Genomic DNA, 115,343 nt, shown 5'->3' with positions numbered 1-115,343 from the left:
TTTCTTATCGTATAAATATTAAAAGGGCTTAAATGATTTAAGCCCTTTTTTTAAATGCAATTGTCAGTGTTGTTTAGAGCACGTGCGCGACTACTTAACAAAGTTCAGCTTTGATGTGTTCTAACACATCTTCTTCAACACCCTCATTAGAAAATGCTTCAATGAATTCATTCAGGTTTTCATTGCTTAATGGCAAACTTCCGTATTGATCTACTGCAATCATTTGTGAGTTATGCACCAGATATTCAATACTGCAGTCAACAGAACAAAAGGTTTCTTGAATTACATCATTCACCTGATGGCCAGACTTTTTATCGTTAGTATCAATATCACTATTACAGTGAGGGCAACTAAATAATCCCATTACGCAACTCCTTTCTCAATTAAGCTAATTACACCGTGTTCTAATTGATCATCAAACCAGTGCCAGATAATGAAGCGGTCTGTACCTTTGCCCCATAGATGAAAGTCTTCTTCGATTTCATCATCATTGTTTATCGGGGTGTTGCCAAACTCTTCCCATAATGTTTTATGGGTTTTGCCTTGCAAGCTTAATACGCCATTTTCAGAATTTGCTTCAAACCAATCTAGGATCTGATAGCGATATGTACCTTTATTCCAGATATGGAATTCGCATGGTAAGGAATTAGATTCATCAAATTGAATCTGCTGTAATTCACTCCATAACTGGTCTATTGATTTAGCCATGCTTTATAACTCCTTGCTTAATAATTCAATTTTAATAAATAAAAGCGCTCAAAAACTTTTCTTAAAAAACATATAAAATCTGTTAATAATTCCTTTTGGAAAAATACTATCTAAGCAAAACTATTGTTATTATCGAGTGAGCTTATTAAGAGGTTTAAGCATGAATCTAGATAAATACGTTAAAACAGATATAGACGATGGCAATGGTCACATTTGGCTTAAATTTACGAATGATTCAGGTAATGATACTTTTGCTTGTAGTCAATGTGGCTATATGAGACGGGTAGATAGTAATAATCGCCCACTAAACAAAAAGTGTGTTGGTAAAGTGAAAATCACGCTGCGTTAAAATTGAGATTTACAAAAACAAAATAAGAGCCAACATAGGGCTCTTTCTTATTTCATGGGGCTTTTACTGGCTTTACGGAATCAGTGTTGGAATCCAATATTTTTTAGACTACCCAACCATTGCGTAATTAATAACTTATTCCTTAGAGCCCTTTTTCTTTAGGCACACCGCCAACAATCTGAAATGGTATCCAATGGTTAACCCATTTTTCTTTGGTACCACGTTTGCCCAACCAGTAAAAGTTCCAGTGAGGAACCCGTGGATGTGGTTTTTTGGTACCTTTGTAGTTGCCAGACTTTAGATCTTCATCGCGCTTTAGGATCGCTTCATTGATCTTTTTATTTGTTTCGGTACCAACAATAGTCGGCTTGTACTTATTGGCCTCAAATAAACGCAATTCACGCTTAATCAGCTCTAATTTAGGCCTGGCTTGTGTTGTTTCTGGTGTTAATGGTCTGAGATCTGGTTCTTTTTGGCTGAACCATAGAATCAAATTGATTAGCTTCTTCTGCAGTTCCATGAACGTGTTAATTTCTTGTTCATCTGGCAAGTTCTTTTCATCAAAAAACGTATCAATGAAATCGGTCATGCAGTCCTCAACAGTTGATTCAAAATCATCATCATCAGGGAAGTGCATGGTAATGGTTTTTGCTAAGCCAGTATCGGTATATACCGTGGTAAATAGCACCTTGCGATCGTTCAACGTGTTTTTCGCAAAAATAACACCGACCACTTGTTCATTTTGCACGTAGAGATTGGCATTGTCGGTTTGAACGTAGATCGCAATATCAGGTAGGTTTAATAGGAAACCGGGGATACTGCGGTTGTACTCGGTCTTTACAAGCATTTGAATGACTTGATCTTCAAACCGATAAATATTTTTGGTTAGGCTCCATGAGCCAAGAGTAATGATTTCACCAATGTTGCAAGGTAGCTGATTGATAAATGAGAGTGGAATTTCTTGGCCAGTGGCTTGAACACCCATAATGGTACTGGTGCGTTTCATTCGTTCACGCCAGATAGGATCTCGACAATCTAGTGCAGCATATGTCCATTCATCACCACTGATTAGGCATTCGTGCGGATCTTTACTGTTTTGTCGTGCGATCGCATAAGCTTCTACACATTTCATTAAGCCATTGAGGTTAAACTTCACATGTTCTAATCGCGCTGTGATGACTTTAAGTGGTATTCCTATCTTTGGATCTAAATCTTTATTTCTCATGTTGAGCAACCAGGATCTATATCAGATCAATATCTGAAAAAATTTCGTTTAAAAAAGGACTTTAAAAGTCCTTTCGATTAGGCGTGAGCACTATTATTACAAGGCGGTGTAAACAAAGTACCATCTAAGCGGATCATTCCAAAGCCGTAGGTTTTATCACGACCAATACCATTGAGCCATGCTGTTTTAAATAGCTCTAAATCACCAACAGTCGCACTAAATGAAATATCTATGGTCTGGACTGGAATATTCAAAATGCTGAGCTGTGGTCCACATTGTTGCTCAATTATAGTGACATCCAATAGACCTTTGCTACTAAGAGCGTTTTTGGTGAATTCGGCTGCTTCATCTCCAGTTAGATTTTTACGCTTCTTACCTGAATTGCCTTTGGGTTTTTCGCCGTGGACCGAAATGTATTCTTCAATTTCTTGGCGGTTAAAGCTACATTCACGGTTAAGAGGAACCATGATTTTTCCAGTGATTTGCTGACCGTGCGAAATTTCAATGTATTCTTTGGCCATTGGGATTTTGACGTCCGATACGCACGTTCTTAAATAGATGTGCTTGCCATCTGTAAAAAATATGACTTTTGCGGAACAGAATGTCTCGACCTTATTTCGTTTAAACATTTCTCTAAAAATGTACTTGAACAAGTTCTTTTCATTTTCAGGATGTGTAAGGGCAAAACAATTGGCTGTTAGTTTTATGTTATTCAGACTCATTTCGATATCCAGTTTTCTATAAACAGCATTATTAAGAACCATTGCCTTTAAATAGCGCCTTATTGACAATAAGGGTATTATTCAGCATTTATAAACGCTAAAAGTAACTTCTATGTGCATTTAACAAAAGTGGCTTATAATATACTTAAAACCCTCAAAATTGATATAGGAACACCAGTTTTGTGTGGAAGTAAAGCGTAACACTCATATTATGAAAACCAACCACAATTTATTAAACCTACACTTTAATGATACTTATTTTTTGTGTTGTAATTTTTTTTTAAAAAAATATATGCTTTGCTGATTATTTTAAACTATTGACTGTATTTTAAGCTGTGCGTAAACTTTAAACGTTGTTTTGTACAATCCACACCTAGTTTGATCCTGTTTGGACGACTGAAAAATGAACATAAAGAATAGAACTACGTTGCAGTTTTATGAAGAACTGCAGTTGGTGTATGACCGTTTCAATGAAAGGCTATTCAAAAATGAATTACCAGATTGTTTGATTACGCTTCAACGTATCAACAAAAATACCGGTTATTGGTCTGAGAATAGATTTGCTTCGACAGAAGATGATACGGCGTATACGCACGAACTGGCCCTTAACCCTGATTACTTTGGCACCCAACCATTGCTTAACATTTTTAAATGCTATGCACATGAGATGTGTCATATGAAACAAAGCATTTTTGGTGAGCCATCTAAACGCTCATATCACAATGCTGAGTTTGCGGCATTTATGCTTGAGATCGGTTTGATTATGACTGATGACGGCACAAAAGAAGGTCGCACGACAGGCGAGAAGATGACCGAAATCGTTGCACCTGATGGCTTGTTTATTCAAGTGTGCAATGAGCTTGTCGATGAAGGGCGTATCATCAAATGGTATGACAAGTACGCACCCAAAACGATTTCAAGTCTTGAAATGATTCAAGAGCAAGTGCAGTTGTTGGAGTCCATTCCGACTGCTTCTCCAAAGCTATTTCATATTGCCTTACTTGGCAATGAAATCAATTCAGCTTTGAAATCACCTAAAAAAGAGAAGCCAGTTGCCGAACCGGCAAAAGCACCAGATTCCCTCACTGGATATGCCATCCCAACAAGTGATGAAGAAGAGGAACCGACTCCCACTACAATGAATCCCTTTGATGTAGCGATCGGACTAATCGACATATCAAATACCGGTGCAAACCTTGGCGGTTATTATCCAACGGCTTTTGATGAAGATCCGTTAGATGATGACGACAAACCAATACCAGAACCTAAGGTTGTTAAACTTTATAAGGGTGAACAACCAAACGGCGATGATAACGAGCTTATTGTACTCAAAGAAACTATGATCGGTGGAACACTCTATCAAGAGCTTGGTTTAGCCAATTTTGAAGAGCCTGAGCCTGAGCCTAAGAAACAGACTAGGGCATCTTTTGCGTGTCCTGAGTGTGGCCGTGGTGCAACGTGTAGTCCTACTTTTAGATTATCGTGTACTGAATGTGAAGTTGAACTGGTACCATCAAAATCCATTGATAAAAGCCAGGTGAAGAAAAACAAAAAGGCTGCTAAAGCTGACCAAGGGGATGCAGAATGAAAACGATTGAAGAGCTTGGAATTCTGTTTTCTTCACACAAATACCGTTTTTATAACGAAAAAGACTTACAACTCGCGATTGAGCAAATGTTTATTGCCAATGAGATTCCGTATGAACGTGAGGTTCGTCTATCAAATAAAGACATCATTGATTTTACTGTTGAGCTTGATGTCGGCAAGGTGGGTGTTGAATTAAAAATAGATGGTGCACGTAACGCATTATTGCGTCAGATCAATCGCTATTTAAGCCATGACAGCATAAAAGCGCTCTATGTGGTTGGTACACCGTATTGGGTGAATAACATTCCAATCCAACTGAACAATAAATTTATTTACCGCCATCGTATTTTAGTGGGGGTCTTCTAATGTCTAAATCTTACGGCACCATTTCTCGTCAAGAAAAAAACTGGCACATTGAATGTGAACCACATGTTAAAACACGACTTAAGCGTGTATTCCCACAAGTCAGCCAACATGCATCAAAATTTATTGAGTTAAGCGATACGCCGTCTAATTGTCACGACCTACTTTGGTTTATTGAACGTTATCCAATGCATGTTGATGATCTTAAATACATGAAAGCGCAATCTAAGGCTTATGTGTCGCTAAAAGAAGATATTTTGGATGTGATGGACTATAAACGTCCGATCAAAACATTTGATCTTGCCGTGCCTCCATATGAGTATCAAAGAGCAGCTGCAGATCTACTACTTAATGTTAAAGGTTTGCTCTTGGGGGATGATTTGGGCCTTGGCAAAACAGCGAGTGGAATATGTCCGATGATTCTACCTGAATCGCTCCCGGCGCTTTTTGTGACAATGACACATCTTCCAATGCAAATTAAGAATGAAATTGAACGCTTTGCTCCGCACCTAAAATGTCACATCCTAAAGAAAGCATCGCCTTATCCATTGCACAAAGAGGGTGAAGCAGCACCCGATGTCATTATCACCAGTTATTCAAAGTTGAACGGTTGGGCTGAATATCTTGCCGGAAAGATTAAGTACGTAGTGTTTGACGAGATCCAAGAGTTACGGACTGGCTATACATCGCAAAAGTATTCCGCTGCTAAACTCATTAGTGACCAAGCTGAATTACGCCTCGGTCTATCAGCTACACCGATTTATAACTACGGTGATGAATTCTACAACATCATTGAAATATTGCGTCCAGATAGCTTAGGTACCGCTACCGAATTCGCTCGTGAGTGGTGTTCACACGAAAAACGTATTAATGATCCTAAAGCGTTCGGGATGTTTTTACGTGATGAAGGTCTAATGTTGCGCCGTACTCGAGCAGATGTAAATCGAGAGTTACCGCCAGTACAAATCATCCCTCAATATGTCGAAAGCGATCCTAAAGTACTGGATCAAATTAAGGGCAAGGCAATGGAACTGGCAAAAGTAATTTTAAGCTCTACTCAAGAATTCCAAGGGCAAAAGCTTCGTGCGACAGAAGAATTCAATATTATGATGCGCCAAGCAACAGGTATCGCCAAAGCGCCGTATGTCGCTGAGTTCGTGCGTATGCTTGTTGAGTCTGGTGAATCAGTCATGCTTTATGGTTGGCATCGAGATGTGTACAACATTTGGCTAGAACGCTTGGCTGAATTCAATCCTGTTATGTATACAGGTACGGAAGGACCTGCAGCTAAGGAACGATCTAAACAAGCATTCTTGAATGATGAAAGTAAAGTCTTCATTAGTTCATTACGTTCATCTGCCGGGCTTGATGGCTTGCAGTACCACTCAAAATGCAAAACATTTGTGTTTGGTGAGTTGGATTGGTCGCCTGGTGTTCATGATCAATGTATTGGTCGCTTAGACCGTGACGGTCAAATCAAACAGATCTCGGCATATTACTTGTTGGCTGATTCGGGTTCAGATCCAATTATTTCTGATGTCTTAGGCATCAAAAAAGGCCAGTTGGAAGGAGTTAAAAACCCGAATGGCGAATTATTTGAACATTTAATTACGGACGGTGGCGGTATCAAGCGCTTAGCCGAACACATACTGAATAAGAAGGTAGCTTAAGAGAAACTTTATGACTGAACTTTACCTAGCTTGTTTTAGAGATTCTGCTACAAAACTTCGGTATGACCAGGCCCTTTCGTTAAAAGATCGCTATATTCTTCTTCCTTTTGATATAGCCGATGCACATAAACTACCATGGTGCTATTTATGAATATTGAAATGCTTTTGTGTATGTCCAACTTAAATTGACCAACAAATTAGGTTCTTTATCCAAAGCGAATAGATCTGAATAAACATTAAAGTTTTTACCCAAAAATGCATTGTGTAAGAAGTGAATAAGGTCTAGATCCACGTAGTTAACCGTAGACACAATCTTTAAGTATTCAGACAAAGCTTTAAACATCGGTGTTAGCTCTGCGATGGCACGGCTATACCGCTGTTCTGATTTATGCTCTCTATATTTTTCAAAGCCATTTTTCAAAATCCTTTTGAGCTCTGCATCATCAAATGGAATATTTGAATAAAACTCACCAGTACTAAGATCTCCAAAATTAGACATAAAGTTATCAATCACGGGTAATTTACGTTCTAGAGATAAGCGCTGCGTTGATCTGATTAATTTAATGAATGAATAGAAAAACGGTAAGAAGCGTCTGTAGTAATCATAAATGACCTCTGCAAGCTTACGATCGCGAACATCAGCATTGATGGGTACACATTTAGGATATTGCGTAACAAAATTGGGTTTCTGCAGATAAATGGTTAGGTCCTTAAACACCTCAGCACCATTTAGGCGATTAGATTTAAGAAATGACCAATCTACCAAGTCATAATCTACTGCACGAATCTCTCTTAGATTTAATTCATCAAACTTAAAGTTGAGTAGGCGTAGGTAATCTACAAAATTAGCCAAGTACCATGGCTGAGTTTTATCGATGTTGTATTCAGGATGACTATCAATGTCCAAGTGATTTAATAAATTGGTCCACGACTGGTCAATTCCAGCCAAATTAACTTGTTTGTCTATTCGATCAGGGGTAAGCATAGTAATCCCAATTGTATATACTAATTCGTAAGAAATTAGATACATTGTATCAATAATTCCTAGAATAAATATTCTTTTAAATTTTTTATCAATTCTAATTCGCCACACAACAAAAATGCTTATTTACTGAGCTAAAAACTTATATCCAATTAATTAAAACCCTATATAATTATTTTAATACTCTAATTCGAGTGAGTTGTTATGATTAGTGATCCAATCGAAATCGCAAAATTAAAACAAAGCATCTTAGATTTAAGAAACAATATTTTTCCTCCACAAAACCTTTTAACGGTTGATGGATTACCAATTTATTATGGTGAGAAAAAGTTTGTTGATGAATATCTTGCACAATGGATGGACTTTTATCAAAAAGCATTAGAACTTTCTAATCCTTTTGGTGATCCTATTGATTTGTCCGAAATAAATGAAATTCATTTGCCTGTGCATTTTAATTTGCCCGTGTTTGCTCGTAATGTCACTCGCATGATTTTAAATAAAACACTGGCCAAGGAATCTATTACTTTTCGTTCAAGTGCAGATCTGTTTGAGAAGTGCGGATACTTCAATCGTGAATATACGGATTTAATTTATGAGTACTTTGATCGTGATGAAGATAACGTATTGGTCGGGCATCGACCGTATAACGATATTCGTGCGTACTTGTTTTATGCCGGCGATGAAGAGCGTCATCGCACGAGATTTTATAACTCTGGCCTGGTGCTCGGTTATCCCGAAGGTTGGAATAGCATTGAGATCTTAGATAATCGTAACAACACCCGAAAACAGCGTAGTGATGCTTATACAAACCCTTTAGCGAAAAATAACACATGGTTCATCTACAAGAAGCTGTAATTAGCCAAAGCGCCGTGCGAGATCGCAATAGAGCCTTGGATCTATTGAAGTGGATTGCGATTGTGACCATGGTTATTGACCACGCATCAATATTATTTCCTCAATATAATCTGTTGTTGAGGACGATTGGCCGTTGGGCTTTTCCTATTTTTTGTATCATGCTTGCATTCAATTTGAACCAAGCTATTTCTAAAAAGAAAACCCATACATTAAAAAACTATTTTAAAAATTTGGCGTTGTTTTGTGTGCTATCAGAAGTACCGTATCAACTATTCAACCAAGAGCCATTTACAACTCTGAACGTCATGCCTACGTTGCTTTTAGGATTTTTGCTTGTTGTATTAGGGGAATCTAAACATAAATATGCAACGCTGCAGTTTGTCTCTCTGTTAGTCGTGATCACATTGCTATCTAATTTTATTATGTATAGCGTGTGGGGCGTTTTATTAATTGTATTCCTGTATTTATTCTTTAAAACAACCAACGTTCATTCTAAGAAATACTTTTTAATGATCAGCGTCTTGCTCACTTCATTGGCCAACATTTTCAACTGGTTGATTGGTGGCTACTATACGGATATGACTACATATTCTTTGGCATTCTCATTTGCTGTCAGTAGCGCCATTGCAACGTGTATTGGTGCACAATTCCTACTGAAAGGACAGCACATGAATATACCTTTTGAATTACCGCCAGTGGGGAAGTGGGCGTACTGGTTCTATCCAGTACATCTCGTCATCATTTGGATTCTTTTTAAATTTGCATAATAAATTTAGGCATAAAAAAAGCACCAAAGTATTTATGACTAAGGTGCTTTTTTATTGCTTAATCAGCGTTATTCGCTAGATCCAGCATCTAAACCGAATGAGCTAATTTCTTGCTGTCTTTCTTGCTCAGCTGCTTGTTCTGGTGATGCTTGTGGAGTAGGTGCACCAGATTGGTTATTTTGTTGATCATATTGATTCAGCAATTGCTTTAATGCTTCAGGATCTTGAGCAATTTGATTCGCAATTTCTAATGTTGGGTCCTGTTGTTTTTTACCAGCAGCATAACCAAAAATAGCCAAACCAATGAAAGCAGCAAAGAAAGTGGCAAGTACGATCAGTACAAATTTACCAATAATGCTACCTTTGAAGCGTTCAAACCAAGTTTCATCTTCATAGTGGTAAGGTTGGTTAATGTTTTGGCAACCATAGCTAAATGCATCCATCCACGCATTACGAACCAATTGTTTAATTTGTTCTGTTTGCGGTAAATGACCTTTTTTAGCCACGTTTACTTTGATTTTTGGCTCTGCTAATACAAAACGTTTTTCTTCACCATTACCTAGTGTATTAACGAGCTCTACGGTACCAGAACAAGTGAAATAACGACCAACATCATTGTTTTCTAAAGTATCAAAACCACTGATTTGTATTGTTAACTCTTTAAGATCGGCATTCGGGATTTTTATATTTTTAGGTTGACGATTCAAATCTTCAGAATCCGTATCAACTGAGATTGTTAAAAGGTCATTGTTACTAAAAATTGAAACAAGAGGGTCGTGAGATAGAATGTCTTTTTGCTTCTTAATTAAACTCACAATGTATCACCAGTTAAAATAGAAATTAAAAGTATTATATTTTAAAAAAGGGTTTTAGTGATAGTTTATTTTATGTTTAACGTAAAAAAGCCACTTTTAAGAAAGTGGCTTTTAGGTTTAAGGGAGGTAGTTATTATTTATAAAATATTCCTTTTTAATTCTCTTAATCTCCATGCCTTTGTCTAAAAGCAATTTAAACTCATTAAAATCATCACGCATAAGCTTATGAACCTTTAATGATTTTTGACTCTTAGCTTTGATAGCACTGTTGTATTGTACTGCAGCAACCAGATCGTAATGCTTATTTAGATCCAAACCATAAAGTGATGTTAATTTTTCAGAAATATAATCAAATATAACGGTCAAACAGATGACCTTATTGTTAGTGTTAGTCAGTATCTCTTCTGGAAATTCATTATTTCCCGAAGCTGCACTGGCTAAACGTGCCCATTCTGTCATGGGTAGGGAACCATCTTCACCAATCACGTTGATTAAGTTGTTTAAAAAGATAAAGCGGTGATTAAAAAACTTCACTTTGCTTTTTTGCAAAATTCTAAATGTATAAACGTTTGCCCAATACACAACATAGTTTTTAATCTTTAGACCATTGATTGAGTCTTGCGTTAATAAATCTTCATTGGTGATGCCATGATATTGAGTTGCTTCTTCAGTGACTTGTTTTTTTGGCTTCCAGTAGCTCTCTTCAGCATTATAAAGATACTGAGCCTGTTCTATTGATGATGTGCGGCACTTTTTAATACGCGTCAAAATAGACGACTTAATAATGTCAGGCACATCAACTGGATTCTTGACTTTGGCGGTAAATTCCAGTGTGAGGAAACATAATGGTGCTGGCATAGCTTGGCCTTTCTAATATCCCTTAATTTATAACTTAAAACGTTCTATTTTCTGAATTGATATTCGCGAAATAAGGAACTAATTGCTTTTCTCGGTCATGAATGTATGCAGTTGATGACATATCCAATACCGCACCTGGTACATAAGTTAGGTTTAGATTGATATTTTCACCGTTACCATCGATCAAGACGCCATTAAACCGCGCTTTGTCTGGATCTCCTTTTACAAATAGCTGTTGGCCAACATAACCGGACAAGCTATTGATATAGAGGTTTTTCATTTTTTCCGAAGATTGCAAAGCATTTATATAGAGAAGATCCATAATTTTTTCTTCTCCATTTTGATTTCTAATTTTTACTGTTTTTGGACCAACAACATCCACAATTGTAGCAATCCATAAGTCATGATGTTCAACTTCCCAACCATTGTAGCGACTTTCAATCCAATCGGGGCTTAAGAGTCTTGGCTTAAAGGGGTAGGAGTAGATTTTGAATATTAAGATCGAAACCACAATTATGATTGGCAAGCCAAAACATATTTTTATTTTATGTTTCTTAAAAGCACTGTTAAACATAACCGTATATACCAAAAAATTTAAAATCATTTTAACTTAAAATAATAAGTTTGTATTGGTTAAAACCATTGATATATCAATTATTCATCACTGTTATAGGTATAACCATCATCACTACTGCGATCTTTACCTACTAATAATTCTTCAATACGCTTAGCTTCAGCTATTGTTCTGAGTGCATTTTCCTTTTTTTCTTGTCGTTCTGTATTTTCACGAATCGCTTCAAGAATCTCAGGAGATAAGGCCTTTTCAGGTTGTTGTTCTTGGGCTTCAGGCTCGGAAGCACTTGCTTCTTCAGCCTTTATAGGTTGGTCTTTTTTCTTAGGATCTACCAAGTCATAAAACACAAGTTCTTTTGATTCACTCGTTGCGGATTCGTCTAAAAACTTCTTTTCTTGACCTTTTAATGGATCTTGTTCATTTGGAGTATTAGAGTTATTACAGGCACTTAAAAGGGTGGAAATTAAAATAACCGTTGCGAAGTTAAAAAGGGTTTTAGACACGTTGAAAATCCTTTAATATAATAACGTATTCTACATAATAAAAGTCCGTAGGTAAAAGTATGTCTTCAGATAAAAATAGTTCTGATAGTGCTACACAAAAGGTAAATATTACCAATGAGGTTTTAGATGAAGCTGCCATTAAACAGGCAATTGAAGCTAATCAACCCCGTAAATCAGGTATTTTAAAGCGAGTCTTTTTTGATTTCGGGCGTAAAAGCCACTGGAGTTCAGCTAGAAAAGGGTTTTTACCGCATTTATCTAATATTAGATCAATGCTGTCGCCAACATGCCCCGAATGCGGTAAATCGATTTTAATGCATGACAACAGGATTCCACGTTCTTATAAAGGCAACGTGAATTGGGTATGTGCACACCCTTTATGTGAATATGAAATTGTCGCACCTAACAATTTTAAACAACTGAAAAAACTCATTGCTAATACTCACTACCCAAGAGGGCAAGAACGTTTAGCTTCAATGAGTAATGATGAAATAGACAAGCTTATTAAAAACCATCAGTTTTCTTCTTATTTGTATTTAGCATTATCTATGTTTACAGGCTTGTACGTAGTTTATATGTTCTTTAAAGCGCTATATCCAATGCTTGTTGTACCAGGTGTATTATTGGTGTTTTATCTATACATGGTTAGCATCAATTCAGCTTATCGTGCATGGCAAGTCCGTACTGGTCTTTTATTCTTACCGAATTCGCCATTCTTGGCATGGTTCCGCTATGCGCCAAAAAAATATAGCTTATCGTGGTATGACGGCAAAAACCCATTGCCAGTTGAAACACTGAATAAGTTAGCTGACCGTAAACAGCACCTAATCGACAATTTCAACAACAACGATAAAGGTGCTGATTAATATGCTGTTAAAACCAACGCTATTTGCGACTCTATTAGGATCAAGCGTTGCTTATGCTCAATTGCCTCAAAGTTCTGAGGCTCTAGGTTCATATGCAAACCATGTCAATTCTAATGGATCAAGTACACCATATCGACCATTTCAGGTCATGACCAACACTCAGCAAGAAACGGCGCCAGCAAAGCAAAGAGGCTTTACGAGTCGTTACTTGGGCGTGAAGTACACACCGAAAAAAACTGAAGAAACTTCGACTAGCACTGAGCGCACGGCAGTTGCACAAAATGGACCACAACCTAGTGGCCAGCAAGCACCAGCACCACAACAACAACCCGTTCGCCAGAATATCCGTCCTGTTACTTATACCTATCCAACTACGCAATACAATCAAGCGAGTGCATCTTACGATCAAACCGTACCGGGTAGAGTCGCTACTTTGAGTTGTGTTATTCATGCTGCGCGGTCAGAAGGTGTTCCGCTGTATGTTTTATTGGGTATACATAGCAAAGAGCGTGGTACCAATGGACAAACAGTGCAAAACAAAAACCTTTCATTGGATATGGGGCAATTCCAAATCAATACCATACACTTTAAACGTGGCGGTATGTTTGAAAGTTATAACAGCCATTATGTGCGTACTGATGGATGTCTGAATGCGCGACTTGCAGCCAAGATCTTGCGAAATCGATTAGCCACAAAACCGTCAACCGATTTTTGGGTTAGAGCAGCTGCTTACCATTCATGGACGCCATCTTTTAATGCGATATATCGCAATGGCACGGCGAAACAACCTGGTTTAGTTGCGTATGCACTTCAATGGAAAAACTGGCTTGAGAGAAAGGGGATAAATCCTAACTAATCAGCTAAATATATTTTTTAAGAAAAAAATTCCAGTTATGTAATGCGATATAATTTACCTATTCTTTACCCACTAAGGATTCAAAATGAACCTTAATACAACTTTAAAAAGTTTAGCTTTAACCTTATCCATGTCTGTTGTTGCTACTGCAGCTCAAGCCGATTTTGTTGGCAAAGTTGTACGTATTTCTGACGGCGACACTATCACCGTTTTAAACAACAACAATGAGCAGATCCGTGTTCGCTTCAACCAGATTGATGCACCAGAAAAGAGTCAAGCTTTTGGTCAGAAATCGCGTCAGAACATCAGTTTCTTGCATGAAACGATTGTGTATGTGCAAGAAAATAGTAAGGACCGCTACGGTCGTACTCTTGGTACCATTTTTCAGATGCGTACAAACCAAGTGCCTAACTTAAACATCGTGAATAGTGTTAACTATAAGCAAGTTAAAGATGGCTATGCATGGGCTTATCGTGAATATCTCAAAGATAAAATTATTTTGAGTGCTGAAAGCAACGCACGTTCTCAACGCCTTGGTTTATGGGCTGATCCAAACCCTGTTTATCCAAGCCAGTACCGTCACAATAAGTAATATTGATGAACGGTGAATTAAATACCGCTAAAGCCGTAGCGGTATTAAATAAATATGTACTGCAACAACAATGTGGTAATCGTATGGAACTGCAGTTTTTCAGTGAAGAACTGCAAGCTCAGATTGAAGCTCTCAGCTTGGCTTCTGTACGAAATGAGTTGGTTACTCAGTTGGCAAATTTGGGAAAATGTCTTTGTGATGAAAAGTTGGTGAATTGTTCAGCCAACGCAAATTACTCAGAAGTGGCAATAGATTTCCTTGAAATGCACTTAGAGTCGCTGGAAGGGCGACAGTTCAAAGAAGGTTTTATATGACATCTATTGTCATATCCACGGAATCCAATTAATCACCAAAACAGAACAAGCCACTAAGCTATTTAGTGGTTTTTTAATGGGTTAAATTAAATATTTTCATCATTCTTATAGATATAAAATAAATAAATAGTTGATAATAGGTTATTAATTTAAACCTATAATTGTGATTTTTATGCCTTTACTCGATTGGGTTAATCGTAACCAAGCCGAAGAAACAGCAAGCCAAGTTCCATTCCATCTTTTAAAATTCCAGAAATCATTTGGTGATACCGATACAGCCAAAGAAAACCTTATTATTCAGGGTGATAATCTACAAATCTTAAAATCTTTACTACCTTTATATGGCGGTAAGGTTAAATGTGTTTTTATTGATCCACCGTATAACAGTCAATCAGCTTTTGAGCACTATGATGATAAATTAGAACACGCTCAATGGCTTACAATGATGTATCCACGTTTGCAATTACTAAAGGAGCTTTTAACTGAAGATGGTTCTATTTGGATTACTCTTGATGATAACGAATCACATTATTTAAAGGTCATGTGTGACGAAATCTTTGGAAGAAAAAACTTTGTAGCAAACATCGTATGGCAAAAAAGATATTCGAGAGAAAACCGTGAAGCTATTGGAGATGCTCACGACCACTTGCTTGTATATGCTAAAAACTCAATGGAGTTTAAAAAAGTTCGTAATCTAGTTCCTATGAATGAAACGCAAGCAAAAGTATATAAAAACCCAAATAATGATCCTAAAGGCAGATGGCGTGGTATTCCTATGACAGCGCAAGCTGGACATGCTACACCAGAGCAATTTTATGAAATTGTGAGCCCATCAGGTAAATCTTTCAGACCTCCAGAGGGAAGGTGTTGGGGTGTTTCAAGAGCAACATATGATAGATTGTTAGAAGAAGGGCGAATATATTTTGGTAAAAATGGTGATTCACAACCTAATATTATTAGATACTTATCTGAAGTTAAAGGTGTAGTGCCTTGGACTTGGTGGAACCATGAAGATCATGGACATACCGATGAGGCAAAAAAAGAAAGTCAACTTTTGTATGGAAAAGATGAAACATTCTCTAGCCCAAAACCTGAAAGATTGATGGAAAAAATACTCTATATTGCGACAAATAAAGGGGATATGGTTCTTGATTCATTTTTAGGTTCAGCGACTACCGCCGCTGTAGCTCACAAAATGGAAAGACACTACATTGGTATCGAAATGGGTGATCATGCTCAAACTCACGTTATCCCGCGTTTAGAAAAAGTCATTGAAGGTGAGCAAGGTGGCATATCTAAATCCGTGGAGTGGCAAGGTGGTGGAGGTTTTAGTTTTTATAAACTAGGCAACGCCGTTTTTGATGATCAGGGATTTTTAAATTCTGATGTTAAGTTTATGGACCTAGCTAGTTATATTTGGTGGCTCGAAACTAAATCAGCATTCAATAGTGCTGTAAGCCTTGAGAGTCCATTCTTAGGTGTTCATGACGGCGTATCTTATTTCTTACTATATAACGGCATTTTAGGTGATAGACGGCCTAATAGTGGGAATGTACTCACACATTCTATATTAAACTTCCTCAATGATTGCCATACCAGTGAAGGTAAGCGTGTGATTATTGGTGAAGCATCACGACTAGGTAAAACCAAATTAGATGAATTAAATATTGAGTTTAAACAGATTCCATATTCGTTATATGGCAATTAATACGTAAGGTTCCTCATGACTTTTCAATTAAAAAACTATCAAAGCCAGTCTTTACAATCTTTAGAGAACTACCTAACTTTAGCTGCCTCATTAGGTGCTGAAAAAGCTTTTAATAAGTGTGTCGGTGAAGACATTAAATATAATGATCGCTTAGATGGAATTCCTAGTGTATGTCTACGCGTACCAACTGGAGGGGGTAAAACCGTACTTGCTTCACATAGTATTGCGATTGCTGCGCGTAACTACGTAAATACAGATTCTCCAATTGTACTATGGCTTGTACCAACAGATATGATTCGCCAACAAACACTTTTGGCGTTATCTGATGCTACACATCCATATAGAAAAGCATTACAAGGGTATTACGGCGATCGCATCAAAGTATGTGACATTGAAAGTCTACAAACTTTGAACAAGCATGATGTGAATCAATCATGCATTGTGATTGTGACAACGATTCAAGCGTTCAATATCGACAAGGAAAAGACTTATCAACGCAATGCTTATGCATTTGATGAATCATTAAGTGAACATTTTACGAGCCTTACTGACTTCCAAACTGAAGGCATGGATCGAGTATCAGAAGATACTTTGAAATATCAAACATTTCTAACGCAACGTGATATAGGCCGTGTAAAGCATTCCTTGGTTAACTTTTTTCATTTACATAGACCGATCATCATTGTCGATGAAGCTCATAAGAACCGGGGTGGTAAAACGTTTTTTACTACATTAAAAACGTTGAATCCAAGTTGTTTGATTGAGCTTACAGCTACTCCAAAAGACAATAATGTGCTTTATTCAGTATCGGCAGCAGAATTAAAATCAGAAGAGATGATTAAACTTCCTGTAGTTCTGACTGAACATACTGGTAGTTGGCAAGATTGTATTCGCGATGCGCTAATACAACGCCAGAAACTAGAAGTACTGGCACAAAATGAAAGGGAATATATCCGACCAATATTGCTAATACAAGCTCAGGATAAAAATGGTGATGCTAATGTAAATGTTGTTAAAGAACATTTATTAAGTGAATATGAAAATATTACTAACGACTGGATTGCTATTTCTACTGGTGGTACCAAAGAGCTTGAAGATGAAAATCTATTTAGCCCTAAAAGCAAAGTCAAGATTGTAATCACTGTAGAGGCATTAAAGGAAGGTTGGGATTGTTCTTTTGCATACGTGTTAGCAAGTTTGCAAAACATAAATTCTGCAACTGATGTTGAGCAATTATTAGGCCGTGTTTTACGGATGCCATACGCTAAACTGCGTCAAAATGACGAGTTAAATAAAGCGTATGCTCATGTCATTTCGAGTTCTATTGCACAAGCTACGATGTTACTTAAAGATCGCATGATTCAAAATATGGGGTTTGAGAAGTGGGAGGCTGATGCAACAATTGTCGCTAAACCTCAGTACAATCTTGGGCTTGGAGGCGATGGTACAGCAACGAAACAAAAGATCCCTGAAACTATGATCTCTGTCCCGTTTGAAGTAAAGCCAGAAACCCTATCCGAAGAACTTAAGCAAGCAATTCAGACAAGAGAAAATAGCCAAGGTACCTCTTTGATTATCAATAAAGGTACGACTAATGAAACTTTTGATAAGATTGAAAAGGCCGTAATTGATCAGACTCCGCCTAAACAACTTGAAAAGGTTCAGGAAGTCTTTAATGAAGCTCGTGCTGAACGCCAGGCATATCAAGCACCTGAAAACTGGAATGCTTCTTTCGCATCAATTCCACAACTAGGTTTGTTCGTGGATGGTATGTGGCAAATTGCAGATAAGGAAACAATAGAAGACTCTATAGAATGGAATCTATTAGATTTCCCTATACAACTTGAAGGTTTTTCTATCAAAGAAACCGTCAATAGTTTTGAGATTGATCTTAATATAGATGAACAAAAACTCAATTATGCGTTACTTCAGAATCAACAAGCTCAATTTTCTAATATGCCGACTCTGGTTACTGAAACCGATCTTATTAATTGGCTTGATCGCAAAGTAAGTAGACAAGGGGTAACGCAAGTTCAGCTAAGAGCATATTTAACAAAACTGTTAAGTTATTTGCTTCACGTAAAAAACTTTACTCTTACACAATTACATCGTGCTCAGTTCCAACTATCCCTAGCCATCACAAAAGAATTGGATCGGTTATTTGAGTTGGCGCGTCAACAGGCTTTCCAAGGCGATTTGTTTAGTCAATTCCAAGTGGCCAATCAGCCTCAACCTGAAAATACATTTAAGTTTGAACCAGGCAAGTATCCTGTAAAGAAACCTTATCGTGGTGGATGCAAGTTTGAAAAACACTTCTATGCTCAAATTGACGACCTAAGAGAAAAAACTGAAGGTGGTAGCCTTTCGGAAGAGTTTCGATGTGCTCAACTACTTGAATGGCACTCTCGAGTAAAATATTGGGTCCGAAATATACCGAAACAGCCACAAACATCATTTTGGTTGCCTACTGGTAAGGACTATTTTTATCCAGACTTTGTTGCTGAGTTGGATGATGGATCTATATTCGTTCTTGAGTATAAAGGTAGTCACTTAGATAGTGCCGATGATGCGAGAGTTAAAGATGCTATTGGTAGACAGTGGGCTAAAGATAGCCAGGGTAAGCGTATTTTTCTTATGGCGACAAAACTAGATAAAAACGGACGTAGTTTGGAAGATCAAATTAACCATGCTTTAGCAAAATAGATATATACCCACTAAAAAAGCCCCGATATTCGGGGCTTTTTCATATCTGCTTTTACATATCGAACGACTGTCCACGTTCGTTAGTTTTGTTTAAATTCTGCGGTTCTATACCATACAGCTTTAGACCATCACCTAGAACGAGATCATCTACACGCTTTTCAAAACGAGTAAAGAAATCGTTCAGTCTTTGGAAGACTGGTGGTTCATCTAACAGTTTGGCCATGTTGTTTAATGTTTTACTTAGACCGTTCACAAGATTGAACTTTTGTTGACGGTCCAAAGACAAGCTGTTCGATGTATCTAAAAGGGTGGTGAGGCTTTCTTGAACCTTTTGATAGTTTTGATCATTGGTCACATTACTGACAATCAAATGCACTACTTTGTTTTTGATCTTCAATGTATCCAGATTCAATTGATCAAATGCAATGGTCCTATCAGTAAGATTTTCTCTAAATGTTTTGAGATTCTGCCACTCTGGATGTGCAGCCTCTAAATCAGATAAAACTTTCATGATTGACGCACGGTATTCGCTATCAGACGCACTAATCACAAAAAGTTCAGGATACGACCGCTTCTTAGAAACTTCTTCCTGAGCTTTATTGAGCTTATCTTCAGCGACAGCAATTGAACCCTCAACATCGGCATTACTAATACCAGCTTCATGAATTAACTTTCTAGCTTTATACATTTCTGCTGAATGAAGCCAAAAAGCGGTAAAGATAGCTGACTTAGCGTAGCTATGATGATCGATACCTTGCTGAAGGTTTTGTTCGGGAATGGTCGAACGATCCACACTCTGCAATTTAACTGTATCTTTGTTGATGTCCTTGGATACATCAATATGTACTTTGGTATTTTGCATGCTATCCATACTTGGGTTTGTGCTAGTGGTTGGTTCTTTGGCACCCATTTTCTCGAATTCAATATCACCGGCTTTAATCTTTTGATGGCCATCTGCAGTAGCTACAACTTTCAAAACATCATTTTGAACTTTGGTGACATCAATTTCAGAAAGGATCTCCATATAAGACTTAATGCCCTCAAGAGTCATGACGGGCGAAGATACAGGTGCCGTAGCGGTTGGAGTTGATTTATCATCAAATGCTTTATCAAATGACGGCGGTTGGTACTTTGGTTTTGCATAGGATTTCGTGCTACCTGTACCAGCTGGTCCATCATAGTTAGCTTTTGATAGATCTTGTTTACGCTTTTCAATATTTGCGTTGTAATTTTCAATATTTGCTTGGTTTTTAGCTCGTATGTTCTGCAATTCCAGATATTTTTCATCTGATTGTGCAATCACAATGCCGTAATTCGGTTGGTATTCTTTATTAGGGAACTTGGCTGCATAAGCTTCGCGTTGACGGTTGTAGCGGTTAATTGCATACGCAACTTCAGGGATCTTGTTGTCTATACGTTTGACGGCGTTATTTAGTTCTTTTGCCAACTCTGCAGCTAAACGTTCAACACCTAAATATTGACGAGCATCATCCCAATCAGAAACAGATAATTTATTTTGGAAAACTGGGGGTAGGGTGATACGTGTATTTTCATGTTTGCTCACATCACCTAACACACCACTTAATGAAAAGTTGTGACAAGCTTCTTGTAAGCCAGGATTCAAACCAGACTCAAGCGTTTGGCCAGCATCGTTATCATAACCAACAAATATATTGGCTTCAGGATTGATGCTGCGGATAAGCTCAGCAACACTTGAGATATTGGATTTACTGTATGACGCTAAAACTTGTGTGTTTTCTGCAGTAAAACCCTCACCCAATAAACCAAGCTCTAAACCAGCATCCAACGCCTTACGTGCGCTGATCGCTGTTGCCCAACCCTCCTTGATCAAATAGTTCTTTGCATTTGGGTTAAAGACTTCATAGGCAACATCAGGATTTTTGCTAACAGGCAAGAATGCATCTTTCGTTTTGGCTTTATCAAAAAAGTACTTGCCCTTATGCAGTACTTCTTCAAGCTTGTTGGTTTCTTTGTTGCGCTTTTTTTGGCGATGGTGGGTGATACGCTGTAAATTGACGACTTTGTTATTGGTGTCAATTAACGGTGCAAGAATGACAGCTCTGCTTTTACGTAAATCAAAGCCTTTTTTCTTTTCGCCCTCAAGCTCAGGTTCAAAGTTGATAAAATGCTTTTGATACGCTAATACATTCTCTACTGTTTCAACGAGAAGCTGTTGATTGGTGGCTGATTCAGGAAGTTCACGCTTTACTGCTTCAATGGCTTCATCACGGGTAAAGTTATCTTTACGCATGATTTTAGCGCCGTATGGCTCTAGGTTCTTTTCAACCATATACGGCATTTGTCGAATGTCGCGTTTAAAGGTCTGAATGCTTCCAGTTTTATTATTAAAAAATGAATCGTCAATAACTTTACCAGCACGTTGCCACTCAATACGGATAGCGATTTGTGCAGCTAAGAGCTCTTTTTCTTGTTGAAGTAGATGCTTCTTTTGAGCTTCTTCAAACTCACGTACACGGCGATCAACATCTTCTTTGCTTGGTGGTTTGTAGTTAGGGTTTGAATCTCGTTGAGGCTTGATTACGTTCTTATAGTGGTCAGCAAAAGCAATTGAGATTTCAATGTCAGTTACACCAAAGCGGTGTCCTTTGAGCACTGGCCAGTATTCACCAGTATCACGGTTCATGTTTGGATAGATCCAATACATCCCTCGTGGTTTGACATTGTTGCTACTTGATTTACTAGGGTTATCTGATTCGGTGAGGCAAGGCACTTTTTCATCAAATACGGTCACGAATTGATATTTACCAGATGACTTGAATACGAATCCGTAGTTTCGCTCCAGTTCTTCTTGGAAAAACTGAAACATCGTATTTAAATCACAATTATGTCGGGCGCTCGGTACTTTCTCAGCCATAACAATTCCAATTTCTAATATATATTCAGGTGCAATGTGCTACCCAGGTTGCATAGGACTATTAATCATATGCTTAAGAAAATTTATACTTTTAGTATATACCGATTCTAAAAACATTTCTGTTTAATCTTTAATATAAGCTATGTCTAATAAAGGTTTAAAGAAAAATTAAAAGTTTTAATTTATTATTTTAATAAAAAAGATTTAAGCCCTCAATGTTATAATTTACAGACAATAAATAGGTTATGAGTGACCACTTATTTAGGGTTAAATTACTTTTATTAATTTGAGGTTTATATGTCAAAACAGTTTTTTTCGGGTTCTGTTGTAATCAATGGCAACGCCAATGTATACAGTTCAGGTTCAAACCATCAAATCGTTGGAAGTGGAAAACGAGTGACTAAGCAAGTACCTGTAAGCCCATTTAACGAAATCTGTATGAAAGGTCCAATGAGTCTGAAGTTTTTTGCTTCAAGTGATTCTAAAATGGAAATTACTGCAGACGATAATATTGTGGATCTTATTAGTGCTACTTTTCAGGGTGGTGTATTGGTTTTAGCTATTCAGGACAATGTGAGTTTTAGTACTCGTTCACCGTTAGAAGTATCGATCACTTACCCAACTTTAAAAGCTATTGATTTAAAAGGTTCAGGCAATATCCAGATCTTAAATCTAAATGAAGATAAATTTACCGCAAGTATTAGTGGATCTGGAAATATGGATTTAGACGGTACCATTGAACACTGTGTCTTATCTTTGAAAGGATCAGGCAATTTTGATGCGTTACCACTGAAAAGCACCAATTTAGAAGTGGCGCTATCTGGTTCAGGCAATATCTTTTGTACAGCTATCAATTCAGCTCAAGTACAGCTTTCAGGCTCAGGCAACGTTAAAGTTTATGGAAACCCAATCCATAAGACACAAAACCGAACTGGTTCAGGACAAATTAGTTTTAAATAGGTCGATAAACCTAGTTGTAAGACACTAAACCGAACTAGATCAGGAAACATTTGTCTTAAGTAGATCGATAAACCTAGTTCAATGAAAGTTTAGAGAAAAATAAACCCCAAAAGTTTGCTACCTTTGGGGGTCTATGTTTGACATTCAAATTATCGAAATAAAAATATTATTAATGAAGTTTTCGGACCATTCAGGATCGTTCGATTTACTCAAAATATCTTTGAGCCAAACCTTTAATGTTTCAATTGGATAATCTGCATTTTTGTATAAGTTAATCACGGTGATAATCTGTTGATTCAGTGCTGTTGTTGAATCATTACGTGCGATCATTTCTACAAGTTTTGTGTAGGCCTGAAGGAGTTCTGGTTCTTCAGCTCCAGTGACTTTACGGGGTTGCTTGCTAATCTGGCCAAGAATCTCAATAAATTGTTCTTTGACCAGCTCAATCGGGTGGATCTGACTAAATCCCTGTTGAGTCAGTAAGGCGTATGCGCGTAAAACCAAGCTAAACCAATTCTTTTTGGTCATGCTATCAGGATAGAGGCCTATATCATCCAACTGTTGTTTGATGCCAAAGAATAGGGCACTGATAGAGTAGTTCGGGTTAACCGTGCTTTGAATTGCAGTCGTCCACACGGCATTTTGCATTTTATGACGTATAACATCACGCGTGTAATCAACGCCGTATAAACATTTAAAATCGTTCCAGTCACTTAGATCTAGCTGTTCTTCAGTAAATTCAGGTCCAATCATGGCTGCGTTTACAGCTCGGCATGCTTCTGTTGCGTAATAGATACCGGGATTGCGCTTTATTTTGCTTTCTAATGCTGTTTTATGGTCATTATCATTGAAAATATAGAAGCGTGAAAACGGGAATTCGGCACGGAAATCACGTACTACATTCATGATGTTGCCAGCCACGTACACGACAATGACTGGAATAGAGTATTGAATTGATTCTGCAATTGCTTCACCAGTGGCGTAGCCCTCACAAAAGATTATCCGATCTTGGTTCCATGCATCCAATGGATCTTTATATAAGATTTTGAAAGCGCCGTTTGCAAGTACACCACGTAATGTAAACTTATCTTCACCACGCTTGTTTTTGTGTTCAGCGATGGTCTGAAGGAAAATGATTTGATTTTTGAGGTTTTGCCCCTCAACTAAAAGCTTGTTCTGACGTAGCGACTGTTGATCTAGATCTGGTTGCAGATCAATAATACGGTTCAGAATAATGGTGCTGTTCTTGTGTTGAGGGTAGTACTGGCTGACATAATCAATCAGCTCATTTTTAGTGAAGTTGCTTGGATTGTACAATCTAGCATGACTGAAGCTAATCTGCTTTTTCACATTGTAGTTGTGTGGACGGTTTGGCAAGGGTAGGCTTCTGGCCCATTCAAAACCCATATAGATTTGAGCCAATATCTCTTGGTCTTTTTTGTTCTTCTCAGCACTTTTGCATGAGCTTAAGAAGCGTTTAAGATCTTCTTCTTGCTGTTCCTTGGTATATACGGTATCACCAGGTTGCAGATCCATTTCTTGAATGTATTCATACAAGCTGTAAGTGAAGTTTGCACCGCCAGCATGAAACCAACCATAAGACATACGTGCGTTATCTAGATCTACAAGATACCAGGCCGTTTTTTTCTTATTTTTTGTGGCGTCATTGTGGTGATTGGTTCTGAGGTAAATACGTTTAGAGCTTCGTTCAAGCTGAAAGTCACTCTCACGATCAAATACAATTCCCTCATTTTCAAGATGCGATCTAAATATTTTAGATAGCGTACCAATATCGATACCATACTTGATCATGAGGGGGTTCATAAATAAAGAAACTCACTTATAAATATTTTATAACCAGCGGTTGAGCGACTACATATTTTGATGGGTTGTTGGTTTGCAACGTAATTTCGTGAGCGTAATGCCATGCCTTAGTGATACGGTTTAGGATGACACTTTCAAGGTCGTCTTCTAAGAATTCGTAAAGATTAAATCGCACGTTGTTTAAGATCAGTTTTTTATAACCTTTCACAAGGGTATTTAAAAAATTCTGAGATTGGTCCATAAAGGCGTTAACGTCAGCATCATAACTTATTGTGTTATTCACGACTGCATTATAAAAGTACTGCTCAGAATCAATTTTAATAATATGCATCTGCTCTAAGAATGACTCTAAATAAGCTGGATGCATATTTTTACTTAAAAACTTACAGATCCGCTTATTCTTGTTATCGTTAAAATAGATGTATTTAGAGGTTAGCTCAGTATTAATCACTGTGACATATTCGCCGTCCACACGAAACTTCACGGTATTATTGTTGGTGAACTGCAGCATTAATTCTGTGAAGATATAGCTATCTAACGTTTTTTCATGCTTAAACGTCTGCTTGTCCAAGAAATTACTGTTGTACTGAAGATCTGCAACATTGGCATAGCTTTGAACGAATTGAGCGATGTCATTGTGCATGTTTTGGGTGTCGAGATCCGATACTTCAGTTGAAACCGATTGAAAGGCACTATTTTTATAAAGATGCCCTAATAATTCTGTTTGATTGTGGTTTTTAGGTTTAACTTTCAATCCAACTGTAAAATCGTCTTGCTCATAATTCCCTTTAATTAGATTGCTTAAATAACTTTCAGCTTCTTGAAAAGATACGTTTCCAAGGTTGTCTAAAAATGATTTTAAGGAAGTGCCATCTAATCGTACTGCAACATGAGATATAAATGATGGATCGAACTCGAAACGCATAATACTTCATTGATTGAAATGGGTATTAAAAGTATATAACAGGTTTAAGGAAAAAAGAATGAAAACCTTTAAGTATTATTACCATAAAAGTAATTTTGAATTGATTTAATAAGTTTAGTTTCGGTTTCTTGAGTATATAAACTACCTGAAATTAGTTTTAAGCCAGTATCAGTTTTAAGCCAATGTAGTGTATTAAAATGGTCATTAGCGATATGGCTACTCTTGTGCATGCGCGACACAAAACCAGTGTTCAGACCAGTATCAAACAGGCGTGGACAGCTTGGTGCGTGGACATGATAGAGGACTTCACGGCGTTGATTGCTAGAGGGTGATTTACCTACGCCACGGCGTACTGGCATACCTTTATGCTTTCTATAACTACTGAGAAATGAATCAATCGTATCGTTATACGTGGGTTGCATCAGGTAGCCACGGTGATTGTAGATGTCAGTTTTAGGATGAATAGAGAAATTAAATAAGCTAAGCATTTTACCAAGTAAGATTAATAGCTCAGGACTACCTTTAAGGTTGGTACCAATCAAACTATCTTTAATAGTTTTAATAGTATCCGTGCGATACTCTAAAACCACATAGTCACCCCAATTAGAGGTTAAGCTTAAAGGATCTTCATCAGATATGTTGGCTTCAGTATCTTCATAGCAAAACACGATGATCAGTACTTTAACGTTGTTTCCGTTAAACAAAACTTCGTTTTGATGCGCGAAAAAACCATATAAAGGTTTGTCGTTGTGTCCTAGACCTGGTGTATGAATAAAGTTGGTCCACTGAAAGTAGTAATTCAGCAAATGACCATCGACATAGCGACCGTTTTCATCATTCAATAGGGTGCGATATACATCATTTTCAAGCTTTAGCACGGGTTGGCTGTACCGCCAAGCGCTCAACGCTGCAGTCGTAAATGCAAAGTCATAAAAGTTAAACTCAGGGTTCATATTTTTATAGAACAATGCATAAGGCTGTAACACACTTTCCCATACCTGTAATGGGATAAAGATGTTGGAACCCCACTTAGGAATCTCCGCAAAATAACCAGTGCCATAGGTATGATTTACGTTATCCCAAAACAGGCGTTCTAGCTGTTTATAGTCTGGAATGTCTTCGCTTTTAACCAATGATGCTGTACATAATGCTAACTTTTTCTCCAGTGCCAATAATTGACTGACAGGAGGGTATAAGCGACCAGCTTTTTGCGTAAAAACTTCCGCATTCAACTTTGATATAACATCAGCAAAGATTGAATCTTTCACTATACTGGTCTTCCATAAAAGGTGTGTGAGGGTGGCTAATTAGTATAAGGCATTCTAACAAGTTGTATGTATTCTATAAGGCGTAAAACTCTAAAAAGTTGATAATATATATCAGTTTTTAAAGCATTCACATTTCATACATAATTCTAACCTTGCTCAAATATAACATCATATTGTTTGCGATTTCTAAACAACAGTTTAACTAATCTGCAATATATCAGGGTAGAGCTGAGTATAGGGCTTAATCATTACTTTTGTTCAGCATGAGATAATAGTTTGTGGAATTTCCGTGAATATGATTAAAAAAGCTTTAAAACTTATTAGAGATCGGTTATATTACGAATCAAGGGATATTACCCTATTTAATAAACTATTAGACTGAGATTGTTCTAATAGTTTTTTTTTGCCCTTTTTTTGACATTTCCTGTTTTTTCTTCTATAGCTTCTGCTATATTTCTCCATATTTTACTCTATTTTTCGTTATTTTGATTAATTTTTAATCAATGTTAAAAGCTTAAATAATCAGCAACTTAGCCATTTATACCCACTACTATCCACAAAAACCTGTGCATAAAAAAACCAAATATTAAATCCCAAAATGGAATTTCTTCAATTTTAAGCTATAATTATGCTCATAGTTTTAATCATTGTAGTGGACTTAGTTATGAGCCATGTAGACCAAATAGAAACGATTAAAATTACTAACCGCGAAATCGGAATATTGCCTAACAATGTGCCAGTAGTAGATCAGTTTTTGAATAACTACCGCACACATAAAGCATCAACGACTCATTCAGTGGCTAGTAATTCACCTTTAATGAACATTACCAATTCAATGCATGTGCATCGAGTAGAAGATTCCCCCTATACTCAACCTATTCGTAAACTTCATTAGAAATAAAAAAAGCAGCGATTTCGCTGCTTTTTTATTGCCTATTGCATTTCTTTAGTGCTGATCCATATAGCTTTGAGTGAGCTTCTTACGCTCGTAATTCTCTTTGAGCTGTATGCCAATACCAATAATTATTATAGGTAAAATGGCTAGGGCAAAAAGAATGCAGATCGAATCAAAAATTGGCCTGGGCATATGAGCGCATTATTGCGGATTCGCATTGGTTAATTCCTCCAGTGTTGGTGGTTTTGTGGCGACTGGTTCATTTGCTGGTGCTTCAGGTGACACTTCTGGTACTTCAGGTGATACTTCTGGTGTTGAATTTGGTTCTTGTTGTGGATCTAACTTGTCTTCATAAGACTCTTGTGGAAGGCTATTGCTTGCAACAAAGTTATCTAGAATATCCTGAGCCTTATATGCCTTATTGCATTCGTCATTTGAGGCGTACATTTCTTTTTGTACGCTATCGTCTAAATACTTTTCTCGGCCATCACTAACATCATCGCTGTAATAACCAGCTTTCTTAGCAGAATCTATATAAATGGAATAACAAATATTTAAAACATTACTACGCTCGTAATCATGTTTGTAATACCAGTCAATACTACGTTCCTTTGCATCAGTTTTCGTATCTTCAAGGTATTGATCTAAGCGTTTCTCTTGTGGCGTAGACGAACACCCGATGATTAACAATGAGGTGCTTAAAACTATAAGTTTTTTAATCATGGTTTTAACTTAAAACAAACGATACCTTTATAGTACAACATTAATTCGTTAAATAATATTTTTGGAATTTTAATTTGTGACGGTTAAACAGTGCATTTTCAAACAATTAAGCCATTTTTTCCCATAATTTTAGATAAATATTGTTGTCTTTTTTCGCGTAGATTATTGAAAACAGGAAGTAATTTAACCACTTGAAATGTTCATCCAACTAAAGATTAAGAAATAAGCCCTTAAAAGTGTTTGTTTATCAACCCTTAAACCTATTTAAACATTTTAAAATTGTATATACTTAAACCATTACTAGATTAACTTCAGTAATTATTACTAAAGAAAGTTAAAAATTGGATGAATTTTAATGAGTAGTTTGTTCATAGTAGAGTCACCCGGAAAGGTCGAAAAAATTCAACATATCTTGGATGACCTGTATCCGCACGAATTCGTTGTACGCGCTTCAGTTGGCCATGTATGTGATTTACCTAATCATGAGATCGGTTTCTCATATCCAGCCTTTGTTCCTAAATACGAAATATCTCAAAATAAAACACGCGTTGTTCAAGAATTAAGACAGGCTGCTAAAAATGCAGATACGGTTTTCCTCGCAACTGACTTGGACCGTGAAGGTGAAGCCATTGCATATCACTTAAAACGTATCCTGAACTTATCTGACGATCAGTATATTCGCGTCAAATATAACGCTATTGATAAAACTACGATCGCTAATGCACTTCAAAATGGTGAAGAGCTGGATCAAGGTATGGTGGCATCTCAAGAAACACGCCGTTTCCTTGACCGTATGATCGGTTTTTACTTGTATGAGCCAATTTCAAATATTTTAAAAGGCAAATTTCCTGTTGGCCGTGTTCAATCTGCCGTACTCGTTGTGCTTGGTGATTTAGAAGATCTACTGAAAAACTTCAAATCACATGAACATTACAACCTTGAAGTAACTCTAAAACAAGGTTGGGCTGCGAAATGGGATTTTTCTAAGTGGCTTAATCCTGAAATGAAGGATGTGCACAATAACCAGTGGTTAGATAAAGCTTCAATTACCCGTCTACAAAGCGAAATTGATAAAAAAGACTTAACCATTACCAGTGTTGAAACTAAGCCATCTTTCCGTAGTGCTCCAGCGCCGTTTATTACTGTTGATCTGCAAGCTGCAGCTGCAGCGCGTCTTGGTTTGGATCTAAAACAAACTATGGATGCAGCGCAAAAGTTATATGAAGGTGGTTATATCACTTACCATCGTACTGATGCTGCCGTAATTTCGCCTGAGGGCATGCAAGCTCTAGAAGCTTTTGGTGAGAGAGAGGGCATTGCGATTATCGGCAATAAAGCCAAATCTCGCGATGGTGCTCAAGAAGCACATGAATGTATTCGTCCTAGTGACTTCTTTACCTTTGAAGCTGGTGAGGACAAAGTTCAAAAGGATCTATACCGTCTAATCTGGTTGCGTACTGTTGCATCGCAAATGGCTCCAGCTGAATACGAAGTTAAATCCGTTGTAGGTGTCTATAAAGATGTCACGCTCAATGTAGATGGTGAAAGCATTACTAAAGATGCTGAATTCAAAGCTTCTAGCCGTATCTTAAAGGAAGATGGTTGGTTGGGTTTATTAAAGACCTACAGTATTGATGAAAATGCACTTGAATACGTGGACGGTGAAGAAGATTCAGAAAAAGAACCTGAACATACGCTACCTATGGATATTGAGGTCGGTCAAAACCACAATGTTATTGCTGGTAAAGTTATCGCGACCAAAACCAAACCACGTTCACGCTACACCGTACCATCATTGGTCAAATTACTTGAGAAAAAAGGAATTGGTCGTCCTAGTACTTATCAATCAATCTTTGAACGTTTAATCAAGCACGGCTATATCAAGCTTGTTAAAAAGAAAATTGAAGTTACACCGCATGGATTGACCTTGATTCAAAACATTAGAGGTAAGTTTAGTTTTGCAGATCCGCTTTACACCAAAGAAATTGAAGAAACACTGGATCTAATCGCTACTGGTGATGCCGATTACAAACAAGAACTCCAAAAGTTCCATTTAGGGATTGAAAGTGAATTAGGACAGTTCTCAAAACATTGGCTTGATTCATTCCCTATCTACAAATGTAATAACTGTGATGACGGACGCATGTTGCCGAAAATCGGTACCAATCGCGACAAAACAACATCGGTCTACTGGTCATGTAATTCATGCAAAAGTTCAGCGCCAAACAGAAATGTTGATGGTAAAGATGAACCGGGTAAGCCAACTGTACGTGAGCCAACTACTCATTTATGTTTATGTGGCAAAACACTGACTCAGGTTACAACTGATAAATCTGTATTTTTTGAGTGCTCTCAACGTGCGTTCGTAGATGGCACCTGTAAAGAAACATACCGTTCTACAAATGACGAAAGCGGTAACTTGGTTCCTGATTTTGACGAATATCGCCGTAACCATACATACAAATGTCAGCTTGAAGGGTGTGGCGGTTGGTTGCGTGAGTTAAAAGGTATTTCAACTTCTTCAGGTAAGCCGTATCACTTCTTTTCTTGTGAAAAATCCAATCCAAACCTGAAAGGCAAAAAATGTAAGTCGGGTCCATTAGAGGTGTTCCCTGATGGTAGTCCTAACTACGAGCCAAGATTCCAAGTGACCAAAACAGAGTATCCATGTATCTGTAAAAAGCCTCTTATACATACCAAGTACCGCAAAGAACCTGGTGTTTACGAAGAGCGATACAGTTGTGAAGCTGCATCATGTAAACGTTATTTCGACATATTGCCAGATGGATCACCAGATACCCAACTTACAAAATCTCGCACTGGCAACGAAGCCAAGTGTTTTGAGTGTGGTCAGACCATGATTCAGTCTGCATTTAATTTACGTGGTGAACGTAAGTTTAAATGGGATTGCTTTAGCTGTGGTGCAAGTGGATACGACAACAACGGTGAGCCAGTTCAACGTGGTAAAAAGAAAGCCAAGTCTAAATCGACCTCTACAAAAGCTAAATCAAGTAAATAATTGAATAGGTGAATAAATGAGTAATCACGAACCAGATGATATGGACAACATCGGGAAGGAAGCTGAAGAAGCGCTCAAACCCCAACCCGATGATGAACATGTAAGTGAGCCTGAACAGCCGGCCAAAACAGCAAAAAAGGGCAAAAAAGTAGACATTGATGAAAACTTTTTTGCTAAGCATAAAAAGCTAATCTTGATTGGCGGTGGTGTTCTTTTCTTTTTGTTAGTTGCTGTGGTTATTTTTGGCAATCAAAACATCGAAGTTGAACGTCCACAACAAAGCGATGTTGAACTTGAAGCTCGACTGCAGAGTGAAGTTGCAAGACGAGTAAAAGAAGAAAGTATGAAATTGGCTGCTCAGCGCAATGAAATTATCGACCGTATTAGTCGTAACTTTGACTGTAACGCACCACAAGTATTCTGTCATGCACAAGATACGTCAGAACCGTATTCAACTGTCGTTTCTAGTTTGCAGAACTTCCAATTTAAGCCAGATACGCCGTATGAAGTTTACATTGAAGTCTACCCCTTGAAAGTGGATGCCCAAAACCCACAATCAAGTCAGCGTAAAGGAAGTGTTTGTAGCCCGAACAACGTGCACCTTTTCTTATGCCAAAAAATCGTAATGAAAAATCCTGCGCTTATGGCCAATCAGATCCGCGAACTATATGCGCTGCTAACGCCGTCTATGACTTATCGCTTGCAGATCAGCAGTCGTCCAATTACGCCAAGTGACATCGATCTGACATTGATTTCTACCGAACTGGACAAAATGAATGCCGATTCTGCAACTGCTAGTGAACCTGAATTGGAGTGTGTACCGCCAGATCCTAAAAAAGATCCTGTTGCGTACAACTTATACGAAACAGGGGGCATGTCTTGTCAAGACATCATGAAGGACTTAGCTTTACGTAAGACTACTACTCCAGCTGGTCAACCTGGTCAAGCTCAACAAAGTGGTGGTGAGCAACCACAATATCAACCGCAAAGTCCTGATGCATTTGGTACGCCAGAAGCAACACATTAAACATACCAATAAGAAACGGATTGATTTTGGTTAATCCGCTATTAATTGGCTTTTGGTTGAGAATACTAATTTAAGCATCTGTTTATCAAATAGATCTTAAAAAAATGAAACAATAAAATGCAGATTTATTCTGCATTTTTTAATTTTCACATTACAATAGTTTAAATTCGCAACTTTTAAGCAACCGGGTACGCTATGAACAACCCAATCAAAATTCAAGATCTGCAAGTGGCAGATTTGCCGTCCACGTTTAAGCTGAAGAAAAAACATAAAGAAGAAGTTTTTCTGAAGTACAAAGAGTTGAATGAGGCACTATTCAAAGTAGGGTACATTCCAGTGACGTTCTCAGACTTTGTGCATGCACTTATAGAAACTGGCGTAAAGGGATTTTCTGTCGAAGAATATGTCAATGCTCAATTAAACTCTTAATTTTAGAAGTCTAATTATTTTTTTGATGTCAAAAAAAGTGGACCACATTCGTAATCCACTCCTTTATTTTCTTTAACGATTAACTTTCTTTTTTGGTACCACACTGAGGGCAAAACAGCATATTGTCCTGAAGTGGTTCACCACATTTCACACAAAACATATTCTTTTTCGGTTTGATGATCACGGGTACTTGATCTGATAGATCCTGACCGTGTGTTTCAGGGTTATTCATCAATCCAAGATGTGTACCATGTGTTCTTGGTGAGCTTTTATTGATTGCGCTATTCATCTGGTTCATAGATGACATGCGGTTAATATCTGCTTCAGACGTTGGGGCAACCACAATGCTTTGGCTTTTGGCAAAGTCGGCTAAATGCTCTTTCAGTACAACAGCATCATCAGTACAAGCAGTCATGCTCAAGATCGCACGGTTTTGATATTTACCGAAGGTCGTTGTGCTAATTTCAGCGTACCAGACACGTAACGTCATGGTTTCAACATTGATGACTTCTTTTTGTGATTTCACGCTGTCGTCAAGGTAACGGCCAAAGTTTATTTGAGACAATTGATAGCTACCTTTAGCCTCAACCCATATTAGTTTTGATACAAAGTCAAAACGGCTCCATAGGTAATTACCGTGCTCAAAACAAAACTTCCCTAAGATCCACATCGATACACCAAAGAAACCATAAGTGAAGTCGCTAAAATCCAGATAGCTTCCGTTATATAGACCTTTGGCAAAAATAGTCATTAAAACGACTGAAGCAATAAAACTTAACAATCCAAAACTATTGAGGATGGCTAACCAGCGATACTTTTCTTCTTTGAAGCATGAGCTCAATGTCATATCACGAAGGGTATTGATTGGCACTGGTTGAGTTTCTTCTAAGATCTCACCCTCAAAAGCACCGTTTTTACTGCTAGAGTTGATAACTGGCAACTGGCGTGAATAGATTCTGTTAGGAATAGCACTTTCCCAATTCTTTTGTAGATGGCGTTCAAGTTCATCAAACAATTGCATTGGTTGGCAATTCATACTCAAACTATCCTGAACGACTCCAGCACTGGCTTGTGGTGGCTGTTTTACCATTTGAGCAACCACGGCCAAGAAGAATATCGCAATCGCAATCAGCGCTGCAATTAACGTAAAAATGGCTTTATCCATGCTTGGCAACCAAATAGGCGCAACTGCATGTTGGGTAAGGATAGGTACCAATACAGGTCCAAGAATGGCAACTAAAACCAAACCAATGACCTTAGATAAACCAATTTCTTGTGCACCTGTGTTCGGATTAGCCATAGGACGCAATAAAACAATCAAAATAATGGCGTTGTAAACAATCCCAAGCCAAGCACCTGTATTGGGTGATGCGCCCACATACGCGATTAGAGCACTCACTAAGGTAATCAGAAAAACAATCGCATTTTGAAATTGAGCTTCTGCAGCGTTACGGATGAATAATGGCGAAAAAATAAGATTAGGGAACAGTGAATATAGAATCCCGTTCACTGAGCCTTTTGGTTCTTCATAAATCAAAGCGCTTTGGCGTAGGATCTCTTTAATATCGGTTGCACCAGGATAAGCACCAGTTTCTTGAATGGATAACTCCTGTGCAAGTCCGGCTGGTTGATCACGACCAAAGTAGAACTTTAGGTTTGATAAGCCTGTGGTCAGCAGTAGAGCGCCATAACTGAACATTGCTAGACCAACTATAAGCGGTGGTAGTGCAACAAATACACCGTTACTGAATAGACCTTTTGCACTGAAAATTAAGCTTAGGCCAGCCAGCATAAAAACGATGGCACCGATCACTTTAAAAATGTTTTCTATTCGGTAGGGATTAGGGAATTCAAACCGCTTATCTTGCGAGTTATATTCATATGCCATTTTTAATACTCCTTAACGCATTTATCTAATTACGTTTTAATTGGTTAATTATAACTAAGTCGTGGGGTATAAAGTTTTTTTAGTTAAAATGAATCACTGTTTTAGTTAAGTTTTAATAAGGGAATTTAAAAAGTATTTTAAAGGCGCATTAAAAAAGGGGATAACGAATCCCCTTTAAAGATGTACCAAGCTTATGTGCTGTTATTTGTTTTGATCTGCTTGTTTTTGAGCATCTGCAGCTGCAGCGTTCAGCATAGAAGACATATCATTTTGCTCGTCCTCTTTTGGTGGATTTTGTTCTGCAGTTTTTTGATGTGCATCAAAATCGTGGCCCTCAACTTTTGAAGGTTTTTCATTATCGACATAAGTTTCACGCGCTGCTTGTAAGTCTGCAGATGGATCTACTTTGTCAATTTGTTCATCTGGTTGAATAGGTTTTGATTGAGATGTTGATTCTTCTTTTTTACTACAACCAACTAAAACCAAACCTACAGATAATAAGCCAGTTAATAATAGAGTTTTGAATGACATTTAATCGCCTCCAGCGAAACATAAGCAAAGGTATAGTCACATATACTTATAATGTATATACCAAAATTTAACTAAAACTAGTCCGTTGTATAACGTGACCTTTATAAAAACGGTTTAAGTATATACCAATTGCAAATTTTCTTGTTATGGGCTGAAAGCTAATAGACTAGGGTATCGCTTAAGGACACTATATAGTGGCAAAAAAAAACCACCTTTTACGGTGGTTTCACTAGTTTTAAAGATTAAATCTCTTTAAGGTCTAGATTTTGTTCGCAATAACTACGTACTGCTTCTTTATCTGTAGGATCAAAACCCTTTTCAGTCATTTCTTCACGTAACCATTTGATTACTTGACCGCGACCAGCCCAACGTAAGCTGTTGTTCTCACGGTGAACCCATTCATGCGTAAGCTTACGTTTTTGACGTCTTACAGGCTCAACTTTTGTGGTTTCAATGTGGTTGTTTTTTAGATATTCGCTAAGTGTATGGATGTCCACAACACCATCGGCAGTAATTTTTTCTGAAATGATTGCATTAATGGCACTAACAGCATCGTGAAAAGCTTGGTTTTCTTTAACGACTAGTTGTTGTTGAAGCTCTTCAATATAAGTCTGAAGTTCAACAGGTGACATTTGAGCAACATTTTCTGGTTTTGATACATTTAACATGTCATTAGTTCCAGTATTGCGAGTTAAGTTGTTCATGATTAAACCTTTAGAAATATATTTGAAAATTAATTCAAAATATCTCTTACGACAAAACCATTTTTACACATTTACATTATTAAAATCAATTACAGTTAATCGTATTTATACCTAAATATACCTTGAAATGGTTTTTCTTATAACTTTTATGTCGGGAATTTCCTTAAACCTAATGACAGGAATGCCAGCACTCTTCAAAAGCAGGTCACGCCTTTTATCTTTATCCTGGGTATATTTATGATAATGCCCATCAAGCTCAATAGATAATATAGGATTGTAGTCTTCATCAACAATCAAATAGTCCACGTAAAGCCTAGAAAACTGATTTCGGGTACTTATGTTTTGCGTGGTCATAAAAGCACTCATGCTTACTTGCACCAAAATGTTGCGTGATGGAATGACCTGTTCTAGTGCATCAAGCATTATAATCTCGTCTTTTGTAAGGACTTTTTTAGATACAAGCTCCTGATTCTTTTGAGGCTTACGATAGCCTTTTTTTGAATTCTTTTTGGCTTTAGTTTTAGGTTTGCGAAATACGCCACATAAAGCAAAAACGAACTTATACACTATATAAAACAATAATGAATAAATTATGAACTTTAATAAAAAGGAATTTAAAATCGTTTCCATAAACCTAATACACAACAAATTTTAAAGGGTGCTTAAACTTCTTAAACATATTAGATAGTTTTAACGGTGATTGATACGAATTAACTAAAAATGTTTAAGGACTATTAGTGATGCAATGTTAAAAATAGTATAATCTTGTAAAGACAGCTTAGAAGCAGTTTTAAGAGTAAAACTGGTTCTCACAAATAACACCGACTATTTCACTGGAAAAGTTTAAAATGGTATTTAATAAACGTACTTTAGCTTTACTGATTGGTACAATCTCGCTTTCAGCACACCTCTATGCCAACAACACAACCGTTAAAGTCTCACAAACTCCAATTGTATCATCTTCACCAATTCCCTTAATTAAAGCGAATGCAATTGAACAATACTATATCAATGTTAAACATCGCTTTAATGGTGCGGAATTTGAACAACCGCCTCGTAAAATTAAGAGCATTAAACTTAACTTGAATGTTATTAATAACGGGGAAGTGGTTTTAACGGCGCACGAAGCTGATAAATCCAAGCTGGAAAACTATTTACAGCAAAACCCTAAAAACTCGGAACTATTGGCCAGTTACGTTGCTCGTATGATCAATTACAACCACGGCTATACGGTTCCTGAAAACAAGGGGAAATACAGCAAGTATGCAAGTACGACTGTATATGAAGCTCTTCTTGATGAATTGAACTATAACTTCGCAACTACGCCAGTAGTATCAGTAGATAGCTATGCAAGCCAACAACAGCTTGAATCTGTTTATCTATACATCCTTTCTCGTTTAGATCCACAAGAAAAAGCGGTGTTTTGGCAATTTGTGAACACATACAAAGTAGGGGATAAGATTGAGATCCCTGAAGGTACTGTAATAGCAGATGTCTTGAACACTTATAAAATCCAATTGAATTTTAAAGCGCCTTAATCACTAAACAGGTAAGGAATATTTACGAACAAATTATATTATTTTTTAAAGTTATTTTTTACCTGTTCCTATATGTATTCGCCTTTTTATGTTTCCTCATGGTATTGGGTGTTTATATTAAGCTGGTGATGTATGTTGCAGCACTATTTGGCGTCAATACAGCTTCTATGGGTGTTTTATTCATTATTTTGGGGGGCCATTACAGCATCAGCAATAGTTGGATCATGAAATTGCTCAAACCATAAATTTCGGAAATTGACTTTTAATCAACCAATATATTGCTCGAAAATTAGAAGCAATGGGTTGATGTGATTATTTCGCATTTGTTATTAGAAATTAATTGAAAGCAGTATTTTTTAAACTTTAGGTGGAATGAAAAGGTGATTTTTTCAAGTATATTCACTGGTCTTTTTATGACAGTGGGTTTCACAGCGTTAATTTATAACTACGTGTTGATGGGTGGTAATTCTGGTTTGTTCTTTTTGGTTTGGGGTGGTAGTTTCTCTCTAGCAGGATTGTATTTCCATTACCACGGAACAATTGGGCAAATTGGGTGGCAGAGACAGCGCTTTGTTCGTAACACGCAAACACTTGAATGGTATAAGAATGAATACCCTCAATGTGTTGTGACTACAAATATCGTGAAATGTTGTTTTTGCGAAAGTACATCAATTCGCAGATATGCCTTAAAAAACAATACTTACAAAATTCGCAACTCTTGTGCTAAATGCGGTGAAGTTTTGTTTTATACGGATGAGGATTAATAATGACTATTCATGCGTATTATGGTGATGTTAGCCACCTGAAAAATGAACAAAAAATGTTTGAAGACTTATTAACCCAATTGAAGCTTCATTGGGGTAATAGTGAAGATTGGATTTATTTGTTCTATAACACAATGTGGTCAGGTCAGGAAATTGATGTTATTGCTTTCACCAAGGAAGCAATCGTTGTTATTGACCTAAAAAACTATTCAGGCAATCTGGTTGGGTCGGAAAATGGGGAATGGCAGATTAATGGTGAGCTTGAGGTTCAGGGTGGCTCTCAGATTAATCCATTTGTTCAGATTCGGAAGAACAGATTTGCTGTTTTAGAGTGGTTCAAAAGTGCTGAATTGTTTACCGACCAAAACTTAGGTTTTATTAGCGGTTGTATCATCCTGAATGAGTTATCTAGTACGCAAATGGATTTGTCTCATTCGGTAAGAAAGTGGTTTTATGTTACCGATATTGCTAATTCAGTGGATACTTTGTCTAGACTCCATACCAAGGGGATTAGTCTTGCTAGTGATGATATTCTATACCTAGTAAACAAGTTAAAGCTTAAAGAATATTCTTGGAATCAGGGTGCTGCTCCTAGAGTGCGTAATCTTATTCAGTCAGATGATCGTGATACTCAAAGTGATAATAGTCGTGATCAAAGTTTCGCTCCGATCAAATACACATTACATGATCAAATGGAAAAGAAATTCAAAGGTGTTTTAGCACCGTACCTATTTTTCTATGGAACGGTCATCATCTGTTTAGCTTTTGCTTTTCATATTGCAAATGGTATGAAAGTTGGAGGGATTTTTTACTTATTTGGTTTGTTCTTTGGTCGCTAAAAATATCATCTAGATAGATGTTATTCAGGTTGGGATTCCGTAATTATTAAACCTTTTTCTTTTTGCATTAAAAAAGCCTACATTGTAGGCTTTTAGCTTTCTTAGATCTGTATTACTGAATTAAGTCGTCAACGGCTTCACCAAGGTAGGTTGGATCGTATTGCTTATACAAATAGTTTTCCAGAATTGGTAAATCTGGTGCTAAAACCATTCGCGTAATTTTAGGACGATCTTCTTCAAGGTTAAGCTTCACATGTACGGCGAAGAAATCAATGTTGTTCGTGATGAAGTCATATTCTTTACGACCAGCACTTTTGAGTTGATCAACCATACGCGAAAAGTAGTGGTTATTCGTAATAGAGCAATTCAAGAACTCTAACGCATCTTTTTCAGTAACATTAATTTCAATAATGTTATTAAGGAAGGCCAGCTCTGGTTTAATTAAGTTGCCGTTACGGTCTGCAGTTAGACATTTTGTAGAAAAGGTACCAATACCAGCCATACGACCATCATATTTCACAAAACCGTGCTCTTCAGATGCAACTAAGTTTGACGCATGAACGTATAGAGTAGGGTGGTGCTTTGTATTCCACTCTAAATCAATAACGTCAGTTTCATTTTCTGCATAGTGAGATTGTAAAAGAGATCTATTGAGGTTGGTATAGAGGACTTGATCAAGCTCTAATACTTTACGGCGATATAGCTCAGCGAAGGCAATACCGTACTGAGACAAGATATTACATGTAGTATTGAAGCTATTGCAGTAAATCGCACGGTTATCGTTACCGCCGTCACGATCCTCACTGACTACAATTACATGGTTCCCTAAAACACCATTGATTTTATAAACCACAATTGAGCCTAATGCGAAGTTTTGGGTAAGTAGTTCTTCACCCTCAAATCGTACTGCCGTGCAGTTTTTAATATTTTCTGCGCTTAAAGGATAATTACCCGGTGTGATGGACCACAATGTTGATACTGGTACAAATAGAGGCTCAATAGCACTACTTAAGTCAACTCGACCAATCGTGATGATGCTTGTGCCGTTAAAACTATCGCCCTTGTGTTCTGCAACGGCTGATGTTCCGATCGTACCTGGTATTTGTGCGTTCTCTGAAGCGCTATTATTTGGTACAACTGATTCTGTCATGAAACAACTCACTAAAAGTTTTATCTTTGTTTAAAAATACCACATGATAAATAGTATTAAAACTTATACTAGTATTATAAGATGATCTTTAAGATTCATAAAGGTATATTTATGCTAAACCATAAAACCCAAGTTTGTTTTTTTAATAACCTGATTGGACGTTTTTATAAAAATCATTTGATCCTAGTTGTTAAAACTTTAAACCTAGATTTTATTTTAGATGTTATTGAATTCCCGACATCAATTGAAGGTTTCAAAAAAGCACCTAAAGTATCAAAAATTAAAATACCTTTTACGCAACTTGCTCAGGATCTTCAGCCACAAAATTACCTAGATTTAGTCCAATCTGATGCCAAAAATCTGTATCTGCAGATTGGGCAAGAAAGACGTTATATTCACGGCGAACAAACTAATTTTTCATATGCTACATCGGTGTTTCAGCAGATCGGTGATGATGAAGTGCTCCAGCTTGAGGCTTTGAACTATGCACTGAAGCTCCAAAGCATTACTAATGGTATTCAGCAGCATACAACAGCGATTGAGACATATATCGAGCTAAAGCCTTTACGATATGCGTTTAGCTTAGATACGTTCATAAGTGAAACTGCAGATCTAGATCAACCTTTCGATACTCGTGAAGCGCTTTCTGGCCATATCGTTAACCATTGGGAAAAATGGGTTAAAGCAAACAATATCACCAGTGAAAGTTCTTATGATGCGGTGCTATTAAATGCCGATAAATTAATACTGATTCGAGTCGGTATTCACTCATTCTCAGTGAAGATTACAGACCTTGAAGTGGCTGACGGCATTATCTATGCTTCTCTTTGTGATTTAGAGCTCTTACAGGGGCTTCTACCAACGTTCTTTGATGGTATGCCTTGCCGTATTACTGCATATGCCGATATGAACATTCAATATGCTGTATCGCAATATAAGACTTGGCTATCAAGCCAAAACCTGAAGAAGATCCAGTACGTTCGCAAACAAGGTATTGAGAAGTACTTGCGTAAAAAATTAGAAGATGAAAGTGACTTAATCGGTAACGCGCAACTTGCCAAAACCCTAATGAATACCAGCTATACAGAACAAACAGTCTCATTTTTTTCTGACGCTTGGGGATTATCGTACGCAAACCATTTTGAGAAGAAAATTCGTCATGCTTTTGATCTGGTCATACAGGCTTTGGATCATGAAGGGATCTCATTAGAGCAGCTGCAGTTCATCAATAGCCTAACAAAAGGGGCAATTGAGAATGCTATTAACGAGATGCTGAATAAGACTGGTTCGCCGTTAAACGTGGTACCAACACTCACTCAAGAATTACTGTTAATTTGTGATGAATTCAATGCCAAAAAACTCAACATATCAAGTGAGCTCTTGGATGCAATCACTCAGTTTACAGAACAATATGCAGTATCACCACTGTTGGCCATTAAGCGTGATAGCGCCGTGTATTTGCTGTATGAACCATTAGATGCCGATAATCGGTTAATTGATTATGAGTGGTTTTCTACTGCGGTATATACCAAAAATCAGTTTGTGCCTGAAGCAGATGAACAACATAAAACAAATGTAGCGGATCTTCTTAAATCGGTTGAAGTGCTGCATGTATTCAAGCCGAATATCCTGTCGTGGACCAATGGCAAGGTATTTGAAACGCCAGAAGAAAAGAAAAATGCTTTTATGTTATGTCTCACACCTGAAGCATTTGAAAATCAAATAGAATTCTTACGCACGAAGTACGCAATACCAGGATATTTTAAAAACCTGATTACATCCTTAGGTGGTTTAAATACAGTGGCCACGGAACAAGATAAATACGGTGTATTTTTGATTGAGTCGATCGCTAAAAATTCGACTGGTTTTGCATATCAAGGACAACTCTTTCCTATCGATCAAAATGCCCAAATTGACTTAGATCAATGCTCAAATTTAACGCTTAATTCTAAACTACTACCAAAAAACTACCTGACCTTTAAAAGACTAATGAGATTAAGCGATAGTTTAACGAATGGCGTTAAATAGGTTTAAGGAATATTATTATTTTTACTTTAAGTTTAAATAGTGGTTTTTTAAATGCACAAAAATAAAGTATTATAGCTTCAAACTTAAAACCCTTTTTAAAGTTATACAGAGAATACTGAATGAAACTATTAAAAACTGCGATGGTGGGTATCCTTGGTACTGTATTAGCGCATACAGCTTTCGCATTTGAGGATGAAACTACCCCAACACCGAACTTTAAGGAAGCGTATGTAGGACTTTTAACGCCATCTAAAAGCTTTAATGTTGTTGCTGGTGGTCTTACACCTGAGATTAGCGAATACAAACTGTCTGATAGCTATTTTGAAAACAATTCAAATCAGCGTTATAAAGCGACAGCTCACCTTTACCAGCAAATGAATACTCAGCAACGTGCGATGTATATATTGCTTCAACATACAGCGTACTTAAACGATATTTTCTATCCTCAACGTAATCCGCTGACCAATCTGAACGTATCTGACGAACAATTAAATGTAGAGCCGGTACTTAAAAAGCTCCAGTCATTCCGTACTGATAATGGCCTGGTTGAAAAAGTTGTAGACCGTGAAACGATGCTCCAAGCATTAAAAGCACATTATGACTATTACATGCGTGACCAGTTCACCGTGCGTTTTTATGGCAAAAACCAAAATACCTTTACTTATGGCATAGATAACTTTTCAGGTTTAAAAATTCGTTCGGTAGAAGGGAATATTCGCATTGTCGATCGCAAAACAGGTACATTGTTGGGTGATTCAATGATTAAGTTAAACCACTGGATTCCATCTAACCGTGCCAGAGAGCGCCGTACTATTGATTTACCGTCTACCATGCCTGAATGGAAAGACGTAGACATTAAAGATCTTGCAATCAAATTCCAACCAACTGCAATCACAACCATGCAAGGTAAACGCATTGATATTAATAAGATCTATAAGTACAACACTGAAAAATTTAATTTCTAATGCATCAAGCGGTCTATCTCGACCGCTATTTTTGTTTGGTTCTTTGCACTTTAGCGTGAAGATTGTTACGATATGGACTCATCCATGAGATAACCCGCACATGAGCGCTACCAAGAAAGCAGACAAGTAAGCCGCAGCAACCTTCGTTTTCGGTTGTTGCGGCGTTCTCAAGAACCTAGTTGCTCTGCAAGAGCGCCGCCAAATTCTTAACTTAAGGAGATGGCTTCGTGCGCTCAAAAGATTTTTCTTGGCGGTATTCTCTTCCCGCCACGCTATTGCTGTTATCACCATTCGATTTGCTGGCGTCACTGGGCATGGATATGTACCTGCCCGTGGTGCCTTTCATGGCGGATGCACTTGGGTCCGGTGCAGGGACGATCCAGCTGACGTTGACGGCATACCTGGTTTTGCTTGGAGCCGGACAGCTTCTCTTCGGCCCACTGTCGGATCGGCTGGGTCGCCGCCCCGTTTTACTTGGTGGCGGGATTGCCTATATTGCGGCTTCATTCGGCCTCACCGTAGTTTCATCGCCAGAACTTTTTCTGAGCTTCCGCGTTCTTCAGGCCTGCGGCGCTTCGGCATGTCTCGTTTCCACTTTCGCGACGGTACGCGACATCTATTCGGGCCGTGAGGAAAGCAACGTCATCTATGGCTTGCTCGGCTCTATGCTTGCGATGGTTCCTGCGATAGGCCCACTGCTAGGAGCGCTGGTCGACGCGTGGCTCGGATGGCGCGCAATCTTCGGCTTGCTAGGGATGGCAATGATAGGCGCTGTTATCGCAGCCTGGCGACTCTGGCCAGAGACTCGGCGGCACCGGACGGCAGACCTACAGTGGTCGCAGCTATTGACTCCTGTGAAACACCTGAACTTCTGGCTGTACACGCTCTGTTACAGCGCGGGGATGGGCAGCTTTTTCGTCTTTTTCTCGACCGCCCCCTGGCTAATGATGGGGAGGCAAGGGTTATCGCAACTTAGCTTCAGCTTGCTATTTGCTACAGTGGCCATCGCTATGATGGCTACAGCGCGAATCATGGGACGACTGATTCCCCGGTGGGGAAGCCTGAAGACCTTACGAGTGGGAATGGGGTGTCTGATGGCGGGAGCGCTGTTGCTCGCTGTTGGCGAGACATTGGCACCGGTCTCGGTGCTTGGCTTCATCGCCCCGATGTGGCTCGTGGGTGTTGGTATCGCCACTGCGGTATCGGTGGCACCCAATGCCGCTCTTCGAGGTTTCGATCATATCGCTGGGACCGCTACAGCAGTCTACTTCTGTTTGGGTGGACTACTGTTAGGGATTATCGGGACACTCATTATTACGCTTTTATCGACTGGTACCACCTGGCCGATCATCGCTTATTGCCTCATCCTCGCAACAGCAGTGCTTTGTCTGTCCTGCATCAATCCCAACAGACGCCATCTCAGCCAAGAAGAACATGATGCCTTGGCGCTACAAGGCACCGATAGCGCGCAATCGGTCCATGATCATGACTAGCGCTGATGTTTGGAGCCTGTTCTGGAAGGGCTTTTCGCCAGCGTCTCATGGGCTTCTAGATGAACAGACTTTGCTGATCCGTCTTACACACGACGAGGAGCATACGCCAATTTGTAGCCGATGCGATTGCCCTTGTTTCCTGGTACATGACATCAATTGGCGCCGAGTTCGCGAGTCACCAATTATGCAGTATCGCGTCGAGTTGGATGTACCTGTGCGGCGGCTGCGTTGTCCACAATGCGGTCCAACCAGAGAGCGGATCGATTGGCTACCACCGCGCTCCCGTATTACGCAATCATTGCGCAACTGGATTGAGAAATTAGTACAGATGCTGCCCGTCAGTCATGTTGCCAATCTTTTGGGCTTGCATTGGCATACAGTCAAGACTATTGACATGGAGCGGCTCAAACGTGATTTGCACGAGCCAGATCGAAGTCGATTGCGCCGCCTGATGATGGACGAATTCGCCTTGCACAAGGGTCATCGCTACGCCACGGTGGTCGCCTGTGCCGACACCCAGCAAGTGGTGTGGATTGGCGAGGGCCGCTCGCGTGAGGCGATCCGGCCGTTCTTCGAGTGGTTAGGCGATGCCCGGAACCAGATCGAGGCAGTGGCCATGGACATGAACTCAGCCTTCGATCTTGAAGTGAAGGCCCAGTGCCCCAACGCGGTGGTGGTCTACGACCTGTTCCATGTGGTGGCTAAGTATGGCCGCGAAGTGATGGATAGAGTGCGAGTTGATCAGGCCAATCAACTGCGAGATGACAAGGTCGCCCGCAAGGTGATCAAAAGCAGCCGTTGGATACTGTTACGCAATGCTGACAACCTTGAGCCCGAGCAGGCGGTCAAGCTGGACGAACTCCTGGCCGCCAATGCGTTCTTGACTACGGTGTACGTGCTCAAGGACCAACTTAAGACGCTATGGTTTGCGGAAAGCGAGACGACGGCCAGAAGCGCCTGGCGGGAATGGGCCGGCATGGCCCTCGGTAGCGGAATTGATGCTTTGGTACGATTTGCCAAGAAGCTGGAGCCATATATGGAGGGTATCGTTTCCAGTGCCCTCCACCGGCTGAACACCAGCGTGCTGGAGGGCATGAACAACCGGATCAAAGTCATTAAGCGGATGGCCTATGGATACCGCGACACGGACTACTTCTTCCTCAAGATCCGTGCTGCATTTCCCGGCAAAGTGCGATGAACTTTTTTTTTTGCTTCTGTACAATTATTAACCGTAGCCTAAGCAAAAGTTATAAGTTGCTTTTCCCACTAATCAAATTAAGGTTAAAACTATGAAAAAAGCTCTCCTATCAATTGCCACTGTAATCATGGTCGGGGGATGCTCAGAAGTGCCGAATGATATGTCGCATATCGATGTTTTTTCTTCCGATCGCTACCTATCAACTGCACATCAATTTAATAAGCTTGTTGATGATACGTTTAAGTATCCTTATTCAAAAATACCGTTTTTTCTAGTGACGAAAGGGTGGAGTGTTAGTGGTCCAAAAGAGCCAGTATCGCAAATTGTATATAGTTGCTTAACTTCTAATGAGGTGGAATTGGTGACAAAAATCAAGCCATTCATGCCCGAAGTGACCTACATCAAAACACCTGAAAACCAGGTGAAAAATTGCATCATTAAACATTCAAATGACTCAATTAATGCTGATGCGCTGAATGACCTTAAAGCGTTCCCTTTATTCCAAAAATATGCAGACAATCCATTTTTACGTAAGACCGTGGATGCTGCGAAAGCAGATGGCAAAATCTCAGTAAAAGAATATATGGATATTGTGCAGATTGTCATAAAATTAAGTGGAGCTGACAAACAGGTTCAGCTAGAGAAAACTATTCAAGAGCTTTAGGTATTCATATGTCGGAAAATCTATCCATGCATAGCATGTCGAATGAGGAATTGATTCAAGAATGGCTTGATAGCCTGAAGCTTGAAAATAAGTCCGACATGACGATTAATGAATACAAAAAGAGCTTACTTTTGATGTTAGAAATGCCTTTTTTTAAAGGTAAACATCTATTGGAACTAGACCGCGATTACATCACATCATTTCGGTTGCATCGAATCGATGTTGATATTGTTTCTGCAAGAACACTCAACAAAAATTTATCAGCTTTAAAAAACTTCCTGAACTATTGTCTGCGTAAGGAATATATACCTGAAAACTTCTTTTCTGACATTCGGGTTAAGTTCAAAAATCAAAGCTTACCGCGCCCGATCGCCGTGAATACGTTGAATGAGATACTTGATAACAAGACGCCATTAAATCCGAAATACAATAATCAAAAGTTAAGAGATCTAGCAGCTGCAGAAATTGCTTATTCTGGCGGTTTACGTATCTCTGAATTACATGCCATCAAACTAAGTGATATCAACCTCAGTGCTATGCAACTAAAGGTATTGGGTAAAGGAAATAATGAACGGATTGTTTTTTTAGGAAAAAAATCACTAGAGGCTATTTCTACTTGGCTTTTAGTTCGTAATCGTTGGATTTCAAAAGCTGGAGTAGAAGACTGCGGATATTTATTCATTGCACCATCTGGCAAACATATTGCGAAAAACCATTTAGGTGCATGCATTACAGCTCTGTTAAAGGCGCATGGTTCTGGACATATTGGTAGTACTCATGCTTTGAGACATAGTTTTGCATCGCACTTGTATAACAAAACAAAAAATATTCGCGCCGTTCAGGAAATGCTAGGTCATAAATCACTATCTTCGACACAAGTATATATTCTTGTAGATCACGAAACGTTGATTAGTTCTTATAAAGATGCACATCCACGCGCTAGAGCGAACCAAGATTAATAATTTATTCGCTTCTTGTACTTCTAAAGATATATCGTAAACGATCGAAATAATTAACTTTTGATGGTGCCCGTAATGGCTAAGACTTTTGAACAAGTAAAAAAAGAATTTTTCAATACAAGGGTCATCACAAACAATCGACTACCTAAGCGTGGTGAAAGCCACAAAATTGCTGTGAAACTTGGTTTAATAGACCAAAAACAATCAACATATGTTAAAAAACAGAAACTTTCATATGTTGGCTTATCTGTAATTGAGTGTTTTGAAGAAGCTGGTTTAGATGATGTCTATATCAATGAAAAAATTGAAGAGTTTTCAGAGCTAAAAAACTATACTTCATTACATAAGGCATTAAGAATACTTGATGACGGCCACATGGCCCGTTTAGCAAAAAAATTAGAGGTTTCAGTCGATATGCTCAATGCGACATTGGCTGTGCTGAATAAAATATAAAAAACGGATTGAACCAACCCATGAATGCAAATGAGCTTTATGAAAAGTTACAGCAAATTGGTAAGCCACTGGTCCACGTAGAAAGCCTCGTATCTACAATGCAGTTGGAAATCCCTGTTGAAGAGATTGAAAAACACATTGAACTTTTCGGGGTTAATTTTTTACTGGTAGAAGTTGTTCGATATACCTTTGACGGTTTTCTATCTCCAGAGTACCAACACTATATAGACGAATTCATTGCAGAAAATGAACTGGATGAAGATGTCATTTTGAATATCAGAAATAAAACATCATCAGATATAGGCCTGGTTAATGTTGGCTTTAATCTAAATGGTTGCATCCTTGGCTTAACCCATACGGATGAATGGATGGAACATTTATTCCACTTGGTTAAGTTCATTACTGACAGTGAAAAACGCGAGAAAAGTAGGAACTTTTTGTCTGAACAAGACAAAATCAAGGAACAAAAAGTTTTAGAAAAACAAGCCAAAGAAAAAGAAAGGGAAGTGATGATTCAACAGGTAGAGGATCTCACCAATACCGATGATTTTAAATTATGCAAAACGAAGGGTGAAATATTGTTGTTTTGGGAAAAGAACATTCCTGACCTATACAAAACTCTATCCAGAACTTTTATGGAAACAATGTCTAAGAAATATATCTCTATATTGCGTGGCTCATGAAGTGATACGATATGAGGAAGAACAACGAGTAGTGCATAAATCAGTGTTCTTGAACAACGCAAACAACAATAAATATTAGTACTCAGCATTCACCAAAGTTTTGTATTGAGAATATTTCGTCAAATTTACTGTGTCACGTACTTGGCCATATTGAATACTGCCTAGATCTGAGTAGGTAAGGTTTTTCTTTTGAGATACTGCAACCAATAATTCAGAGGTGGTCCCACATGTTTGAACAACTAAAAGCTTATTTATAAGTGATACTCTGCTCTAGTTAAGCTACCTTATTTTGTTGTGGTAGCTGGTCATAGTAAAACTCATCTGGAGTCATTTTGTCCAGACTCGAATGAGGTCGTTTCAAATTATAAAATTCAAAATATGCGTTTAATTGCTTCTTCGCATCCAAAACATTGCTGTAGGCTTTGAGATACACCTCTTCATATTTAACGCTCCGCCATAATCGTTCAACCATCACATTATCAACCCATCGACCTTTACCATCCATACTGATTTGAATGCCATTTGATTTCAATACATCAATAAATGCATCACTGGTAAACTGACTGCCTTGGTCTGTATTAAATATTTCAGGTCGACCATATTTTTCAATAGCTTCATTTAATGTTTCTATGCAAAATATAACCTCCATACTAATCGATACTCTATGCGCAAGTACCTTGCGGCTATGCCAATCAATCACAGCACATAAATAAACAAAGCCTTTTGCCATAGGGATATACGTTATATCCGTAGACCACACTTGATTACTGCGCTGAATAGCCAATCCTTTGAGCAGATATGGATATTTGCGGTGAGCTTGATTAGCCTGGCTTAAATTTGGTTTGCAATATAACGCATTAATGCCCATTTTCTTCATTAAAGTACGTGTATGACGTCGTCCTATATGATGTCCTTGACGATTCAACAAATCACGCATCATCCGGCTACCTGCAAAAGGGTATTGCATATGTAACTCATCCATACACCGCATTAGCTTCAGATCTGATGCACTCACAGGTTTTGGGCGATAGTAATAACAACCACGGGAGACTTTCAGCAGCTGAGCTTGCTTAGATACTGAAATCTGAAGTGAGTCATCGATTAACTTTTGTGGTTGAAGCGGCCCAGTTTCTTCAACACACCTTCTAAAAAATCAATTTCTAATGCCTGCTCACCGATTTTTGCATGTAGTTTTTTTAGATCGATGGGTGGTTCTGTTGGAGCTTTTGATTGATCGAAAGCTTGCGAGGAAGCTGAAATCAGTTGATTTTTCCAGTCGATAATTTGGTTTTGATGAACATCAAATTCAGCACTCAATTCAGCAAGTGTTTTTTCTGCTTTAATCGCAGCAAGTGCTACCTTAGCTTTAAAATCATTTGAATGATTTCTTCTTGGTCTACGTGCCATAAAATACTCCATATATTGATGTTTATAACATCATTTGGGGAGCAAAATATCACTTATAAGTGTTGTTCAAATTTCCTGATCCACCTCTATTCATAGTTATTTCTTTGATTGAGTTCAATTGCTGAAGCGATATTTTTGTCTTGGCTCACTTGAGAAATAATGCTTTGGATCTCCTTTCTATCTGAAGCAGATACATCCAATGTAGTTAAATAAAATCCGATCGATAGAAATATTGTGGCGGTTAAAGTGAATAGGGATGCACCAGTAAGATAAACGGCGCGTAGAGTTCTATACTTTGTATAAACCACAACTGAAGATATGCAGATTGCCAAACATAGCGCAAGAATAACGGCATGTTGGTCTAGATAATCTGAGAAAAGCATTGTAAAGCCTGAAGCACAAAAACATGTTATATCACTTAGCTACCAAGCCATTTGTAGTATTTGAGACTTATCGTATATATGAAATATAAATAGCAAACCTTTGGTATATACTGAATCGGTTTAAAGTGCTGAAACAATAGGCTTTAGAAATAAAATACTAGTCAAAATGTGAATAATCAGGGGGTACACATGGGGCAAGCTAAGCAAAGAGGTACAGCTCAAGAACGTGCTGAAAGTGCAATTCAAAGTACGATTGATGCAACCTTGGCAAAGATTAAGACCGTACTTGATAGATACTATCAAGACATGCCGAATAACTTCTCGCAAGCTGAAAATTACTTTACTGGATATGTCGCTGCATTTGATATTAAAGATGGGATGGAACTTGAAGGTAAAGAGTCTGAATGGGCTTATGATGGTTTACCTACGCCTACCGCTTTACTCAAACTCGTTGAAACTGAGTTAAACGAAGTGATACGTGAAGATAAAGAGTTTTTGGATGACTTTGATCCTGAAATGTATATTGAAGAACTAGGCGAAAACTTGATGTTCTTCCGCTATATAGGTGCTTCTAGTTTCGATACGCCAGATGATGTTTTGCATAATATTCAAACAGTGTCATTTTGGGCGCCACACTTGGTCATGATTAATGGCGTATGGCATAACACTTATGATGCTGGTGCGGTCAATGATGATGGTGAAACGGTCGGCATAAGATTCTAATTCTAGAGGGGTGCATATTGATTACTGCAGCATGCACCTTATTGGTTTAAACATTGCTGTATCGACTGAGCAATATTTTCAGATATTTTCCAGATTACTTTCTGATTAGATAAGCGATTTGCTTCTTCAGGATTGGCAATCACGCCGATCTCAATTAAAACCGCCGGCTTTTGTGATTTCTTCAGGACCACTAGATTGTCATATTGATATACGCCATTTGAGGTCAAAAGCTTTTTGTTTTCACCTGGTATATTAATGCCATGGTAAGTAGAAGGGCTTTCACCAATTGATTTTAGGTTCTGGCCAATGAGATTGGCGCATTTCAAACTTTTTCCGTATTCTGGATTTTTCTTTGATACAAAAATTGAAAAACCTTTGAGTTGATTCTTGTACTTGGTCAGCTCAGTAGGTATTGAGTCGTGGTGCACCGAAATAAAAAGATTAGCATTAGGGTATCTGGTCGCACGTTGAACCAGTGAGACTTTATCTTCATTCACTGAAGATCTGAGCACTTGGACATGACGCGATTTAAGAAAGTATTCAATAGAATTGACCATGCTAAGGTTGTAAGTGTATTCAGGATAGCCGTTAGCTGCAGTAGATCCAGCTTGTTTTGGTGAATGGCCAACATCAAGTACTACTGAATTTTCAGCAAAGATAGATTGTGTAATGATTGACATTGCTAATATCGATATACATTTTAGCTTTAGCACAATTAAAACCCTTTAAGCTATTATTATGGTTTTAAGTATATTTAATTTAAAAAAAATTAAAAGGTTTAAAAGGTTTTGTTAAAATGGTTTTAAGATGGTTTTAAGATGGTTTTAAAGTACTTATCATGAGAGCTCTAAATACAATTTTGGATATAAAATTTATACATCGACTGTTCACTCAGTTTGTAGAACATCACCCACGACCATTGAGTGTTCACTTCCTGAAAGGCACCTATATAGATGAATTAGAGGGTTATAAGTCTAAATGGCTCGTTCGTTCTATTCAGCGTCTTATTAAAAATTGGGTCCAATTGGGGATGATAGAGGATCTAGGGCGTTCTACTTGTCGCTCATCTAAATATTATAGATTAAGTAAGTATGGTGAGCTGTTCCTTAAAATATATAGAACGAATGCTAATGTTAACTTTTATGACAATCCTAAGTTTAAGATATTAAAAAAAGATATTTCATATCGTTATTTTACCTTTACATATTTTGCAGTTTGCCAAAACAAATCCTTTAAATTGTCAGATCTGCAAAAACTTGGTGACTGCCTGAATTACCACATTCACGGACGTTCTTGGCAGCGTAATATTAATTTGTTCATTGAAGCTGGAATTATTTCATGTGAACGTCAATGTCCATCAGAAAGTTATAATTATCATGTAATCAAAGCATCCATCCATGCATTTGTGAAATCAGAACCCATTGAACGCATTGAGTTTGAAAAAAACTTGCTGAACTTAGGTATCGTGAACAATTATGAAAAATATATAGACTACAATAATTTGCTGTTTCACGTTTTGTTTAGCAAATGGATTAACAGTCCAGTTGACTTTGGATATTTTGTCGATCAAAACTTTTACGGTGCCAGCTAAGCTCACTCAAAACATCTACGGTGTAATACACCGTAAAAAGAATTGCACCTGGTACTTGCCACTAAAAAATGACAGTGAATGACATTTTGAGAGAAAAAAATTGTGGGGTAGTGCCTTTTCTACTCCTTTGAGAATTTTAATTATGACAATTCCGATACACCTAACAATAACTTCATATTTTTCTTTCTTGAACTAAGATTCAATAACTTAACTAATTTCTATTTCAATCATAAAATATGATATGTTGACCTTAAGAATAATTCATAAACTTTACTATGTTTGCTTTAAAAACAATTCATTTAGAAAAGAAAGTCTCAAACGAAAATCAAATTATTCTTTTATTTGATTTAGATTCATTCTGTCCATGTATGTACCCTATGCTGTACACCATGAAATTTCTTAGATTTCAAAGTATCTCTACGCAGCATGCAGATTTAATCGCAATAAAATTTTGGTATGAATTTTGGTTTGAAAAGTTTGCCACGTCCTTTTGTGAGTCGTTCTATTCGACATCCTATAATTTTGAGATCATTCAATGTGAAATTGATAATTTCATTGTTTACTTAGAAAATAATAAAAAACTTGAAAGTAATCTTATACGGCTAAGCAATTCAGAACATATTAATTACACAACAATTGGTCATAGAGTTAGATCCTTCTTAAAGTTTTACAACTTCTTGATTAATGAATACTTAAGCATGCAATCACAGCCACAACTTACGTTGAAGGAAATTCAAAAAATTAAAGAAAACTTGAATAAATATATGACAATAAAGAAAAAAATTATAAATAATTTTTCAAAAGCCAATAAGACAATTAAAAGTGAGATAAATCATAATTTTAAGAGCATGAATCAGGAAATGATTAAAGGATTGTATTCAGTCATTTCACCAAGTAACTCTAATAAATACAATGAATTAAATCCTTTTAGATCTAAAAATGTACAACTCAGAAACTTTCTGATCATACATCTCATGCTCAACTATGGTCTTAGAATTGGTGAGCTTATGCTACTAACAACCAACTCTATTAAAAAATCAATTCAGAATCATAGTTTTAGTTTAATTATTACAAATACAGATGATGAGTTCGATGATCGATCAAAAAAGCCAAAAATCAAAAATGAATATTCGTACCGAGTAATTAAACTGCAGGAACGAGACTACAGAATTCTTCAAATCTATATAAATGAAATCCGAAAAGAAATTCCTTCACATATCTTATTTACATCCTTAAAGCCTCCCTATTCTGCTTTAAGTTTTCTAATAAAAGATCTAAATACGTATCTTTCATCAATTGAGATTCATTGTTATTCAATATATTGTAGGTTGAAAGTATCAAATGTGAAAGTTGAGGATCAGAACGTAGGGTTGATTCGATAGCAAGTTCGATAGGCTCATTAAATATTCCTTCATAGCTTTTTTTTAACCATGCTGGATCTAAATGCATCATTTTATAAGTGAAGCCGAGAGGATCTGGTGCATTACCATCATGAACTTCTTCAGGTTCAAGCATGAAAGTTTGACCTTGATAGCTATCAATAATTTTTTTTCTACAATTGAATTGTTGATGTCCTAACTCTGTTACCCCTATAAGATAACTTGAGTGTAGATGAGGATCGTATGCAAAGCCTTTGAAGTGGGCATGAATTAGTTCTATACCTGTAGACTTATCCTGTGTGACATTGACCCAATTGCTCATATTTACTTAATTAGTCCTAATGGATTTAGCTTATCAAAAATTATCTAATGAAGAAATTCTAAAATTAACATAATACACCTTATACAAAATGCCCTTGTAAGCCCTTAATCAAGGGCATTTTTAGTCTCTACTTAACATAAAATTTTGGTGGTGCTTCAAAAAGTATGCTGCCTTTAAATGAAGCCATTATTGATGTAAAAGAAAAGAAGGCTAAATCAAAAGCTTTAAAATGGTTTTCAAGCTTTTTTGAAAAATTACAGCTTCTTCTGAAGCTACGCCTAATTCTATGCCTTATTTTGCAATTATTGCCTTCAATACCTACAGTAAAAAATTTACCAATACTTTGCTTACCATTTTTAAAAGCAGTGATGAAACTGTCCCAATGATCACTTGCAATTCGGGTGTAGTGAATATCTAATTGTTTAAGCTTTGTCTTCAATTGTTAGACTGTAGCTAAATCTCGTTTACCCCAAACATAAGCAACAATTTCACCTGTTTCTCGATGATAGGCGTAAATAAGCCATTGTTTATTCTTTTTATTTCCAACAAAATTCCAGAACTCATCTACTTCGAGAGATTCATAATGACTTTGCTGAGGCTGAATTTCATAGGTTGATTCAGTTAAAGTACGTAAAACTTTACCGATACTGATGCGCTCAACTTCAGCAATATCTCGTATACCGCTGCCTCTGACCATCAACTGTAATATTTTACGAGTAATACCTGACTTACATCCTAGATAGCTCAGTGCATGATCACCAATAAACTGACGTTTACAGTCTTTGCACTGATAGTTTTGTTTCCCATCTACTTTGATACCATTTTTCTTTATACTATCACTGAGGCAGGTTGGACATTTGATTGCTAGAGTTATTTGCATTTCTCTATTTTATCAAAATCCAATCGGCTTTTTCTTCAGCATACTTTTTGAAACACTACCAAAAATAGATTAACCTCAAACTTCTAATTCTTATAAATAATGAAAAACACCCAACTTATCTAGCACATCTAAAGACAATTGTTTACGTAGAGCAATATCATCACCAGCTTTCATTTGCATATTTAAAGCAAATGCCACCACTTGCCCATCTGCCTTTTCAACAAAACCCACATACCAACCCACTTGCGGGTCTACAGCCATTCCCCAGCCACTTTTAGCATATAGACGATTCTCCCCTCTGCGCTCTACATACAACATCTCTTTCACTTGTTGCTGAACTTCAGGTTTAAAAGGCAATTGCCCTTGGGCTAAATCATACACAAACTTTACTTCTTGTATAGGTGTAATTGTCAAAGGCCCTTTCAACCAAAATTGATCAACTTCCGTGCCTATTTGCATATTGCCATAACCAATACGTTGCAATTCACTTTGCATTAAGCTTGGACCAATACGACGTGCCAATTCTTGATATACAGGCACTGTAGATGCTTGCATGGCTTCGCCCAAAGTAAAATCTTTGTCCCATGCTTTAAAAAAACGTGGCTTTCCATCCCACTTAAATATTTCTGTAGATGTTGCTTTATGATTTTCTAAACCAATTAGTGCATTGGCAATTTTAAATGTAGATGCAGGAATATAAGCTGTTTTTGCTCGGTCTAAATGCGTGCCATATTTTTTAATATTTTGACCATCATATGTGACAAACACAGCATCAGCTGAGATTTCATTAAAAAGCGCTTGAACATTCTGATCGATGATTGAGTTATTCACTTGTGGAATTGTACTTGTTTTTGCTCGACTCATACTATGCTCAGCACAAGCCCCAATACTTATGCTTAAGCAAACTAAACTCAATATTTTTAATAATTTCATGATATACAACTTTAAAATTTGGTAGTGTTTCAAAAAGTATGCTGAAGAAAAAGCCGATTGGATTTTGATAAAATAGAGAAATGCAAATAACTCTAGCAATCAAATGTCCAACCTGCCTCAGTGATAGTATAAAGAAAAATGGTATCAAAGTAGATGGGAAACAAAACTATCAGTGCAAAGACTGTAAACGTCAGTTTATTGGTGATCATGCACTGAGCTATCTAGGATGTAAGTCAGGTATTACTCGTAAAATATTACAGTTGATGGTCAGAGGCAGCGGTATACGAGATATTGCTGAAGTTGAGCGCATCAGTATCGGTAAAGTTTTACGTACTTTAACTGAATCAACCTATGAAATTCAGCCTCAGCAAAGTCATTATGAATCTCTCGAAGTAGATGAGTTCTGGAATTTTGTTGGAAATAAAAAGAATAAACAATGGCTTATTTTTGTTCAAAAGTCATATTTTACCTCGGAGAAACCGGACATTTTTATTGGTGAGAATATAGACACTTTAAATGGGTTCTAACACTCTCGTTTCGTATAACAGCCATTATGTTAAATGAATGATAATTGACATTTTGTTCATTAATACTGATATGCAACGAATTTTATTATATGTCACCCCTCAATTACAAATATAAATGACTGCTCGTCTAATCATCTCCATTACACAATTAAATGTTAAAATGCATAGCTACTTCATCTAAGATAAAATATATGTATCCAAATCTACAGCACAGCTTCGAAAACAGCGTCATTCTCGTTGTAGAAGATGATTATGATATTGGTGACATTCTTGAAAAATACATAAAAAATGAAAACATGCAGGTCATCCGTGCATTGGATGGACAACAAGCTTTAGAGTGCCTAAAAGCCAACTCTATCGACCTGATTCTCCTTGATATTAAATTACCCAAACTAAATGGCTGGGAAATTCTACAAATCATCCGTCAAACAAGTCATTTACCTGTCATTATGCTGACTGCCTTAGATGATCAAGTGAATAAGATCATGGGGCTAAAAATGGGTGCTGATGACTTTATTATTAAGCCATTTAACCCAAACGAAGTGATTGCACGAATACAAGCCGTACTTAGACGAAGTACAAGCCAAAATATGGAAATAACTAATATTATTCGTTATAGAAATATTGAAATTAATCCAGATCATCATCAAGTTTACATTTCAAATGGTCAAAGAAATCAGTTGCTCAACCTTACGTTAACTGAGTATAAGATACTGTTTTTGATGGCAAAAACACCGAATAAAGTCTTTACACGTAATGAATTGATCCAAAACTGTATGCCTGAAAGTGATGCTTTAGATCGCACTGTAGATAGCCATATCAGCAAATTACGCAAAAAACTTGAAGAAAATGATGTAAATGGCTTATTAATCAATGTCCGTGGCGTGGGGTATCGCTTAGATCAAAATCATGAAATTTAACTTTTTTAAAAATTCTGTTGGAATTAACTTCCAGTTTATTATCATGATGAGCCTATTCAATTTAGGCATTACGCTGTTATCTTTCATGATTGGCTATTTTGTTTATAGCTGGGCGATAAAAATAGGTTTTCTAAATACACAAGTTATTAATTCAAATGAATTTTCAGTTACCTCCGTTGACTTTATCTGGCTGTTTTTAGTGCTATTAACAGGCTTTTTTCTTTCTACTATCCTCGCCTTTAAATATGGAAAACGCTATACACAGCCAATTAGTGATTTAGCAGATGTTATTCAACAAATTCAACAAGGCAATTTAGCACTCAGAATTAAACAGCCACATCATGATATTCCACATGAAATCAAGTCTCTTATTGAGAACTTCAATGAAATGGCAAACCAACTTGAAGTATCAGTTAAGAATTCAACTGTTTGGAATGCTGCAATTGCACATGAATTACGAACACCTGTGACAATATTACAAGGTCGCTTGCAAGGTATTGTCGATGGTATATTTATTGCCGATAAAGCTTTACACCTAAGCTTATTGAACCAAGTCGAAGGCTTATCTTACCTTGTGGAAGATTTACGGACACTGACACTTATTGAAAATAAACAATTACGATTAGAACTAGAAAAGACCAATTTAAAAAATAGTATTGAAAAATGTCTGCAGATGTTTAATGAACGGTTTCATGTTAAAGGTTTAACTATTGTTTTAAATTTGACGGATAAATTGGTTTGCGTTGATATAAGAAGGATGGAACAGGTCTTTATTGCATTGTTCTCTAACTTTCTAAGATATTCGAATGCTGGAAAAATAAATATTACATCTGTAACCACAGCAGAACATTGGGTATTGACGTTTGAAGATGAAGGTCCTGGTATTGATGAATCGCATCTTAAACACCTGTTCAAACCCTTCTATCGACTGGAAGACTCTAGATCATGTCTAGATGGCGGTACTGGATTAGGCTTGGCAGTGATTGATGCAATTATTGAAGCACACCAAGGTCATATTTATTATTCTAAATCCAAAAACTTAGGTGGCAGCTGTTTTACTATTCAACTAAATCGTAAGACATCAACTCATTTATAATGTGTTAAGTTCAGATTAATACGGCTTAATTTAAACCATAAATTTAAGATAAATTGATGTCTGAACTTAACCATTCTGTTTGATGATCCTCAAATAAATTTCATCACAATGAATTCTCATCTCGATATTTAGCTAGCATAAAAAATACCACAATGGAGAGTATCCCGATGATAATCCCTGCTGTTAATAATAAATTAACATGAGCTGAACTGAAGGCAATTTTACCTGCGTTAATCAATGCTGTACCTTGTTCAACGGGTAACTGGCTCGCCACTAAATAGGTATCACCAATCGAAAGTCTGGCTTTTTCTGCTAAAACAGCAGTTAAATCTGACGGCACTTGAAGATGACTGCCAAATATATAGGCCATGAAAACACCAAATAAAGTAATACCTAGTCCTGTACCCAGTTCATAACCTGTACTTTCAAGTGAACCTGCCGCACCGCCCTTTTCTGCAGGTACTGAGCCCATGATCGCAATGGATGAAGCTGTTAAACCAATACTCAGTGTTAATCCAATCGAAGCTAAAATAAAGGGAACGATGATTCCCGGATGATGAAAATCTGAATAACTCAAACTGACCAACGCAATTGCTGCCAATATTAATGACATGGTCGCAACCAGACGGAGTCCAAATTTATTGGATAAAAAACCAGCAATAGGCCCGCCAATAGCGGCCGCAACCATAATCGGAACCATAAAAAGACCGGCTTGCAGCGGTGTTAAACGAATGACATATTGCAGCTCCATTGCCAAAGTTAACTCAACCCCTGCCAAAGCGCCTGCAGCAACCATTGCCATAATAATGCCGGCTAAAATAGCAGGACGTGAAAATAGCGAAAGATCTAGCATCGGCTGAGGAGAATTCAGCTGTTTGCGTACAAATATGGTTAATAAGCCGATAGATAAAACGACCAAAGGCAAGACAATCAACAACGACTGTTTACCGCCTAAGCCTGCTTTTAGTGCATATACAAACGAAATCAAACCGACAATCAGCAATAGCGCTTGACCAAATGCCCAATGTCCAGGGGTTATAGCTTCTTTTCGGGACAATAAGAAATAGCACATTGGTGCGACAACCAGCATGATTGGGACGTTAATCAGGAAAACTGAACCCCACCAGAAATATTCTAACAATCCCCCACCAATGAGCGGTCCAATGGCGGCACCGGCTGATCCGATTGTGCCCCAAATACCCAGCGCAATGGCACGTTCGCGACTGTCTTCGAAGGTTCTGCGAATAATACCCAATACACAGGGCATAATCATGGCACCGCCTAATGCTAATAAAGCACGTGCGGCAATCAGCATAGAAGCCGTTTGGGAAAATGCCGCAAGGACTGAGGCAATTCCAAATATAACCAAGCCAATCAGCAGAATCTTACGATTGCCGACACGATCAGCCAAAGTTCCCATCGGAACTAAAAGTCCAGCCATAAGTAATGGATAAATATCAATAATCCATAAGACTTGGTTACTTGTGGCACTCAGCGATTGGGTTAATGAGGGAACCGCAACATGCAGTACAGTCATATCAATCACAATCGGCAGAAATGCAAGCACGACAGCGAGCAATATCCACCAGCGTTTCGGATCAAGATTGGTAGCTTTCATGATTAAACCTATATTGATGGTTTATTAAATCAATTCTGAAATAAAGATGTAAATGAAAGATTTGTTGTGGGCTAAACTCGTTAACCCACAGCTTTTATTCTCAGTTTTGATGCTTAATGTGCCGCTTTACGTTTCGAGAATTTCTCAACCATGCTCATGACGACAATAAAGAAAATCGGTACAAAAATAACAGCTAGAATTGTTGCGCTGATCATGCCGCCAAAGACGCCTGTACCAATCGCTTTTTGAGTTTCAGAACTAGCGCCACTGGCAATGACTAAAGGAATAACGCCACAGGTAAATGCCAAAGATGTCATTAGGATTGGACGTAAGCGCAATTTAGCGGCTGCAACGGTTGCCTCCACTAAACCCATTCCTTCTTCTCTTAGTGCTTTTGCAAACTCAACAATCAAAATAGCATTCTTTGCAGATAGACCAATAATCGTGATCATGCCGACCTTAAAGAAAATATCATTTGGCATACCACGTAACATTACTGCTAAAAAGGCGCCAATCAACCCTAGAGGGACAACTAGCATCACAGAGAATGGAATTGACCAGCTTTCATAAAGCGCTGCCAAGACAAGGAAAACGACTAACATCGACAACAGTAATAAAAACAAGGTTTGTGATTCCGACTGTTTTTCTTCTAGAGAAATCCCAGTCCACTCATAACCCACACCTTTCGGAAGTTGTTCAATCAAATTTTCCATCTCAGTCATGGCTTGTCCTGAAGATATACCTGCTGCTGGACTGCCAGAAATACTCAATGATGGACGACCGTTGTAACGATTGTATTGTTGTGGGGAATGTTGCCAAATTGGAGTAATTATTTCAGACATTGAAACCAATTTACCGCTTTGACTGTTCACCTTAATCTGAAGAATATCTTCAATACTCATGCGTGATTTGGCATCAAGTTGCACAATGACTTGCTGCATACGGTCATGATTTGGAAAATCATTGATATACATCGAACCCATTGAGGTTGAAATAATATCGGTCACATCACTGAAATTAACACCTAATGCCTGCAATTTATCTCTATCAATTTTAAGCTGTACAGAACTGCCATCTGGCAAACCTTCAGGATAGACCTCCGCCACGATTTTACTTTGTGCTGCTAATGCTAAAAGCTGATCTTGTGCTTCTCTTAAAGCAGGCATGCCAATATTGCCACGATCTAATAATCTCAGTGAAAAACCAGATGAGTTACCCAATTCATCAATTGCTGGTGGTAACACAGACATGGTTTGACCTTCTGAACTTTCAGCCATCGCTATATTGGCATTATTCACGACTTCTTGTGCCGTAATAGTACGCTCTTCGAATGGCAATAGATTGGTAAAATACATCGCTGTATTCTGACCAGATCCACTAAAACCAAAACCTAAGACCGCCATATTGTCTTTAATCCCCGTTTCTTGGTCTAAATAATTTTGAAACTCAGCAACGACTTTACGGGTACGTTCTTGAGTTGCATCCGCAGGAAGTTGAATCGAAGTCATAAACCACCCCTGATCTTCTTCTGGCATAAACGCAGTCGGAACGTGTTTAAAACTAAAAATCAGCACAATGACAATGCCTAAGAAACATAACATTGCGAGGGTTTTATGTTTAATTACTTTAAATAAACTGCGTTCATAGCGATTGTTCAGCTTCTCAAAACTGCGATCAAACGATGCAAAAACACCCTTTTTCTGATGGTCTTGATCAATCGGTTTTAACATCGTTGCACATAACGCAGGGGTTAATGTCAGTGCAAGGAAAGCTGAGAATAAAATTGAAACCGACATGGTAATGGTGAACTGACGATAGATAATCCCCACTGAGCCTGACGCCAATGCCATCGGCAAGAATACAGCGGCTAACACTAAGGTGATGCCAATAATCGGATTGGTAATTTCCTTCATGGCTTTAGATGTGGCTTCAACTGGAGATAAGCCTTCTGTCGCCATAATGCGTTCAACATTCTCAATGACCACAATCGCATCATCGACAATAATCCCGATCGCAAGCACCATACCGAACATGGTCAGCACATTAATCGAAAAACCAGCAAGCAGCATGACTGAGAATGTGCCAAGCAATGCAATCGGTGCAACAATCGCCGGAATTAAGGTGTATCGAACATTGTGTAAAAAGATAAACATGACAATAAAAACTAATGCCATAGCTTCAAGCAATGTCATGATTACTTTTTCAATCGAGATTTTTACAAAAGGTGCAGTGTCGTAAGGTATAGAGAATTTCATACCATCAGGCAGTGCTGAACCTAACTGTTCAATTTTCGCTTTAACACCTTCTGCAGTCTTGACAGCGTTGGCACCAGGACTCATTTGTATCGCCACAGCTGTAGAGGCTTTGCCATTTTCTAAAATCGCAAAGTTATACATCTGTGCCCCGATTTCGACACGAGCGACATCCGACAGTCGAACATTGGCGCCATTTTGTTGAGCACGTAAACTAATTTTCTTGAATTGCTCTACAGTTTCTAATTGACCTTGAGCAGTTAAAGGAATAGTAATTTGTTGCCCCGTCAAAGCAGGAACATCACCAATACGACCTGGTGATATCGGCAAGTTTTGGTTTTGGATGGCTGTATTCACATCTTGAATACTCAATCCATAAGAAACCAAACGATCTGGATCGACCCAAATCCGCATGGCTTTTTCAGCACCAAAATTTTGGACTTTACCAACACCGTCAACCCGCTTTAATTCTTCAATCACATAGCGAGTCATATAGTCACTGACATCAATTTCACTATATTTGCCATTCGGTGAACTTAAGCCCACCATCATTAAAAAACCAGACGACGCAGCATCGACCATCAGCCCTTGTTGTCGCACTGTTTGAGGTAAGCGTGACTCAATGGCTTTAATTTTGTTTTGCACATCAATTTGTGCAAGTTCTACATCTGTACCTGGTTTAAATGTTGCGGTGATTGTTGCTGTTCCAGAACTATCTGAACTTGAACTGTAATAAAGTAAGTTTTTGACACCTGACATTTCCCGCTCAATCAAGGTCACAACACTATCATTCAATGTTTTTGGCGTAGCACCTGGATAGATTGCCGTAATACTAATCTGTGGTGGCGCAACACTTGGGAATCGTGCAATAGGTAACTTGGGGATGCTTAGTACACCCAACAGAATAATAAATAAAGCAATCACCCATGCAAAAATAGGACGCCTAATGAAAAATTGGGACATTATTGCTGTCCTCCATTTTCCTTAATATTTGTAGGTTGCCACTGCTTAATTTTTAATTTTTGCTCAGGCTGTATACGATCAGCCCCTTCAACAATGACTTTCTCACCTGCTTGTAACCCTTGTTTGATCACATAGTTATTTTGATAACGTTGACCAAGCTGAACAGGCTTGCTTTGCGCTAAACCTTTTTGATTAACAATCGTAACATTGGCTTTACCACTAATATCATGTTGAATCGCTTGTTCTGGAACTAGGAGCGCATTTTCAACTTGAGCTCGGCTCATATTGACTCGAACATACATGCCTGGCAAAAGTTTTTGATTTTCATTATTGGCTAAAATACGGATTGTGACATCACCCGTATCAGGATCAACTTTAGTATCCGAAAATAGGATTTCACCTGTAACGTTATAAGGTTTACCCTGACTATTTAGGATTTCAACCGTATGTTTGGTATTTGACACGTCACCTTGCTGTAAAGCTTCCTGTAGTTTTTCATAATCACTAATTGATTGCTTTACATCAACATAGACTTTATTAATCTGTTGTATTACGGCCATTGCATTAGTATCACCTTGACCAACTAATGCACCCTCAGTCACTAAGATTTCACCAATCGTTCCCGAGATAGGGGCTGTAACAGTCGCATATTTAAGATTAAGTTGTTGTCTGCTTAACATGGCTTGCATTTGCGCCACATCGGCTTTTGCTTTTTGATAATCTGCTTCGGTATTGTTGTATTCCTGCTGACTAACCGCATTTACTTTTACTAATTCAGTGTAGCGTTTTAACAGCACCTGCAAACGTGTCACCTCAGCTTGTGCACGGTTTAAAGTGGCTTGATTGCTTTTTACATCTGCCTGAAATATTTCAGAATTCAATTTAAAAAGCGGTTGACCTGCTTGCACATAAGAGCCTTGCTTAAAAAGTACTTTATCAACAATTCCACCTACTTGCGGGCGAATTTCAGCAATACGGTAAGCGACAACACGGCCTGGAAGATTTTCAATTAAATTCATGGAATGCGGTAATACCGTGATGGTACTGACAACCGCTGGTGGCATTTCTGTTGGGGACTGTTCAGCATCTTTGGCTTGTGTACAGCCGATTAAAAGTACAGTTGTAATAAGTATTGAACCTATTAAATGATAATGTGTTGACATGCTTTTTCAGAGGGGGGGTTTTAGATACTACTATTTTGAAATAGCAGTGTTTATGAATTGCTGATGTTGTGTGGAGATTGTGTGGAGATTGTGTGGAGAGATTAAAAGATTTATTTTTTAATGACACGCTTAAACAGCGTGGCTTGTAAATTAGTATAAATAATTTTGTTGTTCTACAATTTTGATCGTATCTTAGTTTTTTCTCATAGTTCATGAACTTTAAAATTCTAAACCAAGACTAATATTTATATAAGCAATTGAAAATACAATACATAGTTTCTTTATACACTTATGAAGTGAACTTTAGGTGAACATAAGTTAAATAGAAATTTTTAATTAGTTCAGCACAAACGTACAATCTTTAAGGCCTATAACTCGATACCGTTCTCTCTTTGATGTTTATTGCTATCTAATTGAGTGAACTCTGTGGAAATATTTCTTTATACATTAAGCGTTATGTATAGCCCAGGCCCTGTAAATTTTATGGGGCTAAATTCTGGCCTTACAGGTCAATTAAAAAAGACTATAGGATTTTACCTAGGCATTGGTTTCGCCATGTTGATCTTATTCGTATTGTTTGGCTATATAGGTGAAGCTGTTATTCCACATGGATTGATTCATTATATTGCTTTAGCGGGTGCAATTTATACATTCTACTTGGCTATAAAAATGATTAGGGCGAATGTAGAAACAACTCAACAGCAAGAAAGCCATCTAACATTCTTAAATGGCTTATTTATTCAGTTATTAAATCCAAAAGCCATTCTCGTCATTCTACCTGTTACGACAATTATGTACCCTGCAGCCAAAATCACAGGAATCATGATCTTGATAGTTTCTTTACTGATTTCACTTGGTGCTGTTGGCGCACCATTCACCTATGCTCTGGTTGGAAAAGTATTAGGCAACAAAATTGCTAATCCTATCTGGTTTAATCGGCTAAATAAGCTGATGGGTATACTCTTGATTTTATCAGGGCTTTTTATGTTCAAAGATTTTCTTAATGGAATAAATCTGCTGTAGGACAAATTAGCCGTTCAAATCGAACGGCTATCTTTTAATATTTATCATTTTCCATTGAGTGGGAGTTAAACCAAATGTTTTTATAAAATGTCTGGTCATATGACTCTGATCAAAAAAGCCTGCATTTAAAGCAGCATTAACAATAGACTCCCCTTGAGCAAGGTAGAACTTAACTGTTTCTAAGCGACGCATGATCATATAACGGTGTGGGCTAGTTCCAAATAATAATCGGAAATCACGAGAAAGGCTCCAGCGGTCACGATCAGCATGTTTCTCTAAATCTGACAAACTTAAGTTTTCATGTGGATACGCCAAAATACACTCACGCGCTCTCTCTGCTGCCTTGTAGTCAAATTTTTTGTTTTGGTTAGATGAAGTATCTGAAATTTCACACAGTGTAGTTGCCAAATCAAATAGAGCATCTTCCTCTTCTAGGGTATCCATATAATTATTTATATTATTTAGAAAGCTATCCATTGCCCTAAACAGGCGAATATCATTACTTAAGCCATGTCTGATAAAAGGCAAAGGTTTACCCTTTAAAATGGTTTGGATCATCGCTGGTTCGATGTAAATCATTCTATAGCGATAGCCATCTAATGTTCCTGATTCACCATCATGCTTTTCATCCGGGTGTAGAACCATAGTCATGCCTGGCAAGCTATGTTGCAATGTACCTTTGTAATGAAAGTTTTGAACTCCGGAAAGAGTCCTGCCAATAGCATAAGTATCATGTCGGTGAGGTTTATAAGCATAATTGGAAAGAAATGCTTCAATTCTTTCTAATTTATGATTTTGAGTGGGGGATCTCACAATCCAATTATTTCCACTGGAGAAATCAGGCATAATTGATGGCCAATTTTTCGTAGATTCTATTGTAGATTATTTTTCACTTTTCCTAAAATTAACATAATACACGTTATACGTAATGCTTGTGTTAGAAACCATTTAAAGTGTCTGTATTCTCACCAATAAAAATGTCTGGTCTATGATGCGCATCAACATCATGGACTGGATATGAATCGAGATGCTGATCACTATGTCTGACAAGGAAATACAACGTATTGCAGTGCTGCAAGATGTTCGAGATCGACGTATTACACAAGTCCGTGCTGCTGAAATTCTGAATCTTTCAACCCGTCAAATTACCCGGTTATTGCACAAGCTCAAGCAAGACGGTATTTCAGGCCTGACACATGCCAGTCGTGGTCAACCGGGTCATCGTCGCCATGATGAAGCCGTAAAGTCTGAATGCCTTTCCCTTATTTCTGAACATCTGCTGGGCTTTGGCCCAACCTTGGCGCATGAGAAGCTCAGCAGCATGTTTGACCTGAATATTCCTGTGGAAACGGTTCGTCGCTGGATGACTGCCAATGAACTCTGGATTCCGCGATCCAAGCGTCTGAAACGGCCATATCAGCCTCGATATAAGCGGGATTGCTTCGGTGAACTGATCCAAATTGATGGCTCATATCATGACTGGTTTGAAGGTCGAGCTGCAAAATGCTGCTTGCTGGTTTATATCGATGATGCCACTGGAAAGCTGTTGCATCTGCGCTTTTGTGAGGCTGAAACCACCTTTGACTATATGCTTTCCACCCGAGCCTACATTGAACAATACGGCAAGCCGCTGGCCTTTTATAGTGACAAACATTCGGTATTCAGAGTGAACCAGAAATCCAGTCAGGACAGTCAGATCACACAATTTGGCAGGATTCTGAATGAGTTAAACATTGATATTATCTTTGCCAACTCCCCACAGGCCAAAGGTCGTGTGGAACGTGCTAACAGGACACTGCAGGATCGTCTGATCAAGGAGATGCGCCTGGAAGGCATCTGCTCGATTGCCGAAGCCAATGCATGGCTGCCCTGCTTTATTGAGCATTTCAATCAGAAGTTCGCCAAGTGTGCGAGAAATTCCAAGAACTTGCATCGCCCTTTAACCGAATCTGATCTTGAACTGGAGGATATTTTCACCTGGCAGGAACCACGTAAGGTCACTAAGAATCTGACCATCACCTATGACAAATGTATTTATATGCTTGAGCCAACAGTACTGAATCATAAGCTGGTTGGGCAATACATTTCATTTCTGGAGTATCCAGATGGCACTGTGGCCATCATGCATGAAGGACGGAAGATCAACTATAGCGTCTTCAATAAACTGGCTGGACTGCAGCAAAATGAAGTGGTTGAGAATAAACGGTTAGGCGCAGTCCTAGCTCATATTCAACAACAACACGAAGAGTTGGAAAAACAGAATAAACGTTCCCGTCTCAAGAAAAGTATGCCGAGCCGTAAAGCTCAGAAAGCTGTTATTGAACAAAGAAATTTAAATCCTGTGCTTGACTCTTATGGTTAAAAACAGGACATTTTAAATGGTTTATCGCATAGACATTTTAATTGGTGAATAACAGAGATCTACCAGCTCTCGTTTTTTGTTATGGAAACTGCTAAAATTCAAATACGCCATTGACGTATAAAGAGTCCATGTTATTTATTGAAACCAGCATCTTTACCAAGCAAATTAAAGACCTTGTATCTGATGAGGAATATCGTCAACTTCAGCAAGATCTTTTGGTACAGCCTGATAGAGGTGACCTAATCAAGAATGGCGGTGGTATTCGCAAAGTACGTTGTGCTCAAGGTAACAAAGGGAAAAGTGGTGGGATACGGGTGATTTATTATTGGGTCACCGAGGATGATCAGATCTTTTTCTTAGTGGCTTATCCAAAATCAGTAAAAGATAATTTAACAGATAAGGAAACCGCCATTCTGCACCAACTCGTGAAGGAGCAATTTCATGGATAACAACTTATTTGATGACTTGGTTGCTTCAATCAAAGAAGCTGGAGCTATCAAACGTAAAGAAGTTAAAGCAAGCCGAGTTACAGAACTCGAATTGCCTGATATTAAAGAAGTACGTGAAAAAACTGGCTTGAGCCAAAATGAATTTGCTGCACGTCTACATATTAGCCCCCGTACCCTGCAAAATTGGGAACAGGGACGACGCTATCCAACTGGACCAGCAGCTACATTGATTCGAATTTTAGATGCTCACCCAAGCCTTATTTGAAAAAATTACTTAAAAAATGGGAGCTTAAGGCTCCCATTTTTATTTCGTATAAGGTGTATTATGTTAATTTTAGAAAATCTTCACTACTATTATTTTAAAATAAGCCTTATATCCAAGCATAAAACAAGGTTGTCTAGACTTCTTTTAACAGTAAAGTTATCATAAAACTGAATTTTATTTTTTAGGTAAGTTTATGCATTCTATCCGCATTCGTTAAGACACAACTATTTGCATAGTGACACTATTTTATAATGGTGGGCTTTTGTTGTGTCTTTAAGAATATATGCGGATATATAAAGTAAAAGTATGCTTAATTTATAAGTATGCTTTTAGTGCATAGTTTCCAGTTATAACTTAATTGACTAGCTATTTGTCCACCCTGTGGATGAATAGCTTTTTTTTTGGGAGGACACTGTGATGCTAGCTTTTGTTTTCACCTAAATCCTGTTTGCTGCATAAAAAATTTCAAGAGCTAAACAGGAGTAAATAAAAATGAGTTTAATTATTAAAGCGAGAAACATACGCTTGGATTATGCTGGGCGTGATGTTTTGGATATTGATGAATTGGAAATTCACTCTTATGACCGTATTGGTCTTGTGGGTGATAACGGAGCAGGAAAGAGTAGTTTACTCAAAGTACTTAATGGCGAAATTGTTTTAGCCGAAGCGACATTACAGCGTTTTGGTGATTTTGCACATATCAGCCAACTGGGCGGAATCGAAATAGAAACGGTCGAAGACCGGGCAATGTTATCTCGCCTTGGTGTTTCCAATGTACAAAACGACACAATGAGTGGCGGAGAGGAAACTCGTGCAAAAATTGCTGCCGCATTTTCCCAACAAGTACATGGCATTCTAGCGGATGAACCAACCAGCCACCTTGATCTCAATGGAATAGATCTACTTATTGGTCAACTTAAAGCATTTGATGGAGCATTACTTGTTATCAGTCATGACCGATATTTTCTTGATATGGTTGTAGACAAGATATGGGAGTTAAAAGACGGTAAAATTACGGAATATTGGGGTGGTTACTCGGATTACTTGCGTCAAAAAGAAGAAGAGCGACAACACCAAGCCGTAGAATATGAGCTGATGATGAAGGAACGGGAGCGATTAGAATCTGCTGTGCAAGAAAAACGCCAGCAAGCTAATCGATTAGACAATAAGAAAAAAGGAGAAAAATCCAAAAACTCTACCGAAAGTGCTGGACGACTTGGGCATGCAAAAATGACTGGCACCAAGCAAAGAAAACTGTATCAGGCAGCTAAGAGTATGGAAAAGCGTTTGGCTGCATTAGAAGATATTCAAGCACCAGAGCATTTGCGTTCTATTCGTTTTCGTCAAAGTTCAGCCCTAGAACTGCACAATAAGTTCCCGATTACGGCAGATGGTCTGAGCTTAAAATTTGGTAGCCGTACTATCTTTGATGACGCTAACTTTATAATACCGCTTGGCGCTAAAGTCGCTATAACTGGATCGAATGGAACAGGGAAAACGTCCTTGTTAAAAATGATATCAGAACGTGCTGATGGATTAACCATATCTCCAAAAGCTGAAATTGGCTACTTTACACAAACAGGATATAAATTTAACACGCATAAATCTGTGCTCTCCTTTATGCAGGAAGAGTGCGAGTACACAGTTGCGGAAATTCGTGCAGTATTGGCTTCAATGGGGATCGGAGCGAATGATATTCAAAAAAACTTATCCGACTTATCGGGAGGTGAAATCATCAAACTGCTTTTATCCAAAATGCTTTTAGGAAAATATAATATTTTGCTTATGGATGAACCAGGAAACTATCTTGACCTAAAAAGTATTGCCGCATTAGAAACAATGATGAAGTCCTATGCAGGAACTATTATCTTCGTATCTCATGACAAGCAATTGGTCGATAATATTGCTGACATTATCTACGAGATCAAAGACCACAAAATCATCAAGACTTTTGAGAGAGATTGTTAATGATAGCCAATCTAATCCGAACATTAATTATTGAACTCTTTAAAGGAAATTAAAAATGACAATTCAAGATATTCAATCACTTGCTGAAGCACACGGCTTGTTGCTTACGGACAAAATGAATTTCAATGAAATGGGCATTGATTTTAAGGTCGTTTTTGCTCTTGATACAAAGGGGCAACAATGGTTGCTGCGTATTCCTCGTCGTGATGGCATGAGGGAACAAATCAAGAAAGAAAAACGCATTTTAGAATTGGTAAAAAAACATCTTTCTGTAGAGGTTCCTGATTGGAGAATTTCATCTACAGAATTAGTGGCTTATCCCATACTTAAAGATAATCCTGTTTTAAATTTGGATGCTGAAACCTATGAAATAATTTGGAATATGGACAAAGATAGCCCGAAATACATAACATCTTTGGCAAAAACCTTATTTGAAATCCATAGTATTCCTGAAAAAGAAGTTCGGGAAAATGATTTGAAAATTATGAAACCTTCAGATTTAAGACCTGAAATAGCAAACAATTTGCAGTTAGTAAAATCTGAAATTGGTATAAGTGAGCAATTGGAAACCCGCTACAGAAAATGGTTGGATAATGATGTTCTATGGGCAGATTTCACCCAATTTATACATGGCGATTTATATGCTGGGCATGTACTAGCTTCAAAGGATGGAGCTGTTTCAGGCGTTATTGATTGGTCAACAGCCCATATAGATGACCCAGCGATTGATTTTGCTGGGCATGTAACTTTGTTTGGAGAAGAAAGCCTCAAAACTCTAATCATCGAGTATGAAAAACTAGGGGGTAAAGTTTGGAATAAACTATATGAACAGACTTTAGAAAGAGCAGCGGCCTCTCCTTTGATGTATGGTTTATTTGCCTTAGAAACTCAAAATGAAAGCCTTATCGTTGGAGCAAAAGCTCAGTTGGGAGTTATATAATTTAAAAATATGATTGCTGAGAACTGCCTTGTTTTGAAACTTGGTTGGCTTTAATTAGTTTTTAGTATTCTTTATAGAAAATGCCTCGATCAAGGGGCATTTCTAACAATCATTTAACATAAAATTTCTGGCACTGTTGCAAATAGAGATTTGAGTCGATGATGTTCCCTTTAAAAAGTACTTAGAGACCGAAAACCCTGTTGATTAGACACACTTCACCCTGAGGCTGACCATAATAAAATGACGATGCTTGTCCTTTACGTAGTGCACGCATGACTTCAATACCTTTAATTGTGGCATAAGCCGTCTTCATAGATTTGAATCCTAATGTGGCCCTGATGATCCGCTTTAGCTTGCCATGATCACATTCAATCACGTTATTTTTAAACTTAATCTGCCTGTGCTCAAGGTCTGGTGGACATTTACCTTCCCGTTTTAACCGTGATAAAGCACGTCCATATGTGGGTGCTTTATCCGTGTTGATCACTTGTGGAATTTGCCACTTCTTCACATTATTTAAAATTTTTCCAAGAAAACAATATGCTGATTTGGTATTACGTCTAGAAGAAAGATAAAAATCAATGGTATCGCCACGTTGATCGACTGCACGATACAGATAAGACCATCGTCCATTCACTTTTACATAGGTTTCATCAATATGCCACGAGCTCAGATCTGTAGGATTACGCCAATACCAGCGTAAACGTTTTTCTATTTCAGGAGCATAACGTTGAACCCAACGGTAAATAGTCGTGTGATCAACATTCACACCCCGTTCGGCCAGCATTTCCTGCAGTTCACGATAGCTAATGCCATATTTACAATACCAGCGCACAGCCCAAAGAATGATTTCGCCCTGAAAATGCCGACCATGGAAAGGATTCATATGCTGCACCTTTAGCTAAAACAGTCTTCAGCTTACCATTCGTGGTTATTTGCAACAGTGCCGATAGCAGCGTGTCGCGCCCCACATCAAAGCGCCGGATCGACGGTGCGGGCCAACGCCCGGCAAGGCGCAGCACGATATGGTCATGGACCTGCGGGCCGGTGCCACCATAGCGAACAATGAAAGTCTCGCCGACCAGATCGGACCAAGTGATTGCGGACTGCCCGGCGAGGCGATGCCCATCCGATAGCACGGCCACCAGCGGTTCGGTCCAGATCGGTCGGGTATGGCAGTCGGGCATCTCGGGCTTGCCCGCGACGAACACCACGTCGAGCTGGTCAGCACGAAGCTGCATCACCGCATCGCGGGCTGTGCCTTCGGTGATCTCAACCTCAATGCCCGTATGTTCTTCCCGATAATGACGGATCAGCTCCGTGAGAAAGCTGCGTGGGATTAAGGCATGGATGCCGATGCGAAGCCGGCCGTATTCTCCTTGAGCTGTCATGCCTGCGGTCTTCACTGCGTGATCGAGTTGATCGACACCCGCCGTGACACGCTCCATGAAGTGCCTGCCTGCGTCTGTTAGCCGAACGCCCCGCGCATGGCGCTCAAATAGCAGGACACCAAGGTTATCCTCCAGCGCTTTCACACGCGCGCTGACGCTCGACTGGCTGATACCAAGTGCCTTGGCCGCATGCCGAAAATTCAGATGCTCGGCGACGGCGATGAACTGAACAAGGGAAATGAGCGGTATCCTGCCAGACAGGATACCGACATTCACGAGGTTTCGATGGTTAGTGCGCCGCATCGGAGCGGGCCTGCTACCAGTCGTCGGTTAGACGACTGGCGACTTCTCGGTGGCAGCCCCACGGAGCCGAAGGAGCACCAGCCCCAACGAAACCAGTACCGCCATCGCCGTGGCGTAACAGATCACGGGCCACGCTGTGTCACCGTTTAAAAGTGCCACCGCCAATGTCCCGACAATGCTGACTATCAGGCTTTGAACGCAGAAGTAGAACGCGACCGCTGATCCCGCGATGTCGTCGAACTCTGCCAAAGCGCCGTTCGCGGTAACGGACACCGTGAAGACAATACCGACCGCGACAACCCACATCGGTAGGATGAAGGTGAGGAATGACGGCGAGCCGTAAAGTTCGCCGATCCCCAACAGGACCGCTCCGCAAACAAGCAACGCCATCCCACGCGCCACGCATCCTGCGATGCCCCATCTGGCGACAAAGGACTTCGCGAAACGGGTTGTCACGATCATTACAAGCGCGACAGTGGCGAAGGCAAAGCTGAATCCGATCTCGGAATATTCCGCTTGGCCTATGAGCACACGGGGAGCCGTCGAGAAGAAGACGAAGAAGGTGCCCATACCGGCGCTAAAGCCGACAGTGTAAACCCAAAAAGCCGGACTCGCGAAGATCGGCAAGACAGATCGGCGCGTCTTGACTTGATCCAGAGGGCGGGTTTCGTGCCACCTGAAACCCGCATTTAGGAGTGCGAGCATCGCCAGTATAGCCAAAGTAATGAATATCGCCTGCCATCCCAAGAACTCGCCGATCAATGCTCCGGCGATAGGGCCGAGCGCAGGCACGAACGCCAGCATCGAACTGAAAAGGCCGTAGATGACGACACCCTCAGGACGGTTGGCATAAACGTCGCGAACCGTCGCGAACGTCGCCACCAGCATGGCCGACGCGCCCACTGCTTGAAGTAGACGGAAAGCGACAAAGGCCGGTGCAGTTGAAGACCAAGCTGCTCCCAGAGACGCAATGACGAAAGCCGTTGCGCCCGCAAGTAGAATTGGCCGTCGCCCGATTCTGTCTGAGAGCGGACCAAAAATCACCTGGCCCACGCCGAGCATCACCATATAGAGGCTCAACGTGAGTTGGATCATAGCGGGCGTCGTGTTCAGGATGCCGGGCATCGCTGGAACGACAGGGAGATAAATATCCATCGCCAGTGAAGCGAGGATGTCGAAAGGAGCCATCAGCAGCAGTGCTGCCGGCAGCGTATAGGCCCACGCGGGGCGTGTGGTGGTCATGACGAATCAACCCTCGATTAAGGAATACCGGGCGACGTCTGCTCGTCAGCAATCAGATGAGACTAGCCTTACAGAGCGCCGCAACAACAATACTGGTTGTTGCGGCTTACTTGTCTGCTGACTTGGAATTTCCCATCTGATTACTCCACGCTTACGAATATGAATTGCTACATTTTATCCGATTATCTTTTGCTTCGCAATGCGGCATGGGCGCACTCAGCGTTCCAGCCCCCTCTGCCGCCCTAACTGCCACGACACCGACCCGCCCTGCACGATGCCCATAACCTCGCGGCCGAGTTGGCGGTCGATGATCGGCCGCCACGGGACAAGGGTGAACTCATGGGATTTCTCGACCACGGCGAACTTGCCGCTCGATAGATGCACGGTTCCGGTAAACTTGCCGCTGACGCTCTCGCCGTCCGTGGCGGCGCGGAACGGCAGGCCCTTACTCAAAGCCATATCCGATCCGACGCCGGCTACCTCGCGCTCCCGCAGGATGGCGAGAAGGTTGCGCCGGTAGAAGACGCGGCTGTCCCGGCTGCGGGTGGCGTCGCCCTGTTCGATATGGTGCTCGCGGCGCTGGTCCATGGCTTCGCGGACTTGTTGCCCGAAGCCGGTTGGCGCAAGGTCGGCCGTCTCGCCGTGGATCAGCCGCCGGTCCAGCCAGGTCGCGCCGTCCGATCCGATCTGTTTGTTCAGATCGACCGGGGAAAGGACGCGAACGCTGGCCTGACTGTCTCGGCCGGCGTCATGGGCGGCGGCACGGCTGACCAGATCATCGGGGATGCGCCATTGGTCGGCGTCGATCCGCTCGACGATACCGGCCCGGCGTAGCGCCTCCAGCCGGCGCACATGGGCATCGACATAGCCCTCATAGTCGCCGCCTGGAACGCGGCCCTCGAACTTGGCCTGCTCCAGATGGCGGCTCGGCCGATAGATGCCGTCCTTTGCAATGGCGGTAATGGTGCGGTCGGACGGCCGGGCTGCCGCCTCGGCGGGGCCGAGCTGGACGACGCTGCCGATGCGGGCGTCCTCGAGCCGCTCGAGCGCGATGCCGGCGATGTGGTGCGTGCGGCCGTCGATGCCGTCCACCACAACGGTCAGGTTCTCCCCCAGTTCGTCGGACAGGTGCTTGTCCACGACGCGGCCGACGATGGGCGTCTCGGGCGCTCCGTCATGGATTTGGAAGCTCATGGGATCGCGTTCGCCGCCCTGCGGGCCGAGCGCCTTCTGCATGGTGCGGATAATGTCGCCCCGCTCTCCAAGCTCGCGCAGGGCCGGTTCCATGTCCTTGCTCAATTCCCAAACGCCGGGCGCGTGCTCGGTCGCCAGTCCCATCTTCTCCAGCTTGGTAAGACGATGCAGGCGTAGGGTGCGCTCGAACTGCCGCCTCGGCGCTGCCGGTTCATGGCGAAGGTCGAGGAAACGGGCATCGGCTTCCTCGGCCATGGCGCGGTCGATCCGGGTGAAACGATCTTGGTCTATTTCGGCCGACAGCTTGCGCGTCTGCTCGATCTCGGTCACGGGGCCGAGTTCGAGACTGGCAAGTTCGCTGGCACTGTTGCAAATAACCACGAATGGTAAGCTGAAGACTGTTTTAGCTAAAGGTGCAGCATATGAATCCTTTCCATGGTCGGCATTTTCAGGGCGAAATCATTCTTTGGGCTGTGCGCTGGTATTGTAAATATGGCATTAGCTATCGTGAACTGCAGGAAATGCTGGCCGAACGGGGTGTGAATGTTGATCACACGACTATTTACCGTTGGGTTCAACGTTATGCTCCTGAAATAGAAAAACGTTTACGCTGGTATTGGCGTAATCCTACAGATCTGAGCTCGTGGCATATTGATGAAACCTATGTAAAAGTGAATGGACGATGGTCTTATCTGTATCGTGCAGTCGATCAACGTGGCGATACCATTGATTTTTATCTTTCTTCTAGACGTAATACCAAATCAGCATATTGTTTTCTTGGAAAAATTTTAAATAATGTGAAGAAGTGGCAAATTCCACAAGTGATCAACACGGATAAAGCACCCACATATGGACGTGCTTTATCACGGTTAAAACGGGAAGGTAAATGTCCACCAGACCTTGAGCACAGGCAGATTAAGTTTAAAAATAACGTGATTGAATGTGATCATGGCAAGCTAAAGCGGATCATCAGGGCCACATTAGGATTCAAATCTATGAAGACGGCTTATGCCACAATTAAAGGTATTGAAGTCATGCGTGCACTACGTAAAGGACAAGCATCGTCATTTTATTATGGTCAGCCTCAGGGTGAAGTGTGTCTAATCAACAGGGTTTTCGGTCTCTAAGTACTTTTTAAAGGGAACATCATCGACTCAAATCTCTATTTGCAACAGTGCCGCTTTTTATTGATTATTCATGTTCCACGCTTAAAATTCGAACAGTGTTTCATGATTTTTATAAGTTAAACTAAATTTAGTTGCTAATCCCAATAAGCTATTCACTAACTTGTAAATATCGGTATACCGCCTGACGACTAATCCCAAAAGCTTTCCCTAATGCCATTTTCGATGGATACTTCCCCTCCTTCCATGCTTGTCGTAAAGCTTCAGCTTGGTCAGGCTTTAGTTTATGCACCCGACCTTTGTACTTCCCCTGAGCAGAGGCGAGTTTTATTCCTTCCTTTTGCCGCTCTAAAATGATCTCACGTTCGAACTGTGCAAAAGCACCCATCATTTGAAGCATCAAATTATCCATCGGGGTGGATTCGGCTGTAAAAGTAATATTTTCTTTTACAAACTGGATGGCGATCCCTCGTTTGACCAGTTTATCTACTTCAGTGACCAAATCTTTTAGGCTTCGCGCAAAACGATCCATTGAATGTACAATCACCCTGTCCCCTTCCCGGACATAGTTCAACATTTCCTGAAATTTAGGTCGGTCAGTATTTTTACCTGAAGCACGGTCAACAAAAATCCGGTCGACCTCAATTCCTTCAAGTTGACGTCCAGTGTTTTGCTCGACAGAACTTACCCGGACATACCCTACTTTTTGGCCTTTCACTTTTTCACGCCCCAATTGGATAAAAATGAACAATTTCGTAAATTATAATTCTTTAACACTAAAGTTACATGTTACTTATGATTAAAAATCATTTAAATGATACATAATTTCATGAACTTTCAGATTGTAACTTTAGGGTATAGTCTAAAGTAACAGAATGAATATTCTACCCCCGATAGAAACAGCCGTACTCTGGGGGGAGATTTTTTTGATGTGCAGGTGCCGACCCTTACCAGAAGGCACTGTTGAAAATAACCACGAATCGTAAGCTGAATACTCTTTTAGCTAAAGGAGCAGCATATGAATTCTTTCCATAAAATTTAGGCTTGTATACCCAGAAAAATGTGGAACTTCTTAGGTTTCATACATGAGGATTTTGATAGGCTCACTGACTATTTTAAATTGTGTGCCTTAACTCTCTGTTCTAAAAGGCTATTCAGAATTTTTAGACTGTTTATTTTGAACATTCTTTTTACTCTGTGGTGGCGATGCCGTAATTGGACCTTGCAAGATGCATGGTCGTGTATGGGCGATGTCCAGAAAGAATTTGACTCAAAACTATTTTAGTTGGGAAGGAATGCTAAAAATTGGAGATTGATACATCTCATCGTTTGTTTAAATATTTTTTGATTAAATTTTCCCTTTAAAAATTCTATTTTTTTTAATGTCTTAACTTGTATTTAATATAGGAGATCCCCATAACAACAAAAGCACTACAGGAATACAACAATATGGCGAATCCACAAAAACACTATGCTAAGTTCCACACAAATATTCGATTAGGTCGTTATGACGAAGAAAGTACATTACGTGAAAAACGTGACCTTTTGATTAGCACCTTAAAAGATGAACTCAAAAAGGATCCAAATGGTCCTCAATTTGTTGAATACTTTAATCAAGGTAGTTATGCCTTGGGCACAGGGATTAAGCCTAAGAATGGAGATTATGATATTGATGTAGGAGTTTTATTAGATTGTGACAAAGAGGAATATGGCTCAGTAGAAATTAAAAAAATTGTTAGAGATGCTTTAACTCATTCAAATAGAACTGTAACGATCAAACGACCTTGCGTAACTGTCACTTATCTCAAAAATGGTAGTCCCGATTATCATGTAGATCTGCCCATCTACGCTGAAGACGACAAAGGCAATATGTATCTAGCTCGAGGTAAGGAATTCTCCTCTGAAGACCTTAAGACTTGGGATATTTCAAATCCTACTGAACTTACCGATACAATTTTGGGAAAATTTGAAGATGATTCAGATTTACGTCATCAGTTTAGACGATGTACTCGCTACTTGAAACAATGGCGAAATGAGAAAGGTCTAGATTTTTTTAAGAGTATTGCTATCACTACAGCTGTATATGAGCATATAACAGCTGAAGATTATGAGAATGATAATAAGGTATTACTTTCTATAGTAAATAATGTATTAGATCAATTCACTACCTTTAGCATTGATCCAGAAAATAACGAGTATTACTTCAGACTCGTAATTAATTTACCTGCACATCAAGGTGTAGACTTACTCGAAAAATTGACCCGAAAACAAATGGAGCACTTAAAATCAAAACTTGAAGATTTAAAATCATCTTTAGAAGCTGTAAATGAGGAAACTGATACAGTAGAAGCTTGCAAAATTTTAAATAAAACTTTTGGAAGACAATTCCCTATCCCTGAAATACAAGAAGTGTCCGAACCAGTAGTACAAACTTATTACACTCAAGAAGGAAAATCTGCTTAGGAAAACTCAATGTTTTTTGATAACCCAAAGTTAGACAATATTGAAAAGCTATTAAGTGAACATGGAGCTCAAAATATCCATGTCACTTCTATTACTAAGGATTGGGTTAATCTAAAATTTGATTTTCTCATTAATACACAACAGGTTTGCCTTGGTCTAATTTTTCAAAATAGAGCTAATTGGACGATACCTCCCATTTTTAGAATATTGACACGACCAATGTCTGCCTTAGATCATGTGAGTCAAAGTGGGGAAATTTGTACTACGGATCATCAAGGTGAAAACTTTGAAGGCTATAGACATAAAGAACTTATTACTGAATTCTTTGAAAGGGCTATAGATATACTCAAGCAATCTTTTATTAATTTTCAATTAAACAACCGAGTAAGCTTGTATAACGAACTAGAAGGATATTTAGGCAGCACTCAAAATATAAATGAGGATGTAATATTACATTGCGACCCTACTTCTACATTTAATTTATATGGTTGGTTAAGAAAATCATCAAAAGGGAATCATCAAATATTAGAGCATATTGATGATGGCGATAGTTCTTACATAAACCACAACCAGCTCACAAAAGTAAAAATTCATAAGATATTATTAGAAGATGCTTCTGTTTTCCCCATACCAGATATAGGAGATTATTTTAATGAGGACTATTTTCTAAAAATTGTTAATACCCTCTCTAATGAGAACAAACGATCTTTGTTAAAACAAGGCAATCATTATGCCCTAGTGGGAATTCCAAATGAACATGGATTTGCTTATGTGATTTTTTATTATGCCATTTGGTATTCTTTCAAAGAAAAAGTATCCTTCAAAGGCTTTAAAGTCTCTTTAACACAAAGAGCGTGGATAGATTATTTATTAAATAGAACGGGGCAAGAGAAAAAAACAAGACATATAGCGATTATCGGATGTGGGGCTTTAGGCTCAAAGATTGCAGAGATATTAGCTCAAACAGGCGTAAATAAATTTTCTTTCATAGATCCAGAGCTTTTAAAAACAGATAATATTTATCGTCATTCTTTAGGTTTGCAGTATGTTAATACCTATAAATCTACTTCTTTAGCTAATAAGTTTTTAATAGAAAGGCCCGGATTAACTATTTTTCCATTCGTAAGCCATGGTGAAAGCTGGATAAAATCAAAAATTACTGAAGATATTGATACTATCATCATAGCAATTGGCCATACTCCTACTGAGATTTCTCTCGTAAAAACTATTTATGAAATAAGTGCAAACATTCAAGTAATAATAGGCTGGTTAGAACCTTATGATTTAGGTGGACATTTTATTTCTTTCAATAATAAACATGTAGGATGTTTAAACTGCTTATATTTTGATGAAAAATCAAATAAAAGTCTTACCCCTATGTATAAATATGTACAATCTGGACAGCTAATTGCTAAAAATATTACAGGGTGTGCTGGTGCATTTACCCCCTTCTCTTCTTTAAATTGCATGAAGCTAGCAAGCTATATTTCTGAATATGTCCTGAATCAACAATTAGGATTTGTTTCTATTTCTGGCGACAATCAGAATGCAAATAAAAATGGAATAATTACTACCCCTTTTTATAATTCAGTAAATAATTCAAATGGAATTAATATATTGAATTTAAAAGAAATTTATAAAGAAGTATGCCCATGTTGCAATACATAACTCAAGGGAGGATTAAATGTGACACACCTACAGGCCAAGTCTTTATTATTCAAGCAAATGTTTTAAAGAGTTTAAAGCAATTTATACAATTAGAATCAGATTCTCCAGAATCGGGTGGCATTCTAATTGGAAGAACAGACATAGAAACTAAAGCTAAAATCATTGAAAGCTTTACCTCTCCTATGGAAGGAGACTGTCAAACACGTATGTCTTTCTTTAGGTCAAAGTCCCACCAATATGCTTTAATACAAGCTTGGAACGAATCTAAAAAATTCTATAATTTTCAAGGCCTATGGCATACACATCCTGAAGATGTACCAACACCCTCTCCAACCGATTTAAGGGATATAGATACTGTTCTAAATGGCATTACCAATCTTAATGACCCAGTTTTATATTTAATAATCGGAAGAGTAAAAACTGGAATCTGGATTGGTAGAAAAAATTTTAAAATCAAACTGTTAGGTTATATTGAGTTAAATTGAAAATGCAACTAGACCCATCCCTAAGTTTACAGACTTCTTTATCAGCAATAGATGATTTATCAAATGCAAATAAATATATAGAAGAAATTTTAAAGCATATTTGTATAGATTCATTAGGTGTATTAGTTGATGAAGAACGTAAAAATATAATTTTTGTCTTATTGAAAAATAAAAGCCCTGAAAGTTTTTTCCGTATAATTCTCAATTATGATGATACTTTAACTTTTGTCCGAAGATTGCTTGCCAAAAAAATTTCCATTTATGCACGCTTTCTTCAAGGTCACATAATTGATGCCCACACTCTACATGATTTTGAAAAGTTAAAAGAAACATGGAATTTAACCTCCTCTCAAGAGAGCGAAGTTAAAGATGTAGATTTTGTTCCTAGAAAGATTCCTAAACAAAAACCAAACCCTGTAAACCAATTAGAATATTTCATAAAAAGAATTTTTGATTTTGAGCATCTTACAGGTAGGGGTAACGATTTATCTGAAAAAGATAAAAACCAGATTTATCTCTCAAGTCATGGCCGATGTATGTTTAAAGGATGTGGTGCAAAATTAAACATAGATGAAATAACTGGATTTGAAGGTACATATGGCGTTTTAGCTCATAATGTTGCAGCATCAGAAAATTCTACTCGCGGTATCCCCTTCTTCTCATATCAACTATCAGATGATCCAACGAATATTTTATTATTATGTGAAAAACATCATAGGTTAATTGATAAAGTTGCTGGCGCAGAATATACAGCTTCAAGACTCTCGCAAATGAGAAGTAATTTCACAGCACAATGCGAAGATTTATTAGATTCTTTAAGCTTTACTCCTATGCCAGTGTATTTATTTTTCTGGCCCGTGAATCGCAATATTCCTCAGTCTCCTTCACGACGTGATATTGCAAGCTGCCTTCTCCCATTAAAATCTATTTTGCATAAAGATAAGACACTAATTCATGAACCATTACCAGCTCATTTAAGAGCTTCAGCTGATGAGTTCTATAAAAAGTATTTTTTAGAAGAATTTGAAGTTCAAACAGAACAATTACTTAGGGAAACTAAATTTGATGATAAGAGAGTAGCTATTTTTGGCTTCGGCCCTATGCCATGCCTAATAGCATTAGGAAGTAAATTAGGAAATAAAGGGAAATTTATACCTATGCTTATGTATAGGGATGGAAGTTGTTGGATGTGGCCTGATCTTATATGTACAACCAAAGCGTATGAAATTAATAATTTCAGTGAAATAGAAGATTGTACTGAAATTACTATTAGATTGAATCTCACTGCTGATCCAGAAACCTCTAAAAATAAGGCTGTTGAATTAGGACATCCGGTAATTAATATTACTGCTAAACCAGAATATATGGGGAATGGAGCAATAAGAAATCCTGAACGAGGACTAAGTTTCATGCAAGATATTCATGCGTTATTTCATAGTCTAACAGATAAAGGAATTACCAAAATTCATGTCTTACCATGTGCATCCAATGCTGCTTGTATATGGTTTGGACAAGCATTTGATCTGCATCATCCTGAAATGGTTATTTATGATTACTTAAATAATTCAATGGTTCCAAGACTTCAAATTCGAAATAATGGAAGCAAGAATGAAATCGCTGTAATTTAAACAGTATATTTGATAGTACTTTCATACCATTAGATTTAAATATGACATTAGTAAATGGAGTTTAGCTCTAATGGGGCTTTGTTGCATAAATATCTAAGACTATGATTTTGTTTAATTTATTTTTGGATTAAAATTTAAACAAATCCTTAAAAATCAGTATCTTGAAGAATGTTTATACAACAAAGCCGTTTTAAACTAAAAAATGTTTGTAATACTATTTTATTTAAATCACTCTGCGATCTAGGTATTAAATTTAAGACTTTCCATGGTTTTAAATAATCTTGCAGATTTTTTTGTGGTTCGAGAATATTTAAATCTTTATTAATATCAAAATTTGAGGGAATTCCATTTGTATTTTTTGCTAATAATTCCTTAACTAAATTTGTTGGAATAGCTCCATTTAAATGAACGTGAGAGGTGGATCAGGAAATTTGAACAACACTTATAAGTGATATTTTGCTCCCCAAATGATGTTATAAACATCAATATATGGAGTATTTTATGGCACGTAGACCAAGAAGAAATCATTCAAATGATTTTAAAGCTAAGGTAGCACTTGCTGCGATTAAAGCAGAAAAAACACTTGCTGAATTGAGTGCTGAATTTGATGTTCATCAAAACCAAATTATCGACTGGAAAAATCAACTGATTTCAGCTTCCTCGCAAGCTTTCGATCAATCAAAAGCTCCAACAGAACCACCCATCGATCTAAAAAAACTACATGCAAAAATCGGTGAGCAGGCATTAGAAATTGATTTTTTAGAAGGTGTGTTGAAGAAACTGGGCCGCTTCAACCACAAAAGTTAATCGATGACTCACTTCAGATTTCAGTATCTAAGCAAGCTCAGCTGCTGAAAGTCTCCCGTGGTTGTTATTACTATCGCCCAAAACCTGTGAGTGCATCAGATCTGAAGCTAATGCGGTGTATGGATGAGTTACATATGCAATACCCTTTTGCAGGTAGCCGGATGATGCGTGATTTGTTGAATCGTCAAGGACATCATATAGGACGACGTCATACACGTACTTTAATGAAGAAAATGGGCATTAATGCGTTATATTGCAAACCAAATTTAAGCCAGGCTAATCAAGCTCACCGCAAATATCCATATCTGCTCAAAGGATTGGCTATTCAGCGCAGTAATCAAGTGTGGTCTACGGATATAACGTATATCCCTATGGCAAAAGGCTTTGTTTATTTATGTGCTGTGATTGATTGGCATAGCCGCAAGGTACTTGCGCATAGAGTATCGATTAGTATGGAGGTTATATTTTGCATAGAAACATTAAATGAAGCTATTGAAAAATATGGTCGACCTGAAATATTTAATACAGACCAAGGCAGTCAGTTTACCAGTGATGCATTTATTGATGTATTGAAATCAAATGGCATTCAAATCAGTATGGATGGTAAAGGTCGATGGGTTGATAATGTGATGGTTGAACGATTATGGCGGAGCGTTAAATATGAAGAGGTGTATCTCAAAGCCTACAGCAATGTTTTGGATGCGAAGAAGCAATTAAACGCATATTTTGAATTTTATAATTTGAAACGACCTCATTCGAGTCTGGACAAAATGACTCCAGATGAGTTTTACTATGACCAGCTACCACAACAAAATAAGGTAGCTTAACTAGAGCAGAGTATCACTTATAAATAAGCTTTTAGTTGTTCAAACATGTGGGACCACCTCTGTGTAAATCACCCTTAGGAAGATTCACTATCATATCTTCATTAATTTTTTGTAGTGCAGACATAAGTGTAGAAATTAATATAGCTGATTGAATTTTATCATAAAATCTATTTCCAAGTTATTTATTTTTAAATTTTTCTATTTCAATTCTGAATGGCTTTGTTGCACAAACCTATCTGTAAAGGGTTTTTCAGCGATATAATTTTCAAATGAAGAAGCCTACACACAAAATCTACCGCACAACCAATTGGCCCGCATATAACCGAGCACTCATGAGTCGAGGAAATATTGCCATTTGGTTTGATCCTGCTACGCAATGATATGCTCCATCAAAAGGCAAACAAGGGCGAAATCAAATCTACTCCGACGCAGCCATCCAATGCTGCTTAATGATTAAATCCTTATTCCGTCTGTCTTTACGTATGGTCACTGGCTTTGTGCAAAGTCTGATTAAACTTTGCGGATTAAATTGGATAGCTCCAGATTACACCACGCTTTGTAGAAGACAAAAGCATATTGATATTGTAATCAGCTACCAAAAAAGTAGCGATGGGCTGCATCTACTCATGGACTCTACAGGCATGAAGTTTCTAGGTGAGGGCGAATGGAAACGCAAGAAACATGGACCTGAATATCGTCGCCAATGGCGTAAACTTCATATTGGTATAGATGCTAAAACCCTACAAATACGAGCAGTTCAGCTTACAACCAATAATGTCAGTGATTCACAGGTGCTTGGTGATTTACTTAATCAGATTCCACAAGATGAGCGGATTGACTCTGTTTATACCGATGGGGCTTATGACACCAAGCAATGCCGTCAGGTCATTGCAGATCGGCAAGCGCATGCGGTGATTCCACCTAGAAAAAATGGAAAGATACAAAGAGTAGCTCGCTAGAGCGAAATGAATTACTTCGAACAATTAAACGTTTAGGCAGGACACTATGGAAAAAATGGTCAGGCTATCATCGGCGAAGTTTGGTTGAAACTAAGATGCATTGCATCAAATTATTAGGAGATAAACTCAGTGCAAGGAGTTTTGATAGCCAAGTGAATGAGATCCATGCACGTGTAGCAGTCCTTAACAGATTTACGGAATTAGGTCGACCACTTACCCAAGTTACGCCTTAAATTTGGCTCAATTAGGGTAAGCGTCCGCTGAACCCCATGCCTATTTTTTAATTTGAGTTGGATTTCCAGCGATGTGGCAGTAATTCTTCTATTTGGGTCGCTTTATGTGTCGGCAACCTTTTCAGCACATCACTTAAATAGGCATACGGATCCAGCCCATTCAGCTTTGCTGACTGGATTAAAGTCATGATATTCGCCGCTCGCTGGCCGCTGCGCAGCGAGCCAGCAAACAGCCAGTTCTTGCGCCCCAACGCCCAGGGACGCATTTGATTTTCTATCCAGTTATTGCAAATCGGTAGATTGCCATCATCCAGATAGCGGCTTAAAGCTGGCCAACGCTTCAGAGTGTAATTGATCGCCTTGGCGGTGGGAGAACTCGATGGCACAGTCAGTTGATGTTGGTTGAGCCATTCATACAGTTGTTGCATCACCGGTTGACTATGCTGTTGTCGGTATTCGCGGCGCTGTTCTGCTGTACCATCGGTCTTTTTCCTGAGTTCTGCTTCTATCGCATACAGTTTCTGAATCAGCACTAATGCCTGTTCAGCGACCTGACTTTTCCCAGTTACATGCAGTTCATGGAATTTACGACGTGCATGCGCCATGCAGCCCACCTCAATGACATCGCCTGATTTAAAGCGTGCTTTATAACCACTGTAATCATCACAGACCAGATGGCCCTGCCAGCCATTCAGGAACTCTTCTGCATGCTGACCTGAACGGCTATCCTGAAAGTCATAGATCACCGCCTGAACTGGATTGTACTGTGTAGTGGCATAGGCCCAGACATAACCTTTCTTCGGTTTTTTATCATTCTCACCCATCCGCATGATGGTGACCGGTGTTTCATCTGCATGCAGCACCTGCTGTTGTAGTACCACCTGTTTTAAGGCATTGGCCAGAGGTTCCAGTTCTACACCGCAGCGACCTATCCAGTCAGATAACGTTGATCTAGAAAGTTCGATTCCCGCCCGCTGATAGATCAGACGTTGACGGTACAGCGGCAAATGATCGGCATATTTCGATACCAAAACATGGCTGAGCAGTTCAGGTGAAGCAATGCCTTTATCAATCACATAGGCGGGCATCGCTTGCTGAGTCAGGGTGTCGCACTGATCACAGACCCATTTGCCACGTACATGCTGTTCCTTATAGAACTGTGCCGGTCTGAAATGCAGTTTTTCACTGATATCTTCGCCGATACGACGTAACTGGCAGCCACAACTGCATTGGGTTGATGCAGGTTCATGCTCAATACGGATGGTGTGTAGATGATCTGGCAGCAGTCGACGTTTAGGTTTGTTGACTGTGGCTTTCTGTGTCGCTGCATGGGTTTTATCTGCATTTAATCGTTCTAATTCCAGATCAACGGCTGCGATATCTTCTTCGACCGCCTCATCCCACAGATGGATTTGTTTTGCGGTGAGATGTTCGTTTTTACTGCCGAATTTATGCTGTTTAAACAGCGCCAGTTCATGCTCGTATTTTTGATTGAGAATAGAAAGATGCTGAACTTTAGAATCTAATTGCTGATTGGTGACTTCAAGATGTTGAACTTTGGCATCTAATTGTTGATTTGATACTTCCAGATGTTGAACTTGAGCATCTAATTGTTGTTTATCTTCTGCGAGTTGTTGATGCTGCATCGCCAACTGCCGGGTGAATTCCAGCAGTTGTTCATGGGTCAGTTGGCTTAAGTCAGGCAGCGTATTCATGACCGCAGTATGCCTGAGGTCATGAAGAGAATGAAATAGAACGTTTGGAGGATGGCAGAATAGCCGAGCTTGGTTTAGAGCATTGTTACCACTTGCTGTCGTCCAATGCGCTGCCAGGGCAACCCCTGGATTAATGCCTGTAACTGTTCCGGGTTGAGAGCTACGCTTTCACCCTGGTGAACTTGAGCCCAGTGGAATTTTCCCTGTTCCAGCCGCCGGGCACACAGCCAGATGCCCAGTCCATCATGTACCAGCACTTTCATGCGATGGCCACGTTTATTACAGAACAGGTAAGCACAATGCGGTTTAATGTAGCCAAAGGCTCTCACCACCTGAGCCATGACAGTATCCATCCCTGCTCGCATATCCAGAGGTTGGGTAGAAAGCCAGATTTCATCAATGCGGATCATGTTGCAAGTGCCTTGAGTAATTCTGCCAAGGCAGGTATTTCTGATGTCTGCCATTTCAAGCCAATTTCTGCTTTTGAGTGGGGTAAAGTAATTTGAACTTTTAACATGTCAGTAGGAGTAGGATCTAATGGTGCAGAGCAAGATAAGGCAATAAATGCAGGTTTATTCGGTAGTGGTGAGCGATCACTCCCTGGCTTAGCATCAATTAAGCGAATCCATTTGGATACAAGATTTGTATTCAATCCATGTTGCAAAGCGACTGAAGCAATTGAAACGTCCGGTGCTTTACAAGCCTGAACGATCTGCTGTTTAAATTCAGCACTGTATGTTCTTCGTTTTTTCGCAAGAGATGCGATGGATGTCTGATGATTTGTAGTCATAAATTTAAGTCCCCACTTGTTTCTAAGTGGGGACTAAATTAAGGCTTATAGGATGAATTCAGAAGGTGTGTTCAGCGGACGCTTACCAATTAGGGGCGCTTTGCATTTCAAATCTTTGTGCAACAAAGCCACTTCAAAGTAGAAATGTCTGGTCTGGATTGTTGCCACTCTAATTTGAGTTTAAAAAAGCTAGCAAATCTGCTAGCTTTTTAAGATGATTATTCTATTTTTTAGAATTTAATAAACCAAAGAAGTTCTCTCCATCGTTCTCTAAGTCTTCAAAAAACTTATAAAACGATTGGGCAATAGCCTTATTTTTGACAATAATACCCACAGGCACTGTTGTTAAAATATTTGTGGATGAATCACTAACGTGAATAATCAAAACACAAAAAGAGTCTTTCATAACCAAAAGCTCAAAATTACCGTCAAAAACTACACTACTTTCCTTAAACGTTAGAAAGTGCTTGGCTCCTGCCTCAGCTGTGATTAGTTTTTTATAACTTGCGATTGATTGTTTATCATTTCTGTATGCCACTGGTAAGAAGCATTTAAAGTTTTTGGTAATTGTGGTTGTCGATAAACGATCAATAAAATCACTAAATCTATCTGACTTACCCCAAAATTCATCTGATGGAGCTAACCAATACAGCTGTTTATCATCATTATTCTGGTCTTGATATTGTTTGATTGTTTTGAAAAACAGGTCTGAATTTTCCTTAGAATATATTGGCCCGATAAAGTATTCATTGGATTTGTGTTCTAGCTTAAATAAGCGATCTAAATTAAGCTTATTCTCGCTAAAAATAGATTCAACTGAAAAAGTATCCTCCATATCTAATTCATGGAGTACCTTTAGAATATCCTCAATATTTTGTGGCTTCTTAGCTGATCTAAGAGCAGCGTAAAGAGAATCTTCGATTTTGTTAAGATTTTCCATGTGATTAAAATCACTAATCTCTGTAGGTGTATAATTCTCATCAAGCGTCAATGGTAATGTAAAACGACGAGAATGGTCTCGCAATTTTTCCACTTGGCTCATTTTATACAGTTGCAGCTTCTTTTCATCCACTGATGGATTCAACTTAACTAATCCTTGGCTGAAATAAAATCGAAAATTTTTCTGAAACTCCTTACTAACCAAAGACTCACCATTTGAAAGGTATTGGTTAGAAGCATCTAATTTAATTGAATTTGCCCCATTGTCAGATGCGTTGGGATTAACTGGCTCAGGATTCAAGCCAATCATCTCAAAACTCATCTTTTGAATATTGTCCTCAATCTTATTTACATAAGGAATTGCACAAACATCCGAGAATGCTTTCTCAAGTCGCTGAGTCAGAGCAAATCGATCATCTTCAAGATGTTTTATCTGCATTTGTTTTAATAATTTAGTTAATAGCACATCTGTTTCATGATTAGATAACCCTAAGAACCGCGCTATTTTTTCAGCAGAAAGTGGTGCAATTACCAATAGGCGCAATACCATAGAATCAATAAAATCTAAGGTATCTGTTGTGGTATAGCTAAATGCCACATTGAATAGTTGTGATGGCAATGTAACATCTACGTCATGATAGCTTCTTAGTGAATTTTCCATGAGTTATACCCCTGCCTTTCTATATTTTTTTGATCTATTTTTATTAATGTGCGGATTGTTTTGTACTATTTTGACAATGGCGCGTTTTGAAATATATCGATATTCTAAAGTCTGATTTTCACGGCACTTGATGTAATTTAATACGCGTCCTAAAGGTAAGTTACTGTTGACTCCTTGCCACATTTCTGACGCACCAAAGATTACAAGACGATCCATTGCGCGAGATAAAGCCACGTTCACACGATTTGGTGACTTCAAAAATGCAGGAAACTTAGTTGGATCATTTCGCGTAACTGAGAGAATGATGATCTTATTCTGTTTACCTTGATAACTATCCACCGTATCAATACGCACAATTGATCTCAATGCATCTGACACTTCACACAAAGAGAAGGCTTTTCTTAACCGGTTTTTTTGCTCAGCATAGGTACAAATTACACCAATAGCAGGCTCTTTAAGGGAATCAGGCTCTGGCACTAATTTATTTAACAAGAGTTTGTCTTGGTCAATCCGCTGAAGAAAATCGATAATTTCATTAATTTCATGTGGGTTATAAATACTACTACCTTTCTCCATTTTGAAATGCTCAGCATTCCCAGTATCCACCCAAGTAACTGTTGAATTCAATTCTATTACGATGTCGGATGCATAGTTATCAGGCACAATCCGCTTTAACTTAATTTCTTTCAGCTCTTCATCACTTAAACCACGAGAATCGACAACTTCAGTTTCAAGTTTTCCTTCATAAAAACAGTCTGAAACTAATTCGCCGATGCTCGGACTCATTCGGTACTGTGACAAGAGTTCTGAACTAGCCTTTAGTCCATAATGTGAATTAAAGATACGGCCAAAGTCGCTTTGTAATTTATCTTCCAAATCATCATCTGATATCTTAAGTTGCTTAGCTAAAGCCTTTATATGATCGCTCGAATATAGTGGAGGAAGTTGGTCTTGATCCCCAACTAATAAAATACGTGCACCTGACTGCATTGCAATTGCCAATTCTGAAGCGATTGAACGTGCTGCTTCATCAATAATCACCCAATCAAATACGTGATTGGCGATTCCAATACTTTGTTGGCCAACACCAACGCATGTGCCACAGACTAATTGCCTTGTTTTGACCAGAAAACTTTCATAATTAGCATTTTGGCTTTCAATTAATGGTTCATAATCTAGGGCAATATTGATCAAGGCTTTCGCTTTAAGTCCTTCCTCATTAGATACCCCGTAGTATTGATTAAGTGCTGCGAACGTAATCATGTCGATCTTATTTAACTGGTTTAATACTGTTATCTCTTTATCATTGATACAGTCTTCCAGTTGATCCCAAAAGTCTTGATTTCCGTCAAACATGCTCTTCAGCTTATGCATTGCTGATTTGAAAGCCTGGGTATACTCTTCTAATGAGAAACTAAACTTTTGATCAAGATCATCTTGGTCGATTGACTGATACGCAGATTTAAGACTATTTAAAATAGTGACTCTGATTTCATAAAGATCGCTCAAGTATTCAGCTTCAAGTGATAAATCTTTTGCAAGCTCAAGCACTCTTTCTTTAATATTAGACTTAAACAGCTCTATCTGGCTCGTAATAATTGAGCCTGTATAGACATCTTTTAATTCAGGAGACACAGCACTCTCTTTATTGCTTATTCGAGCAATACTTAATGGTGTGTCATACTCTGTGCATAGCTGACGTATACGCTCAACACTTGTATTTACAGCTTCGTGCGACTGACTAACAATTAAGATGTTAGATACATTTTGTTTATCATAGAGATAGTGAGCCAGTATAGAGATAAATTCAGTTTTGCCGGTTCCTGGTGGTCCCTTTAATAGTGATACAGGTCCATACTTAAGCACATTACGGAACGCTTTACGTTGTAATGGATTGAGGGCTTTAACCAATTCCCCATTTTTGTATTTGTTATAGTGATCTAGATCTTCATCAGGCACTTCAATCTCATAATCTTTTGCTTCAATCACTAATGATGGTTCAAAGTAATCTACGAGATTTTCAATGACAGCCTTATTACTCAGAATATTTGTCAGAGCATCTGCACGTTTCCGATTAGATGACTTATCTGCCTTGCTTTGTAGAAACAGTGTTGCTTCTTCAGGAACTTCATTTGTTTTTTTACAAAAATCGATCCACAATTCTCCGACTTTTGATTGCGCAATATTCACCGTACCTATGCAGAAAGTGTAATCACCTCCCGCCCCAGTTTCTTTAGTGCACATTACATCGACTTTATCGGTCTTTGAAAATTTAGCTGAAACATCTTCTGCAGAGTCATAGTATGCAATAGCACTCTTTGAATCTTTAAAATGTTTGCTCGAAACTATCTTTAACGGCTCAGACAGAGTGATTGTAGGATGTGCATGACGCTCAGTCGCCATGACTTTTTTCCACAACTCTTTCGTTTCAATATCAATTAAGTGGCTATGTGTAGGCAGATGACTCATTGGCTGTGCCATAAGCTCATCAGTAGCTATAACATCGCCTATCTCTTCTTGTAATGCTTTTTGTTCACGCAGAGCCCGTAATGTTTCCTCTTTCTCTTGAGTCCTTTTGAGCTGTGCTTGCTTAAACTGTTCAATAGCATCCTTAAAGTTTTGATCTTTTGCTAAGAAGTCATTTAACTCTACAATGTTGTCACGCTTACTCATCCCAGATATCGGGTGGACTTCAATGCTAACATCAATAGTCAGATCTGCATCCCTACTAGCCTTCCACCACAGGTCTTGTTTTTTGACAAAATCAAGGAAACTTAATTGATTTTCATGGGGCTTATAAAACCCTTTTAACATGCCATTGATTCCGCTAAGTGTAAATCGAAAATCCCCCTCACTTGCTGCCTCAAGTTGGATATAAACTTTGCCGTTTTCGGGATAAATCGTAAAGGGCGTCTCAACCTTACTTGTATAAATACTAATCTGAGGAGCTTCTTTTACAATAGCACCCTTACATTCAAATGCCTCTATAAAGCGAGAATTATCAATATAGCGTACACTTGGATCTTCCATTCCTTCTATGCTCAAGGCTGTATTTAGCCAGGATAAAGTAGGATCCATTGAAGCCACATCATCCACAGCCAAGTCTATATCGTATAGATCTGCGATTAATTTCAATGCAGTAAAGTTGTCACACTGAATGACTGTTGGATCTTCAATATCAGATGGGAAATAAGCATTAGAAGAATCAGGTTGTGGTACTTCAGGATGGAAGCAATCATTAAAACTAACTTTCAAGTTTGTTTTATCTACTAGAATCTTTTCATCATCCAAGTTTCCATGTTGAAAGCCATGCTCATGAAATTTTTTCAGAGAATGCAATAACTGAAGTGAAAGTTCATTTTTTTCATCCTCAGTTAAGCCCTCAATAACCGTTGACCAAGCTTCACCCTTTACCATTTCAGTTACTAGATACACACATGCTGTGCTAGTTGATAAACCAAAATCAATAATCTTAGGAAGGTATGGCAAATTGAGAGCCTGCGTCATTTTAAGTTCTTCAAAGAATCGCTTAAAACAACTCTTTTGATAAGTTGTCATTGCAGATGCAACTTTACCCATCCATGTTTTGACTAACATGTTGCCTGATGCATAGAGTGTAAAATTTTGGTTAGCATCAATAGGCGCGCCAAATATCGGGTAACTGATATAGGTATTTGTCTGATTTAAATATGGATTCAGTACATCTGCATCAAGTTCATAACTAACTTGTTCAGCAGGTTTTTGAGCTAAGAAATCTTGGAATACTGCACATGCATTATCATATTTCCCTGTCAAAGCTCGTGTTAAAATACGCTCTAACCAGTGGTTCTGATCTCGCTCCTCAAGACTAAATTTTTTCAATGAACGTGGGCTCAGTCGAGCATTCTTCCAAATATGAAGGATTAACTGCCCTAACCAATACACATCCTTTTGTGCAGCTGTCAGCGCAAGATTCGGAAGATGAGCTGTTGTATTCAAAAATGGGAGTTCGTTAGCCAGTTCAGGGTCAATTTTCGAGGGCTGTGTTTGATCATTTGCTGCCGAAAAATTGGATAGCAATATCTCCTTTTTATAAGAGATCCACACACTATGATCACCCACATCACCATGAGTAATTCCCATTTGATGTAGGTGATTAAATTTACCAAGCAAAATCTGGAATAAATCCAATTTCTCAGATTCAGACATTTTCTCAGCATAAGCGCCGATGAATTCGTTGACTCGATAGCTGTTCTCAGGCAACTCATACAACTCATTATATTTTGATGTCATGTCATCAAGACTTGGGTTTGTAATCGGGTGCAAACAACTTTGATAAAGATCAGGCTTTTCTGTTTTAATTTTTTGGAAAACCCGGCGCTCATTGCAGATCAAGTTGAATCGATGTTGAGGCTGACTCATTCTTGAGTTACTCAACTTGAATTCATTAAAATCCCAACAACGCATTAAAGATTTTTCACCAACGATGGTCAATGAATGCGCTTTATACTCGCTATAAATCTTTTTAGGATGCGGTAAGATCAAGTCACCTCGTTCATGATTATTAATAATCAAAGAGCGTGGTTGAATTTGGTCAGGCGCAAAAATTTCATCAATAATGGCGTGATATTCTTTTTTAATATCATATATGCGACCATCACGTTCCAGATGCTTGCGGAACATATTATTAAAATTCTTCTGTTGAGCTAATTGTATAAACTCATCTATCGAAAGAATGTGCTCTAAATCTTCTGGAGGCAGGCGCGAATAATCTGCTTTACCACACATGACAACAAAGTGAGAAACACTTTGGTAATGAAATGTAATGCCCTTAGCTTTCTTTTCTGAAACTTTATCCTTTAGTTTATTAACTATAATTTGCATTTTTTTTACATTTTTAGCTACAGGGCATGAATCTTGCTCTTTATTACCTACGTACCATTTTCCTGCAACTTTTGTAATTTCCTTACCGTTCCAGTCCTTGAATTCAATGACCAAAATGTTTGCATGAGTAATAATTAGGAGATCATATTCAAATTTCTCAGAACTACCTTTCGCTACTGCTTTTTTTCCATTTTTATGCATAAATTCAAAACCAGCATATGCTCGCCAGTTTTTAGTTTTTTCGCCACGATCAAAGACCTTTTTAATCTTATCAATTGCTTTGAGTTCGTGCTCGTATATACCTGTCTCTGGATATGTAACTTTCATATTAAAAGATTCTTTATTTAAAATGTCTTGCTTTTGCACATACAACAAATAAGCGTCAAAAATGATGCTAAATTTTTATTAACATAAAGTAATGCTATATGTACGGTGTCTTTTAGAAAAAATACTTAGCGTAAGAATTTAGTTTTTTCAGGTTGATGGTTAGTTTGGCCAAATAAGCCCTCCGAAGGTTTTTTATATTCAGTTTAGGATTGTATTTAAAATAAAGTCTGCCAAATATTTTGGTGTAAAACCTGAGTCTTCTAGCACGATCATCATTTAGATGATCTAACTCAATCATTCGTTTAAGCAAAACGTATTTCACTTAACGGTTCATAATGTGACTTATATTACATTTAATTTTTGAGTATTCAAAATTATTTTATTGAATTATAAGAAAAAAACTTAAGGAATTCCTTAAAATTTGATGACAATGGTCATATCTCTAATCACTAAAAAGACCAAAAATAGATATCTACCCATATCTCTCGGACAAATTAACTCTATTTTATAAAAGTATCAATAAATTCATTAGGTTCATGAACCAAAAATTTATAATTATTTTTTTATTTATATAAGTTATTGAAAATAATAAATAAAATTATTAAAAGTTTTATTAACTAGACTTCAGGTGAACATAAGTTAAAGTTCGAATTAAAATGAATAGGGTAGTCGCAATTTCCAAAAAATGACAGCTCATGTGTCGTTTAGATACTAACAATTTGTTTATTATAACAAATCTTAAGCATGTTAGCTGTCGTCATTCTTTGATACGGTCTACGTACTACCGTACAATCATCAGCTATATTCATGGTGTTACTTTGCATAATTTACATTTTCTGCATTCAAACCAATCAATCCAAAATTACGTGCACGTTCGAGACACATAAGCTGTCATTGACGACACATGTAATGTCACTGGTTGCGTTCGTGCGTCTATTTCCGTTGAACTATGCTATACCTTGAATAGCCAGCTACTCGGTTCACTGAAATACTGACCGACACGTTAGATTTCAGTTTTAAATCAAAATAGCGATCAATCGTCACAATTAGATGTTTTACATAATCAAAAACTACATATGTTAAATCCTTTAAATCATTGTTCTGGTGTGCAACTTCAATAAATTCTGAAAACAACGCTACACCTGTTTCGTTGGCCAGATTCGCTAACTGATTATCCAATCCGGCAATTGCCGTTAATTCTGATGCAATCACCACTTTATGCATTGCTGTTTCCGCTTCAATGCCTTTGTACTCAATCCCCTTGTATATATAGACATCGTTTTCTCGTTTGCCTTGGTTCCAAGGGTTATCCGTACCATCCAGTCTAGGCATGCTGTACGGTCGTTTTAGTTTTGCTGGAGGTGTTTGTTTAGCGGTGACTTCATAAAGGTTAAATACGCAATCTGTGTAGCGTTTAAGGCTATGGTATGTCAAAGCTTGCTGTTTGGCGGTCAACTCCCGTGGTGATACATGATTCACCAAGGTTTTGAACATTTCTAATGATTCTGGTGTGAACGATCCATCTTTTTTTGCATTGTCCATCAGGTCTTTTTTAGCCCATTTATGCTTTAGTTTTTCCGCTTCAGCATCAGATATTTTCTCTCCCCGATACACGTATCCACGCGCTGCGTTTGAATACTCAAAATCTGCTCGTTTTACTGCCTTGTAGACCATTGTTTTTGTCATTTGTTTTGCACCAGTTTTTCCCATAGTTGTGGCGACCGCTTGAGGGCTTAACACGTACCCATTCTTTTTCGCTTCGGTCGTAACACCAAAACTCGTACCCTAAACAACAACGTTTATTCACGACATAGCGGTAGGTGTTGCAGATCGTAAGCATATTCTCAGTGGCGTTAACTTCCCAAGGTTTAAACGCAATAAGCTCTGTTATTGCTTCCCTGTAAAGTCGTGTTGCTTTGGGATTATTGAATAAGATCCGTTCTTTTTTTGAGGTCTTAGTGATTGCATTCATTTCGTCCACGACCTCACTAATGCTTTTAGCCAATCATCCATCAAATCAACTAAAATTGCCCGTTCTCTGCCTGTTGGATATGCGCTTAACTTCATATTCCAACTATTTGCCGACTCTTCTGTGCCGTGCACCAAAAACCCATTTTGTTGATCATTTTCAGCCAGCTTATCCGTCACCCAACATTCAAACAGTCTGGCAAAGATTTCTGTTGGCTGTGACCAATACATTGACCGTGATTGATCTAGGTGCATGGCGTTATTCATAAAGCCCGTACCGCCTTGTCTTTCTTCGTAATCAAGGTATTTGGTTGACTTAAAAGTAAGATAATTAACCAGCTTGATAAACTTATCTGCAGTCTGGCCATCTTTAAGATGTTTGTATGCTGACTCTTGATGATTCTGTACTGAGTAACGCCCTTTACTGGTGTAAAGAAAGTATTCGCTAAAAAAGTTATTATTGAGTCCGTTTCGTTTTGCCAAAACACAATCAAATCCGTGCGCGAACTCATGGGCTAGTGCTCCAACACCTTGCGTCTTGGTCAAATGAATAAGCATATTACCTGGTTCAAAGTGAGCTGCTGCGCTATCAACGCCTGTGCCACGCGAACCGAATGCTATTCCTAGCTTACCGCCTAAAGATGCGAACGTAACGGGTAGACCTAGAAGTTCGACAAGATCCATTAGTGAGTCATACGTGCAATTCAGAAACCATGCACGTTCCTTTTGATTTACCCAATTGCCGAACTCGACTCCAGAAAATTTGAAATAGTCCATAAGCAACTGGCTATCGATGTTTTCACCCTTTCGATGGTCCTTACCCTCGCGCACTTCAACTCTGTCGTAGCGCGGTCTTTTGGGTGGTTTTGCGCGTCCTTTTTTGGGTTCTATGACTCGTTCATCTAAAATTGGCTGAAAAAATGTTTTTACTTTTTCTAGTGCTGCATTGAATGTGTCGTATTCCGTCCAATCATCTAGTGTTTGAAACCGCTTTGCTGAAATGGATTTAACGGCATACCACTTATGTTGACCAGTCTCAGTGTTTAATAATTTTTTGGCACCATAATTATCCGTATCAAGTACACGATCGTCTGGCCATCCTAAAGGGATTAAGTTTTTTAAGCGTAAACGTGTGTCTGAACTAAATGATAGTGGGTGTTTAACTCTGCGATTGGTATGTCGTCCAGCTGAGTAGCGTTCTAAAATATCTTTTTCACTTCGTCCAGCACCAAACTTAACGGTCATGTACGCATTAAAGTCGTCTGTCAGTTGTTCTAAACGTTCGTAGTGTGAGCTTTCATATTTGTTTTTTAAGAAGTGTAGCGTAGCAATGTAGGCATCATCCCATTGCTTTTGACCTATGCTAAACCAACCGCCCCCTAAAGGCTTGTTGGTTAAGTTTGCATAGACCAAAGAAAATAATAGTGCATGTTTTACAGGTTTATGGCCAGATTGGGCATCAGCTCTAAAATCAGGCTTTTGCCAATATTCCTTTTTAGTCACTAGGCTGTCAGACTTAATTCCATTCATGTTGCCTGAGAAGTCTGGTGATGGGTTGTCTTTACGTGCACCAGCAAACTTTTTACCTACATCCGTAATAGGACCATCTTTTTTTTCATTACTATTTATTTCTTCAGTCATAGCTAAACCACATAATTGTTAGTTGCGTATATCGTCCAAGATTTCTGACAGATCAAACAGATTAATATCTTTGAGTTTTGCTTCAGCATTGATGCACTCAAGTAAATTCATAAAACCAACAAAAATAATGTGTGGTATTGGTCTATTGTTGATATGCACGGGTGTTGACCAAGTGCGTACACGCGTTTCGCATATTTCAAGCCCTTGTTCTTCAAAAAGCTTGATCAATGTCGGGATGTCTTTGTCTAGTTGAGTAAGGGCTAATAACGACCGAAATACATCATTTAAGCTAATAGAGTGGTGACGATGGTTCGGATTGTGCTGTTTTCTATTGTCGCCCTGTTGTTGATTAAAGTAATGATGTTTTTCGCGATCTTGAGATGTTCTGTTTAAATATTTCATTTGGTATTAAGCTCCAAAGAGATAGCTGTAAATCAGGTACAAAATAAAAGTTATTGTTAATCCCGACACCAATAGAGAATTGATCGGGTAATTTTCTAAGTTAAAAGGTTTTCTGTGATAGCTCACTCCCCAATCTGAAACAGATCCTCGCTCTACGGCACTATAAAAGTTAGTTTGTGAGGCGTTTAAACGGTTGTTGTCTACTGATATGAATTCCAGTTTGCACAGCAATTCGTCACTCAGGTAGTTAAAGAAAGTCGTTGGTGTACCATTTGATAGGATGTGTATATAACCGACCTGTTTTTGGGTATAACCCATTCGCTCATACGCTTTTTGAAATTCGTGCGTTAAAGTCGCACTAAACTTATCCCCCTTATTTTTGGCAATCAGTTCAATTGGTGGCTCAGCTCCAGCCTGAATAAGCTTGGTGAATTTAGGACTACCACAACCCCAATTTTGAGAGATCCAAACACCGCGTTTTGTGTCGTGAATCAAACCATCAACAATGACCACGGCTGCATCACCGATGTCGCCGTTTTCTTTTTCTGTAAATTCGGTGTTATCAACGTCTTTTCTGAATTCTTCAGGCATTGGCCTTAAAACTTCTAAAAGATTGGTACTGTCACTTTGTACATGACCAGTAGCCAAAATCATCGACTCAATTTTTTTTAGGGCATGTTCAGGTACTATCAATACTGAATGTACACGCTGGTCATACGCATCAGATTGAATGTCTTGAGCTTCGGTATTCTTTTCAATAGTGCTTAATTCCATATTATTTCTCTGCCTGGGCTTTCTGGTATTCAACTGCAGTCTTCATTGAATATTCGGTATCATCTTCGTGCTCTGTACCAACCATGCTTTGCTGACCTTGGTATATACCTTTAACAGCATTGACGAATGCGTTATGCGCCGTAGCGTTGTAATACGTTAAGTTTCCAGCACTGGTCGAATCATTGAATGTCAAAGTATTAGGAACATGCCAAACTGCTGAATAAGCCTTGCCATCGATAACAACAATAGGTTCAAACTCGACCGCTTCACGGTGCTTGGTTTCATTCCATGGTGTATAGAAAACAGTATTGTTTTTGAGGTTGTAGACCTTGAATACGATCTGGCCAAGATTCCGTATTTTGGCCTCTTTGTTGTATGCCTCTAAAACCTTGTCTTTTTGGAAGTCTGTAATTTCAAGCTCAGGGTTCTTCGTAATCACCAGTGTTTCATCAGTCGTTTTAATCTCAGATGGAACGTAGATTTTTGAACCTTTAGGGAAACGTCCTGATTTCTCCAATGCGGATCTAAACTTGTTATTTGCATCCAAGAAGTTGCCAAACTCACTACTGAAGTAGCTGTAAAAATTTGATGCACTGGTGAACATGCCAAACTGATTCACCCGAACAATTTGCTCAGATACAGTGGATGCTAAACTTGCATATGGTTTGCCCGACACATCAATTTCGCGCCATTTGTAGTTACGTACACCTACTTCTTTGTCGCATGCATCATTAAACATAGATGTAGAAACAATATCGCCGTCCAAGCGCTTCACATAAGCAACCGGGTAACTGCGGATAGGTGCCATACGAACAGCTTTGTTTGAATTGGTGTAAAAGCCAGATGACGAAATGATATTTTGTTCAGATGATTTAATTTGATAACTTCGTAATGTATTTAACTGTCGATCAAAGCTATCAATTTCAGATTCATATAAAACATCACCCTCAACAGATGTCGCGATTGAATAAGGGGCATACATCACATCGCCCTGAACTTTATCCATGATCTGCTCAGCTTCAATACGATATAACGGCTGTGAGAACATGCCATTTGATGCCAAAGCTGGTAGATCTCCCCCTACACCAAAATTACACGCTACTTTGTGGCTGGTGGTAGAAAGGCTTGATTGAGGTAATTTGTAGTTAGATGGATTGTAAGTGGTAACACGTTCATCATATTTGCGAACTTGTTCCTCAACTTTCTTTTCAATGGGATCTATTTGTTCTTCTTGAGATGCAGTATCAGTATTTGAAGGCTTTAACTTATCACAACCAAATAGCAAAACTGACAATATCGCTATGGTAAGGGTTTTCTTATTCACTAATTAATGACCTAACTTAAAACTACTAATACCCCACATTATAATTAAAAATAAGTATTAATGAAGTGGTATTTAATAGTTTAAGGACTTTTAAGCGAAAAACCCAATATCATTAATTAGTTTTAACGAACATTCTTTTAATGCAACTTCATAACCGCCGTTATTATTAAATGTAAAAGCAAATGGTAGCATTTTATCAATCGCAAATATCTTCTCTAATAAGTCGTTGTTTTCTGCAGATGGCTTATCCTTTAAGGCATATTGCATGGAAAACTTAGCATTTATACCCGTGCTTTTATATAAAGCATTTATTTGTTCTTTAAGGCTTTTTTCCACTTCTTGCACAGTATTGAAAATAAAATTCTGATTAACAGTGAATTTATCAGTTTTCAAAGATCCAAAGGTCCACGCCAGACTCTCCGAAACCACATACCCTAGAACAGTCTGCAATTCTTCATCTTCAAATTTGTGATAATGAACGTATGATTTAGTTTTACCGTTAAAATATAAAATAGAAATGGAGAACAACACCTCTTTGTGAGCATATTTAAAAGGTACTTTAACAAGACTATAAAAGTTTAAGAGCTCAACGTTGGAGGCTTTAGACATATTTTTTAAAAAAATTTTAAAGACATTAAAGTGATTATACTAAAAATATCAAAGAAATGTTAAAGGGTTTTAAAATGGATACAGTTGTTCTAAAAAATAGTTTAATTGCTAGTTTAGTTTTTGTATGTGTGTTCCTGGTGTTCCAAAACATCGACCATAGAGTTTCTGAACGTATACAGCTTGAGTCAACCAGTGCAGCATTCGAGTCGCTTGATAAAGACTTTTCTGCGATCAAAAGAAATGTGGATACTGAATTCAATAAGCTCCCGAAGTACGTGAAGCCAAGCAAAGAGCAATCGATCAATGATGCATTGGAATTCATTAAATTCTCGAAACAGACCTTTACTGACACAATGGCCCAAAATGAAGAACTTTTAGCAGAAGTTAAGGGTTTTGAGAAAAAGGCAAATGATGTTTTAGAAAAATAATAGTTATTTTAAAAAGAAAAATGGGAAGCTATAAGCCTCCCATTCTTTTAATGTCGTAAGAAACATTTAAATTTTGTTCTTAAAAGTATTATAGTAAAACTAATAATTTATGCAAATACTTTTAACAGAAATATCTAAAAGGTCTTTAACACTCAACGAATCCGAATAACTTAGACAGTGTGAATAAATTGTTAAAGTAGTCGAGTGTATATGTAAAACATTGGTATACCCATTAGAGATATGCGAATTATTATATATGTAAAACCTAACATACTTTTTAGTCGTATCTTGCGTAAAACTTACCAGATAATCTTTTGTGTTTTCATTTATGTTATCTTCGTATTGCTCTGTTATGCTCAGGATCTCTTTGCTGTTCAGCCAATAACTGCCTGTTTTATCTTGTTTAATCTGTTCCAAAATCAAATTATTTAATGACTGGTACTCTTTCGTTATTGCTTTGGCATATCGTTTTGATGACTGATGTTCTTTCCAGTCAATTTTTGCTTTCTTAAACAGTTTGAAAGCTGTAACCGCGCACAATATAGCTGAGATGGTACATAATATTATTCTACTACTATCACCTATAATGCCAATCATTCCTAAATGCACATCTTTTGAGAATAAACCGTTCAAAGATAGGTATACGCCAAAGATACAAAAACTTAACGCAAAAACCACAACTAAAATTAAAGTTGCTCTAATTAAAAGCTCATTAAAAGTAATTTTTCTTAAACTTTTGGTATAAAGCTTAATCTTATCTTTTTCAGATTTTAACATTTTAGCCAAGAACTTATGTTCTCTTTTTCCTCTGCTAAAAGGTGGTGTTACAGCATCTTTAAAAGTCATGTATAATCAAAAGTATTTTAACGTTCCATTAAATATACACTACACCTGGGCCTATTTAAAATGAAACATTATAGAATTATCGCTATTTTAATACCTTTAATATTTTCAGGTTGTGCAGCAAGCCACTCAGACAAAGAGCTTGTTGACTCTTATTACAATGACCAACAAAAAACAATAGAAAGCGATGTAGATCAACTCGTTAATTCCTACTCCGCTAAAGTCGTTACTCAGTACTACCCTGAACCATACTTCAATCCAACCAAGCCAATACCGCATTATTACGCTTTAAAGCTTGATGAAATGGGTATCCCTTACCCAAAAGAGCTTGTATACGACAATGCCGACTATAATTTTTATAAAGAGCAGGCTAAGTTTAATGCAAACAATAATGACGTAATTGATACAGATCACCACGATCACTAAAACTTTTTTATCGTAGGTGTTTTGTTGAGGGGCGTTTCTTGCCGAAACCTTTCTTAACCCCTTAGTGTATGAGGGTAAAAGATTCATACTATATTTTAGAAAATACACTTGATGGAGATAAAGACCAAAAAATCAAAGTGTTGAGAGTAAGCCAGTATGATACTTTTTATTACCCTCATACATTATCTTCTGAACTATCTTCACTCCTTTTTTGATTGGCTTCTTTGATAACATTTTCAATAAAACAGATAACTAAATTTAAAGCGATTAAAAATAATACGATATAGCCAATAGTTTTTAGAGTTAGTACAAAGTTATTGAATACATAAGTTGATGCTTTTCCTATTCCTATATAAACCACATAACATGCAAATATAACCAATGCTATTGCACTAATTGAAATTATTGCAAGTCCAGTATTTTTTAAAAATGAGCGCAATAAGTATTTATCGAATTTAGAATTATTCATAGCCATATACTATCCTTCATAAAAATTTCATTTTCTAACATTGAACGAAGCGCAACTATTGCTGCACCACCGCCAACAATAATTATGATAAAGCCGAATAAAAAATTGAGATTCATGTTTGCAGCTATGTTTAATTATTTAGATTTAAGCAACTTAATTAGTAGCATTACAATAGTTATTGTACGAGAGTACTTTACTCTAGAGATGGATCCGTAAATTTGAACAACTCCTATAAGTGATATTCTGCTCCTCAAATGATGTTATAAACATCAATATATGGAGTATTTTATGGCACGTAGACCAAGAAGAAATCATTCAAATGATTTTAAAGCTAAGGTAGCACTTGCTGCGATTAAAGCAGAAAAAACACTTGCTGAATTGAGTGCTGAGTTTGATGTTCATCAAAACCAAATTATTGACTGGAAAAATCAATTGATCTCAGCTTCCTCGCAAGCTTTCGATCAATCAAAAGCTCCAACAGAACCACCCATCGATCTAAAAAAACTACATGCAAAAATCGGTGAGCAGGCATTAGAAATTGATTTTTTAGAAGGTGTGTTGAAGAAACTGGGCCGCTTCAACCACAAAAGTTAATCGACGACTCACTTCAGATTTCAGTATCTAAGCAAGCTAAGCTGCTGAAAGTCTCCCGTGGTTGTTATTACTATCGCCCAAAACCTGTGAGTGCATCAGATCTGAAGCTGATGCGATGTATTGATGAATTACATATGCAATATCCTTTTGCAGGCAGTCGTATGATGCGTGATTTGTTGAATCGTCAAGGACATCATATAGGACGACGTCATACACGTACTTTAATGAAGAAAATGGGTATTCAGGCGTTATATTGCAAACCAAATTTAAGCCAGGCTAATCAAGCTCACCGTAAATATCCATATCTGCTCAAAGGGTTGGCTATTCAGCGCAGTAATCAAGTGTGGTCTACGGATATAACGTATATCCCTATGGCAAAAGGCTTTGTTTATTTATGTGCTGTGATTGATTGGCATAGCCGCAAGGTACTTGCGCATAGGGTATCGATTAGTATGGAGGTGGATTTTTGTATTTCGGCTTTAAATGAAGCGATTGAAAAATATGGTCGACCAGAGGTGGCTCGGTTTGTCTGAACAGTTTTGGGCGTTTTGCTAAGTGGATTTCCGCCTTGATTATGCCGCCACCATCATTGGTGCCAGCGCGTTGAAGTAGGCCTGATCCGGCGTCTGCCGGTCAAGGGATGAATGTGGACGTCGGCTATTGTAGAAGGCGAGATAGCGGCCGATGCCAGCGCGAGCCTCGGATACGGTCTTGTAGGCGTGGAGATAGACCTCTTCGTATTTGATCGACCGCCAGAGCCGCTCGACGAAGACGTTGTCGCGCCACGCGCCCTTGCCATCCATCGAGATGGCGATCTCCGCCTTCTTCAGCACGGCTGTGAAGTCGATGGAGGTGAACTGCGAACCCTGATCGGTGTTGAATATTTCAGGCTTTCCATAGCGGGCCAGCGCGTCCTCGACCGCTTCGATGCAGAAGTCCGCCTCCATCGTGATCGACAGCCGCCAGGACAGAACCCGCCGGCTAAACCAGTCCACGACGGCGCAGAGATAGACGAATCCCCGCGCCATCGGCACATACGTTATGTCCATTGCCCAGACCTGGTTGGGCCGGGTGACCGCCAGCTTGCGCAGGAGATAAGGATAGATTTTGTGACCTGGCGCTGGTTTGGAGGTGTTCGGGCGACGGTAGATTGCCTCGATGCCCATCTTCTTCATCAGCGTGGCGACGTGCAACCGCCCGACCTCGGTCCCTTCACCCCTCAAAAGCCCTTGCAACATCCGACTTCCGGCGAACGGATAGTCGAGGTGCAGTTCGTCGATCCGCCGCATCAGGTCCAGATCGCCGTCGGACACTTGACGTGGAGAATAGTAGACACTGCCACGGCTGAAGCCGAGAAGCCTGGCCTGACGTGCGACCGACAGTTTGTGTGTTCGGTCGATCATTTCTTTCCGCCCAGCAATCCCGCTTTGCCGAGCGCTCCGGCTAAAAAATCATTCTCCAATGTCAGTTCGCCTATTTTGGCGTGCAGCGTTTTGACATCGACGGTTGGACCTGCCGGTTCCGCCTTCGCTTCATCGCCGAAAACGCCTGTCGCCCCATCAAGGAGCTGGTCTTTCCACTGTTTGATCTGGTTGGCATGCACGTCGAACTGCTGGGACAATTCCACCAGCGTCTGCTCACCTCGGATCGCGGCGAGCGCCACTTTTGCCTTGAAAGCCGGGCTGTGGTTCCGGCGCGGTCGTCTTGTCATGGTATCTCCTGTTCCCGGCATCTAAGCCGAAGTCAGGCAGAAATTCCACTTATCACCGCTGTGCAGATTTCCCGAGCCACCTCTGATAGTCCGGGTGCACGAGCGTCATTGGGATGATGATGTCCTGCGAGTAATTCCTGCGAATCTCGCTGACCGCAGCGATCGTAAGTCCCCTCCACAAGGGGAGATCCTGATAGTCTCCGCTCGCTGGTATGGGGACCGTTTCTTTCACCACGAACCCGATTTCCTCAGGGTCAAAGATCAGCGATTTCGGACGCCGATCGCGCAGCCGCTCAGCGAGAGTCGTCTTTCCGGCGCCGAAAGGTCCGTTGATCCAGATTATCATTGTCGACGGCCTCTAACCGGAAGGCTCGCAAGAGCGCTGGGCGGCTTCGTGTGCTGGCACGATCGGAGTGGCTCCGAAGTGCTTCTCAAGATAGGTGACGCCGAACGTCACGATGTCCTGCGCGTCGAACAGGTAGCACTGAGCAAAGCCCACGACACCTTCTCGATGGCGACCGAGCTTCACGTAAGCATTTGCTATAGTTTCGACCGCATCCGGCTTTCCTTCGATAGCAAAGCAATCGAGAATGCCGTTTGAATCGTATTCTGATGCCGTTTTCCAGGCGACTTCACCGTTTCTTCCAAGCATCGGCATCTCATACGTCACCCATCGTTTGTTGGGGATATCCGCAACCGCCTCGGCGTAGTGCAATGCGGTAACGGAGTTTAGCGGCGCACCCAACAGCAGGGCCTTCCCGCCAAGGCGGACGAACCGCTCGACGGGCGACCCTTCCCCCAAGGCGTGACCGAGTTCGTGAGGCTCCGTCAGCGTTTCAGCTAGCGGACCAACCGCGACCATCGATGCATCGGGGTGCGCGCTGCGCCGCGCGCCGGGGGCTTGAACCAGAAATTGATTCAGCAGGCCGAACCCACGGTAAGTCCCGGCCGTTGCGGGATCGAACGGCGGCCAGGTACGGCGGGCTTTGTCATCCAACCGAGCGCCATTCAGAGTCTCCTCGTAGGGTGATCGGTCCCACGACGCGTATCCCATCACAGTGCCAGTCGGCCCAACCGCGGAGCGTAACGCGGCAACGACCGTCTCCGCTCCTCCTTCGACCGGACCAATCGCTTTAAGTGAGGCATGCACCATCAACAGGTCACCGGTTTGGACTCCGAGTTTTCGAATTGCCTCCGTTATTGCCTTCCGCGTATGCATCGCGATATCTCCTCTAAACTGCAAAACACTATACCTATCGAGAGGCACTGTTGCAAAGTTAGCGATGAGGCAGCCTTTTGTCTTATTCAAAGGCCTTACATTTCAAATCTAAAGTATATATGAGTAAACTTGGTCTGACAGTTACCAATGCTTAATCAGTGAGGCACCTATCTCAGCGATCTGTCTATTTCGTTCATCCATAGTTGCCTGACTCCCCGTCGTGTAGATAACTACGATACGGGAGGGCTTACCATCTGGCCCCAGTGCTGCAATGATACCGCGAGACCCACGCTCACCGGCTCCAGATTTATCAGCAATAAACCAGCCAGCCGGAAGGGCCGAGCGCAGAAGTGGTCCTGCAACTTTATCCGCCTCCATCCAGTCTATTAATTGTTGCCGGGAAGCTAGAGTAAGTAGTTCGCCAGTTAATAGTTTGCGCAACGTTGTTGCCATTGCTGCAGGCATCGTGGTGTCACGCTCGTCGTTTGGTATGGCTTCATTCAGCTCCGGTTCCCAACGATCAAGGCGAGTTACATGATCCCCCATGTTGTGCAAAAAAGCGGTTAGCTCCTTCGGTCCTCCGATCGTTGTCAGAAGTAAGTTGGCAGCAGTGTTATCACTCATGGTTATGGCAGCACTGCATAATTCTCTTACTGTCATGCCATCCGTAAGATGCTTTTCTGTGACTGGTGAGTACTCAACCAAGTCATTCTGAGAATAGTGTATGCGGCGACCGAGTTGCTCTTGCCCGGCGTCAACACGGGATAATACCGCACCACATAGCAGAACTTTAAAAGTGCTCATCATTGGAAAACGTTCTTCGGGGCGAAAACTCTCAAGGATCTTACCGCTGTTGAGATCCAGTTCGATGTAACCCACTCGTGCACCCAACTGATCTTCAGCATCTTTTACTTTCACCAGCGTTTCTGGGTGAGCAAAAACAGGAAGGCAAAATGCCGCAAAAAAGGGAATAAGGGCGACACGAAAATGTTGAATACTCATACTCTTCCTTTTTCAATATTATTGAAGCATTTACCAGGGTTATTGTCTCATGAGCGGATACATATTTGAATGTATTTAGAAAAATAAACAAATAGGGGTTCCGCGCACATTTCCCCGAAAAGTGCCACCTGACGTCTAAGAAACCATTATTATCATGACATTAACCTATAAAAATAAGCGTATCACGAGGCCCTTTCGTCTTCAAGAATTTTATAAACCGTGGAGCGGGCAATACTGAGCTGATGAGCAATTTCCGTTGCACCAGTGCCCTTCTGATGAAGCGTCAGCACGACGTTCCTGTCCACGGTACGCCTGCGGCCAAATTTGATTCCTTTCAGCTTTGCTTCCTGTCGGCCCTCATTCGTGCGTTCTAGGATCCTCCGGCGTTCAGCCTGTGCCACAGCCGACAGGATGGTGACCACCATTTGCCCCATATCACCGTCGGTACTGATCCCGTCATCAATGAACCGGACTGCCACGCCCTGAGCGTCAAATTCCTTTATCAGTTGGATCATATCGGCAGTGTCGCGGCCAAGACGGTCGAGCTTCTTAACCAGAATGACATCACCTTCCTCCACCTTCATCCTCAGCAAATCCAGCCCTTCCCGGTCTGTTGAACTGCCGGATGCCTTATCGGTAAATATACGGTTTGCTTTCACACCTGCGTCTTTGAGTGCTCTGACCTGAAGATCAAGAGACTGCTGACTGGTTGAGACCCGAGCGTAACCAAAAAGTCGCATAAAAATGTACCTTAAATCGAATATCGGACAACTCATGTCTATTATTACAAATTTACGATTTAATAGACATATTAATGTAACAGTTTTACGATGTCCGATAATTTATAACATTTCATGACGGTTGGAAAAATGTTACTAAATGCCCGTCAGGCAGGGAGGCCGATATGCCCGTTGACTTTCTGACCACTGAGCAGACTGAAAGCTATGGCAGATTCACCGGTGAACCGGATGAGCTTCAGCTGGCACGATATTTTCACCTTGATGAAGCAGACAAGGAATTTATCGGAAAAAGCAGAGGTGATCACAACCGTCTGGGCATTGCCCTGCAAATTGGATGTGTCCGTTTTCTGGGCACCTTCCTCACCGATATGAATCATATTCCTTCCGGCGTCCGGCATTTTACCGCCAGACAGCTCGGGATTCGTGATATCACCGTTCTTGCAGAATACGGTCAGAGGGAAAATACCCGCCGTGAGCATGCAGCGCTGATACGTCAGCACTATCAGTATCGTGAATTTGCCTGGCCCTGGACATTTCGCCTTACCCGTCTTTTATATACCCGGAGCTGGATAAGCAACGAACGTCCTGGCCTGCTTTTCGATCTGGCGACAGGGTGGCTTATGCAACATCGTATTATTCTCCCCGGAGCCACTACGCTGACCCGGTTGATTTCAGAGGTAAGGGAAAAGGCGACGTTGCGCCTGTGGAACAAACTGGCACTGATACCGTCAGCCGAACAGCGTTCACAGCTGGAGATGCTGCTGGGGCCAACTGATTGCAGCCGCCTGTCTTTACTGGAATCACTGAAAAAGGGCCCTGTGACCATCAGTGGTCCGGCGTTTAATGAAGCAATTGAACGCTGGAAAACTCTGAACGATTTTGGCCTGCATGCTGAAAACCTGAGTACACTCCCGGCTGTGCGCCTGAAAAATCTCGCACGTTATGCTGGTATGACTTCGGTGTTCAATATTGCCAGGATGTCACCGCAGAAAAGGATGGCGGTTCTGGTTGCCTTTGTCCTTGCATGGGAAACGCTGGCGCTGGATGATGCATTGGACGTTCTGGACGCCATGCTGGCCGTTATCATCCGTGACGCCAGAAAGATTGGGCAGAAAAAACGGCTCCGCTCGCTGAAGGATCTGGATAAATCTGCATTGGCGCTCGCCAGCGCATGTTCGTACCTGCTGAAAGAAGAAACACCGGACGAATCGATTCGTGCTGAGGTGTTCAGCTACATCCCAAGGCAAAAGCTGGCTGAAATCATCACGCTTGTCCGTGAAATTTCCCGGCCCTCAGACGATAATTTTCATGAAGAAATGGTGGAGCAGTACGGGCGCGTTCGTCGTTTCCTGCCCCATCTGCTGAATACCGTTAAATTTTCATCCGCACCTGCCGGGGTTACCACTCTGAATGCCTGTGACTACCTCAGCCGGGAGTTCAGCTCACGGCGGCAGTTTTTTGACGACGCACCAACGGAAATTATCAGTCGGTCATGGAAACGGCTGGTGATTAACAAGGAAAAACATATCACCCGCAGGGGATACACGCTCTGCTTTCTCAGTAAACTGCAGGATAGTCTGAGGCGGAGGGATGTCTACGTTACCGGCAGTAACCGGTGGGGAGATCCTCGTGCAAGATTACTACAGGGTGCTGACTGGCAGGCAAACCGGATTAAGGTTTATCGTTCTTTGGGGCACCCGACAGACCCGCAGGAAGCAATAAAATCTCTGGGTCATCAGCTTGATAGTCGTTACAGACAGGTTGCTGCACGTCTTTGCGAAAATGAGGCTGTCGAACTCGATGTTTCTGGCCCGAAGCCCCGGTTGACAATTTCTCCCCTCGCCAGTCTTGATGAGCCGGACAGTCTGAAACGACTGAGCAAAATGATCAGTGATCTACTCCCTCCGGTGGATTTAACGGAGTTGCTGCTCGAAATTAACGCCCATACCGGATTTGCTGATGAGTTTTTCCATGCTAGTGAAGCCAGTGCCAGAGTTGATGATCTGCCCGTCAGCATCAGCGCCGTGCTGATGGCTGAAGCCTGCAATATCGGTCTGGAACCACTGATCAGATCAAATGTTCCTGCACTGACCCGACACCGGCTGAACTGGACAAAAGCGAACTATCTGCGGGCTGAAACTATCACCAGCGCTAATGCCAGACTGGTTGATTTTCAGGCAACGCTGCCACTGGCACAGATATGGGGTGGAGGAGAAGTGGCATCTGCAGATGGAATGCGCTTTGTTACGCCAGTCAGAACAATCAATGCCGGACCGAACCGCAAATACTTTGGTAATAACAGAGGGATCACCTGGTACAACTTTGTGTCCGATCAGTATTCCGGCTTTCATGGCATCGTTATACCGGGGACGCTGAGGGACTCTATCTTTGTGCTGGAAGGTCTTCTGGAACAGGAGACCGGGCTGAATCCAACCGAAATTATGACCGATACAGCAGGTGCCAGCGAACTTGTCTTTGGCCTTTTCTGGCTGCTGGGATACCAGTTTTCTCCACGCCTGGCTGATGCCGGTGCTTCGGTTTTCTGGCGAATGGACCATGATGCCGACTATGGCGTGCTGAATGATATTGCCAGAGGGCAATCAGATCCCCGAAAAATAGTCCTTCAGTGGGACGAAATGATCCGGACCGCTGGCTCCCTGAAGCTGGGCAAAGTACAGGTTTCAGTGCTGGTCCGTTCATTGCTGAAAAGTGAACGTCCTTCCGGACTGACTCAGGCAATCATTGAAGTGGGGCGCATCAACAAAACGCTGTATCTGCTTAATTATATTGATGATGAAGATTACCGCCGGCGCATTCTGACCCAGCTTAATCGGGGAGAAAGTCGCCATGCCGTTGCCAGAGCCATCTGTCACGGTCAAAAAGGTGAGATAAGAAAACGATATACCGACGGTCAGGAAGATCAACTGGGCACACTGGGGCTGGTCACTAACGCCGTCGTGTTATGGAACACTATTTATATGCAGGCAGCCCTGGATCATCTCCGGGCGCAGGGTGAAACACTGAATGATGAAGATATCGCACGCCTCTCCCCGCTTTGCCACGGACATATCAATATGCTCGGCCATTATTCCTTCACGCTGGCAGAACTGGTGACCAAAGGACATCTGAGACCATTAAAAGAGGCGTCAGAGGCAGAAAACGTTGCTTAACGTGAGTTTTCGTTCCACTGAGCGTCAGACCCCTTAATCTGTCGGTGTTCAACGTCAGACGGGCACCGGCCTTCGCGTTTGAGCAGAGCAAGCGCGCGACCATAGGCGGGCGCTTTATCCGTGTTGATGAATCGCGGGATCTGCCACTTCTTCACGTTGTTGAGGATTTTACCCAGAAACCGGTATGCAGCTTTGCTGTTACGACGGGAGGAGAGATAAAAATCGACAGTGCGGCCCCGGCTGTCGACGGCCCGGTACAGATACGCCCAGCGGCCATTGACCTTCACGTAGGTTTCATCCATGTGCCACGGGCAAAGATCGGAAGGGTTACGCCAGTACCAGCGCAGCCGTTTTTCCATTTCAGGCGCATAACGCTGAACCCAGCGGTAAATCGTGGAGTGATCGACATTCACTCCGCGTTCAGCCAGCATCTCCTGCAGCTCACGGTAACTGATGCCGTATTTGCAGTACCAGCGTACGGCCCACAGAATGATGTCACGCTGAAAATGCCGGCCTTTGAATGGGTTCATGTGCAGCTCCATCAGCAAAAGGGGATGATAAGTTTATCACCACCGACTATTTGCAACAGTGCCTCAGCTTATTGTCCATCACGATTAAATCACTATTCACTTTTATACATTACCTTATAATTATGACATAGTTTTATATTGTCATACTATGACAAGTTTGTAAATGTCATAAAAGTGCGTCAATCTGTCATAGTTAGTGCGTCAATCTGTCATAGTTGTGCGTCAATCTGTCATAGTTGTGCGTCAATCTGTCATAGTTACCCCCGTCAAAGCCACGTAGAGCAAGGCATAGCGAGGAGCTAAAAATATTTAAAAATATTAAAAAATATTAAAAAAAGAAAAAATTTAAAAAAACCTGTGGATAACTGCCCTATGTACTCGCTTTGCTCGTACTTTTTGACCTCGCTTTGCTCGGTCGTGGGGGCAGTTATTTTCTAATCCTGTTTGTGACTTCAAAAAGCAAAAGCGACTATGGATTCGCTTCGCTCATAGTTTTTTCACTCGCTTCGCTCGGTCTAGGTGCTAATGTCTGCATGGAAATATGAGTTTTCTAGGATTCAAGGCACTTAAAAACGGTTTTTCAGGGAGTCTAGGCGCAACTTTTCGTTGTGTCGCTCGTAGACACTCGCTAATAAAATATTGATATTGTTTAAATATTCTTAATTAAAAGACAAAAAGGATAGATTTAACGACCCTTATCGTTGTCTTGTTCTAAAGATTTTTTAATGTTGATAGCTGAATTACGCTCATTGAGTTCTATCTCAAACGCTTTGATCTTCTGATATGCGTTTTTATCAAGCTGGTACATTTGAGCATCTGCTTTTTTCCAATGTTCATGTGTAACACCAAGATTTTTTATTCTCTGATAATCGGTTTTCAGGTTGTCATACTGGGCTTTGATACCATTGTCATGTTTATGGACTAAATCATCTAATTCTTTTGTCCATGCCTTGATTTTAAAGGGGTTGAATGGCTTATTTTCTTTATGGGTTTCTATCTGATTGAGTAAATTTTTACTCAATTCCATGTATTCACCCATTTTTTGTTTGATGTTTTCTAGTTCCTGATGGTGGATTTTTTCAGCTAAAGCGCGAACTTTAGTTTCAAAAAGACGAACAGCAATTTTTTTATCACTTATCGAAGTGTCTTGAACAATAGGGCTAGATTGCGCTGATTTGCGCTCTAAGCGATTTTCTTGAGGTTTTGGTGGTTCTGTACGTATTTTTGCTTCCGTGGCTGTATGAGCTTGTTTTGTGGCTCTAATCTCGGCTTCATGCTGATCTTTTGCTTTTTGAGTCCGTTCCAGTTGCTTTAAACCATCTAAAACCTTTTTGGATAGGACAATTTCTTGCTCTAATCCTTTTAAAATCTGCTGTTTTTCAGCGTTTCTAGCCTTGATTGCATTATTTTCTAGGGCAATGATCGGCATGATGATTTTTGGATTTCGTTCTTCAACTGGTTTTAATTGTTCACGCTCATATTTACGCTTCATGGCTGTAACTGCGCTTCCTTCATGCAAGGTAGCTTCTAAATCAATTCCTCGGTCTGCATAGCTGCGGTGATCTATACGGGCATCAAAGTTATTTTTTTCTAGGTAGTGATTTGCAAGATCGGCAAAGTCTTTACGCCAAGCTGCAACCGTTTCGGATGATTTCTCTTTGTTGAAATCACGAAATTTATTTTTAGAAAACTCGCCTGTGTCTTTGTCTAGCTGTCGGCTCGTAAACAGAATATGAGCATGATAGTTTCGTTCATCACTTCCACCCCTTGTATGCGGGGCATGAATGACAGCATCAACGATGACGTTATGACGCTCTACAATCTTTTTGCATAAATCATCTAGGAGCTGTTGGCGTTGTTCTGCGTTTAG

At 39.4% G+C, this 115,343-nt stretch carries 96 protein-coding genes and 8 pseudogenes (2 of these 104 cut by a window edge); 51 read left to right on the top strand and 53 right to left on the bottom strand.

Features of this window, described 5'->3' with window-relative positions; genetic code table 11:
- Nucleotides 1–15, top strand: the 3' portion of a protein-coding gene (locus ACZ8ZH_RS18680; protein WP_024160744.1) for an H-NS histone family protein. 312 nt of this gene lie to the left of the window's left edge; only the last 15 of its 327 coding nucleotides appear in the window; its start codon lies off the left edge, out of view; the stop codon is at nt 13–15.
- 79 nt (nt 16–94) lie between these two features.
- On the opposite strand, the gene ACZ8ZH_RS18675 is transcribed toward ACZ8ZH_RS18680, so the two are convergent.
- Together ACZ8ZH_RS18675 and ACZ8ZH_RS18670 are read right to left on the bottom strand one after the other, a co-directional pair.
- Nucleotides 95–364 (bottom strand): hypothetical protein, encoded by a 270-nt coding sequence (locus ACZ8ZH_RS18675; protein WP_144583860.1) that lies wholly within the window; start codon nt 362–364, stop codon nt 95–97.
- On the bottom strand, nt 364–708 hold the full coding sequence (locus ACZ8ZH_RS18670) for a hypothetical protein (RefSeq protein WP_038350037.1): 345 nt from the start codon (nt 706–708) through the stop codon (nt 364–366). Before ACZ8ZH_RS18670 ends, ACZ8ZH_RS18675 begins: the two co-directional genes overlap by 1 nt.
- Nucleotides 709–868: 160 nt before the next feature.
- Between ACZ8ZH_RS18670 and ACZ8ZH_RS18665 the strand changes: the two genes are divergently transcribed.
- On the top strand, nt 869–1,057 hold the full coding sequence (locus ACZ8ZH_RS18665; RefSeq protein ID WP_125274517.1) for a hypothetical protein: 189 nt from the start codon (nt 869–871) through the stop codon (nt 1,055–1,057).
- Between the two features lie 142 nt (nt 1,058–1,199).
- Here ACZ8ZH_RS18665 and ACZ8ZH_RS18660 read toward each other — a convergent pair whose 3' ends face one another.
- Nucleotides 1,200–2,282: an AcrVA2 family anti-CRISPR protein gene (locus ACZ8ZH_RS18660; RefSeq protein WP_098733232.1), complete on the bottom strand. Its 1,083-nt coding sequence runs from the start codon at nt 2,280–2,282 to the stop codon at nt 1,200–1,202.
- Between the two features lie 77 nt (nt 2,283–2,359).
- The gene (locus ACZ8ZH_RS18655) at nt 2,360–3,004 is read right to left on the bottom strand and encodes a type I-E CRISPR-associated protein Cas6/Cse3/CasE (protein ID WP_227504916.1); all 645 of its coding nucleotides are present in this window, start codon (nt 3,002–3,004) and stop codon (nt 2,360–2,362) included.
- A 403-nt stretch (nt 3,005–3,407) separates the two neighbouring features.
- Here ACZ8ZH_RS18655 and ACZ8ZH_RS18650 point away from each other — a divergent pair, with 403 nt between their 5' ends.
- Genes ACZ8ZH_RS18650 through ACZ8ZH_RS18640 form a run of 3 tightly spaced genes read left to right on the top strand, consistent with a single transcriptional unit; the run spans nt 3,408 to nt 6,624 of the window.
- Nucleotides 3,408–4,592 (top strand): SprT-like domain-containing protein, encoded by a 1,185-nt coding sequence (locus tag ACZ8ZH_RS18650; RefSeq protein WP_134253125.1) that lies wholly within the window; start codon nt 3,408–3,410, stop codon nt 4,590–4,592.
- The gene (locus ACZ8ZH_RS18645) at nt 4,589–4,957 is read left to right on the top strand and encodes a hypothetical protein (protein ID WP_005006108.1); all 369 of its coding nucleotides are present in this window, start codon (nt 4,589–4,591) and stop codon (nt 4,955–4,957) included. The genes ACZ8ZH_RS18650 and ACZ8ZH_RS18645 overlap by 4 nt, the downstream gene beginning before the upstream one ends.
- Nucleotides 4,957–6,624 (top strand): SNF2-related protein, encoded by a 1,668-nt coding sequence (locus ACZ8ZH_RS18640; RefSeq protein ID WP_024160737.1) that lies wholly within the window; start codon nt 4,957–4,959, stop codon nt 6,622–6,624. The genes ACZ8ZH_RS18645 and ACZ8ZH_RS18640 overlap by 1 nt, the downstream gene beginning before the upstream one ends.
- Before the next feature lie 145 nt (nt 6,625–6,769).
- On the opposite strand, the gene ACZ8ZH_RS18635 is transcribed toward ACZ8ZH_RS18640, so the two are convergent.
- Nucleotides 6,770–7,609 (bottom strand): hypothetical protein, encoded by an 840-nt coding sequence (locus tag ACZ8ZH_RS18635; RefSeq protein ID WP_227553478.1) that lies wholly within the window; start codon nt 7,607–7,609, stop codon nt 6,770–6,772.
- A 201-nt stretch (nt 7,610–7,810) separates the two neighbouring features.
- Here ACZ8ZH_RS18635 and ACZ8ZH_RS18630 point away from each other — a divergent pair, with 201 nt between their 5' ends.
- Both ACZ8ZH_RS18630 and ACZ8ZH_RS18625 read left to right on the top strand, forming a co-directional pair.
- Nucleotides 7,811–8,461, top strand: a complete 651-nt coding sequence (locus ACZ8ZH_RS18630) for a hypothetical protein (protein ID WP_024160879.1) — start codon at nt 7,811–7,813, stop codon at nt 8,459–8,461.
- Nucleotides 8,437–9,228, top strand: a complete 792-nt coding sequence (locus tag ACZ8ZH_RS18625; RefSeq protein ID WP_043041422.1) for a TraX family protein — start codon at nt 8,437–8,439, stop codon at nt 9,226–9,228. Before ACZ8ZH_RS18630 ends, ACZ8ZH_RS18625 begins: the two co-directional genes overlap by 25 nt.
- 68 nt (nt 9,229–9,296) lie before the next feature.
- On the opposite strand, the gene ACZ8ZH_RS18620 is transcribed toward ACZ8ZH_RS18625, so the two are convergent.
- From ACZ8ZH_RS18620 to ACZ8ZH_RS18605, 4 genes are all read right to left on the bottom strand, one after another.
- Nucleotides 9,297–10,043, bottom strand: a complete 747-nt coding sequence (locus ACZ8ZH_RS18620; RefSeq protein WP_024160733.1) for a hypothetical protein — start codon at nt 10,041–10,043, stop codon at nt 9,297–9,299.
- A 117-nt stretch (nt 10,044–10,160) separates the two neighbouring features.
- Nucleotides 10,161–10,901 carry a hypothetical protein gene (locus ACZ8ZH_RS18615; RefSeq protein WP_044111932.1) on the bottom strand — a complete coding sequence of 247 codons (741 nt, stop codon included), beginning with the start codon at nt 10,899–10,901 and terminating at the stop codon, nt 10,161–10,163.
- A 34-nt stretch (nt 10,902–10,935) separates the two neighbouring features.
- Entirely contained in the window at nt 10,936–11,475 is a 540-nt protein-coding gene (locus ACZ8ZH_RS18610; RefSeq protein WP_024160732.1) for a hypothetical protein, read from the bottom strand.
- A gap of 80 nt (nt 11,476–11,555) precedes the next feature.
- Nucleotides 11,556–11,978, bottom strand: coding sequence for a hypothetical protein (locus tag ACZ8ZH_RS18605; RefSeq protein WP_024160731.1), 423 nt, complete (start codon nt 11,976–11,978; stop codon nt 11,556–11,558).
- 59 nt (nt 11,979–12,037) lie between these two features.
- Here ACZ8ZH_RS18605 and ACZ8ZH_RS18600 point away from each other — a divergent pair, with 59 nt between their 5' ends.
- From ACZ8ZH_RS18600 to ACZ8ZH_RS18575, 6 genes are all read left to right on the top strand, one after another.
- The gene (locus ACZ8ZH_RS18600) at nt 12,038–12,844 is read left to right on the top strand and encodes a hypothetical protein (protein WP_024160730.1); all 807 of its coding nucleotides are present in this window, start codon (nt 12,038–12,040) and stop codon (nt 12,842–12,844) included.
- Nucleotide 12,845: 1 nt separating this feature from the next.
- On the top strand, nt 12,846–13,700 hold the full coding sequence (locus ACZ8ZH_RS18595; protein WP_024160883.1) for a transglycosylase SLT domain-containing protein: 855 nt from the start codon (nt 12,846–12,848) through the stop codon (nt 13,698–13,700).
- 85 nt (nt 13,701–13,785) lie between these two features.
- Nucleotides 13,786–14,292, top strand: coding sequence for a thermonuclease family protein (locus ACZ8ZH_RS18590; protein WP_005006141.1), 507 nt, complete (start codon nt 13,786–13,788; stop codon nt 14,290–14,292).
- Between the two features lie 5 nt (nt 14,293–14,297).
- Entirely contained in the window at nt 14,298–14,606 is a 309-nt protein-coding gene (locus tag ACZ8ZH_RS18585; protein WP_024160884.1) for a hypothetical protein, read from the top strand.
- Nucleotides 14,607–14,778: 172 nt separating this feature from the next.
- Nucleotides 14,779–16,314 (top strand): site-specific DNA-methyltransferase, encoded by a 1,536-nt coding sequence (locus ACZ8ZH_RS18580; protein WP_024160885.1) that lies wholly within the window; start codon nt 14,779–14,781, stop codon nt 16,312–16,314.
- A 15-nt stretch (nt 16,315–16,329) separates the two neighbouring features.
- Complete coding sequence (locus ACZ8ZH_RS18575) at nt 16,330–19,017, top strand: DEAD/DEAH box helicase (protein WP_024160886.1); 2,688 nt, start codon at nt 16,330–16,332, stop codon at nt 19,015–19,017.
- Nucleotides 19,018–19,069: 52 nt separating this feature from the next.
- Here ACZ8ZH_RS18575 and ACZ8ZH_RS18570 read toward each other — a convergent pair whose 3' ends face one another.
- Nucleotides 19,070–21,913, bottom strand: a complete 2,844-nt coding sequence (locus ACZ8ZH_RS18570; RefSeq protein WP_264718060.1) for a primase/helicase family protein — start codon at nt 21,911–21,913, stop codon at nt 19,070–19,072.
- 297 nt (nt 21,914–22,210) lie between these two features.
- Between ACZ8ZH_RS18570 and ACZ8ZH_RS18565 the strand changes: the two genes are divergently transcribed.
- Complete coding sequence (locus ACZ8ZH_RS18565; protein WP_044112290.1) at nt 22,211–22,873, top strand: head GIN domain-containing protein; 663 nt, start codon at nt 22,211–22,213, stop codon at nt 22,871–22,873.
- A gap of 144 nt (nt 22,874–23,017) precedes the next feature.
- On the opposite strand, the gene ACZ8ZH_RS18560 is transcribed toward ACZ8ZH_RS18565, so the two are convergent.
- The 4 genes from ACZ8ZH_RS18560 to ACZ8ZH_RS18545 all read right to left on the bottom strand — a co-directional run bounded on the left by ACZ8ZH_RS18560 (nt 23,018) and on the right by ACZ8ZH_RS18545 (nt 28,508).
- Nucleotides 23,018–24,685, bottom strand: coding sequence for a primase/helicase family protein (locus tag ACZ8ZH_RS18560; protein WP_228719275.1), 1,668 nt, complete (start codon nt 24,683–24,685; stop codon nt 23,018–23,020).
- 28 nt (nt 24,686–24,713) lie between these two features.
- Nucleotides 24,714–25,622 carry a hypothetical protein gene (locus tag ACZ8ZH_RS18555; RefSeq protein ID WP_005006163.1) on the bottom strand — a complete coding sequence of 303 codons (909 nt, stop codon included), beginning with the start codon at nt 25,620–25,622 and terminating at the stop codon, nt 24,714–24,716.
- Nucleotides 25,623–25,690: 68 nt separating this feature from the next.
- Nucleotides 25,691–26,890, bottom strand: coding sequence for an AcrVA2 family anti-CRISPR protein (locus ACZ8ZH_RS18550; protein WP_151532476.1), 1,200 nt, complete (start codon nt 26,888–26,890; stop codon nt 25,691–25,693).
- A gap of 1,096 nt (nt 26,891–27,986) precedes the next feature.
- Complete coding sequence (locus ACZ8ZH_RS18545) at nt 27,987–28,508, bottom strand: hypothetical protein (RefSeq protein ID WP_005028478.1); 522 nt, start codon at nt 28,506–28,508, stop codon at nt 27,987–27,989.
- A 355-nt stretch (nt 28,509–28,863) separates the two neighbouring features.
- On the opposite strand from ACZ8ZH_RS18545, the gene ACZ8ZH_RS18540 reads away from it, so the two are divergent.
- The 3 genes from ACZ8ZH_RS18540 to ACZ8ZH_RS18530 all read left to right on the top strand — a co-directional run bounded on the left by ACZ8ZH_RS18540 (nt 28,864) and on the right by ACZ8ZH_RS18530 (nt 32,983).
- Nucleotides 28,864–31,527, top strand: coding sequence for a type IA DNA topoisomerase (locus tag ACZ8ZH_RS18540; RefSeq protein WP_024160892.1), 2,664 nt, complete (start codon nt 28,864–28,866; stop codon nt 31,525–31,527).
- A 16-nt stretch (nt 31,528–31,543) separates the two neighbouring features.
- The gene (locus ACZ8ZH_RS18535) at nt 31,544–32,554 is read left to right on the top strand and encodes a hypothetical protein (RefSeq protein ID WP_024160720.1); all 1,011 of its coding nucleotides are present in this window, start codon (nt 31,544–31,546) and stop codon (nt 32,552–32,554) included.
- 195 nt (nt 32,555–32,749) lie between these two features.
- Nucleotides 32,750–32,983 carry a hypothetical protein gene (locus ACZ8ZH_RS18530; protein WP_024160719.1) on the top strand — a complete coding sequence of 78 codons (234 nt, stop codon included), beginning with the start codon at nt 32,750–32,752 and terminating at the stop codon, nt 32,981–32,983.
- A gap of 79 nt (nt 32,984–33,062) precedes the next feature.
- On the opposite strand, the gene ACZ8ZH_RS18525 is transcribed toward ACZ8ZH_RS18530, so the two are convergent.
- From ACZ8ZH_RS18525 to ACZ8ZH_RS18510, 4 genes are all read right to left on the bottom strand, one after another.
- Complete coding sequence (locus ACZ8ZH_RS18525; RefSeq protein ID WP_024160893.1) at nt 33,063–34,871, bottom strand: zinc ribbon domain-containing protein; 1,809 nt, start codon at nt 34,869–34,871, stop codon at nt 33,063–33,065.
- Nucleotides 34,872–35,072: 201 nt separating this feature from the next.
- Nucleotides 35,073–35,402 carry a hypothetical protein gene (locus tag ACZ8ZH_RS18520; RefSeq protein WP_024160894.1) on the bottom strand — a complete coding sequence of 110 codons (330 nt, stop codon included), beginning with the start codon at nt 35,400–35,402 and terminating at the stop codon, nt 35,073–35,075.
- Between the two features lie 242 nt (nt 35,403–35,644).
- A complete protein-coding gene (locus ACZ8ZH_RS18515; protein WP_042892477.1) occupies nt 35,645–36,106 on the bottom strand; it encodes an H-NS family nucleoid-associated regulatory protein in 462 nt (153 codons plus the stop codon).
- Nucleotides 36,107–36,217: 111 nt separating this feature from the next.
- Complete coding sequence (locus tag ACZ8ZH_RS18510) at nt 36,218–36,736, bottom strand: DUF2726 domain-containing protein (protein WP_146878958.1); 519 nt, start codon at nt 36,734–36,736, stop codon at nt 36,218–36,220.
- Nucleotides 36,737–36,954: 218 nt separating this feature from the next.
- Between ACZ8ZH_RS18510 and ACZ8ZH_RS18505 the strand changes: the two genes are divergently transcribed.
- From ACZ8ZH_RS18505 to ACZ8ZH_RS18495, 3 genes are all read left to right on the top strand, one after another.
- Complete coding sequence (locus tag ACZ8ZH_RS18505) at nt 36,955–37,644, top strand: hypothetical protein (RefSeq protein WP_044103340.1); 690 nt, start codon at nt 36,955–36,957, stop codon at nt 37,642–37,644.
- A gap of 413 nt (nt 37,645–38,057) precedes the next feature.
- The gene (locus ACZ8ZH_RS18500) at nt 38,058–38,408 is read left to right on the top strand and encodes a hypothetical protein (protein WP_214288671.1); all 351 of its coding nucleotides are present in this window, start codon (nt 38,058–38,060) and stop codon (nt 38,406–38,408) included.
- A gap of 2 nt (nt 38,409–38,410) precedes the next feature.
- A complete protein-coding gene (locus tag ACZ8ZH_RS18495; protein WP_146878956.1) occupies nt 38,411–39,247 on the top strand; it encodes a nuclease-related domain-containing protein in 837 nt (278 codons plus the stop codon).
- Nucleotides 39,248–39,359: 112 nt separating this feature from the next.
- On the opposite strand, the gene ACZ8ZH_RS18490 is transcribed toward ACZ8ZH_RS18495, so the two are convergent.
- Nucleotides 39,360–40,397: a hypothetical protein gene (locus ACZ8ZH_RS18490; protein ID WP_106439096.1), complete on the bottom strand. Its 1,038-nt coding sequence runs from the start codon at nt 40,395–40,397 to the stop codon at nt 39,360–39,362.
- Nucleotides 40,398–40,508: 111 nt separating this feature from the next.
- Between ACZ8ZH_RS18490 and ACZ8ZH_RS18485 the strand changes: the two genes are divergently transcribed.
- The 8 genes from ACZ8ZH_RS18485 (at nt 40,509) to ACZ8ZH_RS18450 (ending at nt 48,840) form a co-directional block, all read left to right on the top strand.
- A complete protein-coding gene (locus ACZ8ZH_RS18485) occupies nt 40,509–42,425 on the top strand; it encodes a hypothetical protein (RefSeq protein WP_228286914.1) in 1,917 nt (638 codons plus the stop codon).
- Nucleotides 42,426–42,544: 119 nt separating this feature from the next.
- Nucleotides 42,545–43,390 carry a hypothetical protein gene (locus ACZ8ZH_RS18480; protein ID WP_121532429.1) on the top strand — a complete coding sequence of 282 codons (846 nt, stop codon included), beginning with the start codon at nt 42,545–42,547 and terminating at the stop codon, nt 43,388–43,390.
- Nucleotides 43,391–43,617: 227 nt separating this feature from the next.
- Nucleotides 43,618–44,883 (top strand): CmlA/FloR family chloramphenicol efflux MFS transporter, encoded by a 1,266-nt coding sequence (gene cml / locus ACZ8ZH_RS18475; protein ID WP_020753574.1) that lies wholly within the window; start codon nt 43,618–43,620, stop codon nt 44,881–44,883.
- Complete coding sequence (locus tag ACZ8ZH_RS18470) at nt 44,876–46,081, top strand: ISL3 family transposase (protein ID WP_020753573.1); 1,206 nt, start codon at nt 44,876–44,878, stop codon at nt 46,079–46,081. Before cml ends, ACZ8ZH_RS18470 begins: the two co-directional genes overlap by 8 nt.
- Nucleotides 46,082–46,172: 91 nt before the next feature.
- Nucleotides 46,173–46,745, top strand: coding sequence for a hypothetical protein (locus ACZ8ZH_RS18465; RefSeq protein ID WP_046127922.1), 573 nt, complete (start codon nt 46,173–46,175; stop codon nt 46,743–46,745).
- Nucleotides 46,746–46,753: 8 nt separating this feature from the next.
- On the top strand, nt 46,754–47,704 hold the full coding sequence (locus ACZ8ZH_RS18460; protein ID WP_274569944.1) for a tyrosine-type recombinase/integrase: 951 nt from the start codon (nt 46,754–46,756) through the stop codon (nt 47,702–47,704).
- Between the two features lie 75 nt (nt 47,705–47,779).
- Entirely contained in the window at nt 47,780–48,157 is a 378-nt protein-coding gene (locus ACZ8ZH_RS18455; protein WP_005006227.1) for a helix-turn-helix domain-containing protein, read from the top strand.
- A 20-nt stretch (nt 48,158–48,177) separates the two neighbouring features.
- On the top strand, nt 48,178–48,840 hold the full coding sequence (locus ACZ8ZH_RS18450; protein ID WP_227553516.1) for a hypothetical protein: 663 nt from the start codon (nt 48,178–48,180) through the stop codon (nt 48,838–48,840).
- Nucleotides 48,841–49,114: 274 nt separating this feature from the next.
- Here ACZ8ZH_RS18450 and ACZ8ZH_RS18445 read toward each other — a convergent pair.
- Nucleotides 49,115–50,247 (bottom strand): IS3 family transposase gene (locus ACZ8ZH_RS18445; RefSeq protein ID WP_249891046.1). Its coding sequence is split into 2 segments (ribosomal slippage): nt 49,115–49,995 and nt 49,995–50,247, totalling 1,134 coding nucleotides; the frame shifts between segments, so codons are not numbered across the junction.
- Nucleotides 50,248–50,819: 572 nt separating this feature from the next.
- Between ACZ8ZH_RS18445 and ACZ8ZH_RS18440 the strand changes: the two genes are divergently transcribed.
- On the top strand, nt 50,820–51,353 hold the full coding sequence (locus ACZ8ZH_RS18440) for a hypothetical protein (protein ID WP_005006266.1): 534 nt from the start codon (nt 50,820–50,822) through the stop codon (nt 51,351–51,353).
- Nucleotides 51,354–51,391: 38 nt separating this feature from the next.
- On the opposite strand, the gene ACZ8ZH_RS18435 is transcribed toward ACZ8ZH_RS18440, so the two are convergent.
- Nucleotides 51,392–52,033: an N-acetylmuramoyl-L-alanine amidase family protein gene (locus ACZ8ZH_RS18435; RefSeq protein WP_005028445.1), complete on the bottom strand. Its 642-nt coding sequence runs from the start codon at nt 52,031–52,033 to the stop codon at nt 51,392–51,394.
- A gap of 158 nt (nt 52,034–52,191) precedes the next feature.
- On the opposite strand from ACZ8ZH_RS18435, the gene ACZ8ZH_RS18430 reads away from it, so the two are divergent.
- On the top strand, nt 52,192–52,944 hold the full coding sequence (locus ACZ8ZH_RS18430) for a hypothetical protein (RefSeq protein ID WP_005006271.1): 753 nt from the start codon (nt 52,192–52,194) through the stop codon (nt 52,942–52,944).
- Nucleotides 52,945–53,219: 275 nt separating this feature from the next.
- Nucleotides 53,220–54,206 (top strand): annotated as a pseudogene (locus ACZ8ZH_RS18425) (site-specific integrase); the annotation flags it as partial.
- Here the strand turns inward: ACZ8ZH_RS18425 and ACZ8ZH_RS18420 are convergent.
- The 3 genes and pseudogenes from ACZ8ZH_RS18420 to ACZ8ZH_RS18410 all read right to left on the bottom strand — a co-directional run bounded on the left by ACZ8ZH_RS18420 (nt 54,169) and on the right by ACZ8ZH_RS18410 (nt 56,458).
- The gene (locus ACZ8ZH_RS18420; RefSeq protein WP_074163966.1) at nt 54,169–54,645 is read right to left on the bottom strand and encodes an AraC family ligand binding domain-containing protein; all 477 of its coding nucleotides are present in this window, start codon (nt 54,643–54,645) and stop codon (nt 54,169–54,171) included. The pseudogene ACZ8ZH_RS18425 and the gene ACZ8ZH_RS18420 overlap by 38 nt on opposite strands.
- A 173-nt stretch (nt 54,646–54,818) precedes the next feature.
- Nucleotides 54,819–55,525, bottom strand: a pseudogene (locus ACZ8ZH_RS18415) (IS1 family transposase).
- A gap of 90 nt (nt 55,526–55,615) precedes the next feature.
- Complete coding sequence (locus tag ACZ8ZH_RS18410) at nt 55,616–56,458, bottom strand: carbapenem-hydrolyzing class D beta-lactamase OXA-58 (protein WP_002002480.1); 843 nt, start codon at nt 56,456–56,458, stop codon at nt 55,616–55,618.
- An 80-nt stretch (nt 56,459–56,538) separates the two neighbouring features.
- Between ACZ8ZH_RS18410 and ACZ8ZH_RS18405 the strand changes: the two are divergent.
- From ACZ8ZH_RS18405 to adeS, 3 genes and pseudogenes are all read left to right on the top strand, one after another.
- A pseudogene (locus ACZ8ZH_RS18405) lies at nt 56,539–56,907 on the top strand (IS1-like element ISAba3 family transposase); the annotation flags it as partial.
- A 269-nt stretch (nt 56,908–57,176) separates the two neighbouring features.
- Nucleotides 57,177–57,905 (top strand): efflux system response regulator transcription factor AdeR, encoded by a 729-nt coding sequence (adeR, locus tag ACZ8ZH_RS18400; protein ID WP_032073130.1) that lies wholly within the window; start codon nt 57,177–57,179, stop codon nt 57,903–57,905.
- Complete coding sequence (adeS, locus tag ACZ8ZH_RS18395; RefSeq protein WP_032073131.1) at nt 57,895–59,001, top strand: two-component sensor histidine kinase AdeS; 1,107 nt, start codon at nt 57,895–57,897, stop codon at nt 58,999–59,001. Before adeR ends, adeS begins: the two co-directional genes overlap by 11 nt.
- A gap of 103 nt (nt 59,002–59,104) precedes the next feature.
- Here the strand turns inward: adeS and aadT are convergent, their stop codons facing one another.
- The 3 genes from aadT to ACZ8ZH_RS18380 form a co-directional block, all read right to left on the bottom strand.
- Nucleotides 59,105–60,619, bottom strand: coding sequence for a multidrug efflux MFS transporter AadT (gene aadT / locus ACZ8ZH_RS18390; protein ID WP_032073148.1), 1,515 nt, complete (start codon nt 60,617–60,619; stop codon nt 59,105–59,107).
- A 113-nt stretch (nt 60,620–60,732) separates the two neighbouring features.
- Nucleotides 60,733–63,834: a multidrug efflux RND transporter permease subunit gene (locus tag ACZ8ZH_RS18385; protein WP_032073149.1), complete on the bottom strand. Its 3,102-nt coding sequence runs from the start codon at nt 63,832–63,834 to the stop codon at nt 60,733–60,735.
- Nucleotides 63,834–64,997: an efflux RND transporter periplasmic adaptor subunit gene (locus tag ACZ8ZH_RS18380; protein WP_032073150.1), complete on the bottom strand. Its 1,164-nt coding sequence runs from the start codon at nt 64,995–64,997 to the stop codon at nt 63,834–63,836. The genes ACZ8ZH_RS18385 and ACZ8ZH_RS18380 overlap by 1 nt, the downstream gene beginning before the upstream one ends.
- A gap of 426 nt (nt 64,998–65,423) precedes the next feature.
- Between ACZ8ZH_RS18380 and ACZ8ZH_RS18375 the strand changes: the two genes are divergently transcribed.
- Entirely contained in the window at nt 65,424–66,020 is a 597-nt protein-coding gene (locus ACZ8ZH_RS18375; protein WP_074163998.1) for a LysE family translocator, read from the top strand.
- 27 nt (nt 66,021–66,047) lie between these two features.
- Here the strand turns inward: ACZ8ZH_RS18375 and ACZ8ZH_RS18370 are convergent, their stop codons facing one another.
- A complete protein-coding gene (locus ACZ8ZH_RS18370) occupies nt 66,048–66,866 on the bottom strand; it encodes an AraC family transcriptional regulator (RefSeq protein WP_032073151.1) in 819 nt (272 codons plus the stop codon).
- Nucleotides 66,867–67,047: 181 nt separating this feature from the next.
- On the opposite strand from ACZ8ZH_RS18370, the gene ACZ8ZH_RS18365 reads away from it, so the two are divergent.
- The 5 genes from ACZ8ZH_RS18365 (at nt 67,048) to ACZ8ZH_RS18345 (ending at nt 72,004) form a co-directional block, all read left to right on the top strand.
- Nucleotides 67,048–68,382 (top strand): ISNCY family transposase, encoded by a 1,335-nt coding sequence (locus ACZ8ZH_RS18365; RefSeq protein ID WP_033917544.1) that lies wholly within the window; start codon nt 67,048–67,050, stop codon nt 68,380–68,382.
- A 128-nt stretch (nt 68,383–68,510) separates the two neighbouring features.
- A complete protein-coding gene (locus tag ACZ8ZH_RS18360) occupies nt 68,511–68,831 on the top strand; it encodes a type II toxin-antitoxin system RelE/ParE family toxin (RefSeq protein WP_000897307.1) in 321 nt (106 codons plus the stop codon).
- Nucleotides 68,824–69,096, top strand: coding sequence for a NadS family protein (gene nadS / locus ACZ8ZH_RS18355; RefSeq protein WP_000369781.1), 273 nt, complete (start codon nt 68,824–68,826; stop codon nt 69,094–69,096). Before ACZ8ZH_RS18360 ends, nadS begins: the two co-directional genes overlap by 8 nt.
- A gap of 492 nt (nt 69,097–69,588) precedes the next feature.
- Nucleotides 69,589–71,064 carry an ABC-F type ribosomal protection protein Msr(E) gene (msr(E), locus tag ACZ8ZH_RS18350; protein WP_000052512.1) on the top strand — a complete coding sequence of 492 codons (1,476 nt, stop codon included), beginning with the start codon at nt 69,589–69,591 and terminating at the stop codon, nt 71,062–71,064.
- Between the two features lie 55 nt (nt 71,065–71,119).
- Nucleotides 71,120–72,004, top strand: a complete 885-nt coding sequence (locus ACZ8ZH_RS18345) for an Mph(E) family macrolide 2'-phosphotransferase (protein ID WP_000155092.1) — start codon at nt 71,120–71,122, stop codon at nt 72,002–72,004.
- Nucleotides 72,005–72,185: 181 nt separating this feature from the next.
- Here ACZ8ZH_RS18345 and ACZ8ZH_RS18340 read toward each other — a convergent pair whose 3' ends face one another.
- The 4 genes and pseudogenes from ACZ8ZH_RS18340 to ACZ8ZH_RS18325 all read right to left on the bottom strand — a co-directional run.
- Entirely contained in the window at nt 72,186–72,890 is a 705-nt protein-coding gene (locus ACZ8ZH_RS18340; protein WP_004897650.1) for an IS6-like element IS1006 family transposase, read from the bottom strand.
- Nucleotides 72,823–73,671, bottom strand: a complete 849-nt coding sequence (locus ACZ8ZH_RS18335; protein WP_228160827.1) for a LysR family transcriptional regulator — start codon at nt 73,669–73,671, stop codon at nt 72,823–72,825. Before ACZ8ZH_RS18335 ends, ACZ8ZH_RS18340 begins: the two co-directional genes overlap by 68 nt.
- Before the next feature lie 54 nt (nt 73,672–73,725).
- Complete coding sequence (gene floR / locus ACZ8ZH_RS18330; protein ID WP_000214119.1) at nt 73,726–74,940, bottom strand: chloramphenicol/florfenicol efflux MFS transporter FloR; 1,215 nt, start codon at nt 74,938–74,940, stop codon at nt 73,726–73,728.
- Between the two features lie 216 nt (nt 74,941–75,156).
- Nucleotides 75,157–76,497: pseudogene (locus ACZ8ZH_RS18325) on the bottom strand (DUF3363 domain-containing protein); the annotation flags it as partial.
- Between the two features lie 59 nt (nt 76,498–76,556).
- Between ACZ8ZH_RS18325 and ACZ8ZH_RS18320 the strand changes: the two are divergent.
- A complete protein-coding gene (locus ACZ8ZH_RS18320; RefSeq protein ID WP_004897650.1) occupies nt 76,557–77,261 on the top strand; it encodes an IS6-like element IS1006 family transposase in 705 nt (234 codons plus the stop codon).
- 148 nt (nt 77,262–77,409) lie between these two features.
- Here the strand turns inward: ACZ8ZH_RS18320 and ACZ8ZH_RS18315 are convergent, their stop codons facing one another.
- The gene (locus ACZ8ZH_RS18315; RefSeq protein ID WP_000678311.1) at nt 77,410–77,976 is read right to left on the bottom strand and encodes a recombinase family protein; all 567 of its coding nucleotides are present in this window, start codon (nt 77,974–77,976) and stop codon (nt 77,410–77,412) included.
- A 731-nt stretch (nt 77,977–78,707) separates the two neighbouring features.
- Here ACZ8ZH_RS18315 and ACZ8ZH_RS18310 point away from each other — a divergent pair.
- The 6 genes and pseudogenes from ACZ8ZH_RS18310 to ACZ8ZH_RS18285 all read left to right on the top strand — a co-directional run bounded on the left by ACZ8ZH_RS18310 (nt 78,708) and on the right by ACZ8ZH_RS18285 (nt 86,328).
- A complete protein-coding gene (locus ACZ8ZH_RS18310; RefSeq protein WP_005006358.1) occupies nt 78,708–79,721 on the top strand; it encodes a nucleotidyltransferase domain-containing protein in 1,014 nt (337 codons plus the stop codon).
- 9 nt (nt 79,722–79,730) lie between these two features.
- Complete coding sequence (locus ACZ8ZH_RS18305) at nt 79,731–81,389, top strand: ThiF family adenylyltransferase (protein ID WP_005006360.1); 1,659 nt, start codon at nt 79,731–79,733, stop codon at nt 81,387–81,389.
- Entirely contained in the window at nt 81,374–81,874 is a 501-nt protein-coding gene (locus tag ACZ8ZH_RS18300) for a Mov34/MPN/PAD-1 family protein (protein WP_005006362.1), read from the top strand. Before ACZ8ZH_RS18305 ends, ACZ8ZH_RS18300 begins: the two co-directional genes overlap by 16 nt.
- Nucleotides 81,875–81,876: 2 nt before the next feature.
- Nucleotides 81,877–83,502: an SAVED domain-containing protein gene (locus ACZ8ZH_RS18295; RefSeq protein ID WP_005006366.1), complete on the top strand. Its 1,626-nt coding sequence runs from the start codon at nt 81,877–81,879 to the stop codon at nt 83,500–83,502.
- Between the two features lie 501 nt (nt 83,503–84,003).
- Nucleotides 84,004–85,136, top strand: a protein-coding gene (locus ACZ8ZH_RS18290; protein ID WP_249891046.1) for an IS3 family transposase whose coding sequence is annotated in 2 segments (ribosomal slippage) — nt 84,004–84,256 and nt 84,256–85,136 — 1,134 coding nt in all. Because the reading frame shifts where the segments join, the coding sequence is not laid out codon by codon here.
- A 269-nt stretch (nt 85,137–85,405) separates the two neighbouring features.
- Nucleotides 85,406–86,328, top strand: a pseudogene (locus ACZ8ZH_RS18285) (IS5 family transposase).
- A gap of 47 nt (nt 86,329–86,375) precedes the next feature.
- Here the strand turns inward: ACZ8ZH_RS18285 and tnpC are convergent.
- From tnpC to ACZ8ZH_RS18230, 11 genes are all read right to left on the bottom strand, one after another.
- On the bottom strand, nt 86,376–88,043 hold the full coding sequence (gene tnpC / locus ACZ8ZH_RS18280) for an IS66 family transposase (RefSeq protein WP_262043272.1): 1,668 nt from the start codon (nt 88,041–88,043) through the stop codon (nt 86,376–86,378).
- A gap of 74 nt (nt 88,044–88,117) precedes the next feature.
- Entirely contained in the window at nt 88,118–88,453 is a 336-nt protein-coding gene (tnpB, locus tag ACZ8ZH_RS18275; RefSeq protein ID WP_262043273.1) for an IS66 family insertion sequence element accessory protein TnpB, read from the bottom strand.
- Nucleotides 88,450–88,833 carry an IS66-like element accessory protein TnpA gene (gene tnpA, locus ACZ8ZH_RS18270; RefSeq protein ID WP_262043274.1) on the bottom strand — a complete coding sequence of 128 codons (384 nt, stop codon included), beginning with the start codon at nt 88,831–88,833 and terminating at the stop codon, nt 88,450–88,452. The genes tnpB and tnpA overlap by 4 nt, the downstream gene beginning before the upstream one ends.
- Nucleotides 88,834–89,056: 223 nt before the next feature.
- Nucleotides 89,057–90,433: a hypothetical protein gene (locus tag ACZ8ZH_RS18265; protein ID WP_005005738.1), complete on the bottom strand. Its 1,377-nt coding sequence runs from the start codon at nt 90,431–90,433 to the stop codon at nt 89,057–89,059.
- Nucleotides 90,434–90,436: 3 nt separating this feature from the next.
- Nucleotides 90,437–95,662 carry an AAA domain-containing protein gene (locus ACZ8ZH_RS18260; RefSeq protein WP_005005740.1) on the bottom strand — a complete coding sequence of 1,742 codons (5,226 nt, stop codon included), beginning with the start codon at nt 95,660–95,662 and terminating at the stop codon, nt 90,437–90,439.
- Nucleotides 95,663–96,556: 894 nt separating this feature from the next.
- Nucleotides 96,557–97,363: a hypothetical protein gene (locus ACZ8ZH_RS18255; RefSeq protein ID WP_010591556.1), complete on the bottom strand. Its 807-nt coding sequence runs from the start codon at nt 97,361–97,363 to the stop codon at nt 96,557–96,559.
- A gap of 228 nt (nt 97,364–97,591) precedes the next feature.
- Complete coding sequence (locus ACZ8ZH_RS18250) at nt 97,592–99,232, bottom strand: LPD1 domain-containing protein (RefSeq protein ID WP_005005743.1); 1,641 nt, start codon at nt 99,230–99,232, stop codon at nt 97,592–97,594.
- A gap of 18 nt (nt 99,233–99,250) precedes the next feature.
- Nucleotides 99,251–99,634, bottom strand: a complete 384-nt coding sequence (locus tag ACZ8ZH_RS18245) for a hypothetical protein (protein ID WP_005005744.1) — start codon at nt 99,632–99,634, stop codon at nt 99,251–99,253.
- Nucleotides 99,635–99,640: 6 nt separating this feature from the next.
- Nucleotides 99,641–100,408 carry a hypothetical protein gene (locus tag ACZ8ZH_RS18240; protein WP_005005745.1) on the bottom strand — a complete coding sequence of 256 codons (768 nt, stop codon included), beginning with the start codon at nt 100,406–100,408 and terminating at the stop codon, nt 99,641–99,643.
- Nucleotide 100,409: 1 nt separating this feature from the next.
- Nucleotides 100,410–101,732, bottom strand: coding sequence for a hypothetical protein (locus ACZ8ZH_RS18235; RefSeq protein WP_005005746.1), 1,323 nt, complete (start codon nt 101,730–101,732; stop codon nt 100,410–100,412).
- A gap of 90 nt (nt 101,733–101,822) precedes the next feature.
- Nucleotides 101,823–102,341 carry a hypothetical protein gene (locus tag ACZ8ZH_RS18230; RefSeq protein ID WP_005005747.1) on the bottom strand — a complete coding sequence of 173 codons (519 nt, stop codon included), beginning with the start codon at nt 102,339–102,341 and terminating at the stop codon, nt 101,823–101,825.
- A 74-nt stretch (nt 102,342–102,415) separates the two neighbouring features.
- On the opposite strand from ACZ8ZH_RS18230, the gene ACZ8ZH_RS18225 reads away from it, so the two are divergent.
- Nucleotides 102,416–102,769 (top strand): hypothetical protein, encoded by a 354-nt coding sequence (locus tag ACZ8ZH_RS18225; protein WP_005005748.1) that lies wholly within the window; start codon nt 102,416–102,418, stop codon nt 102,767–102,769.
- A 99-nt stretch (nt 102,770–102,868) separates the two neighbouring features.
- Here the strand turns inward: ACZ8ZH_RS18225 and ACZ8ZH_RS18220 are convergent, their stop codons facing one another.
- On the bottom strand, nt 102,869–103,615 hold the full coding sequence (locus tag ACZ8ZH_RS18220) for a hypothetical protein (RefSeq protein ID WP_005005749.1): 747 nt from the start codon (nt 103,613–103,615) through the stop codon (nt 102,869–102,871).
- Between the two features lie 60 nt (nt 103,616–103,675).
- On the opposite strand from ACZ8ZH_RS18220, the gene ACZ8ZH_RS18215 reads away from it, so the two are divergent.
- The gene (locus ACZ8ZH_RS18215) at nt 103,676–104,038 is read left to right on the top strand and encodes a hypothetical protein (protein ID WP_005005750.1); all 363 of its coding nucleotides are present in this window, start codon (nt 103,676–103,678) and stop codon (nt 104,036–104,038) included.
- 175 nt (nt 104,039–104,213) lie between these two features.
- Here the strand turns inward: ACZ8ZH_RS18215 and ACZ8ZH_RS18210 are convergent, their stop codons facing one another.
- Entirely contained in the window at nt 104,214–104,513 is a 300-nt protein-coding gene (locus ACZ8ZH_RS18210) for a hypothetical protein (protein WP_005005752.1), read from the bottom strand.
- Between the two features lie 270 nt (nt 104,514–104,783).
- Between ACZ8ZH_RS18210 and ACZ8ZH_RS18205 the strand changes: the two are divergent.
- Nucleotides 104,784–105,619 (top strand): annotated as a pseudogene (locus ACZ8ZH_RS18205) (IS3-like element ISAba14 family transposase); the annotation flags it as partial.
- Nucleotides 105,620–105,673: 54 nt separating this feature from the next.
- Here the strand turns inward: ACZ8ZH_RS18205 and ACZ8ZH_RS18200 are convergent.
- The 5 genes and pseudogenes from ACZ8ZH_RS18200 to ACZ8ZH_RS18180 all read right to left on the bottom strand — a co-directional run bounded on the left by ACZ8ZH_RS18200 (nt 105,674) and on the right by ACZ8ZH_RS18180 (nt 109,773).
- A protein-coding gene (locus ACZ8ZH_RS18200; protein WP_162832797.1) for an IS3-like element ISKpn11 family transposase occupies nt 105,674–106,812 on the bottom strand; the annotation gives its coding sequence in 2 pieces (ribosomal slippage) (nt 105,674–106,545 and nt 106,545–106,812; 1,140 coding nt in all).
- Nucleotides 106,813–106,897: 85 nt separating this feature from the next.
- Nucleotides 106,898–107,158: pseudogene (locus tag ACZ8ZH_RS18195) on the bottom strand (ATP-binding protein); the annotation flags it as partial.
- Nucleotides 107,159–107,170: 12 nt separating this feature from the next.
- A complete protein-coding gene (gene aac(3)-IIe / locus ACZ8ZH_RS18190) occupies nt 107,171–108,031 on the bottom strand; it encodes an aminoglycoside N-acetyltransferase AAC(3)-IIe (protein ID WP_000557452.1) in 861 nt (286 codons plus the stop codon).
- A gap of 141 nt (nt 108,032–108,172) precedes the next feature.
- Nucleotides 108,173–109,033 carry a broad-spectrum class A beta-lactamase TEM-1 gene (locus ACZ8ZH_RS18185; RefSeq protein ID WP_000027057.1) on the bottom strand — a complete coding sequence of 287 codons (861 nt, stop codon included), beginning with the start codon at nt 109,031–109,033 and terminating at the stop codon, nt 108,173–108,175.
- Nucleotides 109,034–109,215: 182 nt separating this feature from the next.
- Complete coding sequence (locus ACZ8ZH_RS18180; RefSeq protein WP_001235713.1) at nt 109,216–109,773, bottom strand: recombinase family protein; 558 nt, start codon at nt 109,771–109,773, stop codon at nt 109,216–109,218.
- Nucleotides 109,774–109,937: 164 nt separating this feature from the next.
- Between ACZ8ZH_RS18180 and ACZ8ZH_RS18175 the strand changes: the two genes are divergently transcribed.
- Nucleotides 109,938–112,943, top strand: a complete 3,006-nt coding sequence (locus ACZ8ZH_RS18175) for a Tn3-like element Tn3 family transposase (protein WP_021529705.1) — start codon at nt 109,938–109,940, stop codon at nt 112,941–112,943.
- 32 nt (nt 112,944–112,975) lie between these two features.
- Here the strand turns inward: ACZ8ZH_RS18175 and ACZ8ZH_RS18170 are convergent.
- Together ACZ8ZH_RS18170 and ACZ8ZH_RS18165 are read right to left on the bottom strand one after the other, a co-directional pair.
- Nucleotides 112,976–113,473, bottom strand: a pseudogene (locus tag ACZ8ZH_RS18170) (IS6-like element IS26 family transposase); the annotation flags it as partial.
- 685 nt (nt 113,474–114,158) lie between these two features.
- A protein-coding gene (locus tag ACZ8ZH_RS18165) for a MobA/MobL family protein (protein WP_010591596.1) crosses the window boundary here: on the bottom strand, nt 114,159–115,343 show its 3' portion. It continues 345 nt past the right edge of the window; the window shows 1,185 of its 1,530 coding nt (coding positions 346–1,530); the start codon falls outside the window, past its right edge; it ends in the stop codon at nt 114,159–114,161.

This window comes from Acinetobacter sp. SW-226 (assembly GCF_055632855.1).
The sequence above is the reverse complement of the archived record's forward strand: the minus strand, read 5'-3'. Positions and strand labels throughout refer to the sequence as shown.

Bases quoted from the DNA above. Each gene is read 5' to 3' on its own strand.
- ACZ8ZH_RS18675 (WP_144583860.1), bottom strand. From the start codon at position 364: ATGGGATTATTTAGTTGCCCTCACTGTAATAGTGATATTGATACTAAC.
- ACZ8ZH_RS18670 (WP_038350037.1), bottom strand. From the start codon at position 708: ATGGCTAAATCAATAGACCAGTTATGGAGTGAATTACAGCAGATTCAA.
- ACZ8ZH_RS18665 (WP_125274517.1), top strand. From the start codon at position 869: ATGAATCTAGATAAATACGTTAAAACAGATATAGACGATGGCAATGGT.
- ACZ8ZH_RS18660 (WP_098733232.1), bottom strand. From the start codon at position 2,282: ATGAGAAATAAAGATTTAGATCCAAAGATAGGAATACCACTTAAAGTC.
- ACZ8ZH_RS18655 (WP_227504916.1), bottom strand. From the start codon at position 3,004: ATGAGTCTGAATAACATAAAACTAACAGCCAATTGTTTTGCCCTTACA.
- ACZ8ZH_RS18650 (WP_134253125.1), top strand. From the start codon at position 3,408: ATGAACATAAAGAATAGAACTACGTTGCAGTTTTATGAAGAACTGCAG.
- ACZ8ZH_RS18645 (WP_005006108.1), top strand. From the start codon at position 4,589: ATGAAAACGATTGAAGAGCTTGGAATTCTGTTTTCTTCACACAAATAC.
- ACZ8ZH_RS18640 (WP_024160737.1), top strand. From the start codon at position 4,957: ATGTCTAAATCTTACGGCACCATTTCTCGTCAAGAAAAAAACTGGCAC.
- ACZ8ZH_RS18635 (WP_227553478.1), bottom strand. From the start codon at position 7,609: ATGCTTACCCCTGATCGAATAGACAAACAAGTTAATTTGGCTGGAATT.
- ACZ8ZH_RS18630 (WP_024160879.1), top strand. From the start codon at position 7,811: ATGATTAGTGATCCAATCGAAATCGCAAAATTAAAACAAAGCATCTTA.
- ACZ8ZH_RS18625 (WP_043041422.1), top strand. From the start codon at position 8,437: ATGGTTCATCTACAAGAAGCTGTAATTAGCCAAAGCGCCGTGCGAGAT.
- ACZ8ZH_RS18615 (WP_044111932.1), bottom strand. From the start codon at position 10,901: ATGCCAGCACCATTATGTTTCCTCACACTGGAATTTACCGCCAAAGTC.
- ACZ8ZH_RS18610 (WP_024160732.1), bottom strand. From the start codon at position 11,475: ATGTTTAACAGTGCTTTTAAGAAACATAAAATAAAAATATGTTTTGGC.
- ACZ8ZH_RS18600 (WP_024160730.1), top strand. From the start codon at position 12,038: ATGTCTTCAGATAAAAATAGTTCTGATAGTGCTACACAAAAGGTAAAT.
- ACZ8ZH_RS18595 (WP_024160883.1), top strand. From the start codon at position 12,846: ATGCTGTTAAAACCAACGCTATTTGCGACTCTATTAGGATCAAGCGTT.
- ACZ8ZH_RS18590 (WP_005006141.1), top strand. From the start codon at position 13,786: ATGAACCTTAATACAACTTTAAAAAGTTTAGCTTTAACCTTATCCATG.
- ACZ8ZH_RS18585 (WP_024160884.1), top strand. From the start codon at position 14,298: ATGAACGGTGAATTAAATACCGCTAAAGCCGTAGCGGTATTAAATAAA.
- ACZ8ZH_RS18580 (WP_024160885.1), top strand. From the start codon at position 14,779: ATGCCTTTACTCGATTGGGTTAATCGTAACCAAGCCGAAGAAACAGCA.
- ACZ8ZH_RS18575 (WP_024160886.1), top strand. From the start codon at position 16,330: ATGACTTTTCAATTAAAAAACTATCAAAGCCAGTCTTTACAATCTTTA.
- ACZ8ZH_RS18570 (WP_264718060.1), bottom strand. From the start codon at position 21,913: ATGGCTGAGAAAGTACCGAGCGCCCGACATAATTGTGATTTAAATACG.
- ACZ8ZH_RS18565 (WP_044112290.1), top strand. From the start codon at position 22,211: ATGTCAAAACAGTTTTTTTCGGGTTCTGTTGTAATCAATGGCAACGCC.
- ACZ8ZH_RS18560 (WP_228719275.1), bottom strand. From the start codon at position 24,685: ATGATCAAGTATGGTATCGATATTGGTACGCTATCTAAAATATTTAGA.
- ACZ8ZH_RS18555 (WP_005006163.1), bottom strand. From the start codon at position 25,622: ATGCGTTTCGAGTTCGATCCATCATTTATATCTCATGTTGCAGTACGA.
- ACZ8ZH_RS18545 (WP_005028478.1), bottom strand. From the start codon at position 28,508: ATGATTAAAAAACTTATAGTTTTAAGCACCTCATTGTTAATCATCGGG.
- ACZ8ZH_RS18540 (WP_024160892.1), top strand. From the start codon at position 28,864: ATGAGTAGTTTGTTCATAGTAGAGTCACCCGGAAAGGTCGAAAAAATT.
- ACZ8ZH_RS18535 (WP_024160720.1), top strand. From the start codon at position 31,544: ATGAGTAATCACGAACCAGATGATATGGACAACATCGGGAAGGAAGCT.
- ACZ8ZH_RS18530 (WP_024160719.1), top strand. From the start codon at position 32,750: ATGAACAACCCAATCAAAATTCAAGATCTGCAAGTGGCAGATTTGCCG.
- ACZ8ZH_RS18525 (WP_024160893.1), bottom strand. From the start codon at position 34,871: ATGGCATATGAATATAACTCGCAAGATAAGCGGTTTGAATTCCCTAAT.
- ACZ8ZH_RS18520 (WP_024160894.1), bottom strand. From the start codon at position 35,402: ATGTCATTCAAAACTCTATTATTAACTGGCTTATTATCTGTAGGTTTG.
- ACZ8ZH_RS18515 (WP_042892477.1), bottom strand. From the start codon at position 36,106: ATGAACAACTTAACTCGCAATACTGGAACTAATGACATGTTAAATGTA.
- ACZ8ZH_RS18510 (WP_146878958.1), bottom strand. From the start codon at position 36,736: ATGGAAACGATTTTAAATTCCTTTTTATTAAAGTTCATAATTTATTCA.
- ACZ8ZH_RS18505 (WP_044103340.1), top strand. From the start codon at position 36,955: ATGGTATTTAATAAACGTACTTTAGCTTTACTGATTGGTACAATCTCG.
- ACZ8ZH_RS18500 (WP_214288671.1), top strand. From the start codon at position 38,058: ATGACAGTGGGTTTCACAGCGTTAATTTATAACTACGTGTTGATGGGT.
- ACZ8ZH_RS18495 (WP_146878956.1), top strand. From the start codon at position 38,411: ATGACTATTCATGCGTATTATGGTGATGTTAGCCACCTGAAAAATGAA.
- ACZ8ZH_RS18490 (WP_106439096.1), bottom strand. From the start codon at position 40,397: ATGACAGAATCAGTTGTACCAAATAATAGCGCTTCAGAGAACGCACAA.
- ACZ8ZH_RS18485 (WP_228286914.1), top strand. From the start codon at position 40,509: ATGCTAAACCATAAAACCCAAGTTTGTTTTTTTAATAACCTGATTGGA.
- ACZ8ZH_RS18480 (WP_121532429.1), top strand. From the start codon at position 42,545: ATGAAACTATTAAAAACTGCGATGGTGGGTATCCTTGGTACTGTATTA.
- ACZ8ZH_RS18470 (WP_020753573.1), top strand. From the start codon at position 44,876: ATGACTAGCGCTGATGTTTGGAGCCTGTTCTGGAAGGGCTTTTCGCCA.
- ACZ8ZH_RS18465 (WP_046127922.1), top strand. From the start codon at position 46,173: ATGAAAAAAGCTCTCCTATCAATTGCCACTGTAATCATGGTCGGGGGA.
- ACZ8ZH_RS18460 (WP_274569944.1), top strand. From the start codon at position 46,754: ATGTCGGAAAATCTATCCATGCATAGCATGTCGAATGAGGAATTGATT.
- ACZ8ZH_RS18455 (WP_005006227.1), top strand. From the start codon at position 47,780: ATGGCTAAGACTTTTGAACAAGTAAAAAAAGAATTTTTCAATACAAGG.
- ACZ8ZH_RS18450 (WP_227553516.1), top strand. From the start codon at position 48,178: ATGAATGCAAATGAGCTTTATGAAAAGTTACAGCAAATTGGTAAGCCA.
- ACZ8ZH_RS18440 (WP_005006266.1), top strand. From the start codon at position 50,820: ATGGGGCAAGCTAAGCAAAGAGGTACAGCTCAAGAACGTGCTGAAAGT.
- ACZ8ZH_RS18435 (WP_005028445.1), bottom strand. From the start codon at position 52,033: ATGTCAATCATTACACAATCTATCTTTGCTGAAAATTCAGTAGTACTT.
- ACZ8ZH_RS18430 (WP_005006271.1), top strand. From the start codon at position 52,192: ATGAGAGCTCTAAATACAATTTTGGATATAAAATTTATACATCGACTG.
- ACZ8ZH_RS18420 (WP_074163966.1), bottom strand. From the start codon at position 54,645: ATGAGCAATTGGGTCAATGTCACACAGGATAAGTCTACAGGTATAGAA.
- ACZ8ZH_RS18410 (WP_002002480.1), bottom strand. From the start codon at position 56,458: ATGAAATTATTAAAAATATTGAGTTTAGTTTGCTTAAGCATAAGTATT.
- adeR (WP_032073130.1), top strand. From the start codon at position 57,177: ATGTATCCAAATCTACAGCACAGCTTCGAAAACAGCGTCATTCTCGTT.
- adeS (WP_032073131.1), top strand. From the start codon at position 57,895: ATGAAATTTAACTTTTTTAAAAATTCTGTTGGAATTAACTTCCAGTTT.
- aadT (WP_032073148.1), bottom strand. From the start codon at position 60,619: ATGAAAGCTACCAATCTTGATCCGAAACGCTGGTGGATATTGCTCGCT.
- ACZ8ZH_RS18385 (WP_032073149.1), bottom strand. From the start codon at position 63,834: ATGTCCCAATTTTTCATTAGGCGTCCTATTTTTGCATGGGTGATTGCT.
- ACZ8ZH_RS18380 (WP_032073150.1), bottom strand. From the start codon at position 64,997: ATGTCAACACATTATCATTTAATAGGTTCAATACTTATTACAACTGTA.
- ACZ8ZH_RS18370 (WP_032073151.1), bottom strand. From the start codon at position 66,866: ATGCCTGATTTCTCCAGTGGAAATAATTGGATTGTGAGATCCCCCACT.
- ACZ8ZH_RS18365 (WP_033917544.1), top strand. From the start codon at position 67,048: ATGCTGATCACTATGTCTGACAAGGAAATACAACGTATTGCAGTGCTG.
- ACZ8ZH_RS18360 (WP_000897307.1), top strand. From the start codon at position 68,511: ATGTTATTTATTGAAACCAGCATCTTTACCAAGCAAATTAAAGACCTT.
- nadS (WP_000369781.1), top strand. From the start codon at position 68,824: ATGGATAACAACTTATTTGATGACTTGGTTGCTTCAATCAAAGAAGCT.
- ACZ8ZH_RS18345 (WP_000155092.1), top strand. From the start codon at position 71,120: ATGACAATTCAAGATATTCAATCACTTGCTGAAGCACACGGCTTGTTG.
- ACZ8ZH_RS18340 (WP_004897650.1), bottom strand. From the start codon at position 72,890: ATGAATCCTTTCCATGGTCGGCATTTTCAGGGCGAAATCATTCTTTGG.
- floR (WP_000214119.1), bottom strand. From the start codon at position 74,940: ATGACCACCACACGCCCCGCGTGGGCCTATACGCTGCCGGCAGCACTG.
- ACZ8ZH_RS18320 (WP_004897650.1), top strand. From the start codon at position 76,557: ATGAATCCTTTCCATGGTCGGCATTTTCAGGGCGAAATCATTCTTTGG.
- ACZ8ZH_RS18310 (WP_005006358.1), top strand. From the start codon at position 78,708: ATGGCGAATCCACAAAAACACTATGCTAAGTTCCACACAAATATTCGA.
- ACZ8ZH_RS18305 (WP_005006360.1), top strand. From the start codon at position 79,731: ATGTTTTTTGATAACCCAAAGTTAGACAATATTGAAAAGCTATTAAGT.
- ACZ8ZH_RS18300 (WP_005006362.1), top strand. From the start codon at position 81,374: ATGTTGCAATACATAACTCAAGGGAGGATTAAATGTGACACACCTACA.
- ACZ8ZH_RS18295 (WP_005006366.1), top strand. From the start codon at position 81,877: ATGCAACTAGACCCATCCCTAAGTTTACAGACTTCTTTATCAGCAATA.
- tnpC (WP_262043272.1), bottom strand. From the start codon at position 88,043: ATGAATACGCTGCCTGACTTAAGCCAACTGACCCATGAACAACTGCTG.
- tnpB (WP_262043273.1), bottom strand. From the start codon at position 88,453: ATGATCCGCATTGATGAAATCTGGCTTTCTACCCAACCTCTGGATATG.
- tnpA (WP_262043274.1), bottom strand. From the start codon at position 88,833: ATGACTACAAATCATCAGACATCCATCGCATCTCTTGCGAAAAAACGA.
- ACZ8ZH_RS18265 (WP_005005738.1), bottom strand. From the start codon at position 90,433: ATGGAAAATTCACTAAGAAGCTATCATGACGTAGATGTTACATTGCCA.
- ACZ8ZH_RS18250 (WP_005005743.1), bottom strand. From the start codon at position 99,232: ATGACTGAAGAAATAAATAGTAATGAAAAAAAAGATGGTCCTATTACG.
- ACZ8ZH_RS18245 (WP_005005744.1), bottom strand. From the start codon at position 99,634: ATGAAATATTTAAACAGAACATCTCAAGATCGCGAAAAACATCATTAC.
- ACZ8ZH_RS18240 (WP_005005745.1), bottom strand. From the start codon at position 100,408: ATGGAATTAAGCACTATTGAAAAGAATACCGAAGCTCAAGACATTCAA.
- ACZ8ZH_RS18230 (WP_005005747.1), bottom strand. From the start codon at position 102,341: ATGTCTAAAGCCTCCAACGTTGAGCTCTTAAACTTTTATAGTCTTGTT.
- ACZ8ZH_RS18225 (WP_005005748.1), top strand. From the start codon at position 102,416: ATGGATACAGTTGTTCTAAAAAATAGTTTAATTGCTAGTTTAGTTTTT.
- ACZ8ZH_RS18220 (WP_005005749.1), bottom strand. From the start codon at position 103,615: ATGACTTTTAAAGATGCTGTAACACCACCTTTTAGCAGAGGAAAAAGA.
- ACZ8ZH_RS18215 (WP_005005750.1), top strand. From the start codon at position 103,676: ATGAAACATTATAGAATTATCGCTATTTTAATACCTTTAATATTTTCA.
- ACZ8ZH_RS18210 (WP_005005752.1), bottom strand. From the start codon at position 104,513: ATGGCTATGAATAATTCTAAATTCGATAAATACTTATTGCGCTCATTT.
- ACZ8ZH_RS18185 (WP_000027057.1), bottom strand. From the start codon at position 109,033: ATGAGTATTCAACATTTTCGTGTCGCCCTTATTCCCTTTTTTGCGGCA.
- ACZ8ZH_RS18180 (WP_001235713.1), bottom strand. From the start codon at position 109,773: ATGCGACTTTTTGGTTACGCTCGGGTCTCAACCAGTCAGCAGTCTCTT.
- ACZ8ZH_RS18175 (WP_021529705.1), top strand. From the start codon at position 109,938: ATGCCCGTTGACTTTCTGACCACTGAGCAGACTGAAAGCTATGGCAGA.